81 protein-coding genes are annotated in these 82,710 nt (G+C 42.7%); 73 read left to right on the top strand and 8 right to left on the bottom strand.

From position 1 onward, the window contains the following. Nucleotides 1-310: 310 nt before the first annotated feature. From ACMZ6Z_RS02500 to ACMZ6Z_RS02480, 5 genes are all read right to left on the bottom strand, one after another. Entirely contained in the window at nucleotides 311-1,312 is a 1,002-nt protein-coding gene (locus ACMZ6Z_RS02500) for a FecCD family ABC transporter permease (RefSeq protein ID WP_416131092.1), read from the bottom strand. A 2-nt stretch (nucleotides 1,313-1,314) separates the two neighbouring features. Next, nucleotides 1,315-2,328 (bottom strand): FecCD family ABC transporter permease, encoded by a 1,014-nt coding sequence (locus ACMZ6Z_RS02495; RefSeq protein WP_416131085.1) that lies wholly within the window; start codon nucleotides 2,326-2,328, stop codon nucleotides 1,315-1,317. Nucleotides 2,329-2,434: 106 nt separating this feature from the next. Further along, entirely contained in the window at nucleotides 2,435-3,385 is a 951-nt protein-coding gene (locus tag ACMZ6Z_RS02490) for an ABC transporter substrate-binding protein (protein WP_416131084.1), read from the bottom strand. Continuing rightward, nucleotides 3,382-4,182, bottom strand: a complete 801-nt coding sequence (locus ACMZ6Z_RS02485; protein ID WP_416131083.1) for an ABC transporter ATP-binding protein — start codon at nucleotides 4,180-4,182, stop codon at nucleotides 3,382-3,384. Before ACMZ6Z_RS02485 ends, ACMZ6Z_RS02490 begins: the two co-directional genes overlap by 4 nt. Before the next feature lie 260 nt (nucleotides 4,183-4,442). After that, nucleotides 4,443-5,897, bottom strand: a complete 1,455-nt coding sequence (locus ACMZ6Z_RS02480) for a UDP-N-acetylmuramoyl-L-alanyl-D-glutamate--L-lysine ligase (RefSeq protein ID WP_416131082.1) — start codon at nucleotides 5,895-5,897, stop codon at nucleotides 4,443-4,445. Between the two features lie 87 nt (nucleotides 5,898-5,984). Here ACMZ6Z_RS02480 and ACMZ6Z_RS02475 point away from each other — a divergent pair, with 87 nt between their 5' ends. The 20 genes from ACMZ6Z_RS02475 to ACMZ6Z_RS02380 all read left to right on the top strand — a co-directional run bounded on the left by ACMZ6Z_RS02475 (nucleotide 5,985) and on the right by ACMZ6Z_RS02380 (nucleotide 20,650). After that, nucleotides 5,985-7,619, top strand: a complete 1,635-nt coding sequence (locus ACMZ6Z_RS02475; protein WP_416131081.1) for a putative polysaccharide biosynthesis protein — start codon at nucleotides 5,985-5,987, stop codon at nucleotides 7,617-7,619. Between the two features lie 202 nt (nucleotides 7,620-7,821). Then, the gene (gene relB, locus ACMZ6Z_RS02470) at nucleotides 7,822-8,043 is read left to right on the top strand and encodes a type II toxin-antitoxin system RelB family antitoxin (RefSeq protein WP_416131080.1); all 222 of its coding nucleotides are present in this window, start codon (nucleotides 7,822-7,824) and stop codon (nucleotides 8,041-8,043) included. Between the two features lies 1 nt (nucleotide 8,044). Further along, nucleotides 8,045-8,305 carry a type II toxin-antitoxin system RelE family toxin gene (locus ACMZ6Z_RS02465; RefSeq protein ID WP_416131079.1) on the top strand — a complete coding sequence of 87 codons (261 nt, stop codon included), beginning with the start codon at nucleotides 8,045-8,047 and terminating at the stop codon, nucleotides 8,303-8,305. 153 nt (nucleotides 8,306-8,458) lie between these two features. Next, the gene (upp, locus tag ACMZ6Z_RS02460) at nucleotides 8,459-9,088 is read left to right on the top strand and encodes a uracil phosphoribosyltransferase (protein ID WP_416131078.1); all 630 of its coding nucleotides are present in this window, start codon (nucleotides 8,459-8,461) and stop codon (nucleotides 9,086-9,088) included. A gap of 390 nt (nucleotides 9,089-9,478) precedes the next feature. Further along, nucleotides 9,479-9,634 carry a hypothetical protein gene (locus tag ACMZ6Z_RS02455; protein ID WP_416131077.1) on the top strand — a complete coding sequence of 52 codons (156 nt, stop codon included), beginning with the start codon at nucleotides 9,479-9,481 and terminating at the stop codon, nucleotides 9,632-9,634. 50 nt (nucleotides 9,635-9,684) lie between these two features. Continuing rightward, nucleotides 9,685-9,858, top strand: a complete 174-nt coding sequence (locus ACMZ6Z_RS02450) for a hypothetical protein (protein ID WP_416131076.1) — start codon at nucleotides 9,685-9,687, stop codon at nucleotides 9,856-9,858. A 95-nt stretch (nucleotides 9,859-9,953) separates the two neighbouring features. Beyond that, nucleotides 9,954-10,169 (top strand): hypothetical protein, encoded by a 216-nt coding sequence (locus ACMZ6Z_RS02445; RefSeq protein ID WP_416131075.1) that lies wholly within the window; start codon nucleotides 9,954-9,956, stop codon nucleotides 10,167-10,169. A 424-nt stretch (nucleotides 10,170-10,593) separates the two neighbouring features. Further along, nucleotides 10,594-11,184 (top strand): ATP-dependent Clp protease proteolytic subunit, encoded by a 591-nt coding sequence (locus ACMZ6Z_RS02440; RefSeq protein WP_416131074.1) that lies wholly within the window; start codon nucleotides 10,594-10,596, stop codon nucleotides 11,182-11,184. A 201-nt stretch (nucleotides 11,185-11,385) separates the two neighbouring features. Beyond that, the gene (locus ACMZ6Z_RS02435; protein WP_416131073.1) at nucleotides 11,386-11,676 is read left to right on the top strand and encodes a DUF2129 domain-containing protein; all 291 of its coding nucleotides are present in this window, start codon (nucleotides 11,386-11,388) and stop codon (nucleotides 11,674-11,676) included. A 256-nt stretch (nucleotides 11,677-11,932) separates the two neighbouring features. After that, entirely contained in the window at nucleotides 11,933-13,105 is a 1,173-nt protein-coding gene (locus ACMZ6Z_RS02430; RefSeq protein WP_416131072.1) for an ABC transporter substrate-binding protein, read from the top strand. Nucleotides 13,106-13,202: 97 nt separating this feature from the next. Next, a complete protein-coding gene (locus ACMZ6Z_RS02425) occupies nucleotides 13,203-14,072 on the top strand; it encodes a branched-chain amino acid ABC transporter permease (RefSeq protein WP_416131071.1) in 870 nt (289 codons plus the stop codon). Between the two features lie 4 nt (nucleotides 14,073-14,076). Then, nucleotides 14,077-15,030, top strand: coding sequence for a branched-chain amino acid ABC transporter permease (locus ACMZ6Z_RS02420; protein WP_416131070.1), 954 nt, complete (start codon nucleotides 14,077-14,079; stop codon nucleotides 15,028-15,030). Beyond that, entirely contained in the window at nucleotides 15,030-15,794 is a 765-nt protein-coding gene (locus tag ACMZ6Z_RS02415) for an ABC transporter ATP-binding protein (RefSeq protein WP_416131069.1), read from the top strand. Before ACMZ6Z_RS02420 ends, ACMZ6Z_RS02415 begins: the two co-directional genes overlap by 1 nt. After that, nucleotides 15,794-16,504 carry an ABC transporter ATP-binding protein gene (locus tag ACMZ6Z_RS02410; protein WP_416131068.1) on the top strand — a complete coding sequence of 237 codons (711 nt, stop codon included), beginning with the start codon at nucleotides 15,794-15,796 and terminating at the stop codon, nucleotides 16,502-16,504. The genes ACMZ6Z_RS02415 and ACMZ6Z_RS02410 overlap by 1 nt, the downstream gene beginning before the upstream one ends. Before the next feature lie 122 nt (nucleotides 16,505-16,626). Next, complete coding sequence (locus ACMZ6Z_RS02405; RefSeq protein ID WP_416131067.1) at nucleotides 16,627-17,286, top strand: CBS and ACT domain-containing protein; 660 nt, start codon at nucleotides 16,627-16,629, stop codon at nucleotides 17,284-17,286. A gap of 65 nt (nucleotides 17,287-17,351) precedes the next feature. Further along, entirely contained in the window at nucleotides 17,352-17,999 is a 648-nt protein-coding gene (tmk, locus tag ACMZ6Z_RS02400) for a dTMP kinase (protein ID WP_416131066.1), read from the top strand. After that, nucleotides 17,992-18,900: a DNA polymerase III subunit delta' gene (locus ACMZ6Z_RS02395; protein ID WP_416131065.1), complete on the top strand. Its 909-nt coding sequence runs from the start codon at nucleotides 17,992-17,994 to the stop codon at nucleotides 18,898-18,900. Before tmk ends, ACMZ6Z_RS02395 begins: the two co-directional genes overlap by 8 nt. Before the next feature lie 22 nt (nucleotides 18,901-18,922). Continuing rightward, on the top strand, nucleotides 18,923-19,243 hold the full coding sequence (gene yabA, locus ACMZ6Z_RS02390; RefSeq protein WP_416131064.1) for a DNA replication initiation control protein YabA: 321 nt from the start codon (nucleotides 18,923-18,925) through the stop codon (nucleotides 19,241-19,243). Between the two features lie 2 nt (nucleotides 19,244-19,245). Further along, on the top strand, nucleotides 19,246-20,112 hold the full coding sequence (gene rsmI, locus ACMZ6Z_RS02385) for a 16S rRNA (cytidine(1402)-2'-O)-methyltransferase (RefSeq protein ID WP_416131063.1): 867 nt from the start codon (nucleotides 19,246-19,248) through the stop codon (nucleotides 20,110-20,112). A gap of 142 nt (nucleotides 20,113-20,254) precedes the next feature. Beyond that, a complete protein-coding gene (locus ACMZ6Z_RS02380; RefSeq protein ID WP_416131062.1) occupies nucleotides 20,255-20,650 on the top strand; it encodes a DUF5684 domain-containing protein in 396 nt (131 codons plus the stop codon). 149 nt (nucleotides 20,651-20,799) lie between these two features. Here the strand turns inward: ACMZ6Z_RS02380 and ACMZ6Z_RS02375 are convergent, their stop codons facing one another. Then, nucleotides 20,800-21,438, bottom strand: coding sequence for a copper homeostasis protein CutC (locus tag ACMZ6Z_RS02375; protein WP_416131061.1), 639 nt, complete (start codon nucleotides 21,436-21,438; stop codon nucleotides 20,800-20,802). Nucleotides 21,439-21,691: 253 nt separating this feature from the next. Here ACMZ6Z_RS02375 and serC point away from each other — a divergent pair, with 253 nt between their 5' ends. Genes serC through ACMZ6Z_RS02360 form a run of 3 tightly spaced genes read left to right on the top strand, consistent with a single transcriptional unit; the run spans nucleotide 21,692 to nucleotide 24,269 of the window. After that, on the top strand, nucleotides 21,692-22,789 hold the full coding sequence (serC, locus tag ACMZ6Z_RS02370; protein WP_416131091.1) for a 3-phosphoserine/phosphohydroxythreonine transaminase: 1,098 nt from the start codon (nucleotides 21,692-21,694) through the stop codon (nucleotides 22,787-22,789). A gap of 54 nt (nucleotides 22,790-22,843) precedes the next feature. Next, nucleotides 22,844-24,028, top strand: a complete 1,185-nt coding sequence (locus ACMZ6Z_RS02365; RefSeq protein WP_416131059.1) for a phosphoglycerate dehydrogenase — start codon at nucleotides 22,844-22,846, stop codon at nucleotides 24,026-24,028. Between the two features lie 58 nt (nucleotides 24,029-24,086). Beyond that, the gene (locus ACMZ6Z_RS02360) at nucleotides 24,087-24,269 is read left to right on the top strand and encodes a DUF6440 family protein (RefSeq protein WP_416131058.1); all 183 of its coding nucleotides are present in this window, start codon (nucleotides 24,087-24,089) and stop codon (nucleotides 24,267-24,269) included. A 177-nt stretch (nucleotides 24,270-24,446) separates the two neighbouring features. Here the strand turns inward: ACMZ6Z_RS02360 and ACMZ6Z_RS02355 are convergent, their stop codons facing one another. After that, the gene (locus ACMZ6Z_RS02355) at nucleotides 24,447-25,373 is read right to left on the bottom strand and encodes a diacylglycerol/lipid kinase family protein (protein WP_416131057.1); all 927 of its coding nucleotides are present in this window, start codon (nucleotides 25,371-25,373) and stop codon (nucleotides 24,447-24,449) included. Between the two features lie 88 nt (nucleotides 25,374-25,461). On the opposite strand from ACMZ6Z_RS02355, the gene rsmD reads away from it, so the two are divergent. From rsmD to ACMZ6Z_RS02290, 13 genes are all read left to right on the top strand, one after another. Further along, nucleotides 25,462-26,001: a 16S rRNA (guanine(966)-N(2))-methyltransferase RsmD gene (rsmD, locus tag ACMZ6Z_RS02350; protein WP_416131056.1), complete on the top strand. Its 540-nt coding sequence runs from the start codon at nucleotides 25,462-25,464 to the stop codon at nucleotides 25,999-26,001. Then, nucleotides 25,991-26,479 carry a pantetheine-phosphate adenylyltransferase gene (coaD, locus tag ACMZ6Z_RS02345; protein WP_416131055.1) on the top strand — a complete coding sequence of 163 codons (489 nt, stop codon included), beginning with the start codon at nucleotides 25,991-25,993 and terminating at the stop codon, nucleotides 26,477-26,479. The genes rsmD and coaD overlap by 11 nt, the downstream gene beginning before the upstream one ends. A gap of 25 nt (nucleotides 26,480-26,504) precedes the next feature. Then, nucleotides 26,505-27,548, top strand: coding sequence for a SepM family pheromone-processing serine protease (locus tag ACMZ6Z_RS02340; protein ID WP_416131090.1), 1,044 nt, complete (start codon nucleotides 26,505-26,507; stop codon nucleotides 27,546-27,548). A 27-nt stretch (nucleotides 27,549-27,575) separates the two neighbouring features. Continuing rightward, nucleotides 27,576-28,349 (top strand): sulfite exporter TauE/SafE family protein, encoded by a 774-nt coding sequence (locus ACMZ6Z_RS02335; RefSeq protein WP_416131054.1) that lies wholly within the window; start codon nucleotides 27,576-27,578, stop codon nucleotides 28,347-28,349. 73 nt (nucleotides 28,350-28,422) lie between these two features. Next, nucleotides 28,423-29,270 (top strand): IS630 family transposase gene (locus ACMZ6Z_RS02330; RefSeq protein WP_416131053.1). Its coding sequence is split into 2 segments (ribosomal slippage): nucleotides 28,423-28,726 and nucleotides 28,726-29,270, totalling 849 coding nucleotides; the frame shifts between segments, so codons are not numbered across the junction. Between the two features lie 398 nt (nucleotides 29,271-29,668). Next, nucleotides 29,669-30,652, top strand: coding sequence for a LacI family DNA-binding transcriptional regulator (locus tag ACMZ6Z_RS02325; protein WP_416131052.1), 984 nt, complete (start codon nucleotides 29,669-29,671; stop codon nucleotides 30,650-30,652). After that, nucleotides 30,645-31,556, top strand: a complete 912-nt coding sequence (rbsK, locus tag ACMZ6Z_RS02320; RefSeq protein WP_416131051.1) for a ribokinase — start codon at nucleotides 30,645-30,647, stop codon at nucleotides 31,554-31,556. The genes ACMZ6Z_RS02325 and rbsK overlap by 8 nt, the downstream gene beginning before the upstream one ends. Continuing rightward, on the top strand, nucleotides 31,531-31,929 hold the full coding sequence (gene rbsD, locus ACMZ6Z_RS02315; protein WP_416131050.1) for a D-ribose pyranase: 399 nt from the start codon (nucleotides 31,531-31,533) through the stop codon (nucleotides 31,927-31,929). The genes rbsK and rbsD overlap by 26 nt, the downstream gene beginning before the upstream one ends. Before the next feature lie 12 nt (nucleotides 31,930-31,941). Next, on the top strand, nucleotides 31,942-33,417 hold the full coding sequence (locus ACMZ6Z_RS02310; protein WP_416131049.1) for a sugar ABC transporter ATP-binding protein: 1,476 nt from the start codon (nucleotides 31,942-31,944) through the stop codon (nucleotides 33,415-33,417). Between the two features lie 4 nt (nucleotides 33,418-33,421). Continuing rightward, nucleotides 33,422-34,366, top strand: a complete 945-nt coding sequence (locus tag ACMZ6Z_RS02305; RefSeq protein ID WP_416131048.1) for an ABC transporter permease subunit — start codon at nucleotides 33,422-33,424, stop codon at nucleotides 34,364-34,366. A gap of 11 nt (nucleotides 34,367-34,377) precedes the next feature. Then, on the top strand, nucleotides 34,378-35,346 hold the full coding sequence (locus ACMZ6Z_RS02300) for a substrate-binding domain-containing protein (RefSeq protein WP_416131047.1): 969 nt from the start codon (nucleotides 34,378-34,380) through the stop codon (nucleotides 35,344-35,346). Nucleotides 35,347-35,440: 94 nt separating this feature from the next. Continuing rightward, complete coding sequence (locus ACMZ6Z_RS02295; protein WP_416131046.1) at nucleotides 35,441-37,855, top strand: DNA translocase FtsK; 2,415 nt, start codon at nucleotides 35,441-35,443, stop codon at nucleotides 37,853-37,855. Continuing rightward, on the top strand, nucleotides 37,852-38,238 hold the full coding sequence (locus ACMZ6Z_RS02290) for a VOC family protein (RefSeq protein WP_416131045.1): 387 nt from the start codon (nucleotides 37,852-37,854) through the stop codon (nucleotides 38,236-38,238). The genes ACMZ6Z_RS02295 and ACMZ6Z_RS02290 overlap by 4 nt, the downstream gene beginning before the upstream one ends. Before the next feature lie 92 nt (nucleotides 38,239-38,330). Here the strand turns inward: ACMZ6Z_RS02290 and ACMZ6Z_RS02285 are convergent, their stop codons facing one another. Further along, the gene (locus ACMZ6Z_RS02285) at nucleotides 38,331-38,669 is read right to left on the bottom strand and encodes a DUF3397 family protein (RefSeq protein WP_416131089.1); all 339 of its coding nucleotides are present in this window, start codon (nucleotides 38,667-38,669) and stop codon (nucleotides 38,331-38,333) included. A gap of 291 nt (nucleotides 38,670-38,960) precedes the next feature. On the opposite strand from ACMZ6Z_RS02285, the gene rplK reads away from it, so the two are divergent. The 37 genes from rplK to ACMZ6Z_RS02100 form a co-directional block, all read left to right on the top strand. Further along, nucleotides 38,961-39,386 carry a 50S ribosomal protein L11 gene (gene rplK, locus ACMZ6Z_RS02280; RefSeq protein WP_416131044.1) on the top strand — a complete coding sequence of 142 codons (426 nt, stop codon included), beginning with the start codon at nucleotides 38,961-38,963 and terminating at the stop codon, nucleotides 39,384-39,386. A gap of 102 nt (nucleotides 39,387-39,488) precedes the next feature. Further along, entirely contained in the window at nucleotides 39,489-40,178 is a 690-nt protein-coding gene (gene rplA, locus ACMZ6Z_RS02275; protein ID WP_017770022.1) for a 50S ribosomal protein L1, read from the top strand. Between the two features lie 277 nt (nucleotides 40,179-40,455). Beyond that, entirely contained in the window at nucleotides 40,456-41,184 is a 729-nt protein-coding gene (gene pyrH / locus ACMZ6Z_RS02270; protein WP_416131043.1) for a UMP kinase, read from the top strand. A gap of 18 nt (nucleotides 41,185-41,202) precedes the next feature. Beyond that, entirely contained in the window at nucleotides 41,203-41,760 is a 558-nt protein-coding gene (gene frr / locus ACMZ6Z_RS02265; protein WP_416131042.1) for a ribosome recycling factor, read from the top strand. A 98-nt stretch (nucleotides 41,761-41,858) separates the two neighbouring features. Next, entirely contained in the window at nucleotides 41,859-42,725 is an 867-nt protein-coding gene (locus ACMZ6Z_RS02260; protein WP_416131041.1) for a S1 RNA-binding domain-containing protein, read from the top strand. Between the two features lie 18 nt (nucleotides 42,726-42,743). Next, on the top strand, nucleotides 42,744-43,253 hold the full coding sequence (msrA, locus tag ACMZ6Z_RS02255) for a peptide-methionine (S)-S-oxide reductase MsrA (protein WP_416131040.1): 510 nt from the start codon (nucleotides 42,744-42,746) through the stop codon (nucleotides 43,251-43,253). Beyond that, nucleotides 43,250-43,465 (top strand): YozE family protein, encoded by a 216-nt coding sequence (locus ACMZ6Z_RS02250; RefSeq protein ID WP_416131039.1) that lies wholly within the window; start codon nucleotides 43,250-43,252, stop codon nucleotides 43,463-43,465. Before msrA ends, ACMZ6Z_RS02250 begins: the two co-directional genes overlap by 4 nt. Before the next feature lie 125 nt (nucleotides 43,466-43,590). Continuing rightward, complete coding sequence (nagA, locus tag ACMZ6Z_RS02245; RefSeq protein ID WP_416131038.1) at nucleotides 43,591-44,745, top strand: N-acetylglucosamine-6-phosphate deacetylase; 1,155 nt, start codon at nucleotides 43,591-43,593, stop codon at nucleotides 44,743-44,745. Nucleotides 44,746-44,987: 242 nt separating this feature from the next. Continuing rightward, nucleotides 44,988-45,275, top strand: a complete 288-nt coding sequence (locus ACMZ6Z_RS02240) for a hypothetical protein (protein WP_416131037.1) — start codon at nucleotides 44,988-44,990, stop codon at nucleotides 45,273-45,275. Between the two features lie 318 nt (nucleotides 45,276-45,593). Beyond that, nucleotides 45,594-46,514, top strand: a complete 921-nt coding sequence (gene glyQ, locus ACMZ6Z_RS02235) for a glycine--tRNA ligase subunit alpha (protein ID WP_416131036.1) — start codon at nucleotides 45,594-45,596, stop codon at nucleotides 46,512-46,514. A gap of 154 nt (nucleotides 46,515-46,668) precedes the next feature. Continuing rightward, nucleotides 46,669-48,705, top strand: a complete 2,037-nt coding sequence (glyS, locus tag ACMZ6Z_RS02230; protein ID WP_416131088.1) for a glycine--tRNA ligase subunit beta — start codon at nucleotides 46,669-46,671, stop codon at nucleotides 48,703-48,705. Between the two features lie 259 nt (nucleotides 48,706-48,964). Then, the gene (locus ACMZ6Z_RS02225; RefSeq protein WP_416131087.1) at nucleotides 48,965-49,222 is read left to right on the top strand and encodes a DUF896 family protein; all 258 of its coding nucleotides are present in this window, start codon (nucleotides 48,965-48,967) and stop codon (nucleotides 49,220-49,222) included. A gap of 80 nt (nucleotides 49,223-49,302) precedes the next feature. Further along, nucleotides 49,303-50,088: a TPM domain-containing protein gene (locus ACMZ6Z_RS02220; protein ID WP_416131035.1), complete on the top strand. Its 786-nt coding sequence runs from the start codon at nucleotides 49,303-49,305 to the stop codon at nucleotides 50,086-50,088. Between the two features lie 102 nt (nucleotides 50,089-50,190). Further along, nucleotides 50,191-50,769 carry a LemA family protein gene (locus tag ACMZ6Z_RS02215; RefSeq protein WP_416131086.1) on the top strand — a complete coding sequence of 193 codons (579 nt, stop codon included), beginning with the start codon at nucleotides 50,191-50,193 and terminating at the stop codon, nucleotides 50,767-50,769. A gap of 237 nt (nucleotides 50,770-51,006) precedes the next feature. After that, nucleotides 51,007-52,521, top strand: a complete 1,515-nt coding sequence (gene glpK, locus ACMZ6Z_RS02210; RefSeq protein ID WP_416131034.1) for a glycerol kinase GlpK — start codon at nucleotides 51,007-51,009, stop codon at nucleotides 52,519-52,521. Between the two features lie 3 nt (nucleotides 52,522-52,524). Next, a complete protein-coding gene (gene glpO, locus ACMZ6Z_RS02205; RefSeq protein ID WP_416131033.1) occupies nucleotides 52,525-54,354 on the top strand; it encodes a type 1 glycerol-3-phosphate oxidase in 1,830 nt (609 codons plus the stop codon). A 13-nt stretch (nucleotides 54,355-54,367) separates the two neighbouring features. Next, nucleotides 54,368-55,069, top strand: coding sequence for an MIP/aquaporin family protein (locus ACMZ6Z_RS02200; RefSeq protein WP_416131032.1), 702 nt, complete (start codon nucleotides 54,368-54,370; stop codon nucleotides 55,067-55,069). Between the two features lie 292 nt (nucleotides 55,070-55,361). Beyond that, nucleotides 55,362-57,350 carry a transketolase gene (gene tkt, locus ACMZ6Z_RS02195; protein WP_416131031.1) on the top strand — a complete coding sequence of 663 codons (1,989 nt, stop codon included), beginning with the start codon at nucleotides 55,362-55,364 and terminating at the stop codon, nucleotides 57,348-57,350. Nucleotides 57,351-57,535: 185 nt separating this feature from the next. Continuing rightward, nucleotides 57,536-57,901 carry a PepSY domain-containing protein gene (locus tag ACMZ6Z_RS02190; RefSeq protein WP_416131030.1) on the top strand — a complete coding sequence of 122 codons (366 nt, stop codon included), beginning with the start codon at nucleotides 57,536-57,538 and terminating at the stop codon, nucleotides 57,899-57,901. A gap of 194 nt (nucleotides 57,902-58,095) precedes the next feature. After that, on the top strand, nucleotides 58,096-58,905 hold the full coding sequence (proB, locus tag ACMZ6Z_RS02185; protein WP_416131029.1) for a glutamate 5-kinase: 810 nt from the start codon (nucleotides 58,096-58,098) through the stop codon (nucleotides 58,903-58,905). 3 nt (nucleotides 58,906-58,908) lie between these two features. Beyond that, nucleotides 58,909-60,159, top strand: a complete 1,251-nt coding sequence (locus tag ACMZ6Z_RS02180; protein ID WP_416131028.1) for a glutamate-5-semialdehyde dehydrogenase — start codon at nucleotides 58,909-58,911, stop codon at nucleotides 60,157-60,159. 229 nt (nucleotides 60,160-60,388) lie between these two features. Continuing rightward, nucleotides 60,389-61,339, top strand: coding sequence for a 16S rRNA (cytosine(1402)-N(4))-methyltransferase RsmH (gene rsmH, locus ACMZ6Z_RS02175; protein ID WP_416131027.1), 951 nt, complete (start codon nucleotides 60,389-60,391; stop codon nucleotides 61,337-61,339). A 2-nt stretch (nucleotides 61,340-61,341) separates the two neighbouring features. Beyond that, complete coding sequence (gene ftsL, locus ACMZ6Z_RS02170; protein WP_416131026.1) at nucleotides 61,342-61,671, top strand: cell division protein FtsL; 330 nt, start codon at nucleotides 61,342-61,344, stop codon at nucleotides 61,669-61,671. Further along, entirely contained in the window at nucleotides 61,668-63,914 is a 2,247-nt protein-coding gene (gene pbp2X, locus ACMZ6Z_RS02165; protein ID WP_416131025.1) for a penicillin-binding protein PBP2X, read from the top strand. Before ftsL ends, pbp2X begins: the two co-directional genes overlap by 4 nt. A gap of 1 nt (nucleotide 63,915) precedes the next feature. Beyond that, a complete protein-coding gene (gene mraY, locus ACMZ6Z_RS02160) occupies nucleotides 63,916-64,926 on the top strand; it encodes a phospho-N-acetylmuramoyl-pentapeptide-transferase (RefSeq protein ID WP_416131024.1) in 1,011 nt (336 codons plus the stop codon). A gap of 110 nt (nucleotides 64,927-65,036) precedes the next feature. Next, nucleotides 65,037-66,380, top strand: a complete 1,344-nt coding sequence (locus ACMZ6Z_RS02155) for a DEAD/DEAH box helicase (RefSeq protein WP_416131023.1) — start codon at nucleotides 65,037-65,039, stop codon at nucleotides 66,378-66,380. A 246-nt stretch (nucleotides 66,381-66,626) separates the two neighbouring features. Beyond that, nucleotides 66,627-67,424, top strand: coding sequence for an amino acid ABC transporter permease (locus ACMZ6Z_RS02150; RefSeq protein WP_416131022.1), 798 nt, complete (start codon nucleotides 66,627-66,629; stop codon nucleotides 67,422-67,424). After that, nucleotides 67,424-68,167: an amino acid ABC transporter ATP-binding protein gene (locus tag ACMZ6Z_RS02145; protein WP_416131021.1), complete on the top strand. Its 744-nt coding sequence runs from the start codon at nucleotides 67,424-67,426 to the stop codon at nucleotides 68,165-68,167. Before ACMZ6Z_RS02150 ends, ACMZ6Z_RS02145 begins: the two co-directional genes overlap by 1 nt. A gap of 217 nt (nucleotides 68,168-68,384) precedes the next feature. After that, nucleotides 68,385-68,609: a DUF4059 family protein gene (locus ACMZ6Z_RS02140; RefSeq protein ID WP_416131020.1), complete on the top strand. Its 225-nt coding sequence runs from the start codon at nucleotides 68,385-68,387 to the stop codon at nucleotides 68,607-68,609. A 68-nt stretch (nucleotides 68,610-68,677) separates the two neighbouring features. Then, nucleotides 68,678-69,595: a thioredoxin-disulfide reductase gene (gene trxB / locus ACMZ6Z_RS02135; protein ID WP_416131019.1), complete on the top strand. Its 918-nt coding sequence runs from the start codon at nucleotides 68,678-68,680 to the stop codon at nucleotides 69,593-69,595. Nucleotides 69,596-69,856: 261 nt separating this feature from the next. Beyond that, the gene (locus ACMZ6Z_RS02130; RefSeq protein WP_416131018.1) at nucleotides 69,857-71,323 is read left to right on the top strand and encodes a nicotinate phosphoribosyltransferase; all 1,467 of its coding nucleotides are present in this window, start codon (nucleotides 69,857-69,859) and stop codon (nucleotides 71,321-71,323) included. Further along, nucleotides 71,324-72,145, top strand: a complete 822-nt coding sequence (nadE, locus tag ACMZ6Z_RS02125; RefSeq protein WP_416131017.1) for an ammonia-dependent NAD(+) synthetase — start codon at nucleotides 71,324-71,326, stop codon at nucleotides 72,143-72,145. Between the two features lie 362 nt (nucleotides 72,146-72,507). Further along, nucleotides 72,508-73,377 carry a MetQ/NlpA family ABC transporter substrate-binding protein gene (locus ACMZ6Z_RS02120; protein ID WP_416131016.1) on the top strand — a complete coding sequence of 290 codons (870 nt, stop codon included), beginning with the start codon at nucleotides 72,508-72,510 and terminating at the stop codon, nucleotides 73,375-73,377. Nucleotides 73,378-73,694: 317 nt separating this feature from the next. Continuing rightward, nucleotides 73,695-75,050, top strand: a complete 1,356-nt coding sequence (locus ACMZ6Z_RS02115) for a M20/M25/M40 family metallo-hydrolase (RefSeq protein WP_416131015.1) — start codon at nucleotides 73,695-73,697, stop codon at nucleotides 75,048-75,050. Next, nucleotides 75,043-76,107, top strand: coding sequence for a methionine ABC transporter ATP-binding protein (locus ACMZ6Z_RS02110; protein ID WP_416131014.1), 1,065 nt, complete (start codon nucleotides 75,043-75,045; stop codon nucleotides 76,105-76,107). Before ACMZ6Z_RS02115 ends, ACMZ6Z_RS02110 begins: the two co-directional genes overlap by 8 nt. Next, on the top strand, nucleotides 76,108-76,800 hold the full coding sequence (locus tag ACMZ6Z_RS02105) for a methionine ABC transporter permease (RefSeq protein WP_416131013.1): 693 nt from the start codon (nucleotides 76,108-76,110) through the stop codon (nucleotides 76,798-76,800). A gap of 332 nt (nucleotides 76,801-77,132) precedes the next feature. After that, the coding region (locus tag ACMZ6Z_RS02100; RefSeq protein ID WP_416131012.1) for a Cna B-type domain-containing protein at nucleotides 77,133-82,710 on the top strand (5,578 nt) is incomplete at its 3' end.

Genomic DNA, 82,710 nt, shown 5'->3' with positions numbered 1-82,710 from the left:
CGGAAAAAACGTCGTGACGACGAAGCCTAAACCCTCATAAAGTTAGCTACTTTAGCTATCCTCAGATCAATAATCAAATGATTCAAAGATGTCAGCTAAACTCTAGCTTTCCATATTGAGAACAAAAACCACTCCTGCTAAAAAAGTAGGAGTGGTTTTGTTGATTTGTGAGGTAACCGCCCAATAAGGAGGTATCTAGTCATCCTCTCACTCCTCAGGTATTCTGTTTTCTAATAACAGTATACCTGAGGAGTGAGAGGATGACTAGATACCTCCTTATTGGGCGGTTACGTTGTATAAAGAAGTTTCACTACCTAACTTTCATCATCAGGTACAGAAAGTATGGGGCGCCAATCATGGTGACGATGATGCCTGTTGGGATACCTGTTCCAACTAGTAGTACTCGTCCGAGAGTGTCGGCTAGGAGGAGTAGTATCATCCCAATCATGAGACTAGAGGGGATGGTGAGGCGGTGATCGACTCCCAGTAGCCTTCGGCTGATATGGCCAGCAATAAGCCCAATAAAAGTGATATTGCCAATTAAGATAACGCTAAGTGCTGCTAGGGCTATTGACAGTATTAAAACAACGAGTCGTTGTTTTTGAAGATTTAATCCCAGAGCTAGGGCGGTCTGTTCATTGAGGTTTAAGATATTGAGTGATTGGCCTTGGGCATAAGTGATTAGCCAAAGTAGACTGATCAAGGGCGAAAACCATAACACATTCGTCCATGTTCCTCCAGCAATACTGCCATTTAGCCAGCTGACAATAAAAGGTACTTTAAAAGCATCAATCTGTGAAACAATCGTTATCATCAGCCCTGATAACAGGCTAGATAGGCCGATTCCAGTGATGATGAGACGTGTTGGGTTAATACCGTGATTTTTCTTGCGAGAAATCCAGTAAACAAGCATTGTCGTCATTGTCCCACCAATCACAGCTAGAATTGGTCTTAGTGCTATTAACTGAGCATCGGAAGTTTGAGCATAGCCGATGAAAAGGGTAAGAACCAAGCCAGCTCCAGCATTGATTCCTAAAATGCCTGAATCAGCCAAAGGATTTTTAGTGAGATTTTGTAAGAGTAAGCCAGACAAGGCTAAAGATCCTCCCCCCAGAAGGCAGACTAAGACCCGTGGTAAGCGGATGTTTCTAATGATAAAGGTCATTCCCTTAGAAGAGTTGCCGGTCAGAAGGTCAACGAAATCCCAGATCGAAGCCTTGGCATAGCCAACGGATAAGGAAATAGTGACACAAAGGCCTAAGGAAAAAGCCAGCAAGGTCAAAAAAAGTTTGGTACGATTGGAGAAAACCATCATCAAAACCTCCCTCTTCTAATCAACCACAAAAACCAGGGCAAACCAATAATAGCGATAATCGCGCTGATAGGGGTTTCTGCCGGTGGGTTAATCATTCGCGAGATTACATCTACCCATAGCAAGAAAACAGCCCCAGCGTAAGCTGATAAGGGAAGAATGAAGCGATAGTCCATAGGGATCCATAGCCTAATCAGATGCGGAATAATCAGACCAATAAAAGCAATAGCGCCCACCATAGCTACAGCTCCAGCTGATAAGACTAGCACAATCATCAGAAGCATGATCGTCATGACAAAGGTTTTTTGACCCAGTGCTTTGGCGATAGCTTCATTGAGGCTGAGAATGGTTAACTGATGAGCCAATAGCTGAGCCAGTAGGAGACCTAGACTAATGATCGGAATGATAATCGTAATCATGGGCCAATTCACCTGACTCAGACCACCTGCTAGCCAACCAATAACAGTGGTTTCTAAATGCCAATAGATGGTTATGGCCTGACCGATCGCTGAAAAAAGAGTGGCAATCATCGCCCCAGCCAAAATAAGACGTAGTTGGTCATAGCCTTTTCCTTTTTGATAGGCTAAGATAAAGACCATGAAGGCAGCTAAGATCGCTCCTGCTAAACAAATCATAAGAATCTGGAGATAGTGAAGGTTGCCAATCACAGCATAAGCAATAATGAGAGCTAAACCTGCTCCTGCGTTAATCCCAAGAAGTCCAGGATCAGCAATCGCGTTTCGAGTGATACCCTGCATGATCGCTCCTGCTTGCGCCATAGCAGCACCGACAAATAAGGCAGCAAGCATGCGGGGAAGTCTAATATCAATCACAATATCTTGTACTTTGGAATCCGTTAGTGGCTTTTCTAAAGCAGTCAGCAGTGCTTGATGGGAAAAAGCAATAGCCCCAAAGCGTAGGCTGATGTAGCCTCCGATAAAAAGAGCAATCGTTAAGATGAAAAAAACAAGCCAAAGGTTTTTTGGCTTATTTTGAAAAGCATGTGAGGGTGTCATGGGAACCTTTCCAATCACGGCCTAGACTCACTCAAAATCAATCTAGGTTAGGCGATGACAGCAACATTAGAATGGATAAAGATCAAGTCAAGAAGCTATTTTTTGTTTAGGGAGTATTAGCCTTGTCAAGGGCTTGAACAAAGGCATCAAGTTGCAAGTCAAGAGACATGGGATCAGCGAAGTAGAAGAGATTGTAGTCAACCTCAAGGACACGCCCTGCCTTAATCGCAGGGATATTCTGCCAGACATCACTCTCTTTGAGAGAAGCAGCGACTTTTTGATTATCAGCATTGACATTGACGACAGCATAATCACCGATATAATCACCAATGACTTCTTGAGAAATCCCAAACCAGCCGTCTTTGAAGACCTCTTCTTGCACTTTTTGAGGAGCTTTGTAGCCTAAAGCCTTGTAAATCAACTCACTACCACGTCCAAAGGCTGGGCCGTAAAGGTAGATACTCTTGTCATAAAAGTCCATCACGGTAAAGCTAGTATCTGAAGGGAGTTTTGTAGCCAACTTTTCTTTGGTTTGAGATAATTTTTGATCCCAGTCTTGACGCCAAGTTTTAGCCTCTTTTTCCTTGGTAAAAACTTGCCCAAACTGATCCATGACTTCTAGGTAACCACTGGCACCAAATTCGATCGCAAGCACGGGAGCGATTTCTTTAAGTTTGTCAATGTTTTCATCCAGAGAAAAAACGATGATAAGGTCTGGTTCTTCTGCAGCAATAGCTTCTGTATCCGCTGATTTTAATTGTGGCAAACCTTTGAGTTGATCACCAAAAGCCACACTGTTTTTTTCCAAGTCAAGAGAATAAGATGAGACATCAATCCCTAGCTTTAGTAGGTAACCTGTATAAGAGTATGCCAGATTGACAACTTTTTGAGGGTTCTCAGGAACATCACCATAATAGGTGAACCCTTTGATTTTGGGCATGCTTGAGACTTTAGTTGGCTCAGCCTTAGCCCTATTGTCTTGTGATGAACCACAGGCCACCAAAAAAAGGCAGGCAATGATAAGAGATAGTAGTGATAAGAAATAGCGACGTTTCATAAATCCTCCGAGGGTGATAAGAGTTGATAAGAGAGTAACATAGGTCGTTGGGTGATAGGATCATCGACAATATGAGCCCTGATTTGAAAAATGTCTTTCAGACAAGCTGGTGTGATGATTGCTTGAGGGCTGCCTTGATAGCGTATTTGCCCTTTTTTCATAGCGATGAGATGGTCTGAAAAGCGTGCTGATAAATTGAGATCATGAAGTACCATAATAATGGTTTTACCAGACTCTTTGTTTAAACCTTGCAGAAGTTCAAGCACCTCTAGCTGATGGTTGAGATCGAGATAGGTGGTTGGCTCATCCAAAAAGATGGTGTCCGTGTCTTGTGCTAGTGCCATGGCAATCCAAGCACGCTGTCGTTGCCCCCCGCTGAGACTATCCACGGTGCTATTAGCCAGTTCCGTGATCTTGGTCATTTCCATGGCCCAGTGGATACGGCTTCGATCATGTGCGGTCAGCGACCCCAGGTATTTTTGATGGGGAAAGCGTCCATAAGATACCAATTCGTAGACAGTGATGCCCTCAGTTCCATCTAAGATTTGGGGGAGGAGGGCCATTTTTTTGGCCACTGCCTTAGTGGGGAGTGTCGTGATGGCTTGACTATCTAGCAAAATCTGCCCCTTCTTAACCCCAAGAATACGTGTCAAAGCTTTGAGTAGGGTTGATTTTCCACAGCCATTAGCACCGATAATGGTGGTGATAGCACCCTTGGGCAGGCTGACTGAAAGATTGTCAATAATAAGATGATCATCGTAGGCCACATCAATATGACGGGCTTGAATATCAGACAAAGCAGGTACTCCTCTTACAGTTAGAATAAGCCTTATACTCCTTATCGATCACTATCAAAGCACTGAACTTGTGACTACAGGTTCTGATTTTTCTTGAGTATGAAGTAGTATAATGAAGGCATTGGATGTATCCATTCAGGTGACAGAAACGACAGTCCGTGTTTGATTATAACATAGTAAAAGGGCTTTCAAAAGCCCTTTTGATTAACAATAATCATTCAAAAAAATATTAAGAATGATTATCAAAAAGTCAGCATCTGCTAAGTCGTTTTTAGAAATGACTTGGCAATGGCTAAGTCACCAGCATAGTCAACTCGTTTGCCATTGACAATTTGGTAAGCGTCAGCTCCTTTACCAGCAATGATGACCGCATCTCCTGATGTTTGGGTTTGTTCCATAGCGGTTTGGATCGCTTTTTTGCGGTCAATAATCAGTTGTACAGGACGATTGATGTAGCTAGCAATTTCTTGGCAGATCACTTGAGGGTCTTCAAAGTTTGGATCATCGGCCGTCAGTATAATGGACACTTCTGGATAAGCATTGATCACTCGACCAAAGTCAGCCCGACGACTTTCCCCCTTATTGCCTGGCGCGCCTAGAATAAGGGTCAAATGCCCTGTCTGATGTTGGCTGACCACATCTAGCAACCTCGTGAGACTATCTCCGTTGTGGGCATAGTCGACAAAAACGTTAGCACCATTAGACTGGGTAAGCACCTCCATCCGACCTGGCACTTTAGTTTCTCTAATCCCCTTTTGGATGGCCGAAAGACTAACCCCGAGTCTTAGGCATGCTAGTCCAGCTGCCAAGGCATTCTCCTGATTAAACTGACCGATGAGTTGAATAGCATAATGTCCAGCTAGTTTGCCTTTGACATCAAAGGAGAAGGGCAGGCTTTTTGTGATCGCGTTTTCAGCCGTTTGCCCATAATAATCATGAGGAAGCTGGTCGACCTGTTCCTTCACAACTCGAAAGTGATCCATGTCACTGTTGATGACAACAGCTCTACTGTGAGTCATTAAAAGGCATTTATGATAGAAGTAGTCCTCAAATGTAGGGTGTTCGATAGAGCCGATATGATCAGGGCTAATGTTTAGAAAAACACCGACATCAAAGCTCAAGCCATAGACACGTTTGACCAGATAGGCTTGGCTGGAGACCTCCATGATGAGATGGGTCATGCCATTTGAGACGGCCTCTGCCATCATTCTAAAAAGATCCAGGCTTTCAGGGGTGGTCAGGGCTGACTTGACAAAGGTCTTGCCATCTAGTGTGGTACTCATGGTTGATAGCATGGCTGGCTTGTGTTCTTGTCTTAAGATATGATAGGCGAAATAAGCCGCTGTTGTTTTTCCCTTAGTTCCAGTGAAGGCTAGTAGCTGAAGCTTTCTTTGAGGGTTATCATAAAAGGTCATGGCAATAAGGCTCATGGCTTGCTTGATGTCATTGACCAGAATGACTGGTATGCCAACGCCATAATCCATCTCAGAAATATACCAACTAAGTCCCTTAGAGACTGCTTGCTCGAGGAATTCAGCTTTGAAGGATGCTCCCTTAGCAAAAAAAAGGGTCTGCTCATCCACCTGACGGCTGTCATAACTGAGTTGCTCAAAAGTAACTCCCTGAAAGTGGAAGTAATAATCGTCAAAATGCTTGATATGACGGTAGTTATGGTCGTTTTTTAAAATATCTAATACGGTTTCTATTTGCATCATACTCTTATTTTAGACTTATGGTTATGGTTTTACAAGTCCTAGGCAAAAGTTTATAATAAATTAACGATAATTGAGAAGGACAAGCACATGTCAAACACTAAGACAAAAATCTCCCAGCAGGAGCTGATGATACGAGGGACTGCCTGGTCGGCGGCGGGCAGTTTTATCAGCCGATTATTTGGGGTGATTTACATCATTCCATGGTATTTGTGGATGGGCAAGCATGCCAATGAGGCAAATGCTCTTTTTACACAAGGTTACAATATCTACTCACTGTTTCTTTTGATCTCTACGTCAGGTCTTAATGTGGCTGTGGCAAAACAGATTGCCAAGTATAATGCCATGGATCGGCGTCAAGAAACCACGCGACTGATTCGAGAATTTTTGAAGGTCATGCTTCTTGTTGGGCTCATCAGTGCAGGAATCATGTTTTTCCTATCCCCAGTCATTGCGACGCTTTCGGGAGCAGGACAGCGCTTGGTGCCTGTTATCCAGAGTCTTTCTTGGTCTGTTCTTATCTTTCCTGTTATGAGTGTTATCCGTGGGATTTTTCAGGGTCATAATGATTTAGCCCCTTCTGCCAAGAGTCAGGTTGCTGAGCAGTTCATCCGTGTGATCTGGATGCTTGTGACGGCCTTTTTGATCATGAAAGTAGGATCAGGTGACTATGTCAAAGCCGTCACTCAGTCGACTTTCGCCGCCTTTTTAGGCATGCTCTCTAGCATGGTGGTCTTGGCTTATTATTTGGCAAAAGCTAACTTGTTGAAGCCTATTTTTTTTGAAAAGATAGCAGATGTCTCTGTTGATGCGAAAGGTTTATTGTTTGAGACTTTAAAAGAAGCCCTTCCTTTTATCGTGACGGGATCTGCTATCCAAGTCTTTAGTTTAATCGACCAGTTTTCTTATGTTTCCTTTATGGGGATGATAACGGATTATAGTAAGACGGACTTGCTGGTGCAGTTTGCTTATTTTGCCTCAAATCCCAATAAGGTGGTCATGCTCTTAGTATCAGTTGCCGCTTCTATGGGGGGTGTTGGGATTGCTCTGTTGACGGAGAATTATGTCAAAAAAGACATGGCAGCAGCAGCAGCCTTGATCACCAATAACCTACAGCTGCTATTTCTATTTATCATGCCTGCCATTGTTGGGATTGTTATCCTAGCAAAGCCTGTTTATGTCATCTTCTATGGTGAGCCTAATGCTATGGCTCTAGGCTTGTTTGTGGCAGCGATGGTTCAGACGTTATTTTTAGCTCTTTATATGATGTTGTCCCCCATGCTTCAAGCCTTATTTGAAAACCGAAAGGCCATCCGTTACTTCCTATACGGTTTGCTGACCAAGATCCTCTTGCAACTCCCGATGATTTTTGTTTTCCACGGCTACGGACCACTTTTGTCAACGGCTATCGCTCTGGCGATCCCGATTGTCTTAAGCTACCAGTGCTTGCGACAGTTGACTCCTATTCATCAAGAGGATTTGACAGGTCGCCTACAGTTGGTCAATGTCATGACACTTTGGATGGCTCTGATAGTAGCAGCTGTGACGCTTTTACTGAGTCTTGTCTTAAATCCTGCCAACCGAGTTCATAGCCTGATTTATGTGGGGCTTGTAGGGACAGTTGGTATAGCCAGTTATGCTTATATGTTACTGAGGACACGCCTGTTGGATCAGTTAATTGGCAGTCGTGCCGATCGCCTTCGTACCATCTTAAGAATTCCTTGATCACAAAACCAGTTGAGGTTGGGATAGCAGTCCTGACCTCTCTATGATTTTGAAAAAAATCAAGCGTAAAGCTAAGTGAGCCTAAAATTGAAAATGAGGGCGTCATCAATCAAGGCATTAGGTCGGCTTAAAATGAATGGTAACAGTTGACATTTACGAGCTATGTGTTACAATGTAACACGTAGAAACGAGGTAAGCCATAATGAGTACAGTTACTATCCGATTAAATCAAGAAGAAGAAACATTTTTTAAAAGCTATGCTAGCTTACAAGGTGCGAGTCTATCAACCTTGTTTAAGCAATCCTTGGCTCAACAAATAGAAGACGCTCATGATTTAAATATCTATAAACAAGCAAAAGCGCAATACTTAGAAGATATGGAAACAGTATCTCATGCTGATTTCAAGAAGTCGCTAGGCTTTTAAGATGTATCAAGTAGAATACTCCAAAAAGGCCCAGAAACAGATTAAGACATTAGATAAACAAATACAACGGTTGTTATTTGCCTGGATTGATAAGCATTTAGAAGGAACTGATAATCCACGAGCCAACGGCAAAGGCTTAACAGGTAACCATACCAACGAGTGGCGGTATCGTATTGGTGATTATAGGCTTATCTGTGATATTCAAGAGGAGAAACTGGTTATTTTAGCACTTGAATTTGGACATAGGAAAGCTATTTATTAGCTAGTCTTTAACTTTAAAGAGAGACTATTCATGTATAAGGAAGGATAGGGTAAATCATAGAAAGCTGAGCATATGGTAGATTACGCTATCTGTTTTACTATATTATGAGAGCGTGTTATAATAAATAAAAACAATAGAAAGTGGTTTTACATCATGGGAAAATTCCAAGTTATTTCACATCCGCTTATTCAACACAAACTCTCTATCTTGCGTCGTTCGACAACGTCTACCAAGGATTTTAGAGAATTAGTTGATGAGATTGCCATGCTCATGGGGTATGAAGTGTCACGCGACCTGCCGCTTGAAGATGTTGAGATAGAGACACCTGTGTCAACAACTGTTCAAAAACAACTAGCTGGAAAGAAATTAGCAATCGTGCCGATTCTTCGTGCTGGTATTGGTATGGTTGACGGGCTACTGAGCTTAGTGCCTGCTGCTAAAGTAGGGCATATTGGGATGTACCGTGATGAAGAAACCCTAGAACCCGTGGAATACTTGGTAAAATTACCCGAAGACATTGATCAGCGTCAGATTTTCTTAGTTGATCCTATGCTGGCGACAGGGGGATCAGCTATCTTAGCCGTAGATTCTCTAAAGAAACGTGGGGCAACTCATATTCGCTTTGTTTGCTTGGTAGCGGCACCAGAAGGTGTGGAAAAACTACAAGCAGCCCATCCAGATGTTGCCATTTACGCAGCTTCTCTTGATGAAAAGCTAAATGATCATGGTTATATTGTGCCTGGCTTGGGAGATGCTGGTGACCGTCTCTTTGGCACCAAATAGCGAGCTGTTAGGGTAGTTCGTCAGTGATAGTGTTACAGCAATCAATGACTTCTACGTTTCCATCATTCAAAGTAGTGGTGAGAGTAAGACTCTTATTCGGTATACCGTACTCACTGAAACAAAAAGTTGTGGTCAGTCTCTTACAAATCGTCCAGCGATTGATGGAAATAAATGAATCCACAGTGGCTTATTCCAAGTGTAGCACTTGGGCTTTGGCAGTAGCTAACTGCACTAAATATGATGTAAGGAAGGAAAATGGTCTTAATAGTTTTGAAAAGTAGGTTAAAAGAGTGTAAGGTGCTATAAATAGCGATTGTTAGAATACTTGTATTTTATGGTATAATAGAGTTAGCAAGGAGATTTTAAAAAGTTATATTGTTATTTGTTGTTTTGATTAGTTTATTTGTTTTTCAGAATAATGTATCAGCGGATATATCAGACGATAATATTCCTCCAATGACTTTGTCAGAGGCTTTGAAATCAGGTGAAAAGGAAGTTATAATTACAGAAATAGATATTCCAGAAGCTGAAAAAATATTGAATTGAATTCAATTCGAATGAGAATGCCGCGTTCAGCAGGGGGAGAGTGGGTGTATATGTATACTGCAGAACCATATGCATTTTACCGTCATTCAAAAACCAAGAAGTGGAAGATGATTCAAGCAACTCCAACATGGACACATGTTCAAAATACTGTTGTAAATGGTTGGTTATCTTCTATATCTGGAGGCTATGATTATGCAACTAGTTTTGGTCAAAGAAAACCTTAAAAAATGATAAATGCAATGATTGGAAATAAAAAAAGATATTTATACAAAAAATAAATGAAATATTATCTGATTCAGAATTAAAGCTGAGCAAAGAATTGGAAATTTTGCTAATAAAATCAATTGATTTGTGTGAAAAAGGAGAGAAAATAAGTTATCTTTCTTATAAAATTTATCCATGGGTGCTGGAAGAATTAACTTTGAATCAGGGTCAACCTAATAAATTAAAAATGTTTAAACGTTATTTAGAGCAGCAGAGGTGGAAGTACTATTTTGGTTCTGCTTTAGGAATGGCGTTTGCTTCTATTAGATGAGACTGGGAAAAAACTAGCTTCAGAACATAAAAAAAACGAGCATTTCGTGCATCAAAGGGTTAAAAAAGTTGTTCCATCAAGTCAGTTTGCAGAGTTTTAAGAGGAAACTCAAGAAATGAACGATTCGTAAGTGGAGTATTGACCTAGGCAGAGCCGTATTGAGAAACTTAGCTGGGGGTTAGTAACTAGTTGATAAGGGTGTTACAGTAACTGGTGACTTCTACGTTTCCATCATTCAAAGTAGTGGTGAGAGTAAGACTCTTATTCGGTATACCGTACTCACTGAAACAAAAAGTTGTGGTCAGTCTCTTACAAATCGTCCAGCGATTGATGGAAATAAACGAATCCACAATAACTTATGCCAAGTATAGTACTTGGGCTTTGGCAGTAGCTAACTGCCCTAATCTAATATTAAGGAGAAAGTATGATTCCTGTAGTTATTGAGCAAACCTCACGTGGGGAGCGTTCTTATGATATTTATTCACGTCTCTTAAAAGACCGCATTATTATGTTAACAGGTCCAGTCGAAGACAACATGGCCAACTCAGTCATTGCCCAGTTGCTCTTTTTGGATGCACAAGACCCGACTAAGGATATTTACCTTTATGTCAACACGCCAGGGGGATCAGTGTCATCTGGCTTAGCCATTGTGGACACGATGAATTTCATCAAGGCTGATGTTCAGACGATTGTCATGGGGATGGCAGCTTCTATGGGTACCATTATTGCTTCGTCTGGTGCTAAAGGCAAACGTTTTATGCTGCCTCATGCCGAGTATATGATGCACCAACCTATGGGTGGTACAGGGGGCGGTACTCAGCAGTCAGACATGGCTATTGCAGCTGAGCATCTCTTGAAAACACGCCACAAGTTGGAAAAAATCTTATCGGAAAACTCTGGGCAAACCATTGAAAAAATTCATCTTGATGCTGAGCGAGATCGTTGGATGGACGCAGAAGAAACCCTTGCTTACGGCTTTATTGATGCCATTATGGACAATAATGAGTTGCCATAAGTCATTGTTGAGAAGAGGTTGGGACAAGAGTCCTTACTCCTTGCCTTTTCCTTTATAATAAGGACCACTTACGAAGATTTCTCAAGGCAAGTCCAAAATCAATCGTTTTGATGTTTAAAGAGAAAATAGGATAGGAGGCAATGAACTAGCATGTTAGATCTAACTTAGACGCTAGCTTGATGTTAAATGAGTTGTTACTCTATGACAACTAAAGAAAAGGTCATCATGAACATAACCCAAAGAATGAGTTTAGCAGTCTATCTCTATTACAATCGTGATGTTAGGAAGCTGACAAAATGGGGTGATATTTTTTACCACTCTAGGCGTTTGAAGTATGTTATCCTCTACATTGATGGTGACAGACAAGAAGAGATCACTGCTCACTTAACTAAAATGAACGCTGTCAAGAAGGTCATTCCATCTCAGTTGGACAAGATAGACATGGACTTTGTTGGTAACCTAGGTAACCATGACGGTCACAACCAAGGATAAACTCCATAACTCCCTAAACAGAGGGTGATGAGAGGACTTTAGAACAATAATCACCCAAGAGGTTTAAAGCCTCTTTTTGCATGCTCAACAAGCCATGGTTGCCTGTAACCTTTCTTCTAAAGTGTTTTGAGGCACTGGTCTTCTTGTTTTTTCAATGTGTAAAGGATAAAAATTTAAAAAATTCAGAAAAAAGCATTGACAATTTTCTGATAATTCAGTATTATGATGTAACACAAGATTAAAGGAGATTATGATCATGACAAAACAAGTAAGATTTGCAGCACTAGCTTTGCTGAGCACAGCCTTTCTTGCAGCCTGTGGGGCTGCACCAGGAAGTTCGAATGCAACTGCAGAAGGGACAGCTATCGGTGATACCTTAAAAGTCGGACTAAACTTTGAATTAACTGGAGATGTATCTGCTTACGGGAATGTAGGTAAGAATGGTGCCCAGCTAGCCATTGACGAAATAAACCAAAATGGTGGTGTTGACGGTAAAAAAATCGAGGCTTTTGCCAAAGATAACAAGTCAGATAACGCAGAGGCTGCTACGGTAACCACTAATCTGACCACGGAAAGTCAGGTCAATGCCATTGTAGGTCCGATGGTATCTTCAGCCGTGGCGGCAGCAACTCCAAATGCTGAAAAAGCAGCTGTTCCATTGGTTGCTCCTGCAGCAACTCTGGATAACCTGACTGTCGACAAAGAAGGCAATACTAGGACATACCTGTTTCGCGCCACCTTCATTGATAGCTATCAAGGTCAAGTACTTTCAAGATTTGCGACTGAAGACCTAAAAGCTAAAAAAGTTGCACTTTACTATGACAACTCAAGCGATTACGCCAAAGGAATTGCTAAGGAATTTAAAAAGCAATTCAAAGGAGACATTGCTAGCGAGGCAACTTTCCAAGCTAAGGATACTGATTTCCAATCGGCATTGACAAAACTAAAAGATGCTGATTTTGATGCCATTATCATGCCTGGCTATTACCAAGAAGCTGGAACAATCATCAAGCAAGCACGTGAAATGGGCATTGACACTCCAATCTTAGGTCCTGATGGTTTCGCTGATGACAAACTCATCGAGTTAGCAGGTGATAAAAACACATCCAACGTTTACTATGTTTCAGGTTATTCAGCAAACACGTCCACTAAAGCATCTGATTTTGCTAAAGCCTACAAAGAAAAATACGGTGAGGAACCATCAATGTTTGCAGCTCTTGGCTATGACTCTGTTTATATGGTAGCTAAAGCTGCTAAAGGGGCAAAAACCTCTAAAGACATCGCAGGCAATCTAGCTAAGACAAAAGACTTTGAAGGTGCAACAGGAACCATGACCCTTGATAAGTCACATAACCCAATCAAATCGGTCTCAGTTGTTGGTCTTACAGATGGTAAGGAAAGTTCAGCCACTGTTGTTGAAGCTGACTAAGAGACTTTTAATTGCCACAAGATATGGCACAGGCTAACATCTGGGGAGTATTCCTTCTCAGATGTTCTTATTTTGATAGAAAGTTTGGTAAACGTTTATGTTACAGCAGCTTGTCAATGGTCTCATTTTGGGAAGTGTTTATGCACTATTGGCACTAGGTTATACCATGGTTTATGGGATTATCAAGTTGATTAACTTTGCCCACGGAGATGTCTATATGATGGGAGCTTTTGTTGGCTACTATCTGATTTCAACCTTTCAGATGAATTTTTTTGTGGCACTCTTATTGACCATGCTCATCACGGCAGGGCTTGGGGTTGTGATTGAATTTTTGGCCTATCGGCCTCTTCGTCACTCAACGCGTATTTCAGCCTTAATCACTGCTATTGGGGTTTCATTTTTCTTAGAATATGGCATGGTTTATCTTGTAGGAGCAGAGGCGCGTGCCTTTCCCCAAGCCATGCAAACCATCAAGTATGATTTTGGCAACATCAGTGTAACCAATATTCAGCTAATCATCTTAGCAGTGTCTGTTATCCTGATGTTGGGGCTAAATGTCATTGTCAAAAAAACCAAGATGGGTAAGGCTATGCGTGCCGTTTCTGTTGATAGTGATGCGGCCCAGTTGATGGGGATCAATGTTAATGCCACCATCAGCTTTACGTTCGCACTTGGATCAGGTCTTGCCGGTGCTGCGGGAGTCCTTATTGGACTGTATTACAACACCATAACCCCTCTTATGGGGACAGCACCAGGACTTAAAGCATTTGTGGCGGCTGTTTTGGGTGGGATTGGTATCATTCCAGGGGCAGCTCTTGGTGGCTTTATTATCGGTATGCTAGAAACCCTATCTACAGCCATTGGTCTGTCGAGTTACAAGGATGCAGTCGTCTATGCTATCTTGATTATGATCCTCTTGGTTCGTCCAGCAGGTATTCTTTTGAAAAATAAGAAGGAGAAGGTATAAGCAAATGACAAAAACGATTCAATCAATCCTAGCTTGGCTGGGGCTTATTGTCCTTATGTTTCTTGTTCTCAATCTGCTGATTGGCTCAGGGATTTTGGGGCTTTACCATGTGCAGATTTTAATGGGTATTGGGATCTCAATCATCATGGCTATGGGAACCAATTTGGTTCTTGGTTTTTCTGGGCAATTCTCTCTAGGTCAAGCAGGCTTTATGGCTATTGGGGCTTATACCACAGCGATCATGACTCAGTCCAACCCAACCTATGTCGGCTTTTACCTATCCATGCTTATCGGATCAGCTCTGGCTGGTCTCATAGCAGTAGTGGTTGGTTTTCCCACCCTTCGTCTAAAGGGGGATTACTTAGCGATTGCGACCCTTGGGGTTTCTGAGATTATCCGTATTGCGATTGTCAATGGTGGCGACTTGTCCAATGGCGCAGCTGGTTTAACGGGTGTCTTACCTTACACATCGTGGCAGGTTGTTTTCTTCTTTGTGGTTTTGTTTGCCGTACTCTTGATGAATTACCTGCGCAGTGCGATTGGTCGTCAGGTGATTTCTGTCCGTGAAGATGAGATTGCAGCCGAGTCCATGGGCGTCAATACCACAAGGGTCAAGGTCATTACCTTTGCCATTGCAGCTATGACAGCAGCTGTGGCAGGCTCCTTGTACGTGGGTTATATCGGAACGATTGCCCCAAAAGATTTCACCATCATGCGCTCCATTGATTATGTGATTATCGTGGTGTTGGGAGGTCTAGGATCGATGACTGGTGCTATCCTTGCAGCGCTTGTCTTAGGGGTACTTAATATGTACCTGCAAAACGTTGCGGAACTCCGAATGATTATTTACTCATTAGCCTTGATTTTGGTTATGGTTTTTCGCCCAGGTGGTTTGCTAGGCACCAAGGAGTTACGCTTATCGCAGTATTTTCAAAAAAATAAAGGAGGAAATCACTAATGGCTTTACTTGAGGTTAACCATTTAACGAAGCATTTTGGTGGCTTGACAGCTGTTGGTGATGTGACCCTATCCCTTAACGAAGGCGAATTAGTTGGACTCATTGGGCCAAATGGTGCAGGTAAAACAACGCTTTTCAACCTTCTAACGGGTGTCTATGAGCCGTCTGAAGGGACAGTGATTTTGGATGGCACCTTGCTAAACGGTCAAAAACCCTATAGCATCGCTTCACGAGGTCTATCTCGGACCTTCCAAAACATTCGTCTCTTTAAAAACATGACGGTGCTGGATAATGTTCTGCTTGGTATGAGTAATACCAACAAATCACATGTCTTTTCTTCTCTTTTACGTTTACCAACGTTTTATACGAGTGAGAAAGCCTTGCGCCAAAAAGCTATGGACTTGTTAGCGATTTTTGGACTGGATGGGAGTGCCAACAATCTAGCAAAAAACCTACCTTATGGTCAGCAGCGTCGTCTTGAAATCGTACGTGCTCTAGCTACCGAACCGAAAATTCTATTTTTAGATGAACCAGCTGCAGGGATGAACCCTCAAGAAACAGCTGAACTAACAGCACTCATTCGTCAAATCAATCATCAATTTGGCATTACCATTATCTTGATTGAGCATGATATGAGTCTGGTCATGGAAGTGGTTGAACGGATATATGTTTTGGAGTATGGGCGTGTGATTGCACAAGGCACGCCAGAAGAGATCAAAATGAATAAACGCGTGATTGAGGCTTATCTTGGAGGTGATATTTAATGGCTATGTTAAGTGTAAACCAGTTATCCGTCAGCTACGGTGCTATTGAGGCAGTGAAAAACGTTTCCTTTGAGGTTCATGAAGGAGAGGTCGTTTCCTTGATTGGTGCTAATGGTGCTGGTAAAACCTCTATTCTGCGAACCATATCAGGATTGGTTCGTCCTAAAGAAGGAAGCATTGAGTTTCTTGGAAAGGCTATTCAAAAAATCCCTGCTCGAAAAATCGTAGCTGAGGGCTTGTCTCAAGTGCCAGAAGGCCGTCACGTTTTTGCGGGATTAACCGTTATGGAAAACCTTGAAATGGGCGCTTTTTTGAGAAAGGACAAGCATCAAAATCAAAAAAACCTCAAGCGTCTGTTTGACCGTTTTCCACGTCTTGAGGAGCGAAAGCATCAAGATGCAGCCACTCTCTCAGGTGGTGAACAGCAGATGCTTGCCATGGGGCGTGCCCTCATGAGTCAACCCAAGCTCTTACTACTTGATGAACCATCGATGGGTTTGGCTCCTATCTTTATCCAAGAAATTTTTGATATCGTGCAGGACATTCAACAACAAGGGACAACAGTTCTCTTGATTGAGCAAAATGCCAGTAAGGCTCTCTCGATTGCTGATCGAGGCTATGTTCTAGAGACAGGGAAGGTCGTCTTGTCTGGAACAGGACAAGAACTCCTGGCCTCAGATCAGGTTAAAAAAGCCTACTTAGGTGGCTAGATAAAGGGAGTAAACATTCTTAACCTGTATGATTTGGGTGTCCTTGTTTTAGCTTTTATATTATTTTTTATGATGATTGATAGCTAGAATTGCGATATGTTACCAACCAAAGGAGGGCTGATATGGCCGTTAAAGATTTTATGACTGCAAAAGTCATCTATGTCTCACCAGACACAACTGTGGCTCATGCGTCTGATAAAATGAAGGGTCAGGAGTTGCGTCGCTTGCCTGTGATTGAGAATGACCGCTTAGTAGGCTTGGTGACAGAGAACACCATGGCTGATGCCATGCCATCAAAAGCAACCAGTTTATCCATCTATGAGATGAATTATTTGTTAAATAAAACCACCATTCGTGACATCATGATTCGTGATGTGATCACTATTTCACAGAATGCCAGTCTTGAAGATGCCGTTTACACTATGATGAAGCATAAAATCAGTGTCTTACCAGTCGTGGATAATGAGCAATTATATGGCATCATTACCGATCGTGATATTTTCAAGGCTTTTCTCCAAGTGTCGGGTTATGGCGAAGAGGGGATCCGTCTAACAATTCTGTTGGATGATACCATCGGTAGCTTAGAGACTGTGGTTAGCCTGATTAGTGAGGCTAATCTAAACATTCACCGAACGGTAGTCGCTAATCATAAATCTGGGAAAACCTTAGTTGAAATTCAGATTCAAGGGCAAGCAGATACTAGGTTATTACAAAAAGCTTTGGAAGAACAAGGAATTACTGTTGCTAGCATTATCCAAACAGAGGCTAGAGCTGGATTTTAAAAGATGGCAAAACGGCAAGACTTCTTGTCGTTTTTTTGAGGAAATTCTGCTAAAATAGAGTTACTATGACTAATGGATTTTTGATTTCCCTTGAAGGGCCTGATGGCGCTGGTAAAACCACTGTTTTAAAACAGGTGATTCCCAAATTACGAGATGTTGTTGGCAAAGAGATTGTTCCAACGCGTGAGCCAGGAGGCGTTGCGATTGCAGAGGCCATCCGCCAGGTGATTTTAGATGTCAATCACACGGCTATGGACGCAAAGACGGAGCTGCTACTTTATATTGCAGCACGCCGGCAGCATTTGATCGAGAAAATAGTGCCAAATCTTGAACAAGATGCCATCGTCATTGTTGATCGTTTTATCGATAGCTCGGTAGCTTATCAGGGTTATGGTAGAGGCTTGGCTGTTGCTGATATTGCTTGGCTCAATGATTATGCGACAGATCATCGTCAACCTGACTTAACCATCTATTTAGATGTGACCTCAGAGCTTGGTTTAGAGCGTATTGCCACAAATGCAGATCGTGAAATCAATCGTCTGGATCTGGAGAAGCTAGATATGCACCAAAGGGTGCGACAAGGCTACCTATCGCTTTTGGAGCAAGCTCCTCATCGGATTTCCTTAATTGATGCCAGCCAATCGATTGACAAGGTCGTGGAAGAGGTTGTGGCTCTTATTATCAAAAGGTATCAGGAAACAAAACATGTCTAAGAATGCTTTAACACGTCTACTAGAGCAGCAGCAACCTAAACTCTTGGATGACATCAGACATATCCTAAAAAGTGGCATGATAAGTCATGCCTACCTCTTTACAGGAGGTTTTGCCTCGTGGGAGATGTCCCTTTGGTTGACACAATACCAATTTTGTGAGGCCATCGAAGACCTTGAACCATGTGGTCAGTGTAGGACTTGTCGCTTGATTTTAGAGAATGATCTGACAGATGTCACTATTTTGGAACCCACTAATGGCATCATCAAGACAGATAGTGTGCGAACACTTTTAAACCGTTTTTCGAGCTCTAGTTATGAGGGTAAGGCTCAAGTCATTATCATCCGAGATGCTGATAAGATGCACGTCAATGCTGCTAATAGTCTTTTGAAGGTTCTAGAAGAGCCACAAAGTAAAGTCAATGTGATATTACTAGCTGAGGATGCCACTCATCTCTTGCCGACCATCAAAAGCCGTTGTCAGCAGTTTCATTTCCAGAAACACGGGGACATCATTCAGGCGGAGCTGGAGCAGATGGGGTTATTACGTCATCAGGCTGTTCTGCTTTCAGAGCTAGTGTCATCTGTTGATGAGGCTAAGCGTCTAGCCAGTGATCAAAAGGTTTTACAAGATCTCAATCTGCTGGAGCGTTTTGCTAAACTCCTACTAGCAGATCAAGAGAAGGCTTATTTGGAGGTTAGCCGTTTGGCTAGTCAGATGACAGACAAGGATAGCCAAGACATGGCTTTTCAGTTATTAGTGATCATTCTTGGTCACACCTTAACAAAGAATCAGGTTTTTGATGTTTTAGATCGGCTAATACTGGCTAGAAACATGTGGCAAGCCAATGTCAGTTTTCAGAATGCTTTAGAGTACATGATTTTAAAGTTGTCGGTAAGATGAGGGTCAAGAGGAGGTAGCTGTGGTGGCTAAAAAAGATTTATTTGATGCGTTTGATGGGTTTTCTCAAAATCTCATGGTTACCTTAGCCGAGATAGAAGCCATCAAAAAGCAAGTCCAAGATTTGATGGAAGAAAATGCAACCTTAAGCTTAGAAAACAGTAAGTTGCGAGAGCGTTTGGCTCAGTTCAGTGAGCAACAGTCTGATAAGCACCACCATCAGACCAAGCAGCATTTGGATATGATCTACGAGGATGGTTTTCATATCTGTACAGACTTTTACGGGCAAAGACGTGAAAACGATGAGCAGTGCGCCTTTTGTCTCGAGTTGCTTTATAGGGAGTGATGATGCAAGTTCAAAAAAGTTTTAAAGAAGACTCTTCTTACGGTACTCTTTATTTGGTCCCGACACCGATTGGCAATCTAGCTGATATGACTTATCGTGCGATTGACACTCTAAGGCGTGTTGATGTCATTTGTGCAGAGGATACTCGCAACACAGGCTTATTGCTCAATCATTTTGAGATCAAAACGCGCCAAATGAGCTTTCATGAGCATAATGCCTTTGACAAAATCCCTGATCTACTGGATTTACTCAAGTCTGGTAAGTCTCTGGCTCAAGTTTCTGATGCGGGGATGCCTTCCATCTCTGACCCGGGTCATGATTTGGTCAAGGCAGCTATCGAAGACAAAATCCCAGTAGTGGCCTTACCAGGTGCATCAGCTGGGATTACAGCCTTGATTGCCAGTGGCATAGCCCCTCAACCCCATCTTTTTTACGGCTTTTTACCTCGTAAATCGAGTCAGCAAAAAGCCTTTTTCAAGGACAAATACTCTTATCCAGAAACACAGATTTTCTACGAATCTCCCCATCGGGTGGTCTCTACCTTGGCTAATATGCTAGATGTCTATGGCGATCGCCAAGTCACACTGGTTCGAGAGTTGACCAAGCTTTACGAAGAGTACCAACGTGGCACGATTAGTGAGCTTTTGGCTTATCTGGCTGACAATCCTTTAAAAGGAGAATGTTTGCTCATTGTGAACGGCAATGATGGCTCTAATCCAAGTGAAGAAGAAGAGGCTCTCCCTCCTTTAGATGAAGTCAAAGAAAAGATAAGAGCAGGCATCAAGCCCAATCAAGCCATCAAAAGCGTGGCAAAAGAAAGGAACCTCAACCGCCAAGACCTTTATAAAAGCTTTCATGAACTTGATTAGAAGTTGCGGTGTTAATCTGATGTTATCAAGTTGATGGCAAGCACAGATTTTTTGGTATATTTGCCAACAATGATGAAATGTGTTATAATTATTATTGTATTTTATTGATGATGATAAAGTCATCAAAAAGTAAGGAGATATTATGACTGAAGAAAAAGTTGCAGTTTATACGATGTTAGGAACCTATGGATTTATTATCGTCATCTTGTTACTCTCTGCCTTGCTTTCTTTAATTGGTAATTGGAGATTGTTTCAAAAAGCAGGCAAAGAAGGCTGGTATGCTTTGATTCCAATTTATAGCGGCTTTATCAAGCACAAAATCACGTTTGGAGAGTCTAATAAGTGGTATTACTTTATTGGCTGGGTTATCGGTGCTTATTACCTATACACTCACTTTTGTTATGTTAGAGCATTTGGTGGTTCTAAAGGATTAGCTGTGTTAGGTTTATTTTTCCCTGGCATTACGACTTTAATGCTTGCTTTTGGTTCAGGCTTTCAAAAAGATAAATACCACGCCGTTTCACACATACTAGGTTAGTCTATACTAGTAGCTATGATGTGAATGAAAAGTGGGGCAGGAAATTGATCATTCTTAAAAGTCAATCTCTGCTCCACGCTTTCATATCTAGGCTTGTATCAAAAAAGGTCAGGATTGAGTCCTGACCTTTTTATATAGCTGCTTAAAGTCTACCCAATCAAGCGGGTACCATGTACTTGTTTAGCTCTTGTTAAGGTGACCAGTTCTTCGGCATTACTGTTACTGATGCCGCCACCGATGAGAATCTCAATGCGATCGGCAGCGTGTTCGATGAGAGCCTTTAAATGCTCGACATTGTGAAAAATATCTGATTTGCCATCAGGATTACCGTGGGTTAGGATACGGGTGAAACCAGAGTCAATCAAGGTATCCATGGCTTGAAATTGATCTTTTGGTGGAATCTGATCAAAAGCCATGTGAAAAACAAGTGGCAGGCCTTGGGTTGATGGCAGGAGTTGTTCGATGCCTTCTGTATCTAGTTGATTATCAGCAGTTAGTAGCCCCAAAACCAAGGCGTCAGATCCTAGCTCGGCAGCCCGTAGCAGGTCTTCTTCCATGGTCCGAAGTTCTAAGTCGTTATAGACAAAATCCCCTCCACGAGGACGAATCATGATAGCTGTTGTTATGCCTTTTTCGTGTAGGTAACGGTTGGCTTCTTTAATCACACCGTAAGAGGGTGTTGTCCCACCAACGGCTAAGTTATCACATAACTCCACACGGGCAATGTCGGGACTGGTGAGTCGGTGCAAGTCTGTTAAATTTTCGGCACAAAATTCTTTGATGATCATTGGAAATCCTTTCAAGATGAGATGCTTTTATTATAACATGAGTCTTGATTTTTTTGATAGAAATACTCAAGAAACATCAAAAAAGACGAGATGACAAAAGCCAAGATGAAATTAAGGGCTTATCAAGTCAAAAACCCATCCTTGTGATTGCTCAAAAAGGATAAGTCAAAAAAGGTGATTTAGACTGAATAATTATCACAGGTCAGAAATTTTTGTGATATAATGAATTAACTGATCATTGGAGGTCGTGATGATGACAATTTATAACTTTTCTGCAGGTCCTGCTGTTCTACCCAAAGAAGTGCTGAAAAAAGCACAGGCTGAGTTTTTAGATTATGCCAACACTGGCATGAGTGTTATGGAGCTGTCCCATCGCTCCAAAGCCTTTGATGACATCATCAAGGGTGCTGAGGAAACGCTAAGGGATTTGATGCAGATTCCAGACAACTATAAGGTTCTTTTCTTACAAGGTGGTGCCTCAACGCAATTTTCCATGTTGCCACTGAATATGGCTAAAGGGAAAAAAGCCTACTATGTCGTAGCAGGCTCTTGGGGTAAAAAGGCTTATACTGAAGCTCTTAAACTATCAAAAACGATTCCATTTGAGCCGATTTGCTTGGCCTCATCAGAAGCAGATGCTTTTGATCATATTCCCTTATTTGAGGCTGACAGCATTGATCCAAATGCGGCTTATGTGCATCTCACCACCAATAATACCATTGAAGGCACAAGTATCTATGACTTGCCTGACACCAATGGCGTTCCGATTGTGGCGGATATGTCGTCTAATATTTTGGCTGTGGATTACCAAGTGTCTGATTTTGCCATGATTTATGCTGGTGCTCAAAAAAACATTGGGCCAGCTGGTTTGACGATTGTTATTGTGCGCGAGGATTTCTTAAACGATAAGCCTGCTCTATCAAGCATGTTGGATTATCGGATTCAGGCGGATAATGACTCTCTCTACAATACTCCACCAACCTTTAGTATTTACATGGCTAAGTTAGTTTTCGAGCACGTCCAATCATTAGGAGGTGTGGCTAAGATGGCAGAACTTAATCGTCATAAGTCGGGGCTCTTGTATGATTTTATTGACCAATCCGCTTTTTACAGTAATCCTGTTAAAAATGAGGGCGATCGTTCTGTAGCCAACATTCCATTTGTGACACCAAGTGCGGCCTTAGACCAACAATTTTATCAGGAAGCTGATGCGGCTGGATTTAAAAACCTCAAAGGGCATCGCAGTGTTGGTGGCATGAGAGCCAGTCTTTACAACGCTTTTCCCCTAGAGGGAGTGGAGGCTTTAATCGCCTTTATGAAGGCTTTTGAGGACAAGCACCGCCTAGGATAAGGCAGCTATCGGAAACTATTAGCAGATGGTTATAGAAGTTAAAAGGAGAGAAAGATGGTTTTTAGTGTCAAAACCTTTAATAATATTCATAAAATCGGCTTAGCGAAGTTGGGAGATGCTTTTGCGATTGATGGCGAGCGTGCTGCAGATCCTGACGCCTATATCTTGCGAAGCCAGTCTTTACACGGGGAGACTTTCCCGAAAAGTCTGAAGGCCATTGCCCGTGCTGGAGCTGGCACCAATAACATCCCGATTGATCAGGCTAGTGAGTCTGGCATCGTTGTCTTTAACACACCAGGAGCTAATGCCAATGCGGTCAAGGAGGCTGTTTTAACAGCTATTTTGCTGTCAGCAAGAGATTATCTGAGCGCTAATAGCTGGGCTAACAGCCTAGTAGGAGAGGATATCCCTAAGCAAATAGAGGCAGGGAAGTCGCAATTTGCAGGCTCTGAAATCGCAGGCAAAACCCTTGGTGTGATTGGTCTGGGTGCGATTGGTGCTAGAATCGCCAATGATGCTCGCCGTTTAGGCATGAATGTCCTAGGTTATGATCCTTACGTCTCTATTGAGACAGCTTGGAGCATTTCTAGCCACGTTCAGCGTGTCAGCGACTTGAAAGAGATTTTTAGTCAATCGGACTACATCACCATTCACGTGCCCTTGACGGATGACACCAAGCATACCTTTGACAGCACAGCCTTTGCCCAAATGAAAAAAGACACGGTCATCATCAACTTTGCGCGGGCAGAACTGGTGGACAACCAAGCCCTCTTTGAGGCCTTAGAGGCTGGAGTGGTGCGTCGTTATGTGACCGACTTTGGGACTAAAGACTTGCTCAACAAAGAAGGGGTAACGGTCTTTCCGCATCTGGGAGGCTCAACCCAGGAAGCCGAGCTTAACTGTGCCATTATGGCCAGCCAGACGGTTCGTCGTTTCCTAGAAACGGGAGAAATCACTAACGCTGTCAACTTTCCTAACATGCACCAGGTTCAGGAAGCGCCTTACCGTATCACACTGATCAATAAAAACGTGCCTAACATCGTTGCTAAGATTTCGACAGCTGTTTCTGAGTTAGACATCAATATTGATAACATCCTTAATCGTTCAAAAGGGGATTACGCCTATACCCTACTGGATTTGGATGAAACAGACGCTGCCAAGGTCGATCAGCTGGTTGCGCTGTTTGAAGCCAGTGAGAACATCATTCGGGTGCGTCTGATTCCTTTGGCAACATCCTGACCCTTTAACAGGGTCTAGTCATCGTGGTAGACTAAAACTGTAGAGGAGGTATTGAGTGATGTTTAACAAATCAAAGAAAAGCAATAGTCGTTTTGAATACATTCGGACGAACTCAGGATCTTTAATCGTGGTTGATCAAGAAACGGGTGTCGAATATGTTAAAGACGGGATTGCCATGACCGTCCTATATGACACCGATGGCAAACCCAAGATCAACAAAGACTGGAAAGCCAATCACTAGAAAAAACTTAGGAATAACCTAACCCAAAAACCAAAAAAATAAAGAGCAAGACAAACATCAATGACCTCATAGAAGGCGATACTTGTCCCGCTCTTTTTTGCTACCCACAGACTGATCACGAGACGAAGCAAACCAAGGGTATTTCGTTATGATGCGTAACCTATGTTTTCAAACCTATTATGTTTCTGCTTGTTTTGAGTTACTAGGTACGATAACGGTTATGGCTTTTGGGATTATTTTGATGACTGCTGGTAATTTGCCTGCAGGATCACCATCAATACGAATGTTTGGGTTGTTTTTGCTTTTCTTGCGGCTGTTGATTAAACGTAGTTCAGAAGCCTGAAAAGAGTCCCAGTGTCTGAAACGATTAAAGGCTCCAATACGCAAAAAGAAGTAAAGGAAAAATCGGATAAAGTGAGTGCGTCTCAGCGTATATACCGTAAAAAAACCATCGTCTACGGTATCTTTTTGGTTAAAGCCAGGTAAACCAGCCACAGTATTACTCATAGTGACCAAGAGCAGCTTTGTTTTAAGCGCTTGTGACTTTTGGTCAGAGGTGACCTGCACACGATAGGAGCGACGGCGCAAAAAGACCTTCCAACCAGCCTTGATAAAGGCCAGAGCACCATAGCGGCGTTTGCTTTCAGGCGTGACAGACAGTGCCATATCTGCCATAAGCCCTAGGGTCAAGCTGCTAATCATGTAGTGATCATTGACCTTAGCCATATCAATCGCTTTTTCTCTCCCTGAAAAGAGCGTTTCGAGGGCTTTTTGAGTATTGAGAGGAATACCCAGAGCCTTGGCTAAATTATTGACCGTGCCAGTTGGGATAAGCCCTAGGCGAGAGTAACCGCCACCCTCATAAATACCAGCACAAACCAGTTTTACCGTACCATCTCCCCCTAGAGGAATAATCCGATCGAACCGATTGAGGCAGGCCTTTCTAGCCATATCAAGTGTTTCCTTGGGAGAGGTAGGGTAGTAGCTTGTGATAGCTGTTTCAGGAATTCCCTGTGTTTTGAGGAAATGAATGATGACTTCAACTAGCTGGTCTTTGTCTTTTTTTCCTGATTGTTGGTTGATAATGAGTGCAAATCTTGTCATGGTTTTCCTTGTTCTATAAAATGTATTTGTTATTATAGCACGTTAGTGACGAAAAATCTCAGAGAATTTTGTTATAATAGAAAACATTATGAGAATAGTAGCAGGTGAATTTGGTGGACGCCCCTTAAAGACCTTAGCGGGTAAGACGACTCGTCCCACGACGGATAAGGTCAAGGGAGCGATGTTTAATATGATTGGACCTTTTTTTGAGGAAGGACGTGTGCTGGACCTATATGCTGGTAGTGGTGGTTTGGCTATCGAAGCCATTTCTCGGGGTATGACACAGGCTGTTTTGGTCGAAAGGGATCGTTCTGCGCAAGCCATTGTCCAAGCAAATATAAAAATAACAAAGTCAGAGAAACAATTTCAACTGCTGAAAATGGATGCTAAAAAAGCCCTTAGTCAGCTATCTGGACACTTTGACCTTGTTTTCTTAGACCCTCCCTACGCTAAGGAGCAGATTGTTGCTGTTGTGACTGAGCTAGAAGATAGGCAGTTACTGGCTGAGGATGTCATGATTGTTTGTGAAACTGACAAGATGGTTGCATTGCCAAAAGAAATCTCAGCCTTTGGGGTTTGGAAACAAAAAATTTACGGAATGAGTAAGGTGACGGTCTATGTCAGATAAGAAAATTGGCTTGTTTACAGGATCTTTTGACCCCGTGACTTTGGGGCATGTGGATTTGATTGCGCGTGCCAGTCAGTTGTTTGACCAGCTCTATGTTGGGATTTTTTACAACAAAGAAAAAGAAGGCTTGTTCAGTATTGATGATCGTCAAGACATGCTGGAAGAGGCTCTAAAAGAGCTTGCCAATGTCAAGGTGATCACTGCTAATAACAGCTTGGCGGTTGCTGTTGCAGCTGATCTTGAGGTGACACATTTGGTGCGTGGGCTCAGAAATGGCAATGACTTGACCTACGAAGTGAACTTGGAATTTTACAACAAGCGTTTAAACCCGAAAATTGACACGGTCTATCTCATGTCGGCCAATCAATGGCAAGAAGTGAGCTCTAGTCGTATTAGAGAATTGATTTATTTTAAGGCAGCGATTTCGGATTTTGTTCCCAATTCTGTCGTTGAAAAAGTGGAGAAGAACTATGACTAAACAAGACATTAAAGGCATCGAAGCAATGCCTCAAAAATCAACACTCAAGTGGTGGCTCTTAGGAGTTGGATCAGCCTTATTACTAATGCTGGCCTTATTCTTGCCCCTTCCTTACTACATTGAAATGCCAGGCGGGGCATACGACATTCGTCAGGTCTTGCAGGTTGACAACAAAGTGGATAAGGCTAAGGGTTCCTATCGTTTTGTGGCCATCTCACAAATGCGTGCTACTTTTGCTGGCTTGGTTTATGCCTGGCTAACCCCTTTCACAGATGTTTCGACAGCCAAGGAGAGTCTAGGTCGCTATACTGAGGAGGAGTACCTCCGTCTTAATCAGTTTTACATGGAAACGTCTCAGCATGAGGCGATCTATCAAGCCTTTAAACTAGCAGAAAAGCCTGTTGAGTTGACATACTTTGGTGTCTATGTCCTAGATGTTTCTAAACAATCAACATTTAAAGGGATTTTAGGACTTGCTGATACGGTGACAGGTGTTAATGGGAATACCTTTGAGAGTTCAAAAGAGCTGATTGACTATGTCAGTAAGCAAACCCTTGGCGATCCCGTAACGGTTCAATACCTATCAAACAATCAAGCCAAAGAAGCCTCAGGGAAGATTATCAAGTTGGATAATGGTAAAAATGGTATCGGTATTGGCTTAGTTGATCATACGGCAGTAGATACCAAGATTCCAGTTGATTTTTCGACAGGTAATGTCGGTGGCCCTAGCGCTGGCTTGATGTTTACACTAGATATTTTAGATCAAATCAATACCGAAGATCTGCGTAAAGGCCGCATGATTGCAGGAACTGGTACGATTGAAAAAGATGGCTCTGTCGGTGATATTGGTGGTACTGGCAAAAAGGTTGTCTCAGCTGCCAAGGATGGGGTAGATATTTTCTTTGTTCCCAATAACCCAGTCCCGAAAGCTTATCTGAAAGAGCATCCAGATGCTAAAACCAACTATCAAGAAGCCAAAGAAGCAGCAAAACGCATCAAGACAAAGATGACAATTGTTCCTGTCAAAAACGTTCAAGAAGCGATTGACTACCTCAGAGCAACCTCTTAAGCTGGCGTATAAAGAAAAGGATTAGCGATGATACTTTATGTTCTTATTGTGTTAGTTGCCACGATGATTGGTGCTATTACGGGTCTTGGTGGTGGTGTTATCATCAAGCCACTCTTTGATGCTATCGGGCTAGATGGGCCAACGACGATTAGCTTTTATTCATCGGTCGCGGTGTTTACGATGTGCTTGGTCACGATTTATAAGCAAATGGTTAGAGGCTTTGTCTTTAAGTGGCGGCTTCTTAGTAGCATATCGGTGGGCTCTATTTTAGGTGGTCTATTAGGAGATCGACTGTTCGCCTTCGCCGTTGCTCAGCTCCACGCACGGCAGGTCAGCCTTATTCAAGCATCGCTTTTGTTTGCGACTTTACTTATCATTTTGCTCTATACCTTGATGAAGCCACGACTTCGGTCTTATCATTTGGATAATCCTGTGATGGTCTTTATGGTAGGGTTATTTTTGGGAGCCTTATCAGTTTTTCTTGGGATTGGTGGTGGTCCACTCAACGTGGCACTCTTGATGTGGTTATTTTCCTTGAGCATGAAAGAAGCGGCCGCTTACTCTATTGCCACCATCTTTTTTTCCCAGCTATCCAACCTAGCAACGACGGTATTTACCCGAACATTTTTAAGCTACCCTTTGACCATCGTGCCCTTCTTAATGCTTGCGGCTGTTCTAGGAGCCTTTCTAGGCACGCTCCTCAATCAAAAAATGACCGAAAAAACAGTGGAGCGCTGCTATATTGGCTTGATGCTAGTACTTGTCTGCCTCTCTGTCTTTAACATCTTCCAAAATCTATAACCCCAAAAATCAGCGCTTGCTAAAAGTATAGCGAAATGAAACAAAAACAGTACATTTGTGGTATAATGTATTTATGGCATATTCATTAGATTTTCGTAAAAAAGTTCTCGCATACTGTGAGAAAACAGGCAGTATTACTGAAGCATCTGTTGTTTTCGATATTTCACGCAACACCATCTATCAATGGCTAAAATTAATGGAGACTACTGGCGAGCTTCATCACCAAGTTAAGGGAACCAAACCAAGAAAAGTTGATAGAGAAAAATTAAAGAACTATCTTGAAGCTCATCCAGATGCTTTTTTGACTGAAATAGCTTCTGAATTTGGTTGCCATCCAACAGCTATTCATTACGCTCTCAAAGCTATGGGTTATACTCGAAAAAAAAGAGCTGTACCTACTATGAACAAGATCCTGAGAAAGTAAATCAGTTCCTTAAAGAATTTAATAACTTAAGTCACTTGACACCTGTTTATATTGACGAGACAGGGTTTGAGATATATTTTCATCGAGAATATGGTCGATCTTTGAAAGGTCAGTTGATCACTGGTCAGGTCTCTGGAAGAAGATTCCAGCGGATATCTTTAGTCGCAGGTCTTATAAACGGTGAGATTATAGCCCCAATGACCTACAAAGAAACCATGACTAGTGACTTTTTCGAAGCTTGGTTTAAAACATTCTTACTGCCCACTTTAGATAGACCATCTGTTATCATTATGGACAATGCAAGGTTTCATCGGATGAGTAAGCTAAAAGAGTTATGCAAGGAGCAGGGTCATAGACTTTTACCACTTCCTCCTTACTCACCTGAGTATAATCCCATTGAGAAAACATGGGCTCAAATTAAAAAATACCTCAGAAAAGTATTGCCAAATTGCGATACTTTTCTTGAGGCACTTTTGTCCTGTTCTTGTTTCAATTAAATATAGTTTATCACAGCTTTGTTTCGCAGGAAGTCTATTAGAGATTTTAATTACTCATATAAGCCTAGTCTCAATAAACAGTATAATAGTCTCGAAAAAAATCTAATCACCAAAATATTCTACTAAAGTCATGATACGAAAGCTAAACTTATACTCATTCAAAATCAAAAACTAATTTTTTATAAGGATTATCTGTTGACGGTAGTTTTTTTAATAATTAATAAAATACTTGTACTATAAATTATTATTGATTTCATAGTTTTATTTTAGGTCTCTTTCTGAAATACATTGAATACTAATTTAATCATTCAATTGTTTAGAAAAACATTGACAAATCAAAAGAAAACGGTTACAATAAAAATATGAGAACGGTTCCACAAAAAGGGAGGAGGTTGTCTTTGGTTACGATAAAAGAAGTTGCAGAAGAAGCTGGTGTATCAAAATCAACAGTATCTCGTTATATTTCTCAAAAGGGTTATGTGGGACAGGACGCTCAACAAAAGATAAAAAAGGCTATTCAGACCTTAAATTACAGCCCTAATGTCTTAGCGCAATCCTTAAAATCACAACGCAATCAACTAGTCGGTTTGTTACTGCCAGATATTTCAAATCCATTTTTCCCCCGTCTTGCTAGGGGTGCTGAAGAGTTTTTAAAAGAACGTGGCTATCGCGTTATGCTGGGAAATATTGGTGAAGGAGAAGTTTTAGATGAAGATTATTTAAACGTTTTACTCCAAACCAAGGCGGCAGGCATTATCACAACGCATGATTTTACAAAAACACATCCTGATCTGGATATTCCAGTAGTTGTTGTCGATAGGGTTGATCAAGAAACAGAGTACGGTGTCTTCTCAGATAATCAAGCAGGTGGTCGTTTAGCTGCTGAGAAAATTGTTCAAGCGGGCACTAGTAAGGTTTTGTTAGTTAGAGGACCTTCTGATGGTGCGCAGAGTATCAATCAGAGATTTGAAGCGGGGCTTCGTTATTTGAAAGACAAACAGATACCGACAGCTATATCCGACAGTCAATCTTTCGACTTCGATGCCATTCAAAAAGAAGCTGAGATCATGCTAGATCAAAACCCTGATTGTGATAGTATTATGGCGCCTTCTGATGTCCATGCGATAGCTTATATTCATGAGATATTATCGCGTGGGAAAAAGATACCTGAAGATATTCAGATTATTGGCTATGATGATATCTTGATGAGTCGATTTATTTACCCATCCTTATCAACGATTCATCAGTCTTCTTATAGGCTTGGACAAGAAGCAGCTGAATTGATTTATAAAATTGCCAATCAGTTACCGGTAGAAGAAAAAAGAGTGCAGTTACCAGTAAGATACATTGAAAGAGAAACCTTAAGGAGGACATATGAGTAAAATCGTTATTATTGGCAGTATCTCCATGGACTTGGTCATGGAAACAGATCGTATTGCAGAAGCAGGCGAGACTGTTTTTGGAAAACAGTTCTCCATGGTACCTGGTGGCAAAGGCGCTAACCAGGCGGTGGCCATTGGTCGTCTGAGTTCTAAAGACGATCATATTGAAATGTTGGGAGCTGTAGGACAGGATCAGTTTGGACCTAGCCTCCTAGACAATTTAAATCAAAATCGGGTTATTTCCGAAAATGTGGGAACGATACCATATTCAACAGGTGTTGCGCAAATTACACTTTACGATGATGATAATCGCATTATCTATAGTCCGGGAGCCAACGGAAAAGTAGATGCCAGTCAATTTGACAGTGAGTGGGATATTATCAGAAACGCTGATTTAGTGGTTTTACAAAATGAGATCAGTCATTCAAGTAATTTAGCTATCGCGCAATTTTGTCATCAAAATGGTGTTAAGGTTCTCTATAATCCAGCACCTTCGCGAGATACAGATATTGACATGTTAGATTTTGTAGATGTCTTTACTCCTAATGAACATGAGATTAGAGAACTATTTCCTAATCAAGAGATAGAAGACGTTATCAAACACTATCCTAATAAACTCCTAGTAACTTTGGGAACAAAGGGTTCTATTTTCTTTGACGGCAAGGAAATTCAAAAAGTGCCTGCTATTAAAGCTGAAGTTGTTGATACGACAGGAGCTGGCGATACCTTTAATGGTGCATTTGGCTACGCCCTTTCAAAAGGAATGTCCTTTAAAGACGCTGTAGCTTTTGGAACTTTAGCATCACACTTATCCGTTCAGGGCTTTGGAGCACAGGGTGGGATGCCTTATTTAAAAGAAATGAAAGAGAGTGGTTATTATGAAGAAACATGGGCTGTTGAATAGTAATTTGGCTAAAATGGCAGCTGATTTAGGTCATACAGATCGCGTTTGTATTGGTGATTTAGGCTTGCCTGTTCCTGATGGTGTTAGCAAAATCGATCTCGCTCTAAAACACGGCTTACCAAGTTTTCAAGATGTCCTTGATAACTATCTAGACAATATATTAGTTGAAAAAGTGATTTTAGCTGAGGAAATTAAGACGGAAAATCCTAAGCAGCTAGAGAAGGTATTGAAAAAATTAGACGTTAATGTTGACATTGTTTACGTCAGTCACGAAGAATTAAAAGCTCTTAATAAGCATGTCAAAGCAGTGGTTCGAACAGGTGAAGATACGCCTTATTCTAATATTATTTTGCAGTCTGGTGTGACTCTATAGCGAGGTGAAGGCATGAAAATTGAAATGAGAAACATTTCAAAATCATTTGGAAATAATAAAGTTCTTGAAAAAATTGACTTAGATTTACAGTCTGGACAGGTTCATGCTCTTATGGGAGAAAATGGTGCTGGTAAATCAACCTTGATGAATATTTTAACGGGTTTGTTTCCAGCAACGAAAGGCACGATTACTATTGACGGAAAAGAAATGGCTTTTGCCAATCCGCAAGAAGCAGAGGAATTTGGTATCAGCTTTATCCATCAAGAGATGAATACCTGGTCAGATATGACGGTTTTGGAAAACTTATTTCTAGGACGGGAAATCAAAAATAGTTTTGGTCTACTAAACCAAAAAGCTATGAAAGAAAAAGCTAATCAGGCATTTGAGCGTTTAGGGGTCTCTATTCCCTTAAATGCTGAGATTGGAAAACTTTCCGTTGGTCAGCAGCAAATGATTGAAATCGCTAAATCTTTGTTATCAGAAGTTTCCATCCTTATTATGGACGAACCGACGGCAGCTTTGACTGACCGAGAGACAGAGAGTCTCTTTTCAATCATCAATAGTCTGAAAGCACAAGGGGTTGGGATTGTTTACATTTCCCACCGTATGGAAGAAATTTTTAGAATAACGGATCTAATCACGGTTATGCGTGATGGCTTAGTGGTTGATACGACACCAACCAATGAAACGACCTCAGATGAGTTGGTTAAAAAAATGGTGGGTCGAGAATTAGAAGACTATTATCCTGATAAGACAGCTAAGATTGGAGAGGTCGCTTTTGAAGTTAGTCATCTGAGTGGTAATGACTTTGAAGATGTTTCCTTTCAGGTTAGAAAAGGTGAAATTCTTGGTTTTTCAGGATTGATGGGAGCCGGGCGAACCGAAGTCATGCGAGCTATTTTTGGCATTGATGCCTTAAAATCTGGTCAGATTAAAATAGACGGTCAGGAAGTTTCGATTGCCAATCCTGTTCAAGCTATTGAAAAGGGGATTGGATTCTTGACTGAAAACCGAAAGGATGAAGGGTTAATTCTGGATTTTTCGATTAAGGATAATATGACCTTACCCAGTACTAGAGATTTTAGCCGACATGGATTTTTTGATGACAAGACCAGTACAGAATTTGTGAATCAGTTAATAGAACGGTTACGAGTCAAGTCTGGAACACCAAAATTGCCTGTTGGCAATCTATCGGGTGGTAACCAACAAAAAGTAGTCCTTGCTAAATGGATTGGTATTGCTCCCAAAATATTGATTTTAGACGAACCAACGCGGGGTGTCGATGTTGGGGCTAAACGAGAAATTTATCAATTGATGAATGAATTAGCAGAAAGAGGTGTTCCCATCATCATGGTATCATCAGACCTTCCAGAAATATTAGGTGTAAGCGATCGTATTATCGTTATGCATGAAGGACGTATCAGCGGAGAGCTTAGTCAATCAGAAGCTAACCAAGAATTAGTCATGCAGCTTGCGACAGGAGGATAATAGTGTGAAACAAGTAATGAAGTATGTCTCAGAATTAACAACTCTGATTGCCTTAGCGGCATTGATGGTTGTGATCACAATGCTCAATCCCAATTTTTTAACCACCAACAATTTACTCAACTTACTCTTACAAGTAACAGCTAATGGGTTTATTGCTTTTGGGATGACTTTTGTTATCTTAACAGGTGGTATTGATTTATCAGTGGGATCTATTTTGGCCTTATCTAGTGCCATATCAGTAGGATTCATCGGTAGTGGTGTGCCTGTGCCTTTGGCTATTGTATTAGCATTAGTTTTAGGTGGCTTATTTGGACTTTTGAATGGTTTCTTGGTTTCTTTTGGGAAATTGGCACCCTTTATCGTGACACTGGCTACAATGACTATTTTTAGAGGGGCTACCTTGGTCTATACAAACGGTAATCCTATTACAGCTGGTCTTAGTGATAGCTTTCTTTTCCAATTTCTTGGACAAGGTTATATTGTTGGAATACCGTTTCCAGTTATCTTGATGTTCCTTGTCTTTATTTTATTATATGTGTTACTTCATAAAACAGCATTTGGGAAATCTGTATACGCTATAGGAGGTAATGAAAAAGCAGCGTATATCTCAGGTGTTAAATTAAATAAAGTAAAAATAATTATTTATACCATTTCTGGAATGATGGCAGCTTTATCAGGATTAATTATTACGTCTCGATTAAGTTCAGCTCAACCAACTGCGGGAGCTAGCTATGAGATGGACGCTATTGCGGCTGTTGTTCTTGGAGGAACTTCTCTGTCAGGAGGAAAGGGTCGTATTGTTGGAACCTTAATTGGTGCTCTTATTATCGGAGTTCTCAATAATGGTCTTAATATCATCGGTGTCTCAGCCTTCTGGCAACAAGTTGTTAAAGGTATTGTTATTCTCATCGCCGTGCTACTGGATCGCTTGAAAGTAGCTAATCAGTAAAGGAGTTTATCATGAAAATTATGAAACAGTTTGGCCGTGTACTGCTTGTTTTAAGTCTTCTTATCATCTTAGCTGCCTGTGGGAAAACAGGCTTGGATAATGGCTCAAGCAACTCAAATAAAGAAGTTACTAAAAAAGAAGCTAAAGATTTAAATCTTGGGGTATCTATTTCAACCACTAATAATCCTTATTTCGTAGCCATGAAAGAAGGTATCGATAACTATGCTAAAGATAAAAGTGTTAAGGTAAAAGTAGCGGATGCACAAGATGATGCGGCAAGACAAGCAGATGATGTGCAAAACTTTGTTAGCCAAAATGTCGATGCGATTTTGATTAATCCTGTTGATTCAGATGCTATCGTACCAGCTATCAAAGCAGCTAACTCAGCAAATATTCCTGTTATCTTAATCGACCGTGGCAGTAACGGTGGCGATGTCTTGACAACAGTTGCTTCAGATAACGTTGAAGCTGGTAAGATGGCAGCTGAATATATTATCAAAGAATTGGGTAAAGATGCTAAGACTTTTGAATTGTCAGGTGTCCCTGGAGCCTCAGCGACTGTAGACCGTGGCAATGGCTTTAATAAAGTGGCTAAAGACCAACTTGATATTTTATCAAGTCAATCTGCAAACTTTGACCGTGCCAAAGCATTGAATACGGCACAAAACATGATTCAAGGTCATAAGGATGTTCAAGCTATCTTTGCACAAAATGATGAAATGGCTATGGGAGCAGCTCAAGCTGCCAAAGCAGCTGGACTTGAAAATGTTTTGATTGTTGGGATTGATGGTCAACCAGATGCTCATGATTCCATCAAAAAAGGAGCCATGTCAGCAACTATCGCCCAACAACCAGCTAAAATGGGAGAAATCGCTATCCAAGCTGCCATTGACCACTACCAAGGCAAAAAAGTCGAGAAACAAACTGTTTCACCAATCTTCCTTGTGACAAAAGATAATGTTGATGAGCACAACTGGTAAGCATAAGGACAGCTTGTTTCTTTTATCAAATGAATAAATGTGTGGGGTTGGGATTTTTATCTCAGCCTCTTTTTAAATATGCTATAATGGTGTCATGGCAAAATCAACATCAAAAACAAAGACTACTAAAAAACGCCGTCCCACCAAGGCGGAAATCGCAAAGCAAGCGGCTATTAGACGCATGATGCTTAGCGTTTTATTAGGTGTTATTCTTTTCTTCGGATTGATTCGTCTGGGGATTTTTGGGGTAACCGTCTATAATATCATTCGTTTTTTTGTGGGCAGCTTGGCTTATCCAGCTATTGTTTTAATCTTTTTGAACTTATTTGGCTTTAAATGGTTTCAAAGACACGAAGGGATGATGACAGGTCTTGTCACACTCTTTGTGGGTCTTCTTTTAGAGTGGCATGCCTATCTTTACACCCAACCTTTTTTGCAGGGGCAGGAAGTTTTTAAATCAACCTCGCGTTTAATCTATAGAGATCTCAGTCATTTTAGCGTAACCCAGTTTTTAGGGGGAGGGATGTTTGGTGCCCTTTTATACAAGCCGACAGCTTTTTTGTTGACGAATATCGGCTCCTTCTTCATTGGTTTCTTGATTATTGTGATGGGTTTGTTGCTCATCAGCCCTTACGATCTTTATGATTTGTTTGCATTTTGCCGCCAAAAGCGTGACGAATGGTCGGTTAAGCACGAGCTTAAAAAGCAAGAACGTTTTGCGCGTCGAGAAGAAAAGCGACAATTAGCCTTAGCCAAAAAGGAGCAAGAACAAGCCGAAAAAGCTCAGTTAGAACACTTAGCCTCACTTCATGTTGACTTGGAGACGGGTGAGATCTTAGAAGATCTGACTCCTAAGAAAGATGAAGCTCAAGAAACGCAAGCCGAGACAGCAATTGAGATTCTTAGCTATGGGTTAGAGGACGAATCGGTCGATCCTTTAATGCCTGAGTCCCCCAAAGCCTCCCGCCAGCCATCTTATCCTGAGCTAGGGGGTATTGATTTAGATAACTTAGATAATCAATCTCAACCGCAGCTGACGGTCGATTTTACTGCAAAAGAAGCTCTCAACTACCAACTACCTGGCATTGATCTGTTTGCGGCAGATAAGCCAAAAAGTCAGGCAAAGGAAAAAAATATCGTTCGTCAAAACATCAAAATCCTTGAAGATACCTTTAAGAGCTTCAATATTGATGTCAAGGTAGAGCGAGCCGAGATTGGGCCATCTGTTACCAAGTATGAGGTCAAACCAGCCGTAGGTGTTCGCGTTAACCGTATCTCAAACCTAGCGGATGATTTGGCGCTTGCCTTAGCTGCGAAGGATGTGCGTATCGAAGCTCCCATACCTGGAAAGTCCTTGGTCGGTATTGAGGTTCCTAACTCAGAAATTGCGACCGTTTCCTTCCGTGAGCTTTGGGAGCAATCCAGTGCTAAACCTGAAAACCTCTTGGAAATCCCACTCGGTAAGGCTGTTAATGGCACTGCTCGTAGTTTCGATCTTTCCAAGATGCCCCACCTCCTTGTTGCCGGGTCAACAGGTTCAGGTAAATCCGTCGCTGTTAATGGGATTATTTCTAGTATTTTGATGAAGGCTCGTCCGGATCAGGTTAAATTCCTTATGGTTGATCCTAAGATGGTGGAATTATCTGTTTACAATGACATCCCTCATCTCCTCATTCCCGTTGTGACCAATCCTCGTAAGGCTAGCAAAGCCCTACAAAAAGTGGTTGATGAAATGGAAAACCGTTACGAACTCTTTAGCCAATTTGGCGTTCGAAATATTGCAGGTTACAATGCTAAAGTGGATTCCTGGAATGCGACATCAGAAGAGAAGCATATCCCGCTACCTTTGATTGTTGTTATTGTCGATGAATTGGCTGACTTGATGATGGTTGCCAGTAAGGAAGTGGAAGATGCCATTATTCGTCTGGGACAAAAAGCGCGTGCAGCAGGTATCCACATGATCCTAGCCACGCAGCGACCGTCGGTTGATGTCATCTCTGGTTTGATCAAAGCTAACGTCCCATCTCGTGTGGCTTTTGCGGTATCGTCTGGTACGGATAGCCGAACCATCTTGGATGAAAACGGGGCTGAAAAATTACTGGGTCGTGGCGATATGCTCTTTAAACCCATCGATGAAAATCATCCCGTGCGTCTGCAAGGTTCTTTTATCTCAGATGATGAAGTCGAAAGCATCGTGACCTTTATTAAGGCTCAAGCAGAGGTTGAGTATGATGATTCTTTTGATCCAGGAGAAGTGACAGAGGCAGATATGACAGGCTCGAGTGGTGGCGGAGCTTCCGAAGGAGATCCTCTCTTTGAAGAGGCTAAGGCTTTGGTACTAGAAACACAGAAAGCAAGTGCTTCGATGATTCAACGTCGTTTATCAGTTGGTTTCAATCGTGCGACTAGGCTCATGGAAGAGTTAGAAGAAGCAGGTGTCATCGGACCAGCAGAAGGCACCAAACCGCGTAAGGTTTTGCAACCTAATCATCAAAAGGAGTCGTTATGAAACTAGATTGCATTCATCACATTGCCATTATTGGCAGTGATTATGATAAGACCCGTCATTTTTACTGTGATCTTTTAGGCTTTGAGTTATTAGAAGAACATTTTCGCCCAGAAAAAAAAGACATTCTCTTTAATGTCCGTCAAGGTCAGCTTGTTTTGGAAATTTTTATCAAACCGGATGCCCCTAAGCGCCCTGCATTGCCCAATCCAGAACACCAGGGTCTTCGCCATCTGGCATTCAAGGTGTCGGATGTGAGGGCTTGCTTGGAAGTTTTTGACCGCTTAGGCATCCATCATGGGCCTTTACGTCTGGATGATTTTGATGGCAAAAAGATGGCCTTCTTCTTTGATCCAGACGGTCTACCGCTTGAAATTCATGAATAATGAAAAGAGAGACTGGGCAAGCCCAGTCTCTCTTAAATGATCCTCGAAAACTTTTTTAAGAAGTGAGTGATGATTTTAAAGCTATTTCCTTTTTAAGGTTGTTTAAAAAGAATAATCAGGACGGCTAAGTAAAAGAAGAAGCTAACGAAAAATCCCATACGCCAGAAAACCTTAAACCATCTGGAATAATGAAAAACTCCCTGACGTTTGTAAATCCAGACAGCCACAAACATGGCCAAAACTGACATGATACTAAGGTAGTGAAAGAAAAAACTGTGTTCAAAAAATACCGAAGAGCTATAAACCATCATGAAAACATACAGAGGCAGTGCTAAGTCTGTAAAGATTATCTTTAACTTATTCAACCGTAATAGGCGACATAAAATAAAGGTAAAGATAGGGATTAGACCTAAGAAGGCCGCATAGATCATTTTTAATAATGTAGGTGACATATTCTTATTGTAACCTTTCTGATGACACTTGTAAATGACTTTTCTAAGACTGTAACAATAACCTAGCTTTTGTTTGCCAAGTATTTGTCATAAAAGACAGCTGGCTGCTAGAACAGGTAGTTTTGTGGAAGACTGGCTTCATTTTTTAGTGTCAAAAGCTTGTCAAAAATAGTTTTTTAAGGTAAAATAATTTTTGTATGCGTAATAGCGTGCTTGTGGGAGGTAAAAATCTTTAATTACCGTCAAAACCACAATAGGAGGATTTTATTCATGGCTAAGAAAGTCGAAAACATTGTAAAACTTCAAATTCCTGCCGGTAAAGCGACACCAGCTCCACCAGTTGGACCAGCACTTGGTCAAGCAGGTATCAACATCATGGGATTCACCAAAGAGTTTAACGCTCGTACAGCTGATCAAGCTGGTATGATTATCCCTGTTGTTATCTCAGTATACGAAGACAAATCATTTGATTTCGTTACAAAAACACCGCCAGCTGCTATTCTTTTGAAAAAAGCTGCAGGTGTTGAAAAAGGTTCTGGTGAGCCAAACAAAACGAAAGTGGCATCAGTTACTCGTGCACAAGTACAAGAAATTGCTGAAACTAAAATGCCAGATTTGAACGCAGCGTCAGTTGAGTCTGCTATGCGTATGATTGAAGGTACTGCTCGTTCTATGGGATTCACTGTTACTGACTAATCAGTAAAGAAACCCTGAGCCCGCTAAACGTCATCGCCTCTTTCGATGAGTGACGTGGGAGATGAAAATCGCTATGACCACATGACAAGGAGAATTTTTATAATGGCTAAAAAAAGTAAACAAATGCGTGCTGCGCTTGAAAAAATTGACAGCACAAAAGCTTACAGCGTTGAAGAAGCTGTAGTGCTTGCTAAATCAACAAACTTCGCAAAATTTGATGCAACAGTTGAAGTATCATACAACCTTAACATCGATGTTAAGAAGGCTGACCAACAAATCCGTGGTGCAATGGTATTGCCCGCTGGAACTGGTAAAACATCTCGCGTTCTTGTTTTTGCGCGTGGTGCGAAAGCTGAAGAAGCTAAAGCAGCTGGTGCTGACTTTGTTGGTGAAGATGATCTTGTTCAAAAAATCCAAGGTGGTTGGTTAGACTTTGACGTTGTTATCGCTACACCTGATATGATGGCAGTTGTTGGTCGTCTTGGACGTGTTCTTGGACCTCGTAACCTTATGCCAAACCCTAAAACTGGTACTGTAACGATGGATGTTGCTAAAGCCGTTGAAGAGTCTAAAGGTGGTAAAATCACTTACCGTGCTGACAAAGCTGGTAACGTTCAAGCGCTTATTGGTAAAGTATCATTTGAAGACGAGAAATTGGTTGAAAACTTTAAAGCTCTTAACGATGTTATCGTTAAAGCAAAACCATCAACAGCTAAAGGGACTTACATCACAAACTTGACACTAACAACTACTCAAGGTGTTGGTATCAAGGTTGATCCTAACTCACTTTAAGACATATCACATGAAAAGCTAGAGACTTTTGTCTTGGCTTTTTAATGTTTCATGCTGACAGGTGTTATTGATAGAAGGAATTTTGACAAGTTTTCTAATAGCCTTTAATTCTAATCTGGTTTCATCTAGTTCAGTTTGATTGTGGTTGATGTTATAACTCATGTTAACGGTAAAAATTAAACCAGTCATTCAGATAATAAGACTATTAAATAGCCTTAATTTATGATAAAATAGTAAAGATGAAGATGTCTTATCAATGAATATTGAGGAGTAAAACATGGTTCAACCAAAGTATAAACGTGTTTTGATAAAATTATCGGGTGAGGCCTTGGCTGGTGAACGTGGTATAGGAATTGACTTGCCGACGGTTCAGGCCATGGCCAGAGAGATTAAAGAAGTTGCTGAGTCTGGTGTTGAAGTAGCTCTTGTTATTGGAGGCGGTAACTTGTGGCGTGGCGAACCAGCAGCTCAGGCTGGTATGGATCGTGTGCAAGCAGACTATACGGGTATGCTTGGGACAGTGATGAATGCCCTTGTAATGGCTGATAGCCTTCAACAAGAGGGGATTGATACTCGCGTTCAAACAGCTATTGCGATGCATAACGTCGCAGAACCCTATATTCGTGGACGCGCACTACGTCATCTTGAAAAGGATCGTGTGGTGATTTTTGGCGCAGGTATTGGCTCACCTTACTTTTCAACGGATACAACAGCGGCTCTTCGTGCGGCGGAGATTGAGGCAGATGCCATTTTGATGGCTAAAAACGGGGTTGATGGCATTTATAATGATGACCCACGCCACAATGCTGATGCTGTTAAGTTTGATGAATTAACTCATGGTGAAGTGATTAAGCGTGGTCTTAAAATCATGGATGCCACTGCATCAGCTATCTCGATGGACAATGATATCGATTTGGTTGTCTTTAACATGAATCAACCAGGCAATATCAAACGTGTGGTTTTTGGTGAGCATATCGGAACCACAGTATCTAATAAAGCAGAATAAGAAAGTAGAGGATAAGGTATGACAACAGACATTATTACAAACACAAAAGAACGCTTTGAACAATCGCATCAATCATTGGCACGTGAGTTGGCTGGGATTCGTGCTGGACGTGCTAATGCCAGTTTATTAGACCGTATTCAAGTGGACTATTACGGAGCACCGACACCGCTTAACCAGTTAGCTTCTATCACTGTACCCGAGGCTCGTGTGCTTTTGATTTCACCATTTGATAAATCGTCGATCAAAGACATTGAGCGTGCCATCAATGAATCTGATCTTGGGATCAATCCTGCTAATGATGGATCTGTTATTCGCTTGGTGATTCCACCTCTCACTGAAGAGACACGTCGAGATCTTGCTAAAGAAGTGAAAAAAATCGGGGAAAACTCAAAAGTAGCCATTCGTAATATCCGTCGCGATGCCATGGATGATGCTAAAAAGCAAGAAAAAGCTAGCGAGATTACCGAGGATCAGCTACGTGGTCTCGAAAAAGATATCCAGGCAGCTACTGATGATGCTGTGAAGCATATTGATAGCATGGTTGCTAACAAAGAAAAAGAACTCCTTGACGTTTAAGCGTTGATGAGGATGACCAAAAAAAGCGGTGTGATGAAAGACCCGAATGGGCGATTTTGTCCAACTGCTTTTTTCGTAAAGAAGAATCGAGAAATAAGATGAAGGCATTATTAGGAACGGTTATCAGTGGCTTGATAACAGACGAAAACACGCACTATTATATGGTGCAAAAAGATGGTGTGACATTTGCCCTTGCTAAAGAAGAAGGCGAGCATGAGCTTGGGGAGTTGGTCAAGGGCTTTGCCTATACCGATATGAAACAAAATGTGCGTTTGACCACTAAGGAGATATCGTCAACGACAACTAGCTATGGCTGGGGGACAGTCAGTGATGTGCGTCGTGATTTGGGTGTTTTTGTTGATACTGGTATTCCAGACAAGGAGATTGTGGTTTCCTTAGACCTTTTGCCAGAGATGAAAGAACTGTGGCCTAAAAAAGGAGATCGCTTATACCTAAGATTGGATGTTGACCATAAAGATCGCATCTGGGGCATACCAGCTGAAGCGGATGTTTTTCAAAAAATGGCTGGTCCTGCCTATGACAACATGCAAAATCAGAATTTACCAGCGATTGTTTACCGCCTCAAACTATCGGGTACTTTTGTTTACCTACCAGACAACAATATGCTAGGCTTTATTCATCCGAGTGAGCGCTATCAAGAACCACGCCTGGGTCAGGTGCTTGATGCTCGTGTTATTGGTTTTCGTGAGATTGATCGCACCTTGAACCTGTCCCTAAAGCCTCGTTCCTTTGAGATGCTGGAAAATGATGCTCAGATGATCATGACCTACTTGGCATCAAATGGTGGTTTTATGACGCTTAATGACAAATCAGCCCCAGATGATATTATGGCAACATTTGGGATTTCCAAAGGGCAGTTCAAAAAAGCCCTAGGTGGCTTGATGAAGGCTAAAAAAATCAAACAAGACGCCATGGGAACGACACTGATTGATGAGTTCATATAGAGAAAGTGAGGAGAATCCTTGGAAAGAGCAATATTTGCAGGTGGTTGCTTCTGGTGTATGGTGCAACCTTTTGAAGAGCAAGAAGGCATTTTATCGGTTCGTAGTGGCTATACAGGAGGGCATGTGCCAAACCCGACTTACGAAGAAGTATGTCGTCACCAAACAGGGCATACAGAGGCTGTTGAAATCATTTTTGACCCTGAAAAAATAAGCTATGAGGATTTGGTAGCCTTATATTGGGCACAAACAGATCCGACAGATGCCTTTGGTCAGTTTGAAGATCGTGGTGATAATTATCGTCCGGTTATTTACTATTGTGATCAGCATCAAAAAGACATCGCTGAACAGTCGAAAGCTGCTTTGCAAGCCTCTGGTCGCTTTGATAAGCCCATCGTCACAAGTATTGAGCCAGCTGAAACTTTTTATGAGGCAGAAGCCTACCATCAAGCCTTTTATCGAAAAAATCCAGAACGTTATGCAGCCTCAAGTGCTATTCGTCATCAGTTTCTAGAGGAGAATTGGCATTGAGAAAATCCTTTTACACATGGTTGATGACAAAGCGTCATTCTGAGGCTAATGATCCAGTTGCGCTTCTAGCTGATTTGGCATTTGATGACACAACCTTCCCTAAACACACTGATGACTTTGATACCATCAGTCGCTACTTAGAAGATGAGGCCAGTTTTGCCTTTAACTTAAGTCATTTTGACCATATCTGGGAAGATTATCTGGGACATTAAGGTTTTATTTGGCGATGCTTTGATGATTTTTTGACCAATTTAATGGTGATTTTTTTGGTATAGACCAGTTGAAAATTACCCAAAAGAGTGTATAATAGGAGAAAAGGATGAAAGCGGGTACATAGATGATGCAATACCTAAAAGCAGATCGATTTTATTTTGTGGATGGTGTCAAGGAGGGAGGCTACCTTCCTCTGAATGACGGTGTTTTTGGCACATGGCAAAGTCAAGCGCCAAGTGACGGTGAGATTTTAGACTATAGTGGCAAGCAAATTGCGCCAGGATTGGTGGATACTCATATTCATGGCTTTGCTGGTTGGGATGTGATGGATGCTTCTGCTGACGGGATCCATGCTATGAGTGAGGGCTTGTTATCAACAGGAGTTACCTCATTTTTACCAACAACCTTGACCTCTTCTTTTGAACAGTTAGAAAAAGTATCAGCTGTTCTTGCTGATGTAGCAGATGAGGTGAAAGGGGCCAAGATTCAAGGGATTTACTTTGAGGGGCCCTACTTCACTGAGGAGTATAAGGGTGCGCAAAACCCCGCCTATATGTTTGACCCAAGCTTAGAAGAATTTGACAAATGGCAAAAGGCAGCAGGCGGACGTATTAAGAAAATCGCTCTAGCACCAGAACGTCAAGGAGTGGAAGAGTTTGTCTCGACAGTGACTAAGCAGGGTGTTACAGTAGCACTTGGACATTCGAATGCTACTTATGAGCAGGCAAAAAAAGCAGTAGAGGCGGGTGCTTCTGTCTGGGTTCACGCTTATAATGGTATGCGTGGCTTGACTCATCGTGAGCCAGGCATGGTGGGTGCTGTTTACAACATCCCAGACACCTATGCTGAGCTCATCACTGATGGGCATCATGTCTCATCAGTTGCGAGTGAAATCTTGATGCGTGAGAAAGGCTGTGACCATGTTGCCTTGATTACTGACTGTATGCGTGCAGGTGGTCAGCCTGATGGGGATTATATGCTGGGAGAATTTCCAGTTATTGTTGAAAATGGTACCGCACGTCTAAAAGACAGTGGTAGTTTGGCAGGCTCTATCTTGCAGCTAAAAGATGGTCTAAAGAACGTTGTGGACTGGGGAATTGCCACACCTGAAGAAGCGATTAAGATGGCCTCTTACGTTCCAGCCAAGTCTGTTGGGATTGATCATGTTTGCGGTCAACTGACAGAGGGCTATGCTGCTGATTTCATTGTTTTAGATAAGGATTTAGCCTTGGTCGCAACCTACCTAGATGGGCAAAAAGTTTTTGAATCTGCTCTTTAATTAGACAGCTGCACCTTTTTTTGTTATAATAATCGCAAGAAAGAGGGTTGTGTCTTGTCAAAACCTTAAGCGAGTTCGGGACAGTGAGAGCCGAGTGGTAATGGGACATAATTGGAACTTTTGCCTACAATTCAAAAATAATGAAGTGATAAAATAGGGTGGGACCGCGTTTTAACGCCCCTATGTCGGTCAGGCATGGGAGTGAAGAAACGTGGTTTTTTATGATGATGAGGTATAAATAGATGGATGTTCATTACCTGGTGGCTAGCCAAGAGAAGCTAAAAAATTATCAGGATTTTTATCAAAAGCATCAATCCCAATTAGCAGCTTTTGAAGCATTTTTGAGAACACATTATGCTTTGGAAGAGTTACCGCAAATGATGGTTTTATCAAATATTGTGAGAGCGACCTCTGTTGTTCGTGACATAACGATACCTGCTTATACCAACGATACGAGGTTTGTTCAGTCCTCTATTTCCCACTACCAAAGGGAAGTGTTGGAGGAAAGTTACTTATCAGTCTCTGGCTAGATATTGTCAGTCGAACTGACAAACGGCAATCGCTGAGAAGCGACTTGCCTAGCTTATGCACTAGCTCGCTTTCAGCAGTAATATCGGCTGCTGACACTAAGGTCGCAAGAAATAAATATTTGAGAATGGAGAAATGTCATATCAACAAAAAATTGACCTTTCACAATGTCAGTAGCAGTTTTCTTCCAATGTTCGAACTACCAAAAGCTCATCGCTAGGACGACTGAGCTAGACACTGTACTAACGTGTCGTTTGCCAAAATATCGGCAACAAACGACTCTTGTCGCAAGAACTAAACATTTGAGAATGGAGAAATTTATGTCAACAAAAAAATTAACTTTTCAAGAAATTATCTTGACCTTACAACAATACTGGAATGACCAGGGCTGTATGCTGATGCAGGCTTATGATAATGAAAAGGGGGCGGGAACTATGAGTCCTTACACTTTCCTTCGCGCCATTGGTCCTGAGCCGTGGAATGCCGCTTATGTAGAACCATCACGTCGTCCAGCAGATGGTCGATACGGTGAAAATCCTAACCGCCTCTACCAACACCACCAATTCCAAGTGGTTATGAAGCCATCACCATCAAATATTCAAGAACTTTACCTTGAGTCTTTGGAAAAATTGGGGATCAATCCTTTAGAACACGATATCCGCTTTGTTGAAGATAACTGGGAAAACCCATCAACGGGATCAGCTGGTCTGGGTTGGGAAGTATGGCTTGATGGGATGGAAATCACCCAGTTTACCTATTTCCAGCAAGTTGGTGGTCTAGCAACATCACCAGTAACGGCTGAAGTGACTTACGGTTTGGAGCGTCTAGCCTCTTATATTCAAGAAGTTGACTCAGTCTATGATATTGAATGGGCGCCAGGGGTCAAATACGGTGAGATCTTCTTACAACCTGAATATGAGCATTCAAAATATTCCTTTGAAATCTCTAATCAAGACATGCTCCTAGAAAACTTTGAGACATTTGAAAAAGAAGCAGGTCGTGCCTTGGAAGCAGGGCTTGTGCATCCTGCCTATGACTATGTTTTAAAATGTTCTCATACCTTTAACTTACTGGATGCGCGTGGGGCGGTTTCTGTTACCGAACGTGCAGGGTACATTGCCCGCATTCGTAACTTAGCGCGTGTCGTTGCTAAAACCTTTGTGGCAGAGCGTAAAAAACTGGGATTCCCACTTCTTGATGACGAATCGCGTGCCAAACTCTTGGCTGAAGACGCAGAATAAGTAAAACAAGAAGCAGCTAAAAGAATCATTTCGGAGAAAGGAACTCAATAAGGGCTAGAGACGGTGTCAAAAAGCTAAAGAGCTACTAGGTGCAAGCACCTGTTGTGCTTTGCGACGTTGACAGTGTCCACTAAAGGCCCTTGGTATCTTAATGATGGTAAAAAATCTATTAATCGAACTTGGACTGGAGGAACTTCCAGCCTACGTTGTCACACCAAGTGAACAACAACTTGGAGAGCGCCTAGCTGCTTTCCTTAAAGATAAACGTCTTTCTTTTCAAGACATCAAGACTTTTTCAACACCTCGTCGTTTGGCGGCGCGTGTGACAGGTCTTGCGGATAAACAAACTGATTTGACAGAGGATTTCAAAGGCCCTGCTAAGAAAATTGCCCTTGATGAAGAGGGAAATTACACCAAAGCAGCCCAAGGTTTCGTTCGTGGCAAAGGATTGACGACAGATGACATCGAATTCCGTGAAGTCAAAGGTGTCGAATACCTCTATGTGACAAAAAACGAAGTTGGAAAACCAGCCCAAGAAGTTTTAGCGGACCTTCCCCAAGTGCTTAATCAAATGACCTTCCCAGTTAACATGCACTGGGCTAAAAATAGTTTTGAATACATCCGTCCGGTTCACACTTTGACGGTTCTCTTGGATGACAAGGCTTTGGACATGGATTTCTTAGATATTCATTCTGGTCGTGTTAGCCGTGGACATCGTTTCCTTGGTCAAGAAACGGAGATTGCTTCAGCGACCTCTTATGAAGATGACTTGCGTGCACAGTTTGTCATTGCTGATGCCAAAGAGCGTGAAGCTATGATTGTTGAGCAGATAAAGGCGATTGAAGCTGCGGAGAATGTTCAAGTGGAAATTGACCCAGATCTTCTTAATGAAGTCCTCAACTTAGTCGAATACCCCGCCGCTTTCATGGGTGCCTTTGACGCTAAGTACCTCGCCTTACCTGAGGAAGTTCTAGTTACCTCGATGAAAAATCACCAACGTTATTTTGTGGTTCGTGACCAAGATGGTAACTTGAAAGCTAATTTCATTTCCGTTCGTAATGGTAATGACCAATACATCGAAAACGTGGTTAAAGGAAATGAAAAAGTGCTTGTGGCACGTTTGGAAGATGGCGAATTCTTCTGGCGTGAAGACCAAAAACTCAAGATTGAAGATTTGGTGGCTAAGTTAGCTGATGTGACCTTCCATGAAAAAATTGGCTCTCTAGCTGAGCACATGAAACGCAGTAGGGTTATCGCTAAATACTTGGCTGAAAAAGTAGGCCTTTCATCAGATGAAGGTCAAGCAGTTGCTCGTGCCGCTCAAATCTATAAGTTTGACTTGTTGACCGGGATGGTGGGCGAGTTTGATGAATTGCAAGGGCTCATGGGTGAAAAATACGCCCTTCTTGCAGGTGAAGATGCAGCTGTTGCGACAGCCATTCGTGAACACTACCTGCCAAACTCAGCTGATGGAGACTTGCCAGAAACCAAAGTTGGTGCGGTCTTAGCTCTATCAGACAAGCTTGATACCCTTCTCTCATTCTTTTCAGTTGGTCTTATTCCATCAGGCTCAAACGACCCTTACGCTCTTCGTCGTGCAACAGCGGGTATTGTTCGTATCTTGGATGCCTTTGGTTGGGAAATGTCTCTTGACCAATTGATTGCTGATCTTTATGATCTGTCATTTGACAGTTTGTCTTATGCTAATCAAGCAGATGTTATGACCTTTATCCGTGCCCGTGTGGATAAAATGATTGATAGGGCTATTTCAAAAGACATTCGAACAGCTGTGCTTGATAGCACCAATCATGTGGTCACGGAGCAACTAGCTGCCAGCTCTGCCATTTTCCAAAAGTCAAAAGAAGCAGGCTACAAAGAAGCTGTTGAAAGCCTCTCGCGTGTCTTTAATCTGGCTGAAAAGGCTGAGCAGACAACTGTTGATGAAAGTCTCTTTGAAAATCAGCAAGAAAAGACTCTTTATGAAGCAGTCGAAGCTCTAGCTATTAGTCATGACATGACTGCTAATGTGGAAGCCCTCTTTGGTCTCGCACCAGTTATCACAGACTTCTTTGACCATACCATGGTCATGGTTGATGATCAAAAACTCAAATCCAATCGTCTTGCCATCTTGAAACGATTGGCAGACAAAGCCAGTCACGTGGCTATCTTCAATCAGTTGAACAGCAAATAAGAGTGATAGCAACCTGGTTGTGGTCATGCTTCTCATCAAAAAAGAAAGGAAGACTAAGGTTGTCATCTGAAATCATCCATTTTGAAAACACTCTATAGCATTGCTTTCCTAGCTTTATCTAATCAAGTGATGCTATTAGTGACGGTGGTTTTGAAGGCAACTAGAAAGCTTGAGGTGAGATAGACTGTCGAGGATGTCAATGTCCCCGATCAGTTTCCTAAAGACCAAGTGCTTTCGAATCGGTCTTAGTATTACAACATTGAATCAAGAAAAAATCAATCGTATCAATGAATTGGCTAAAAAGAAAAAAACAGTTGGTCTGACAGACCAGGAAAAACAAGAGCAGGAAAAACTACGTCGAGAATATATTGATGGCTATCGTCAATCTCTACGTCACCACATTGAAGGCATCAAGCTGGTTGATGAGGATGGCAATGACGTCACTCCTGAAAAACTACGTCAAATTCAACGTGAAAAAGGTTTACATGGACGTCATCTGGACAAGCCTAATTCCTAAAAGATGCTATGGCACATAAAAGGTCAAAAGGCCCTTTTTAGCTGGTTTTGTTGTATAATGAAAGCCAAGGAGGTCAATCTATGAAAAAAGCCATCATCAGTTCCCTTTTAATGATCTTAGTCGTCTTAGGTATGGCTGGGAGTCATGTTGAGGCAGAGCGTTCGATTCCTGATCGACCAACCAATGCAACAGTTCTCGATCCCAAGCATTATTTATCTCAAGAAACGATTGCTAAAATCAATCAGGAAAATGCGACTTGGCAGTCGACAAAAGAGCAATTACAAGTTGGAGTCTACCTGACGGATCATTTGCCAATGGATCTAGAATCCTTTTCCAATCAGCTCTTTCGCAAATGGCAAGTGGGTTATTCAGGGACCAATAACGGTACTCTTTTAGTGATTGCCATAGAGGACCGTCAATTTCGCATTGAAACCTCAGACAGGGCTTCGACTGTTTTGCCGGATGTTAGGGTAAAACGGATTTTGGATCAATCCAAAGATTTTTTCAGAAATGAGGATTATGACAATGGTGTTTTATACATCGTGGATGCCATGGGTGATGCCTTTTATGGAACTGAGCGTTCTCAGAAAAGGTTGTCTGAATTTCAAGAGAATCAAGAGCAAGCATCAGACGGTCTGGGTATTGGTGCGATCATCGTCATTGTGATTGTCGTCTTGATCCTTATCAAAGGAGGCAGAGGTGGCCGTGGCGGAGGCGGTCTCGGGAGCCTACTTTGGCTTTTAGCAAGCAGCTCATCATCTAGTTACTCAGGTCGCTCTGGCAGGGGGTCAGGCTCCTTTGGCTCTGGCGGCGGTGGCTGGTCAGGAGGCGGCGGAGGGGGTGGAGGTGCCTCTTCTGGCTGGTAATACGTTTTAACCATGAGATAGCCTCTTGCCTTGATACCCCCAAGTTTTATCATTGGGATTTTATGGTCTGGAGTGCTTTTCTTGAGGAGAAAGAAAGGAAATATTATGAAAAAGTTTTTACCTGTTTTAATACCGGTTATCGGTATTCTTATTCTTATAATGATTGGTGTTGGGCAATATAATGGTCTGGTTGATGCCCATGCTGAAGTGGAAAATGCTCAGGCTAATGTTGACACCCAGCTACAACGCCGCTATGACTTGATTCCCAATGTTGTTTCTGCTGTTAAAGGTTCAATGAAGCATGAAGAAAAAGTCTTTACAGAAATCGCCCAAGCGCGTGCCAAAATTGGCTCAAGCAAACAAGGCTCACCAGAGAACCGAGAAGCCCAGTCTGAACTTGATTCAGCAGTTTCTCGCCTATTGGTGTTGACCGAAAATTACCCTCAACTAAATGCCAATCAGCAGGTGTCTAATTTAATCACAGAGCTAGAAGGAACTGAAAACCGTATCTTAGTAGCACGTAAGGACTATAATACGGTAGCGACATCCTATAATCGTAAGATTCGTCGTTTTCCTGCCTCTATCTTTGCAGGAATATTTGGTTTTGACAAAGAGGAGCTCTTTAAAGCCTCTGACTTAGCAGCTACTACTGTACCAAGTGTTGATTTGTCTAGTGATTAACCCTAGATAAATACCTTTAGATTCGTTACATCAGTTGATGACCAAAACGAGATTGTCCTTAGAGACAGTCTCGTTTTGTCTTTGTTGACGCTATTTTTCACATGTCAATCATTTGTGAAAAAAGTATTTTAGAAAAAAGACAAAAAAGTAATGCAAAGTCAGCTAATTTTTGGTATAGTAAAAGAGTAACAAAAAGTAAGCGCTTACCAAAAATTGCATTACATTAGGAGGATAACAATGTCAAACGAAAAGTATATCATGGCTATTGATCAAGGGACAACAAGTTCTCGTGCCATTATTTTTAATCAAAAAGGGCAAAAAATAAGCAGTAGTCAAAAGGAGTTTCCACAGATTTTCCCACAAGCTGGCTGGGTAGAACATGATGCGAATCAAATTTGGAATTCGGTTCAATCGGTTATTGCAGGCTCTTTTATTGAGTCGGGGATTAAGCCTGATCAAATTGAGGCTATTGGAATTACCAACCAGCGTGAAACAACCGTTGTTTGGGATAAAGAAACAGGTCTCCCCATCTACAATGCGATTGTCTGGCAATCACGCCAAACAGCGCCACTGGCTGATCAACTCAAAAAAGAGGGTCATACGGAAATGATCCATGAAAAAACAGGTCTTGTTATTGATGCTTATTTTTCAGCGACTAAGGTGCGTTGGATCTTGGACAAGGTGCCAGGTGCGCAAGAGCGTGCTGAAAAAGGTGAGTTGCTCTTTGGGACGATTGATACCTGGTTGGTTTGGAAATTAACAGATGGGGCAGCTCATGTGACAGACTATTCGAATGCTGCACGTACCATGCTTTACAATATCAAAGATCTAAAATGGGATGACGAGATTTTAAGCATTCTCAACATTCCAAAAGCGATGCTCCCTGAAGTCAAGTCCAACTCAGAAATTTATGGCCATACCGCTTCTTTCCATTTTTATGGTGCTAGTGTTCCGATTTCGGGGATGGCTGGTGACCAACAGGCCGCTCTTTTTGGGCAATTAGCCTTTGAAAAAGGTAAGATTAAAAACACTTATGGCACAGGTTCTTTTATTGTCATGAATACTGGTGAGGAGATGCAATTATCTAAACACCATCTATTAACAACCATTGGTTATGGTATCAATGGTAAGGTTTATTATGCTCTTGAAGGATCGATCTTTATCGCAGGATCAGCCATTCAGTGGCTTCGCGATGGTCTTCGCATGATTGATCAGTCTCCTGACTCTGAAAAATTAGCCTTAAAATCACAAGGAGATGACGATATATTTGTTGTGCCTGCCTTTACTGGACTGGGTGCGCCATATTGGGATTCTAATGCCCGAGGTTCAGTCTTTGGCTTGACACGTGGTAGTAGTAAAGAAGATTTTGTCAAAGCAACCCTTCAGTCCATCGCTTACCAAGTCCGCGATGTTATTGATACCATGCAGTTGGACACAGGTATTGCCATTCCTGAACTTCGTGTGGATGGCGGGGCTGCTATGAATGATTATCTCATGCAGTTCCAGGCAGATATTCTAGGTATTGATATTGCTAGGGCTAAGAATTTGGAAACCACAGCTCTTGGGGCAGCTTTCTTAGCAGGATTGGCCGTGGGCTATTGGAAAGACATGGATGCTCTTAAGGAGCTCAATGAAACCGGTCAACTTTTCCAAGCCAGCATGAACGAGGCACGCAAGGAAAAATTATATAAAGGATGGAAACGTGCTGTGAGAGCAACGCAGGTTTATGCTGCTGATCAAGAGGAGGCGTAACAGATGGAGTTTTCAAAAGCAACAAGACAATTATCACTTCAAAAAATGAAGGATAGAAGGCTTGATGTCTTGATTATTGGTGGCGGTATCACGGGAGCAGGCTTGGCACTTCAAGCTGCAGCGAGTGGTTTGGACGTTGGGTTGATTGAAATGCAGGACTTCGCTGAAGGAACTAGTAGTAGATCCACTAAGTTAGTTCATGGCGGTCTTCGTTACCTCAAACAATTTGATGTGGAAGTGGTTGCTGATACGGTTTCTGAGCGTGCCGTCGTTCAGCGGATCGCCCCCCATATTCCCAAACCAGATCCCATGCTCCTGCCCATCTATGATGAGGAAGGCACCACCTTCAATATGCTTAGCTTGAAGGTTGCCATGAATCTTTATGACTCATTGGCTGAAGTCGCTCCTGATTCCCCCTTTGCTAATAAGGTATTAAGCAAACAAGAAGTGTTAGAGCGTGAGCCTGATTTGAAGGCAGAAGGACTTCTTGGTGGTGGTGTTTACCTTGACTTTCGTAATAATGATGCCCGCTTAGTGATTGAAAATATCAAACGTGCCAATCGTGATGGCGCTCTTATTGCTAGCCATGTCAAGGCCGAAGATTTCTTAAGAGATGACAATGATAAAGTGATTGGCGTTAAAGCCAAGGATCTTCTTACGGGAGAGACCCTTGCTATTGCGTCACGTGTGGTCATTAATGCGACAGGTCCATGGTCTGATATGATTAGAAACTTTGGGAATCCTGACAATCCGATCCACCAAATGCGTCCAACAAAGGGCGTTCATCTGGTTGTTGATCGTAAGCGGCTTAATGTTTCACAACCTGTCTATGTGGACACTGGACTCAATGATGGACGCATGGTTTTCGTACTCCCTCGTGAGGATAAAACCTACTTTGGAACAACGGATACGGATTACCAAGGAGACATTCAACACCCAAGCGTTACCAAAGAGGATGTGGATTACCTCATTGACATCATTAACAAACGCTTCCCCAAAGCGCATATCACAGTCGATGATATCGAAAGTAGCTGGGCAGGGTTGCGCCCACTGCTTTCGGGCAATCATGCTTCAGACTATAATGGTGGTAATTCTGGTAAGCTCAAGGACGAGAGTTTTGATGCTTTGATTGCAGCTGTCAAGGCTTACCTTAATCAAGAAAAATCTCGTCAAGACGTTGAAGAGGTCATCGGGAACATGAGTACCTTGTCTTCTGAGAAAGAACTCAGTCCATCAGCTGTTTCACGTGGCAGCAGCTTTGATCGTGATGATAATGGCGTCTTTACCCTTGCTGGTGGTAAAATCACCGACTACCGTAAAATGGCAGAAGGGGCTCTCAAGCAGGTTTTACATGTTCTTGAACAGGAGTTTGATCGCCACTTTGAACTGATGAATTCAAAGACCTATCCAGTTTCTGGCGGTGAGTTGAATCCCACTAATGTGGATGATGAGCTTGAAACCTATGCCCAGCTAGGTGTCTTAAGCGGTCTTGAAATGGACGATGCTCGTTATCTCGCCAACCTCTATGGCTCAAATGTTCCCAAAGTCTATCAGTTAGCTAGGACAGTTGAGCCAGCACCGGGGCTTGACTTGAAAGAAACCCTGTCCCTTCATTATGCCATGGATTATGAAATGGCCTTGAGACCATCTGATTTCTTCTTGCGTCGAACCAACCACATGCTCTTTAAGCGTGATGGCTTAGATGCCTTGGTAGAACCAGTTATAGATGAAATGAGCAAGCATTTAGAATGGTCAACAGAAGAAAAAGCCCAGCAAAAGGCTGATTTTTACCTCATTCTTGCCGAAAATGATTTAGAAGCTTTGAAAGCTTAAGAAAGGAAAACAGATGGATATTTTTGGAGAATTTTTAGGAACAGCAATCTTGATTCTACTTGGTAATGGGGTGGTGGCAGGCGTTGTGTTACCCAGAACCAAAAGCCATGCGGCTGGCTGGATAGTGATTACGATGGGTTGGGGTCTGGCTGTGACGATGGCTGCTTTTATTTCAGGTACGATTGCACCAGCCCACCTGAATCCTGCTGTCAGTCTAGCCTTTGCTTTAAAAGGAGATATTTCTTGGGCAACTGCCTTGATTTATAGCTTGGCACAAGTCTTAGGTGCCATGGTTGGGTCTTTGATGGTTTATTTACAATTCAAACCTCATTATGATGTCGCACAAGAACCAGGAGACATCTTGGCAACGTTTGCGACAGGGCCAGCCTTACCAAATCTTTTTTCAAACTTTTTATCAGAAGTTTTAGGAACCTTGATTTTAGTGTTAGCAATTTTGACCATTGGGACTTATGATATGCCAGCGGGCTTAGCAACGATTGGTGTCGGGCTTTTGGTGATCAGTATTGGTTTGTCACTGGGTGGGACAACAGGCTATGCCATCAATCCAGCGCGTGACTTTGGACCACGTCTTCTTCATGCCATACTACCAATCAAGCAAAAAGGAGATTCAGACTGGACTTACTCATGGATTCCTGTCTTAGGTCCGATTGTCGGAGGATTTTTAGCGATATTCCTCTTTAACCTAATGATGTAGTCGTTAATGATAATGCTTTAGAGGCTGGGATAACTATCCTGGCCTTTAGCTTATCCTTAGAACCTGTCTTCATCATTGAGGACTTGACTTGTTAAAACAGGTTCTTAGACTCTTTGAAAATCCTCTCAAAAGACCTCATCGCCTTACTGAACGAAAATACTACCTAGAATTTTGCGACAAGTCTATTTTGATTGTTGTGCATAGGGGAAACCTGTTGATTTTTATGGTATAATAAAAACGATAACACAATTTATCTTCAGTGGCTTAGCCATGTTGTCATAAAGGAGGAATTATGACTTTTGATGCAGTTGATCAATTAGCGATCAATACCATTCGCTCACTCTCAATGGATATGATCCAAAAGGCCAATTCAGGTCATCCAGGACTGCCTATGGGAGCAGCTCCGATGGCTTATGTTCTTTGGAATCACTTTTTGACGATCAATCCAAAAACCAGTCGTTCCTGGTCCAACCGTGATCGTTTTGTCTTATCTGCGGGTCACGGTAGTGCCTTAATGTATAGTTTGCTTCATTTATCAGGCTACGATGTCTCGATGGAAGATCTCAAGCAATTCCGTCAATTTGGCTCAAAAACACCAGGTCATCCAGAGGTCAATCACACAGATGGTGTCGAAGCGACTACTGGTCCACTTGGGCAAGGGATTGCCAATGCTGTGGGGATGGCTATGGCAGAGGCTCATCTAGCAGCCAAGTACAACAAGCCTGACTTTAACATTGTCGATCACTATACCTTTGCCCTAAATGGCGACGGGGATTTGATGGAAGGTGTTTCTCAAGAGGCTGCCAGTCTCGCGGGGCATTTGAAATTAGGCAAGTTGATACTTCTTTATGATTCAAATGACATCTCCTTGGATGGGCCGACATCAATGGCCTTCACCGAAGATGTCAAGGGGCGTTTTGAGGCTTACGGTTGGCAACATCTTTTGGTTGAAGATGGCAATGACTTGGAGGCTATTGCTCAGGCTATCGAAGTGGCAAAAGCAGAGACAGACAAGCCTACAATGATTGAGATCAAAACCATTATTGGTTACGGTGCTAAAAATCAAGGAACATCAGCTGTTCACGGCGCACCTCTTGGTGATGAGGGAATTGCTTATGCCAAAGACGTTTATGGCTATGATTACCCAGCTTTTACAGTTCCAGAAGAAGTATCAAATCGTTTTGCGAGCGGTTTGCAAGCACGTGGGGAAAAAGCAGAGGCAGCCTGGCATGACCTCTTTGCGCAATACGAAAAAACCTATCCTGAGTTAGCAGCAGACTATAAGGCGGCCTTTGAAATGAAACCAATCGAGGTGACACTGGATGGGCATTCAGTCGGCGAGAGTTCTGCTAGCCGTGTGACCAGTCAAGCTGCTATTCAACAAATTTCAGATCAGGTCTCTCATTTCTGGGGTGGGTCTGCCGATCTTTCCGCTTCAAACAACACTATGGTCAAAGCCGAAGCAGACTTTCAGCCTGGCAACTACCAAGGTCGTAATATCTGGTTTGGTGTGCGCGAATTTGCCATGGCAGCTGCGATGAATGGTATCGCACTCCACGGTGGTAGCCGTGTTTATGGAGGAACCTTCTTCGTCTTTTCAAACTACCTTTTACCTGCCGTTCGTTTGGCAGCTCTTGCGGAGTTGCCGACGGTTTATGTCATGACACATGATTCCGTTGCGGTAGGAGAGGATGGGCCGACACATGAGCCTATCGAACAATTAGCTAGCGTTCGCTCTATGCCAAATCTTAACGTCATCCGTCCGGCTGATGGTAACGAAGTTAACGCCGCTTGGAAACGTGCTTTACGTGAAACCAAGACGCCAACCATGCTTGTGTTAACCCGCCAAAACTTGCCAGTACTTGAGGGAACAGCTGACTTAGCTGAAGAAGGACTCAACAAGGGGGCTTATATTCTGTCTGAGGCCAAAGGTGACCTGGATGGGATTATCATTGCTACTGGTTCAGAAGTCGCGTTAGCACTTGAGACGCAACAAGCACTAGCGACAGAAGGTATCCATGTTCGGGTGGTGTCTATGCCTTCACAAAATCTCTTTGATGCGCAAAGCCCAGACTATAAGGAGGCTGTCCTTCCAAGTGCCGTCACCAAACGTTTAGCGATTGAGGCTGCGGCAAGCTATGGCTGGGAGCGCTACACAGGTTTACACGGGGCTACTTTGACCATTGATACCTGGGGATTATCTGCACCAGGAGATCGTATCTTTGAAGCCTATGGTTTCACCGTTGATAATGCCATGAAGCTCTATAAAGCCTTATCCTAATGACCCTTAACTAGCTTGATATCGTCTTTTGAATTAACTTTAATAATCTTTGTTTTTTGATTTCTAGGCTCAGACCTCAAAACCTCATTGTGAGGCTTTGAGTTGTCTGCGTCTTAGTTTCTTGTTTGAAAGTTCATTCATTTGCCTAGACCATTCAGGCGTCTAATAACAAAAAGGAGGCATTTATGCCATTTAAAAAAGTGAGTTTACTAGCTGTGACAGCACTTTCAATCCTTGCTCTTGCAGCATGTGATATGGATGATGACAAAATCGAAGAGACTCAAACCAAGTCTAGCCAAGTCATTAAAAAAGACCCACCAGCAGTGAAACCTGCTGTGACGCTATCAGAAGAAGAAGCTAAGAAAAAAGCCTTTGATGCCGCTAAAGTCAGTGAAGATGAGGTAACACATTTTCACCTAGAGCAAGATTTTGACGATGAGACACCAAGTTATGAGATTGACTTTGTCAAAGACACCACAGAATACTCTTATACCATTGATGCTAACACAGGAAATATTCTTGAGCAAAGCACAGAGCCTGTCAACGATTAGGAAAAAAGTGGGCTGTTCAGCTAAGAAAATCAAGGTCTTAGAGCCTGCTCAATCATGATGTTTTACGGCTTTACTTAGAATGACATAAAAAGGTTAGGACTTTGTTCTGACCTTTTTAGTGTCTTTGCTTATTTTTGGATTCTAACAGCTTCTTTTTGATATTCTTTTTTTAGAAAGTTTAGTATAATTTGCTTATGATGTATGATTATAAGCAAGTAAAACGTTTGGTGATCAAGATTGGGACCAGTTCTTTGGTCCTGTCAAACGGTAATATCAATTTAGAAAAAATTGATCAACTGGCTTTTGTTATTGCTAGTCTGAAAAATAAGGGCTTAGAAGTTATCTTGGTCTCTTCAGGAGCGATGGGATTTGGGCTCAATATCTTGGGCTTGTCTAAGCGACCTCAAGAATTGTCCAAACAACAGGCAGTCTCAAGTGTTGGTCAGGTTGCGATGATGGGGCTTTATGCACAGATTTTTGCGCACTACCAAAAGCAGGTTTCTCAAATTCTCTTAACACGCGATGTGGTTGAATTTCCAGAAAGTTTAGCCAATGTCACCAATGCCTTTGAAAGTCTCTTAGACATGGGGATTGTCCCCATTGTCAATGAAAATGATGCGGTCAGTGTTGATGAGATGGATCATGCGACTAAATTTGGAGATAATGACCGTCTGTCTGCCCTAGTAGCAGAGATTGTTAAGGCTGATCTCTTGATCATGTTGTCTGACATTGATGGTTTATTTGATAAAAATCCGACTATTTATGAGGATGCCGTTTTACGACCGCATGTTAGCGAGATCACACCGGAGATTTTAAGGTCAGCCGGTGGCGCTGGCTCTAAGTTTGGCACAGGGGGCATGCTTAGTAAAATCCAGTCAGCTCAGATGATGTTTGAACATGGTGGCGCTATGGTTTTGATGAATGGTAAGAACCCCAGAGATATTTTACGAGTGCTAGATGGTCAAGCGATCGGAACGCTCTTTAAGCAAGAAAAAGAGGACTAAGTCATGACATTGATTGAAAAACTAGGACAAAGAGCCAAAAAGGCCAGCAAAGATTTGGCAGGTTTGTCAACGACAGCTAAAAACCAAGTCTTACTGGCACTAGCAGATGGTCTGATCAAGGCATCTGACTGTATTTTAAGGGAAAATGAAAAGGACCTACTAGCAGCATCAGAGCATGGCATATCTGAGGTCATGACTGATCGCTTGCGTCTCACAAAAGAGCGTATTCAAGCCATAGCTGAGGGAGTTATTCAGGTGGCTGATCTTCAAGATCCCATTGGTCAAGTGGTCCGTGGTTACACCAACCGAGATGGTCTTAAAATCCTGCAAAAACGAGTCCCCCTTGGTGTTATCGCCATGATTTTTGAAAGTAGGCCTAATGTCTCGATTGACGCTTTTTGCTTAGCATTTAAGACCAATAATGCCATTATTTTGCGTGGTGGTAAGGATGCCCTTCACTCCAACAAAGCCTTGATTGGTGTCGCTCGCCAAGTCATTGCCGAGGCGGGCTATTCTCCCGACATGGTGCAATTAGTGGAAGATCCTTCCCACGCTGTGGCAGAAGAATTGATGTTAGCAACAGATTACCTTGATTTGCTCATTCCACGTGGTGGGGCTAGATTGATTCAAACGGTTAAAGAAAAAGCCAAAGTACCAGTGATTGAGACTGGTGTTGGCAATGTGCATATCTATGTGGATAAGGATGCCGATTTGGAAATGGCTGTTAGGATTGTCATCAATGCTAAAACATCACGACCAAGTGTTTGCAATGCCGCAGAAAGCCTAGTTGTCCATCAATCGGTAGTGGCAGTCTTTTTACCGATGTTGGAGAAGGCTCTCGCTGACCAACATCCTGTTGCTTTTCGGGCAGATGAGCGTGCCATGCCTTATCTGACCAATGCCACTAAGGCTACAGAGGCAGATTTTGCGACTGAATTTTTAGATTATATCATGGCTGTCAAGGTTGTCGATCACCTTGAAGAAGCGATTGAGGTGATCAATACCTACACGACCCATCATTCAGAAGCTATCATTACCCAAGAAATCAGTAGGGCAGAGAGATTTCAGGACAGCATAGATGCCGCTGCGGTCTATGTCAATGCCTCAACCCGCTTTACCGATGGTTTTGTCTTTGGCTTGGGCGCTGAAATTGGCATCTCAACTCAAAAACTACATGCGCGTGGGCCTATGGGACTAGAAGCCTTGACCTCAACCAAATACTACATTAACGGTCAAGGTCAGATTAGAGAGTAAGGTATGCTAGAGCCAGTCTAGTCGTTAATGTTGTTGGTGGCTTGTTTGCTAGGCTTAAAGGCTGCTCAATACTAAAAATGCTCATAATTGATACAGGTTAGATGTAAACAGGCTTTGAGGATTAAGAAAGTGACCTTGCTAGGGCAGCTAGTTTTGGATGAAAGCCTTATCATGACTAGGATTGACACATTTAAGACAAATAGCTTCTCTTTATGGTATAATAACTGTTATGAGTAATGATTTTCATCATGTGACAGTGCTTTTGCACGAAACGGTCGATGGACTTTTAGTTAAGCCAGATGGTATCTATGTTGATGCGACCTTGGGTGGCGCAGGGCATAGTGCCTATCTCCTATCACAATTAAGCCCCAAGGGGCATCTGTACTGCTTTGATCAGGATCAAACAGCGATTGAGAACGCTCAAATAACATTAAGAGATTACATTGACAAGGGAATGGTGACCTTCATCCAAGATAATTTCCGTCATTTGAGGTCCAACCTAGAAAAGCTAGGCGTGATTGAGATTGATGGGATTTTGTATGATTTGGGTGTTTCCAGTCCACAATTAGATGAGCGTGAGCGAGGCTTTTCTTACAAGCAAGACGCTCCTCTTGACATGCGTATGAACCGTCAGGCAAGTCTGACGGCTTACGATGTGGTAAACACCTATGATTACCATGATTTGGTACGGATTTTTTTCAAGTATGGTGAGGACAAATTCGCCAAACAAATTGCTCGTAAGATTGAGCAAGCGCGTCAAACCAAGCCCATTGAGACAACAACGGAATTGGCAGAACTTATCAAATCAGCCAAGCCAGCTAAAGAACTCAAGAAAAAAGGCCATCCTGCCAAGCAGATCTTTCAAGCCATCCGCATTGAAGTGAACGATGAGTTAGGAGCGGCAGATCAGTCTATTCAAGAAGCCATGGACTTACTAGCACTTGATGGGCGCATAGCTGTGATTACCTTTCATTCTTTGGAGGATCGTTTAACCAAGCAACTCTTTAAAGAAGCCTCAGCCGTTGATGTGCCAAAGGGCTTGCCCTTTATTCCAGAAGACTTAAAGCCCAAGATGGTCTTGGTTAATCGTAAGCCGATTTTACCAAGCTCAGAAGAACTTGCCATTAATCACCGAGCTCACTCAGCCAAGCTGCGAGTGGCTAAAAAAGTTAGGAAATAAATATGCCAAACGAAACTAAACGCGAAGCCATGGCGCAAGCCCTGCAAAAGCGGATTCGTACCTTTACGCGCATTGAAAAAGCTTTTTATGGTGCCATTGTTATCGCTGCCATCACGATGGCTATCAGCATTATCTACCTTCAAAGCCGTAACATGCAGGTACAGCAAGAAATCAATCGCTTGAACATTGACATCAACGGTGCCCAGACAGACCTTAATGATGCCAAACAAGAAGTCAATGAACTCAGTCGATATGACCGTATTTCTGAGATTGCCAAAAAAGCTGGTCTCAAAATCAGGAATGACAATATTCAAAACGTGGAGTCAGAATGAGGAAACTGCAAAAGCTATTTCTAAACTATGTCGTCAAGGTTAGAAAAGCACACCCAGAAGAAAATAGGCGTTACGCTGGTCAAAATTTGATGATTCTTACGGTATTCATCTTTTTTGTCTTTGTCATCAATTTTGCAGTGATTGTGGGAACAGATAGCAAGTTTGGTGTTGACCTCTCTGAAGGTGCAAGAGCGGTCTATAACGCTAGAACAACTTTACAAGCAAGGCGTGGAACGATTTTTGATCGTCATGGCAACGTGATTGCAGAAAATTCCACAACCTACAGCGTCTATGCCATTATTGATAAAACCTATGTGACAGCCAATCAGGAAAAATTATACGTTCAGTCCTCGCAGTTTGATACGGTTGCCAATCTCTTTCATAACCATCTGGGTTTGGATAAACAATACGTCATCAACCAGCTTAATCAACAACAGTTAGTCCAAGTTTCTTTTGGAACAAAGGGGTCTAATCTGAGTTATAGCAAGATGAGCGCTCTTAGAGAAGCTGTTAAACAGGAGAAGATCAAGGGTATTTCTTTTGATAGCAGTACCAGTCGGATGTATCCAAATGGTATCTTTGCTTCTCAATTTATAGGCCTAGCCCAGCCTCGCACAGAGGAAAATGGTTCAACCTTATTAGAGGGAGTGACGGGTATGGAGGCGTCTTTGAATAATCTCTTATCTGGTAAAGATGGCATTGTGGAATACGAAAAAGACCGAAACGGGAACCTTCTGTTAGGAACCCAGAAAGTGATCAAAAAAGCCAGTGATGGACGAGATGTTTACACCACCCTCTCAGCCCCCCTTCAAACCTATCTTGAAACGCAAATGGATGCTTTTCAAGAAGAAACCAAAGGAAAATTTGCCAGTGCCACTATTGTCAACTCACAAACGGGTGAAATCTTAGCGACCACTCAAAGACCAAGTTTTAATTCAGACACCTTAAAAGGACTGGAAGAAAAAGACTTTTCTTGGCAAAACATGCTCTATCAAACCAACTACGAACCAGGGTCGACCATGAAAGTCATGACCTTGGCATCTGCCATTGATGCTAAAGAATTCAAAGCCAATGAGTACTATACCAATACTGGTCTCAATCTTGATGGGATTACCATCAATGACTGGTCTGTCAACGGTGGTGTTGCAGGATACCAGACCATGACCTTTGCTCAAGGTTTTGCCTACTCCAGTAACGTAGCAATGACCTTGCTGGAGCAAAAAATGGGTGATGACAAGTGGGCCAACTACCTGACCAAGTTTAAATTTGGAGAGCCAACTTACTTTGGTATGGGTTCAGAATCAGCAGGGGTTATCTCATCTAATAGCGTCAATACAGCAACCAGTGCCTTTGGACAAGGGATTTCAGTGACTCAGTCGCAAATGTTACGTGCTTTTAGCGGTATTTCTAACGATGGAGAAATGCTAGAGCCACAATTTATTAGTCAGCTCGTCAATCTTGATGATGGCTCAAGCCGTGTGGCCCTGCCAGAAGTTGTCGGCAATCCTGTTAGCAAAAAAGCTGCAAAAGAAACCAGAGAGCACATGGTAGCTGTAGGGACGACACCTTATTATGGAACCTTGTATGCAGGGTGGTTGGGAGAGCCAATCATTCAAGTTGACAATGAAGCCATTGCGGTTAAGTCAGGTACGGCAGAAATTGCCAAAGAAGATGGTTCAGGCTATCTCTCTGGCGAGAGAGATTATATCTACTCTGTTGTAGCAATGATTCCTGCGGAAAAACCTCTCTTTACCATGTATGTCACGGTACAGCAACCAGGTAGCTGGACAGACTTAGAATGGCGAACCATCTTTAACCCAGTCCTTCAAGAAACCTTGACCATGAAAGATCAGTTAGTGACCTCACTCGCTGATAAGGAGACACGTCCTGAAACACCTTATCAGATGCCAGATGTGATTGGCAAGCCTAGTGCCAAGACAGTGGAGTCCTTGCGTCGCAATCTTATCCATCCGATCTTGGTTGGTAATGAGTCAAAAGTGACTAAAACGACAGTTACTAAAGGAACCAAACTCAAAGCCAACCAGCAAGTCTTGATTCAGGCTGGAAAGGTGACTGAGATGCCAGACATGTATGGCTGGAGCAAGCGTAATGTCCAAGCCTTTGCCAAATGGAATGATTTGAGCATCACCATTAAAGGTTCAGGGACAGTGGTCAAGCAAAATGCAGATGTCGGGACACCTTTAAGACAGCGAAAAAATATCAAAATTACGTTGGGAGATTAACATGTTATTGAGCTCAATAGTCGGCATCATTAGTTTTGGTGTGACGATGATTGCCATGCCTTTCTTTATTCGTTATTATCAGATGAAAAAAATTGGTGGTCAACAGATGCATGAGGATGTCAAGCAACATCTCACCAAATCTGGGACACCAACCATGGGAGGCACTGTTTTTCTAACCGTTAGTCTGTTAGTCGGTTTAATAGTTGGCTCAATTTATCAAGTCTACCAAGGGGGCAGTCTAGGGGCGATCGCAGGGATTTTATCGGTTAGTCTCCTTTATGGTATCATCGGTTTTTTGGATGATTTTTTAAAGATCTTTAAACAGGTCAACGAAGGCTTGACACCTTGGCAAAAAATGACCCTTCAGATCATTGCTGGCTTGCTCTTTTACCTTAGTTATGTTTACCCAAATGAGATCATAAGCGTGACGGTTATGGGGCTTGACTTGCCACTTGGGGTGTTCTACCTTGCCTTTGTGATCTTCTGGGTAGTTGGCTTTTCAAATGCGGTCAACTTAACAGATGGCATTGACGGGTTAGCCTCTATGACAGTTGTGATTAGTTTGCTGGCCTATGGTGTGATTGCTTTTTTTCAAAAGCAATTTGATGTGCTAGTGATGATTAGCGCGATGATTGGGGGGCTTTTGGCTTTCTTTTGCTTCAATAAAAAGCCAGCCAAAATTTTTATGGGTGATGTCGGATCTCTCGCTTTAGGAGCCATGCTAGCAGCTATCTCCATTGTTTTAAGACAAGAATGGACACTCTTGCTGATTGGATTGGTCTATGTGTTTGAGACCCTCTCAGTAATCCTACAAGTGACTTATTTTAAGTACACAAAGAAAAAAGATGGTCAAGGGCGTCGGATTTTTCGTATGACTCCCTTCCATCACCATCTTGAACTAGGTGGTTTATTAGGAAAAGGTGAGCGTTGGAGTGAGTGGCAGGTCAATGCTTTTATGTGGTCAGTAGCTCTCATCTCTAGTCTGGTCGCTCTGGCCTTACTCTATTTATGATCTATCCTAAGTAAAAACCTGCAAACGCTAATTCTATCAAGAGACAAGCTAGCTATTCGTGTTCTAGCTTGTTTTATTATGTTATAATAGTCATCAGAAAAGGAGGCACTATGTCCTTTAAAGATTTTAATTTCAATTCTTATATACAAGCGGCTTTAGATGAGCTGGGCTTTAAGAATCCTACTCCTGTACAACAAAAGCTGATTCCAATCGTTCGTTCAGAACGTGATTTGGTGGGCGAATCAAAAACAGGTTCAGGTAAGACCCATACCTTCTTGTTGCCGATTTTTGAGAAGCTAGATCCAGACAAGGCTGAGGTTCAAGTCGTCATCACAGCACCCAGTCGTGAGTTGGCTACTCAGATCTACCAAGCCAGTAAGCAAATCGCCAACCATTCAAACAAAGAGATTCGTGTGGTTAACTATGTTGGTGGAACGGATAAACAACGCCAAATTGAGCGCCTAAAAGTGAACCAACCACACATTGTCATTGGAACTCCTGGTCGTATCTATGATTTGGTCAAATCCGGTGACTTAGAGATTTACAAGGCACATACTTTTGTCGTTGATGAAGCTGATATGACCATGGATATGGGCTTTCTGGACACAGTTGATAAAATTGCGGCTAGTTTGACCAAAGAGGTTCAAATTTTAGTCTTTTCGGCGACCATTCCTCAAAAATTACAACCCTTCCTCAAGAAATACCTCACCAATCCAGTCATCGAACAAATCAAAACCAGCACAGTTATTGCTGATACCATCCATAACTGGTTGATGTCAACCAAAGGAAAAGATAAAAATGCTCAGATGTTAAAATTGTCGCAGGTTATCAATCCTTATTTGGCCATGATATTTGTTAACACCAAAGAGCGAGCAGACGAATTACATGCCTATCTGGTAGCCAATGGGCTCAAAGTGGCTAAAATTCATGGAGGCATGCCATCGCGTGAGCGTAAGCGTATCATGAATCAAGTTAAGAACCTGAACTACGAGTACATTGTGGCGACAGACTTGGCTGCGCGTGGTATTGACATTGAAGGGGTCAGCCACATTATCAATGACGCTATCCCACAAGACCTGTCTTTCTTTGTTCACCGTGTCGGGCGTACAGGGCGTAACGGCTTGTCAGGAATTGCCATCACCCTATATCAACCTAGTGATGATAGTGATATTCGGGAGTTAGAAAAACTGGGCATCACTTTTGAGCCAAAGGCTCTCAAAGATGGTGAAATCATAGCTACTCATGATCGTGATCGTCGCCGTCAGCGTGAAAAAGCCTATCAAAAACTAGATACTGAAATGATTGGGCTGGTTAAAAAGAAAAAGAAAAAAGTAAAACCAGGCTATAAGAAAAAAATTCAGTGGAAAGTTGATGAAAAGCGGCAAAAAGAACGCCGTGCTGCTAATAAGGCTCGCGGCCGTGCCGAGCGTAAGGCTAAGAAACAAACATTTTAAGAAAACTTGGGTCAGCTATAGCCAATAACTACGAATAGTCTTCTACTAAAGCCATAAGTAAAAATCATTAAGCTAGGCTAAAAATACCATCACAGCCCGATTGTTTTGCTGTTTAGGCAGGAGATAAGAAAATGATAAGAGGTGATAGCTAAATCCTATCACCTTTTTAAAACCTCTTCATTTACAGCACCCAAGCGCAATGATAGAATGGACAAATAACAAGATTATCGCGAAAAGGACACTATTATGACAAACCTATTCTTAGCCGTTGGTTGGTACCAAAGTTTGGTCGAAAAACTACCAGCTGGAAAATTATTTTCATGGCGAGCTGTTTTTGAAGCCATTCCCCCTATTCTTCAACGTCTCCCCATTACAGTAGGCCTTACTTTGGCAGGTGCTCTAGCGGGACTCCTCTTGGCCCTTTTGTTTGCCATTGTTAAGATCAATCGTGTCAAGCTACTCTATCCCATACAGGCATTTTTGGTTAGTTTTTTACGAGGAACTCCTATTTTAGTGCAGCTGATGCTGACCTATTATGGGATTCCCTTGCTTCTTAAAGCCATCAATCAAAAGACTGGCTTAACCATGAACATCAATGCTATTCCTGCCTCTGTTTTTGCCATCACGGCCTTTGCCTTTAATGAAGCAGCCTATGCCAGCGAAACCATACGTGCAGCAATCCAGTCAGTTAGCTCTGGTGAAATAGAGGCAGCTAAGAGCCTTGGGATGACCAACTCACAGATCTATCAACGGGTCATTATTCCCAATGCCGCAGTGGTAGCCACCCCAACCTTAATCAATAGCCTGATCGGCTTGACCAAGGGGACATCCCTAGCCTTTAGTGCTAGTATCGTTGAGATGTATGCCCAAGCACAGATTTTAGGAGGCAGTGATTACCGTTATTTTGAGCGCTTTATCTCAGTATCCTTGATTTATTGGGGGGTTAGTTTTTTGATTGAAAATCTAGGCCGGCTAATTGAGCAAAAAATGGCGATTTCATCACCAAAAGTCGTTCAAAAATCACTTGAAAGAGGAGGTCGCTAATGATTTCGATTCGTCAGTTAAGCAAAACGTTTTCTGGTCAAAAAGTCTTAGATGGCTTGGATTTGGACATTGAAAAAGGGCAAGTGGTGGCCCTTGTAGGCGCTTCAGGTGCTGGGAAGTCAACCTTTTTGCGTAGCCTAAATTACTTAGAAGAGGCTGACTCAGGCAGTATCACGATTGATGAGTTTAAGGTTGATTTTAAAACCATCTCAACAGAAGAAATCTTGACCCTTCGTCGCAAGCTAGCCATGGTTTTTCAACAGTTTAACCTTTTTGAGCGTCGTACAGCTCTTGACAATGTCAAAGAAGGGCTAAAGGTGGTTAAGCAATTATCAGATAGCGAAGCCACTAAGATCGCTAAGGAAGAACTAGCCAAAGTCGGTCTTTCAGATAGGGAAAATCACTACCCACGCCACTTATCAGGGGGGCAAAAGCAGCGTGTAGCCTTGGCGCGTGCCCTGGCCATGAAACCTGATGTGCTCTTACTGGATGAGCCAACCTCGGCTTTGGATCCAGAACTCGTTGGCGAAGTCGAAAGAGCCATTGCTGATGCTGCTAGAGCTGGTCAAACCATGATTTTGGTCAGTCATGATATGAATTTTGTCGCTCAGGTTGCAGATAAGATATTGTTTCTTGATAACGGTAAGATTTTGGAGCAAGGAAGGCCTGAACAGCTCATCCACCATCCTCAACAAGAGCGCACCAAAGAATTTTTCGCTAGTTACAAAAAATCATATCTTTGATATAATAAAGTAGAAAAACTCAGCTAGGCAGTATGGCTGAGTTTCTTTTGAAAGATGTCAAAGCAGCTCATGCAGAGTGCTCCCCCACCAAAATCAAACTCAAAGAAGAAACGACAAGATTGTCAACGTAACTTTGATAAGGTTTCGTTTGATTTAACAAAAGGGCAGGAGTGCCATGCTTGACAAAACCAACCCCATAACATTTAGAGGTAATACCATGTTACAGACATTAGTGTCCTTTTACTTACAAGGTCTTTTAATAGCAGTGATTCTGGTTCTTGTACTAGCTGTGGCTTATTTGCTAAAGCGTTTCTATCAAAAGGCAGATAAAACTGTCCGAGAACGCCAAGAAACCCTTTACGATGTTTTAATGATGTCGATGTTAACCATTCCGATATTGTCCTTTGCCTTTATGGCCTTGCTCTTGGTGTTAAAGTCTTAGCACCTATCAAGTCAAGGACAGATAGCCTTGGATTTTTAAACGTATAAATGAATACATAAGGAGAAGAGATGTACGATACTATTATCATTGGAGCAGGTCCTGCGGGGATGACGGCAGCACTCTATGCTGCTCGCTCAAACTTGAAGGTAGCCATCTTGGAGCAAGGAGCTCCCGGTGGGCAAATGAACAATACCGCTGACGTTGAAAACTATCCTGGTTTTGAGCGCATCAGTGGCCCTGAATTAGCCATGAAGATGTTTGAGCCTCTGGAGAAGTTTGGGGTTGATCATCTTTACGGCATCGTGACCCAGATCGAAGACAAGGGCGACTATAAAGTGATTCGCGCTGATGAGCAAGCCTACAAAACCAAGACACTCATCATCGCTACAGGAGCAAAACATCGCCAACTCGGCGTCCCTGGAGAAGAAACCTACAATAGCCGAGGGGTATCTTATTGTGCCGTCTGTGATGGTGCTTTCTTTAGAAATCAAGACCTGCTCGTGGTTGGTGGTGGCGATTCTGCCATCGAAGAAGGCTTGTTCTTGACACGGTTCGCCAACTCGGTGACCATAGTGCATCGTCGCGATCAATTGCGGGCTCAAAAAATCTTACAAGAGCGTGCCTTTGCTCATGAGAAGGTGTCTTTTATCTGGGACTCTGTCGTTGAAGCCATCAAAGGTAACGATTTGAAGGTGACCAATGTTGACATCAGAAATCTCAAAACCAATCAAGTGACCAACCATGCTTTCGGAGGTGTTTTTGTCTATGTAGGTCTTGATCCTGTGTCAGACTTTTTCAGAGATTTGAAGATCACAGATGATGAGGGCTGGGTTGTGACCGATGACCGTATGCGAACAGCGATTCCTGGGATCTTTGCCGTTGGAGACATTCGCCAAAACCAACTGCGTCAAATCACCACAGCCGTAGGTAACGGGGCTGTTGCCGGTCAAGAAGCTTATCACTATATTGTTGACCAAGGCTTGTAAGAAATACAAATATCGGTGTCAGAAGGGTTTAGCGGCACATCATTTTTCTGATGATAGTGGACTAAAACAGTCGTCAGAGCAAGATCAGTCAGTACAGCTAGATAAGTAGTCATCAAAAGCCTAAACCAGCGCTGCCTTTACTTCAACATAGCCATGTCCCGAGCCTAGGACTTATGCTATAATAGTCAGTAAAAAGACAAGCCTGAGCCCAAGAGCATTAAGTGCCTAAAACCTTCAACCAGAAACAAAGGAAATCAACACATGACTTACCCAGATGATAGTTTAACCCTCCACACGGATCTTTATCAGATCAATATGATGCAGGTTTACTTTAACCAGGGCATTCACGACAAGCATGCTATCTTTGAACTTTACTTTAGAAAATTGCCGTTTGACAATGGTTTTGCCGTTTTTGCAGGTCTGGAGCGGATAGTGTCTTATCTCAAGTACTTGCATTTTTCAGAGACTGATCTGGCTTATCTTCGCCAAGAAGGCTATCCAGAAGATTTTTTGGCTTACCTTAGAGACTTTAAGATGACCTTATCAGTTCGATCAGCGCGTGAGGGAGATCTGGTCTTTGCCAATGAACCCCTGGTGCAGATCGAAGGCCCCTTGGCTCAGTGCCAACTGGTTGAGACAGCGCTCTTAAATATCGTTAATTTCCAGACCTTGATTGCTACCAAGGCGGCACGTATCAAGACAGTCATCGAGGATGAGCCCTTGCTTGAGTTTGGCACACGTCGTGCCCAAGAGATGGATGCCTCTATTTGGGGAGCACGCGCAGCTGTTATCGGAGGTGCTGACGCAACGTCAAATGTGCGTGCCGGCAAACTCTTTGGCATTCCTATCTCAGGAACGCATGCGCATGCCATGGTGCAGGCTTATGGTGATGATTACCAGGCCTTTAAAGCCTATGCACAGACTCACCGTGACTGTGTTTTTCTAGTGGATACCTATGATACCCTCAAAATCGGTGTCCCAGCAGCCATCAAGGTCGCCAAAGAATTTGGAAATCAGATTCATTTTCAAGGAGTCCGTCTGGACTCTGGAGATATGGCTTATCTGTCCAAGGAAGTTCGCAAGCAGTTAGACGAGGCTGGCTTTCCAGATGCTAAGATTTATGCCTCTAATGACTTGGATGAAAATACCATTCTTAACTTGAAGATGCAAAAGGCCAAGATTGACGTTTGGGGTGTTGGAACAAAGTTAATCACAGCCTACGACCAACCAGCCCTAGGTGCGGTCTATAAGATTGTCGCTATTGAAGATGACAAGGGTGAGATGATAGACACGATCAAACTATCTAATAATGCGGAAAAAGTTTCCACACCAGGCAAAAAACAGGTCTGGCGCATCACCAGCCATGACAAGGGCAAGTCAGAAGGAGACTACATCACCTTCGCAGATGTCGATGTTACAGCTATGGACCAGATTCACATGTTTCATCCAGTCTATACCTATATCAGTAAGACGGTCAAGCAGTTTCATGCCGTGCCTCTTTTGGTTGATATTTTCAAGCAGGGAGACTTGGTCTATGACCTGCCATCATTAGGGGAGATCAAGGAGTATGCCCGCAAAGAACTAGATGAGCTCTGGGATGAGTACAAGCGAGTCCTAAACCCACAAGAATACCCTGTAGACCTCGCTAAAGACGTCTGGGATAATAAAATGGCACTGATCGATCGTGTTCGTCAAGCAGCCTTTGCCCATGTAAAAGGAGAAGCCTAAGTGACCTTACAAACAACCATTATCAAAGCCTTGGGGGTCAAGCCCTTGATTGACCCTCAAGAGGAGATTCGTCGCTCGATTGATTTTTTAAAAGCCTATCTCCTCAAGCATCCTTTTCTAAAAACCTTGGTTTTGGGCATTTCAGGCGGTCAGGATTCGACACTAGCGGGACGTTTAGCGCAGTTAGCAGTTGAAGAATTGCGTCGTGAGACAGGTCAAACCTATCAGTTTATCACCATTCGCCTGCCTTATGGTCTTCAAGCAGACGAGGCAGATGCCCAAAAGGCCCTTGACTTTATCAAACCGGACATGAGCTTCACCATCAACATCAAGGAAGCAGTAGATGGTCAGGTGTCAGCATTGACCAAAGCAGGGGTGTCTATCTCTGACTTTAACAAGGGCAATATCAAGGCCCGTCAACGCATGATCACGCAGTATGCTGTTGCTGGTCAATACAGTGGCGCTGTTATCGGGACTGATCATGCAGCTGAAAACATCACAGGTTTTTTCACCAAGTTTGGTGATGGTGGGGCAGATATTTTGCCGCTTTTCAGGCTCAACAAACGCCAAGGCAAACAACTTCTAGCGGCCTTGGGAGCGGACAAAGCCCTTTATGAGAAAATCCCAACCGCTGATTTAGAGGATGACAAGCCAGGTTTAGCAGACGAGGTAGCGTTAGGCGTCAGCTACAATGACATCGATGATTACCTCGAGGGTAAAGAGGTATCTCCAGAAGCCAAGCGCCAAATAGAGCAATGGTGGCAAAAAACCATGCACAAAAGACACTTGCCCATCACCGTCTTTGATGATTTTTGGCAATAACAGAACTTGAAAACAAGATAGCGTCAGCCAAGCCGACACCGACAAAGCTGGGGCTGTAGATCAGTTTACCTCGATGCTCTTTATGAGCGAGTTTTTTAATCAAACAGTGGGACAGGGATCACTGCTTTTGCAGGAGTAGCCTTTGCCCACTTTTTTTGCTTTATAGGGGATATAGTTTAAAACTATAGATAAGCCTAGTTTTTAAGAACTTGTTTTTGAGGATGGCATGTGACATAATAATACTCAAGAAAAGCCAAAACGAGACGAGGCGACGAAATCAAAGATAGAGTCTATCTGGGTCAGTCAACAGGATATCGTTTTGATTTTTGAAAAATATAATGATAAAGAAGAGGTATCTCACAATGACCATTAAAAAAATCGCAAGCATTACTGGATTAGCCCTAGCATCAACACTTGTCTTGGCAGCTTGTTCTGGCAAAGACTCAGCAGATGATAAAAACGAACTACGTGTTGGAATCATGACCAAAACAGATGCCACAGAGCCTATCTGGGACCGTATCGAGGAGTTGGCTGAGGAAAAAGGTGTGGACCTTGAGTTTCAAGAGTTTACCGACTACACCCAACCCAACAAGGCTCTTAAAAATGGTGAAGTCGATGTCAATGCTTTCCAACATTACAATTTCTTAAACGACTGGAACAAGAAAAACGATGCTGACTTAGTCGCAGCAGCTGAAACCCTCCTAAGCCCAATCAACTTGTTCTCAGGCTTAGATGGCAAAAAAGCCAAGTACACTGATGTCAAGGATATTCCAAAAGGGGCTACCATTTCAGTACCAAATGACCCTACCAACGAAAGCCGTGCCTTATATGTCCTTCAATCAGCTGGCTTGATTACCCTATCAACCTCAGGTGAGGAAGTGGCAACACTTGACGACATCACATCAAATCCCAAAGATTTGACCATCAAAGAAATCGCTGCTGACCAAGCTGCCTCAACCCTAACCTCTGTTGATGCTGCCATTATCAACAACAACTATGCCGTAGACGCAGGCGTTGACTATAGCACATCGCTCTTTAAAGAAGAGAAAAATGATAACTCAAAACAGTGGATCAACGTGATTGCTGCCCAAAAAGACTGGAAAAAATCACCTAAAGCAGATGCCATCAAGGTCTTGATTGACGTTTATCAGACAGATGAAATCGCTAAAATCATCAAAAAAGCCTCTAACGGCACTGACATCGCTATCTGGGAAGGCGCACCAGCCAACTAATCAAGGCTTGCCTAGGACCTTCTAAGCCCTGTAACAAAGCTAACAACCGTTGAGGCGCACTGCTAGTGAAATCGTTTCAGGTCAGATTCCTGAAAGGAGAGAGTAATTCCCTTGTGCTTCATAGGAAGTAGCGCCGCTCCCGTTACTAAAAGTCAATGAGTCTGGGACCAAATGATTCTGGACTCATTTTCGCGTTAGTGACAAAATAGCAATACTCAAAAAGTCAGTCTTAGTCAGGTGATGACGCTAAGAGTCAGTCTTATCAGGTCAAGAGGCGATTATTTCAGCCACTCAAGAGCAGCTAGAGGAGAAAAATCATGCCAAGTATCCCACAAGATAACAAAGAAACCCTAAGAAACGACTATCTGGATGTCTTAAAGCAGTTGGTTGCCCATCGGTCTATTTTTGCTCAGGGCATCGGTCTACATGAGACAGCCCTCTATCTCAAGGAGATCTTTGAGGAAGCAGGTGCTCAGGTCTTGCTTGATGACAGCTATGCTGCGCCCTTTATTCTGGCTCAGTTCAAGAGCTCACGCCCCAATGCTAAGCAGCTGATTTTTTACAATCATTATGACACCCAGCCAGCAGATGATGATCAAGACTGGACCAGTGACCCTTTTTGCCTGACCTTTCGTGATGGCTATCTCTATGGTCGAGGGGTTGATGATGACAAGGGGCACATCACAGCACGTCTGACAGCAGTCATGTCCTATCTACAAGACCATCAATACCTTCCTCTTGATATTACCTTTATCATAGAGGGAGCAGAGGAGTCAGCCTCGCTTGATTTGGATAAGTATTTAGCCAAATACAGTGATTGCCTAAGTGGCGCGGACCTCTTGGTCTGGGAGCAGGGCATAGGCAACCAAAAGGGGCAAATCGAGATTGCTGGTGGGACCAAAGGCATCGTCACCTTCGATGCCCAAGTGACCTCAGCCAAGGTGGATAGCCATTCCAAGTTCGGAGCTATTTTTGACAGTGCCACTTGGTATCTGATCAATGCACTGACTAGTCTTAGAGGAGCAGATGGTCGGATACTGGTGCAAGGGATCTATGATGACATCATCCCACCCAGTCAGCAGGAACTCGATCTGGTCTCACAGCACGCTCACATCAACCTAGACGACCTAAAATCGCTCTACCAGCTAAGCCTGCCACATCTTGTCACCTCACAGAAAGACTTGGAAAAACGGCTCTTCTTTGAGCCTTCCTTGACCATTCAGGGCTTATGGTCTGGCTATTTGGGTGAAGGGGTCAAGACCATCATGCCTGCCAAAGCCAGTGCCAAGCTAGAAATTCGCTTGGTGCCTGGGATGGATCCCCATAAAGTGCTAGACCTGATCGAAAAACAGCTGGTCCAAAACGGCTATAACAAGGTTAATCTGATCTACACCCTAGGCGAAAAAGCTTATCGCAGCGACATGACCGCACCTGCCATTCAAAAGGTTATCACTATAGCAGAGCATTTATCCCCAGAAGGTGTAGCCGTCTTACCAACGACCGCAGGAACGGGTCCCATGCACCAAGTCTTTGAGGCACTGGGTGTGCCTATTGCCGCCTTTGGGATCGGAAATCCTGACAGCCGTGACCATGGCAGTGATGAAAATGTCAGCTGGACAGACTACCAGACACATATAGAAATGATAGAGGAGTTAATCAGAAGTTATGACTGATACCATAATCAACTTAGACAAGATCACCATTACCTTTCAGCAAAAGAAAAGGACTATCCATGCCGTCAAAGACGTTTCTATACAGATCAAAAAAGGGGATATCTACGGCATCGTTGGCTACTCAGGGGCAGGAAAATCAACGCTCGTCAGGGTGATCAACCTGCTTCAAGTACCGACAGCTGGTAAAATCACCATCGCTGATCAGGTAACTTATGATCAGGGTAAGGTACAGCTATCCCCTACAGAGCTGCGTCAAAAACGTCAGAAGATAGGCATGATCTTTCAGCACTTTAACCTCATGGCACAAAAAACAGCCTTTGAAAACGTGGCCTTTGCCTTGCGCCATTCTCACTTGAGCAAAGAAGCCAAGGCGCAAAAGGTTTCAGATCTCTTGGAGTTGGTTGGCTTATCGGACCGGGCAGACAACTACCCTGTTCAACTATCAGGCGGTCAAAAGCAGCGTGTCGCCATCGCGCGTGCTTTGGCTAATGATCCCGAAATCTTAATCTCAGATGAGTCCACCTCTGCCCTAGATCCTAAAACCACCAAGCAGATTTTGGCCTTATTGCAGAATTTGAACCAAAAGTTAGGCTTGACCGTGGTCATGATCACACATGAGATGCAGATTGTCAAGGACATCTGTAACCGTGTCGCAGTCATGCAAGACGGCCGCCTGATTGAGGAAGGCTCTGTCCTTGGCATCTTTTCAAATCCCAAGGAGCCCCTAACTCAGGAGTTTATCAAAACTGCTACTGGTATCGATGAGGCCATGATTAAGATCGCCCAGCAAGATGTGGTGCGTGACCTAGCCACAGACGCTCTCCTCGTTCAGCTCAACTACGCAGGCACATCAACCGATGAGCCCATCTTGAGTGAAATCTATAAGCACTATCAAGTGACTGCCAATATCCTCTATGGCAATATCGAGATTTTAGACCAAACGCCAGTAGGCGAGATGGTGGTTATCTTATCAGGAACCAAGCTCAACCTAGCCGCTGCCCAAGAAGCCATAAAAGCAGCAGGCGTTCAACTGACTATTTTAAAGAGAGGTGCTTAAATGTTAGAGTGGATCCAGACTTACTTACCCAATGTTTACCGAATCGGCCTAACAGGCGACAATGGCTGGCTATCAGCCATCAATGCCACCCTATACATGACCCTGGTGTCCTTTATCATCGGTGGCTTTTTAGGCCTTTTGGCAGGCCTCTTTCTCGTCTTGACAGGTCCAGGTGGTGTCATCGACAATCGCCCCGTCTTTCAAGTCCTAGACAAGGTGACATCGGTCTTTCGTGCCATCCCCTTCATCATCTTGCTGGCCATCTTAGCACCAGTGACCTTCTTGCTGGTCAAGACCAACCTCGGTGCCACCGCAGCCCTCGTCCCCCTATCAGCCGCGACCTTCCCCTTCTTCGCCCGCCAAGTACAGGTGGTCTTATCGGAGTTGGATCGTGGGGTTATCGAGGCAGCTCAAGCCTCGGGGGCAACCCTTTTTGACATCATTAAGGTCTACCTTGGTGAGGGGCTACCAGACCTGATCCGTGTGTCAACAGTGACCCTCATCTCCCTAGTTGGTGAGACAGCCATGGCAGGAGCTATCGGTGCGGGAGGACTAGGAAATGTCGCCATCTCCTACGGCTATAACCGCTCCAATACTGACGTTACCATCGTCGCTACCCTAGCCATTCTCCTCTTGATCTTCACCATCCAGTTCATCGGAGACCGCCTCACTCGAAAACTCAGCCACCGCTAGAGGCTGACCTCCCTCCTTGTTGCTCAAAACAAGGAGTTTTTTTTTCACGATTACGCTAACTTTTGGGAAATATCACTGGAAAAAAGACCCCAAACCCCTATCATATCAAGGCAAAACACTTGACAAATGGGGGGGGGCGGGTAAAATAGAAGATGACACAAATTATACTTTTGTTGTCCACTGTTGTTAAACAGTGATTCAATGCTCGACAAGTCTCAAACCTAGACCTGATGACAAGATGCCTTGATAACACTTGGGGTTATCAAGGCAAGTCAAAGGCCTAGCCTTTTGAGTCTTGACGAATGCTATTTATCACATCAAAAGGAGAACATATGCAATTTCAAAGAGATCAACGACAGATATTCTCGATCCGTAAGTTCAAGGCCTACGGTGCAACCTCTGTCCTTCTAGGGTTGATGATCCTAGGGGTCAATGACAAGGCTCTGGCTGAGCAGATAGCTAAAGTCCAGGTCTCGCCTGAGTCTGGTGAGGCAACTCAAGCAACCTCGCCAACGACGAGCGCTACTCTTGAGACGGATAACTTGGTCATTGCCCAAGCGACCGGTTCAGCCGTAGTAGTAAAAGAGAACGATGCTCATCGCTTAGAGCCAGTGCGTCAAAAAGCCCTCAAAGACCTAGAAGCCCTCAAAGGCGACCTGGATCACGAGAGCTACGTCAGCTACAGCAACCAGATCAAGTCAGCGACTGATATAGATGTCTTTGCCTCTATCATCAAGCGTGCTAAAGCTAATGCAGACGAGCAAAAAGCAGTAAAACTTGCTAACCCTGCTAAGAAAGCGACTGTAGCCGATGAGGATACTAGCAATCTCAGTTATAAAGAGCGCTTAGAGTCGACTAGAGCCAAAGTCCTAAGCCAACTGTATGCTCTCAAGGGTGACTTGTCAGCTGATGCCTATGCGAGTTACCAACGCCAGCTGACCAACACCACTGACGTCGCTCTCCTGGATCGTATCCTAGAGCGTGCGCAAAAAAGTTTGGTGCAGTCAGACGCTAGTCAACCCCAAAAAGCTGAAGCTACGGTTGCTAGTGACTCGACTAACCGTCAAAGCCTTCTGAATGAATCAACTGTCTCAGAGAGCACTGAGCTTATTGATCTACTCGATAAGGCAGAAGATAAGCAAGCGGCTGTACGTCTCTTTTTTGAGACTCAGCTGAATTTTGACAAAGCAAAAGCCTTAGAGCTTTTCAACTTGGTTAACGTTGATTACAATACTGCGACCAGCAAAGAAGTTCATGAGGCTATCGTTTTGGCGATGGCTGAGATGAAGAACAAGCCTCAATCGAGAGTTCGTCGTGCACGCGCTGCAGGATCAGAATCTGATCTTGCTTTGACACCGACCGTAAAATTCATCGACCTGAGAGACGGCTCTGAGTTAACGCCAGAAAAAGTCCTAGACGGTCAGTATGGTGATGATATTCGTGTCAATGCTGAGGTAACCTTTCCTTCTTCTGCTACAGACAAGCAAGTGACTTTCAACTTCGCCCCTTTTGTAAAGGTGAAGGCACATTCAGTAGTTGACCTTGAGCAACTCAAGGAGCCAGGTAAAGTACAGGTGAACAAAGAGCCATTAGCAGCGGCTAATGGCAAGCAATATCATTTGCTTACTACTTTGGAACCTGCCAAGCCCGGTCTTGCTGAGGTGATTTACAAGTTTAAAGATAACGTCTTGAAAACAACGGTGTCATTCACTATGGAAGTAGAGCCTGGAGCTTTTGTAACAGGTTATGCAAAGAATGGTTCAGTATCTGGAGTTACTAAAGGTATCGAAAAAAGTCCGCTAGTAGTGGCTAACATTGAGAACATCGCTCAAGGCGAGAAAAAAACAAGCCAAAATGAGGTTCATCAAACCAGCATTCTTCTCAAAGGATTTCAAAAATCCTCGGTAGCTCCTAATGGTGCTCAACTTACCCATGTCAGTGACACTCGCGCAGCTAGTATTTCAGAACAAAGATACACGAATCTAAATGATTATACTGCTAAAACAACATTTCATTATGGGACTCTTTTGGAAGAAGGAGAGACAATTGGTGAAAATAGTAATTCCTATTTTGATGATATTTCGTTTGAGGTTGTTCTACCGCAGGGAGTGACGCTTCTTAGAGTAGAGACGGGTTCCCCTTATCAAAAAGATGTTTACCCAGAAACGGCATTTCAGATGGTGCCTCAGCCCCAGAGTGATGGTACTACACTGGTAAAAGTTTCTACTAAAAATCCTATAATGGTTGATCGATATTCTAAGCTCTATCTAGTCACCAAGTTTGATCCTGATCAAAAAGGTAAAGTAGTAGGTGAAGAGGAGACGGTCAGTTTAGTTATTCAAAAACCGAAGCTTACCTTGCGCAACTACAGCCCAGAGGATAACTTGCTTCAGCAGCAAAGTCCTTACCGAACCCTTAATTTGAAGATTGAGCGTAATCGCCCTGAAGGTGAGAATGTCATCTCAAGAGGTCTTTACTATATAGCATCTAGGGATGGAGTGACTGACTATAATAGGTTGATATCATTGGGAGCACTTCCCCACGACCCTGCTTTTCTAAACGATTCCGATGTGGACTCCGTAGAAAAAGTTATTGAATTAGAGCCGACAGCGCATGTTGTCCTTAAAGGCTTCCTTTCTACTTTTTTAGATGTCACTGGACAAAGCAAGTCAGAAACGTTTAACATCGAGGTCAAGACCAAAGAAACAGGTGCCTGGAAAACCCATGCTGTTAAAAGACAGACTTATTATGATGTGGTTTCGCTAGGCTATAGCCAAGAAGATATCATCACAGGAATTAGGCGTGATGTGGGGGTGATCAAAGCAGGAGAGGGTATCGTATCGGGATCTGGTTCTAGAGCTTATAGCGATCCCTTTATTGGTCGATTTGCAGAGACTGCTCCAAAAGATCGAGTTGTTGAAACGATAAAACTCACACTCTCTGATAAGGCTCCCGTTAGACCAGATACTCCTGGCTATAGTGAATCTCCAGAAGAGCTCCCCCACTATCATGCTCCGGTATCAACTACAATAGGTGTAGATGTAAGAGAACACAACAAATTAGATAGTGTCTATACGACTGTTGAGGTAAATAAGAGGGAAATCAAACAAGGAGAGACTGCGAGGATCAACTATACAGTTGGAAACGAGCGTTATCTATCGGATTGGAGAGGCACTTTAAATGTTAAAAAGATTCGTTCGATTTCATTGGTCTTACCAAAAACTGACATAGGCTTACCAACCAGTGCCATTCGTTTACGTAATGAAAAAGGGCAGTATTTTGTGGCATCGTCTGCCGAGAGAGATTTACCAGATGGTCAGCGCTTGTATACGTTTAACTTGGACAATGTCACTGATGATAATAATATCGTTGGTAGGGAATATGTTCTTGGGGAACAACCTAACATCAAACGTATCCTTGTAGAGGTGGACGTTGAAAACAAACGCCTCAAAGATGATTACTTGTTGCAGTTGAATCGCTCTATTTTTGTGCAAACAGAGGACGCCACTCCTAATGTGAGGCGAGGGACTGTTCGTGGCGAAGATCCTTATAATATTTACAATGATTTAGAAAACGATCACAATGTCTTTACCAATTTGACTACGGATTTGGCTGTTAACTTAAAAGTTGTTGACAAATTACTTGCTACAACAAAAGCTAAAACCACAGGTTCTGATTTTGATTTGGTTAATGCAAAAAATGCTTTAAATATTAGTGACACTAGTCAATCGGCAACGGTTCGCGTGGATTTGACGAATAATCAAGAGGTAGATGCCGGTCAAGTTGTTTTCTATATCCCAGTTCCAAAACGAGGTCAAAACTGGGGAACGAGTCTTCAAGACAAAGCTTTTGACTATACCCTACATTTATCAAAAGCGGTTAGTTCGACCTATCCAGAATTTACCACTAAGTTTGACGTTGACTATGCAACGGTAGAGCCAGCTCAGTTAACGGGAGCTATCAATTATAGCCATGATAGACTAAGTCGTTTGAGTTATTCTAAACCATCTGACCTTACAAATGTCAACTTGATCCGCGTTAAAGCAAAATCTGACCAACTCTTCCCTAAAAAGACGACTGTTGATTTGAACTTTGATTATACTGTTAATCAAGGTACTGTCACCGATGGTAAAGAAAATGGCTTCCGTGGCTTGTATTACTCTGATATGGGCTCTTATGCAGGAGTCAGTGAGACACCTACTGTCAATATCAATATCACTTTAGGTGCTAAAAAACTTCAAGTTTTCAACGATGCTAATGATGATGACCAAAAACAACCAACAGAAAGATCTTTGGAAGCTAAAATCAAGGTTGTTGATACTGAGAACCAACTTTCTTATGATTTGACATCTCTAAGTAATGATGCTTTGCTAATCTCAAAACTGGTATCTGGTCGTAAATATAATGTCACCATTGAGAATCCTGACAGTAACACTTATCGATTTGTAGAAGGTGTCAAAGGAGCTACGAATGTAAAATTCACTAAAGAACGTGTGACATTTGATATGATTCCAGATGTTAATGATGGTCTTAAAAACATTGAAACCATCACTGTACCAATGACGACCCAAAAAACGACTTACACGTTTAAGAAGGTCGATGGATTGGCTCAAAATAAAAACTCAATCGGTTTCTTTAACGACAATGTGACTCCTCCATCACCAACTCCAGGGATTGGCATGACTTTTGCTGGTTGGAAAGACGATGCTTCAAGCGAGGTGGCATCAAGTAAGGGGATACAAGCCTTAACTTATGGAACCTCACCGAAGTCTTATACTGGACTTTTTGCTGAGCACAAAGAGACGGTGACGGCTAACCTCGTCTGGCAAAATGGCCCAGAGGCCCACCCTGAAGTTCAGCTTGAACTCGTTAAACTGCATAATGGTACTCAGACAGTTGTTAACACACAAACCCTAACCAATGGTACCAATAGTTACACGTGGCGTGACTTACCAGTGGCTGAAAATGGTACAGCGGTGACTTACTTGGTAAGACAAAAAGGGGATTTGGAAAATTATCGCGAGTCATTAAGGTCTGGTAATCGTGTCACAAAGGCAGTAGCAAGTGAAGCTGAATTACTTAAACAAGTTCAACGAACAAAAGCAAATGTTTCTGTAAATGTGGCGGATACCAGTCATACCTTGACTCTCGCTTACGTATCGCCTAAGAAAACTTACAACACAACAGTCAACGTGACTGGTGGACCAGGTATTGCAACGTTTCCAAAAACAATTACCCTAACGCTCAAACGTGGGAACAATGAGACCGTCGCAACAAAGCAAGTGACGATTACTGGTACTAGCACTCTTCAACAAGTTGACTTTGGTTCACATGATATCAATGATGCAACCGGCAATGCCTATACCTACACTGTAGATAGCACTGGCTTAGAGCATTATAGACTGACCAAAGAAGGTCAAGGTTTAACAGCTCTTAAATTCACTTATAGCCGTACACAGGCACAAGACACACGCTTGAACAACCCAAGAGAAAAAGTATTGGTTGAAAATCCAAATGCCTTGTCATCGACTGAAATCCAGCAAGTCAAAAACGCTATCATGGAAACCAACGAAGATTTAGCACCTCGCCAAATCACCATTGCTGCTAATGGAGAGGCAACCATTATGTTTTCAGATAAATCTTCTAAGACAATGGCACCAGAGGTTACTGTCGTTCAGAAAGAATCTGCTAAGTATGTTCCACAAAAACCTGCTAAAGCGATACTTGTTCGTAATCTGTCACAGCTGACACAAGAGGAACAAGAACAAGTGAAAGCGGCAGTGCAAACTCAAAACAGAGACAATCTTCCAGATTCCGCAGGAGTAAGCGTTGATGCACAAGGTAAAGTTACTATTACTTATGTTGACCAAACAAAAGACTTTATCCAAGCAAGTGAAACAGTTAAATTAG

Source organism: Streptococcus pluranimalium, from assembly GCF_047785705.1.
Taxonomy (GTDB): domain Bacteria; phylum Bacillota; class Bacilli; order Lactobacillales; family Streptococcaceae; genus Streptococcus; species Streptococcus pluranimalium_A.
The sequence above is the reverse complement of the archived record's forward strand: the minus strand, read 5'-3'. Positions and strand labels throughout refer to the sequence as shown.

Bases quoted from the DNA above. Each gene is read 5' to 3' on its own strand.
- ACMZ6Z_RS02500 (WP_416131092.1), bottom strand. From the start codon at position 1,312: ATGGTTTTCTCCAATCGTACCAAACTTTTTTTGACCTTGCTGGCTTTT.
- ACMZ6Z_RS02495 (WP_416131085.1), bottom strand. From the start codon at position 2,328: ATGACACCCTCACATGCTTTTCAAAATAAGCCAAAAAACCTTTGGCTT.
- ACMZ6Z_RS02490 (WP_416131084.1), bottom strand. From the start codon at position 3,385: ATGAAACGTCGCTATTTCTTATCACTACTATCTCTTATCATTGCCTGC.
- ACMZ6Z_RS02480 (WP_416131082.1), bottom strand. From the start codon at position 5,897: ATGATGCAAATAGAAACCGTATTAGATATTTTAAAAAACGACCATAAC.
- ACMZ6Z_RS02475 (WP_416131081.1), top strand. From the start codon at position 5,985: ATGTCAAACACTAAGACAAAAATCTCCCAGCAGGAGCTGATGATACGA.
- relB (WP_416131080.1), top strand. From the start codon at position 7,822: ATGAGTACAGTTACTATCCGATTAAATCAAGAAGAAGAAACATTTTTT.
- ACMZ6Z_RS02465 (WP_416131079.1), top strand. From the start codon at position 8,045: ATGTATCAAGTAGAATACTCCAAAAAGGCCCAGAAACAGATTAAGACA.
- upp (WP_416131078.1), top strand. From the start codon at position 8,459: ATGGGAAAATTCCAAGTTATTTCACATCCGCTTATTCAACACAAACTC.
- ACMZ6Z_RS02450 (WP_416131076.1), top strand. From the start codon at position 9,685: ATGTATACTGCAGAACCATATGCATTTTACCGTCATTCAAAAACCAAG.
- ACMZ6Z_RS02440 (WP_416131074.1), top strand. From the start codon at position 10,594: ATGATTCCTGTAGTTATTGAGCAAACCTCACGTGGGGAGCGTTCTTAT.
- ACMZ6Z_RS02435 (WP_416131073.1), top strand. From the start codon at position 11,386: ATGACAACTAAAGAAAAGGTCATCATGAACATAACCCAAAGAATGAGT.
- ACMZ6Z_RS02430 (WP_416131072.1), top strand. From the start codon at position 11,933: ATGACAAAACAAGTAAGATTTGCAGCACTAGCTTTGCTGAGCACAGCC.
- ACMZ6Z_RS02425 (WP_416131071.1), top strand. From the start codon at position 13,203: ATGTTACAGCAGCTTGTCAATGGTCTCATTTTGGGAAGTGTTTATGCA.
- ACMZ6Z_RS02420 (WP_416131070.1), top strand. From the start codon at position 14,077: ATGACAAAAACGATTCAATCAATCCTAGCTTGGCTGGGGCTTATTGTC.
- ACMZ6Z_RS02415 (WP_416131069.1), top strand. From the start codon at position 15,030: ATGGCTTTACTTGAGGTTAACCATTTAACGAAGCATTTTGGTGGCTTG.
- ACMZ6Z_RS02410 (WP_416131068.1), top strand. From the start codon at position 15,794: ATGGCTATGTTAAGTGTAAACCAGTTATCCGTCAGCTACGGTGCTATT.
- ACMZ6Z_RS02405 (WP_416131067.1), top strand. From the start codon at position 16,627: ATGGCCGTTAAAGATTTTATGACTGCAAAAGTCATCTATGTCTCACCA.
- tmk (WP_416131066.1), top strand. From the start codon at position 17,352: ATGACTAATGGATTTTTGATTTCCCTTGAAGGGCCTGATGGCGCTGGT.
- ACMZ6Z_RS02395 (WP_416131065.1), top strand. From the start codon at position 17,992: ATGTCTAAGAATGCTTTAACACGTCTACTAGAGCAGCAGCAACCTAAA.
- rsmI (WP_416131063.1), top strand. From the start codon at position 19,246: ATGCAAGTTCAAAAAAGTTTTAAAGAAGACTCTTCTTACGGTACTCTT.
- ACMZ6Z_RS02380 (WP_416131062.1), top strand. From the start codon at position 20,255: ATGACTGAAGAAAAAGTTGCAGTTTATACGATGTTAGGAACCTATGGA.
- ACMZ6Z_RS02375 (WP_416131061.1), bottom strand. From the start codon at position 21,438: ATGATCATCAAAGAATTTTGTGCCGAAAATTTAACAGACTTGCACCGA.
- serC (WP_416131091.1), top strand. From the start codon at position 21,692: ATGACAATTTATAACTTTTCTGCAGGTCCTGCTGTTCTACCCAAAGAA.
- ACMZ6Z_RS02365 (WP_416131059.1), top strand. From the start codon at position 22,844: ATGGTTTTTAGTGTCAAAACCTTTAATAATATTCATAAAATCGGCTTA.
- ACMZ6Z_RS02360 (WP_416131058.1), top strand. From the start codon at position 24,087: ATGTTTAACAAATCAAAGAAAAGCAATAGTCGTTTTGAATACATTCGG.
- ACMZ6Z_RS02355 (WP_416131057.1), bottom strand. From the start codon at position 25,373: ATGACAAGATTTGCACTCATTATCAACCAACAATCAGGAAAAAAAGAC.
- rsmD (WP_416131056.1), top strand. From the start codon at position 25,462: ATGAGAATAGTAGCAGGTGAATTTGGTGGACGCCCCTTAAAGACCTTA.
- coaD (WP_416131055.1), top strand. From the start codon at position 25,991: ATGTCAGATAAGAAAATTGGCTTGTTTACAGGATCTTTTGACCCCGTG.
- ACMZ6Z_RS02340 (WP_416131090.1), top strand. From the start codon at position 26,505: ATGCCTCAAAAATCAACACTCAAGTGGTGGCTCTTAGGAGTTGGATCA.
- ACMZ6Z_RS02335 (WP_416131054.1), top strand. From the start codon at position 27,576: ATGATACTTTATGTTCTTATTGTGTTAGTTGCCACGATGATTGGTGCT.
- rbsK (WP_416131051.1), top strand. From the start codon at position 30,645: ATGAGTAAAATCGTTATTATTGGCAGTATCTCCATGGACTTGGTCATG.
- rbsD (WP_416131050.1), top strand. From the start codon at position 31,531: ATGAAGAAACATGGGCTGTTGAATAGTAATTTGGCTAAAATGGCAGCT.
- ACMZ6Z_RS02310 (WP_416131049.1), top strand. From the start codon at position 31,942: ATGAAAATTGAAATGAGAAACATTTCAAAATCATTTGGAAATAATAAA.
- ACMZ6Z_RS02300 (WP_416131047.1), top strand. From the start codon at position 34,378: ATGAAAATTATGAAACAGTTTGGCCGTGTACTGCTTGTTTTAAGTCTT.
- ACMZ6Z_RS02295 (WP_416131046.1), top strand. From the start codon at position 35,441: ATGGCAAAATCAACATCAAAAACAAAGACTACTAAAAAACGCCGTCCC.
- ACMZ6Z_RS02290 (WP_416131045.1), top strand. From the start codon at position 37,852: ATGAAACTAGATTGCATTCATCACATTGCCATTATTGGCAGTGATTAT.
- ACMZ6Z_RS02285 (WP_416131089.1), bottom strand. From the start codon at position 38,669: ATGATCTATGCGGCCTTCTTAGGTCTAATCCCTATCTTTACCTTTATT.
- rplK (WP_416131044.1), top strand. From the start codon at position 38,961: ATGGCTAAGAAAGTCGAAAACATTGTAAAACTTCAAATTCCTGCCGGT.
- rplA (WP_017770022.1), top strand. From the start codon at position 39,489: ATGGCTAAAAAAAGTAAACAAATGCGTGCTGCGCTTGAAAAAATTGAC.
- pyrH (WP_416131043.1), top strand. From the start codon at position 40,456: ATGGTTCAACCAAAGTATAAACGTGTTTTGATAAAATTATCGGGTGAG.
- frr (WP_416131042.1), top strand. From the start codon at position 41,203: ATGACAACAGACATTATTACAAACACAAAAGAACGCTTTGAACAATCG.
- ACMZ6Z_RS02260 (WP_416131041.1), top strand. From the start codon at position 41,859: ATGAAGGCATTATTAGGAACGGTTATCAGTGGCTTGATAACAGACGAA.
- nagA (WP_416131038.1), top strand. From the start codon at position 43,591: ATGATGCAATACCTAAAAGCAGATCGATTTTATTTTGTGGATGGTGTC.
- ACMZ6Z_RS02240 (WP_416131037.1), top strand. From the start codon at position 44,988: ATGGATGTTCATTACCTGGTGGCTAGCCAAGAGAAGCTAAAAAATTAT.
- glyQ (WP_416131036.1), top strand. From the start codon at position 45,594: ATGTCAACAAAAAAATTAACTTTTCAAGAAATTATCTTGACCTTACAA.
- glyS (WP_416131088.1), top strand. From the start codon at position 46,669: ATGGTAAAAAATCTATTAATCGAACTTGGACTGGAGGAACTTCCAGCC.
- ACMZ6Z_RS02220 (WP_416131035.1), top strand. From the start codon at position 49,303: ATGAAAAAAGCCATCATCAGTTCCCTTTTAATGATCTTAGTCGTCTTA.
- glpK (WP_416131034.1), top strand. From the start codon at position 51,007: ATGTCAAACGAAAAGTATATCATGGCTATTGATCAAGGGACAACAAGT.
- glpO (WP_416131033.1), top strand. From the start codon at position 52,525: ATGGAGTTTTCAAAAGCAACAAGACAATTATCACTTCAAAAAATGAAG.
- ACMZ6Z_RS02200 (WP_416131032.1), top strand. From the start codon at position 54,368: ATGGATATTTTTGGAGAATTTTTAGGAACAGCAATCTTGATTCTACTT.
- tkt (WP_416131031.1), top strand. From the start codon at position 55,362: ATGACTTTTGATGCAGTTGATCAATTAGCGATCAATACCATTCGCTCA.
- ACMZ6Z_RS02190 (WP_416131030.1), top strand. From the start codon at position 57,536: ATGCCATTTAAAAAAGTGAGTTTACTAGCTGTGACAGCACTTTCAATC.
- proB (WP_416131029.1), top strand. From the start codon at position 58,096: ATGATGTATGATTATAAGCAAGTAAAACGTTTGGTGATCAAGATTGGG.
- ACMZ6Z_RS02180 (WP_416131028.1), top strand. From the start codon at position 58,909: ATGACATTGATTGAAAAACTAGGACAAAGAGCCAAAAAGGCCAGCAAA.
- rsmH (WP_416131027.1), top strand. From the start codon at position 60,389: ATGAGTAATGATTTTCATCATGTGACAGTGCTTTTGCACGAAACGGTC.
- ftsL (WP_416131026.1), top strand. From the start codon at position 61,342: ATGCCAAACGAAACTAAACGCGAAGCCATGGCGCAAGCCCTGCAAAAG.
- pbp2X (WP_416131025.1), top strand. From the start codon at position 61,668: ATGAGGAAACTGCAAAAGCTATTTCTAAACTATGTCGTCAAGGTTAGA.
- mraY (WP_416131024.1), top strand. From the start codon at position 63,916: ATGTTATTGAGCTCAATAGTCGGCATCATTAGTTTTGGTGTGACGATG.
- ACMZ6Z_RS02155 (WP_416131023.1), top strand. From the start codon at position 65,037: ATGTCCTTTAAAGATTTTAATTTCAATTCTTATATACAAGCGGCTTTA.
- ACMZ6Z_RS02150 (WP_416131022.1), top strand. From the start codon at position 66,627: ATGACAAACCTATTCTTAGCCGTTGGTTGGTACCAAAGTTTGGTCGAA.
- ACMZ6Z_RS02145 (WP_416131021.1), top strand. From the start codon at position 67,424: ATGATTTCGATTCGTCAGTTAAGCAAAACGTTTTCTGGTCAAAAAGTC.
- ACMZ6Z_RS02140 (WP_416131020.1), top strand. From the start codon at position 68,385: ATGTTACAGACATTAGTGTCCTTTTACTTACAAGGTCTTTTAATAGCA.
- trxB (WP_416131019.1), top strand. From the start codon at position 68,678: ATGTACGATACTATTATCATTGGAGCAGGTCCTGCGGGGATGACGGCA.
- ACMZ6Z_RS02130 (WP_416131018.1), top strand. From the start codon at position 69,857: ATGACTTACCCAGATGATAGTTTAACCCTCCACACGGATCTTTATCAG.
- ACMZ6Z_RS02120 (WP_416131016.1), top strand. From the start codon at position 72,508: ATGACCATTAAAAAAATCGCAAGCATTACTGGATTAGCCCTAGCATCA.
- ACMZ6Z_RS02115 (WP_416131015.1), top strand. From the start codon at position 73,695: ATGCCAAGTATCCCACAAGATAACAAAGAAACCCTAAGAAACGACTAT.
- ACMZ6Z_RS02110 (WP_416131014.1), top strand. From the start codon at position 75,043: ATGACTGATACCATAATCAACTTAGACAAGATCACCATTACCTTTCAG.
- ACMZ6Z_RS02105 (WP_416131013.1), top strand. From the start codon at position 76,108: ATGTTAGAGTGGATCCAGACTTACTTACCCAATGTTTACCGAATCGGC.